General features: G+C 43.7%; 92 protein-coding genes, 3 pseudogenes and 1 riboswitch. Of the genes and pseudogenes, 22 read left to right on the top strand and 73 right to left on the bottom strand.

Annotation, left to right across the window (positions count from 1 at the left end; translation table 11 throughout):
• Positions 1–227, top strand: a pseudogene (locus C1E99_RS15190) (IS5/IS1182 family transposase); the annotation flags it as partial.
• On the opposite strand, the gene C1E99_RS02975 reads toward C1E99_RS15190, so the two are convergent.
• From C1E99_RS02975 to rlmB, 3 genes are read right to left on the bottom strand one after another with little or no spacing between them, the layout of a single operon-like run.
• Positions 192–1,052: a DegV family protein gene (locus tag C1E99_RS02975; protein ID WP_105206546.1), complete on the bottom strand. Its 861-nt coding sequence runs from the start codon at positions 1,050–1,052 to the stop codon at positions 192–194. The pseudogene C1E99_RS15190 and the gene C1E99_RS02975 overlap by 36 nt on opposite strands.
• On the bottom strand, positions 1,049–1,570 hold the full coding sequence (locus C1E99_RS02970; protein ID WP_105146056.1) for an NYN domain-containing protein: 522 nt from the start codon (positions 1,568–1,570) through the stop codon (positions 1,049–1,051). Before C1E99_RS02970 ends, C1E99_RS02975 begins: the two co-directional genes overlap by 4 nt.
• Complete coding sequence (rlmB, locus tag C1E99_RS02965) at positions 1,571–2,299, bottom strand: 23S rRNA (guanosine(2251)-2'-O)-methyltransferase RlmB (protein WP_012027787.1); 729 nt, start codon at positions 2,297–2,299, stop codon at positions 1,571–1,573.
• 135 nt (positions 2,300–2,434) lie between these two features.
• On the opposite strand from rlmB, the gene C1E99_RS02960 reads away from it, so the two are divergent.
• The 3 genes from C1E99_RS02960 (at position 2,435) to C1E99_RS02950 (ending at position 4,548) form a co-directional block, all read left to right on the top strand.
• The gene (locus C1E99_RS02960) at positions 2,435–2,824 is read left to right on the top strand and encodes a DUF1761 domain-containing protein (RefSeq protein WP_105143968.1); all 390 of its coding nucleotides are present in this window, start codon (positions 2,435–2,437) and stop codon (positions 2,822–2,824) included.
• Between the two features lie 70 nt (positions 2,825–2,894).
• The gene (locus C1E99_RS02955; RefSeq protein WP_105206545.1) at positions 2,895–3,872 is read left to right on the top strand and encodes an aromatic acid exporter family protein; all 978 of its coding nucleotides are present in this window, start codon (positions 2,895–2,897) and stop codon (positions 3,870–3,872) included.
• Positions 3,873–3,960: 88 nt separating this feature from the next.
• Entirely contained in the window at positions 3,961–4,548 is a 588-nt protein-coding gene (locus C1E99_RS02950) for a cadmium resistance transporter (protein ID WP_105206544.1), read from the top strand.
• Positions 4,549–4,663: 115 nt separating this feature from the next.
• Here the strand turns inward: C1E99_RS02950 and C1E99_RS02945 are convergent, their stop codons facing one another.
• The 24 genes and pseudogenes from C1E99_RS02945 to C1E99_RS02825 form a co-directional block, all read right to left on the bottom strand.
• A complete protein-coding gene (locus C1E99_RS02945) occupies positions 4,664–4,888 on the bottom strand; it encodes a hypothetical protein (protein ID WP_105206543.1) in 225 nt (74 codons plus the stop codon).
• 127 nt (positions 4,889–5,015) lie between these two features.
• Positions 5,016–6,146, bottom strand: coding sequence for an ABC transporter ATP-binding protein (locus C1E99_RS02940; protein WP_044689349.1), 1,131 nt, complete (start codon positions 6,144–6,146; stop codon positions 5,016–5,018).
• 111 nt (positions 6,147–6,257) lie between these two features.
• Positions 6,258–7,463 (bottom strand): glycosyltransferase family 8 protein, encoded by a 1,206-nt coding sequence (locus C1E99_RS02935; protein WP_044689351.1) that lies wholly within the window; start codon positions 7,461–7,463, stop codon positions 6,258–6,260.
• Between the two features lie 12 nt (positions 7,464–7,475).
• Positions 7,476–8,333: a helix-turn-helix domain-containing protein gene (locus C1E99_RS02930; protein WP_099806932.1), complete on the bottom strand. Its 858-nt coding sequence runs from the start codon at positions 8,331–8,333 to the stop codon at positions 7,476–7,478.
• A 30-nt stretch (positions 8,334–8,363) separates the two neighbouring features.
• Entirely contained in the window at positions 8,364–8,765 is a 402-nt protein-coding gene (locus C1E99_RS02925; protein WP_105206542.1) for a Mini-ribonuclease 3, read from the bottom strand.
• Complete coding sequence (cysS, locus tag C1E99_RS02920; protein ID WP_105206541.1) at positions 8,758–10,101, bottom strand: cysteine--tRNA ligase; 1,344 nt, start codon at positions 10,099–10,101, stop codon at positions 8,758–8,760. Before cysS ends, C1E99_RS02925 begins: the two co-directional genes overlap by 8 nt.
• Positions 10,102–10,290: 189 nt before the next feature.
• The gene (locus tag C1E99_RS02910) at positions 10,291–11,064 is read right to left on the bottom strand and encodes a nucleoside phosphorylase (RefSeq protein WP_105206540.1); all 774 of its coding nucleotides are present in this window, start codon (positions 11,062–11,064) and stop codon (positions 10,291–10,293) included.
• A gap of 37 nt (positions 11,065–11,101) precedes the next feature.
• Positions 11,102–11,926 (bottom strand): annotated as a pseudogene (locus C1E99_RS02905) (GNAT family N-acetyltransferase).
• A gap of 55 nt (positions 11,927–11,981) precedes the next feature.
• Complete coding sequence (gene cysE, locus C1E99_RS02900) at positions 11,982–12,599, bottom strand: serine O-acetyltransferase (protein WP_024390851.1); 618 nt, start codon at positions 12,597–12,599, stop codon at positions 11,982–11,984.
• Between the two features lie 52 nt (positions 12,600–12,651).
• Positions 12,652–14,871 (bottom strand): polyribonucleotide nucleotidyltransferase, encoded by a 2,220-nt coding sequence (gene pnp, locus C1E99_RS02895; protein WP_024381087.1) that lies wholly within the window; start codon positions 14,869–14,871, stop codon positions 12,652–12,654.
• A gap of 336 nt (positions 14,872–15,207) precedes the next feature.
• Positions 15,208–15,477 carry a 30S ribosomal protein S15 gene (rpsO, locus tag C1E99_RS02890; protein WP_002938849.1) on the bottom strand — a complete coding sequence of 90 codons (270 nt, stop codon included), beginning with the start codon at positions 15,475–15,477 and terminating at the stop codon, positions 15,208–15,210.
• A 203-nt stretch (positions 15,478–15,680) separates the two neighbouring features.
• Positions 15,681–16,958, bottom strand: coding sequence for a uracil-xanthine permease family protein (locus C1E99_RS02885; protein ID WP_105206539.1), 1,278 nt, complete (start codon positions 16,956–16,958; stop codon positions 15,681–15,683).
• A 243-nt stretch (positions 16,959–17,201) separates the two neighbouring features.
• Positions 17,202–19,097 carry a GmrSD restriction endonuclease domain-containing protein gene (locus C1E99_RS02880; RefSeq protein WP_105206538.1) on the bottom strand — a complete coding sequence of 632 codons (1,896 nt, stop codon included), beginning with the start codon at positions 19,095–19,097 and terminating at the stop codon, positions 17,202–17,204.
• Positions 19,094–20,383: a DUF262 domain-containing protein gene (locus C1E99_RS02875; RefSeq protein ID WP_105206537.1), complete on the bottom strand. Its 1,290-nt coding sequence runs from the start codon at positions 20,381–20,383 to the stop codon at positions 19,094–19,096. The genes C1E99_RS02880 and C1E99_RS02875 overlap by 4 nt, the downstream gene beginning before the upstream one ends.
• A gap of 217 nt (positions 20,384–20,600) precedes the next feature.
• Positions 20,601–21,551, bottom strand: a complete 951-nt coding sequence (locus C1E99_RS02870) for a helix-turn-helix transcriptional regulator (RefSeq protein WP_105120194.1) — start codon at positions 21,549–21,551, stop codon at positions 20,601–20,603.
• A 33-nt stretch (positions 21,552–21,584) separates the two neighbouring features.
• Positions 21,585–22,115, bottom strand: a complete 531-nt coding sequence (locus C1E99_RS02865) for a hypothetical protein (protein WP_105206536.1) — start codon at positions 22,113–22,115, stop codon at positions 21,585–21,587.
• 16 nt (positions 22,116–22,131) lie between these two features.
• A complete protein-coding gene (locus tag C1E99_RS02860; protein ID WP_238146195.1) occupies positions 22,132–23,994 on the bottom strand; it encodes an AAA family ATPase in 1,863 nt (620 codons plus the stop codon).
• A gap of 256 nt (positions 23,995–24,250) precedes the next feature.
• The gene (locus tag C1E99_RS02855; RefSeq protein WP_105108891.1) at positions 24,251–24,760 is read right to left on the bottom strand and encodes a hypothetical protein; all 510 of its coding nucleotides are present in this window, start codon (positions 24,758–24,760) and stop codon (positions 24,251–24,253) included.
• An 81-nt stretch (positions 24,761–24,841) separates the two neighbouring features.
• Positions 24,842–25,603 (bottom strand): ester cyclase, encoded by a 762-nt coding sequence (locus tag C1E99_RS02850; RefSeq protein WP_105206535.1) that lies wholly within the window; start codon positions 25,601–25,603, stop codon positions 24,842–24,844.
• Between the two features lie 11 nt (positions 25,604–25,614).
• Positions 25,615–27,129 (bottom strand): ABC transporter permease/substrate-binding protein, encoded by a 1,515-nt coding sequence (locus C1E99_RS02845; RefSeq protein ID WP_105206534.1) that lies wholly within the window; start codon positions 27,127–27,129, stop codon positions 25,615–25,617.
• Positions 27,129–27,860 carry an ABC transporter ATP-binding protein gene (locus C1E99_RS02840; protein WP_105206533.1) on the bottom strand — a complete coding sequence of 244 codons (732 nt, stop codon included), beginning with the start codon at positions 27,858–27,860 and terminating at the stop codon, positions 27,129–27,131. Before C1E99_RS02840 ends, C1E99_RS02845 begins: the two co-directional genes overlap by 1 nt.
• A complete protein-coding gene (locus C1E99_RS02835) occupies positions 27,853–28,302 on the bottom strand; it encodes a MarR family winged helix-turn-helix transcriptional regulator (RefSeq protein ID WP_105206532.1) in 450 nt (149 codons plus the stop codon). The genes C1E99_RS02840 and C1E99_RS02835 overlap by 8 nt, the downstream gene beginning before the upstream one ends.
• Positions 28,277–29,266: a zinc-binding dehydrogenase gene (locus tag C1E99_RS02830; RefSeq protein ID WP_105206531.1), complete on the bottom strand. Its 990-nt coding sequence runs from the start codon at positions 29,264–29,266 to the stop codon at positions 28,277–28,279. Before C1E99_RS02830 ends, C1E99_RS02835 begins: the two co-directional genes overlap by 26 nt.
• A gap of 163 nt (positions 29,267–29,429) precedes the next feature.
• Entirely contained in the window at positions 29,430–30,737 is a 1,308-nt protein-coding gene (locus tag C1E99_RS02825; protein ID WP_105206530.1) for a nucleobase:cation symporter-2 family protein, read from the bottom strand.
• Between the two features lie 216 nt (positions 30,738–30,953).
• Between C1E99_RS02825 and C1E99_RS02820 the strand changes: the two genes are divergently transcribed.
• Complete coding sequence (locus tag C1E99_RS02820; RefSeq protein ID WP_105206529.1) at positions 30,954–31,535, top strand: xanthine phosphoribosyltransferase; 582 nt, start codon at positions 30,954–30,956, stop codon at positions 31,533–31,535.
• 41 nt (positions 31,536–31,576) lie between these two features.
• On the opposite strand, the gene C1E99_RS02815 is transcribed toward C1E99_RS02820, so the two are convergent.
• From C1E99_RS02815 to C1E99_RS02800, 3 genes are all read right to left on the bottom strand, one after another.
• Positions 31,577–32,305: a pseudouridine synthase gene (locus C1E99_RS02815; protein ID WP_105206528.1), complete on the bottom strand. Its 729-nt coding sequence runs from the start codon at positions 32,303–32,305 to the stop codon at positions 31,577–31,579.
• Positions 32,296–32,865, bottom strand: a complete 570-nt coding sequence (locus tag C1E99_RS02810) for a GNAT family N-acetyltransferase (RefSeq protein WP_238146193.1) — start codon at positions 32,863–32,865, stop codon at positions 32,296–32,298. The genes C1E99_RS02815 and C1E99_RS02810 overlap by 10 nt, the downstream gene beginning before the upstream one ends.
• A 237-nt stretch (positions 32,866–33,102) precedes the next feature.
• A complete protein-coding gene (locus C1E99_RS02800; RefSeq protein WP_105108882.1) occupies positions 33,103–34,272 on the bottom strand; it encodes an MFS transporter in 1,170 nt (389 codons plus the stop codon).
• A 129-nt stretch (positions 34,273–34,401) separates the two neighbouring features.
• Here C1E99_RS02800 and def point away from each other — a divergent pair, with 129 nt between their 5' ends.
• On the top strand, positions 34,402–35,016 hold the full coding sequence (def, locus tag C1E99_RS02795) for a peptide deformylase (RefSeq protein WP_105206527.1): 615 nt from the start codon (positions 34,402–34,404) through the stop codon (positions 35,014–35,016).
• Positions 35,017–35,060: 44 nt separating this feature from the next.
• Here the strand turns inward: def and C1E99_RS02790 are convergent, their stop codons facing one another.
• Positions 35,061–37,403, bottom strand: coding sequence for a hypothetical protein (locus tag C1E99_RS02790; protein WP_105206526.1), 2,343 nt, complete (start codon positions 37,401–37,403; stop codon positions 35,061–35,063).
• Positions 37,400–38,284 carry an ABC transporter ATP-binding protein gene (locus C1E99_RS02785; protein WP_105206525.1) on the bottom strand — a complete coding sequence of 295 codons (885 nt, stop codon included), beginning with the start codon at positions 38,282–38,284 and terminating at the stop codon, positions 37,400–37,402. The genes C1E99_RS02790 and C1E99_RS02785 overlap by 4 nt, the downstream gene beginning before the upstream one ends.
• 410 nt (positions 38,285–38,694) lie before the next feature.
• Between C1E99_RS02785 and C1E99_RS02775 the strand changes: the two genes are divergently transcribed.
• Positions 38,695–39,585 (top strand): helix-turn-helix domain-containing protein, encoded by an 891-nt coding sequence (locus C1E99_RS02775; RefSeq protein WP_105206523.1) that lies wholly within the window; start codon positions 38,695–38,697, stop codon positions 39,583–39,585.
• A 197-nt stretch (positions 39,586–39,782) separates the two neighbouring features.
• Here C1E99_RS02775 and C1E99_RS02770 read toward each other — a convergent pair whose 3' ends face one another.
• The 18 genes and pseudogenes from C1E99_RS02770 to dhaS form a co-directional block, all read right to left on the bottom strand.
• Positions 39,783–40,043 carry a type II toxin-antitoxin system RelE family toxin gene (locus C1E99_RS02770; protein ID WP_044759577.1) on the bottom strand — a complete coding sequence of 87 codons (261 nt, stop codon included), beginning with the start codon at positions 40,041–40,043 and terminating at the stop codon, positions 39,783–39,785.
• Position 40,044: 1 nt separating this feature from the next.
• On the bottom strand, positions 40,045–40,266 hold the full coding sequence (gene relB, locus C1E99_RS02765) for a type II toxin-antitoxin system RelB family antitoxin (RefSeq protein WP_044759578.1): 222 nt from the start codon (positions 40,264–40,266) through the stop codon (positions 40,045–40,047).
• Positions 40,267–40,636: 370 nt separating this feature from the next.
• On the bottom strand, positions 40,637–41,422 hold the full coding sequence (locus C1E99_RS02760; protein WP_014638675.1) for an L-threonylcarbamoyladenylate synthase: 786 nt from the start codon (positions 41,420–41,422) through the stop codon (positions 40,637–40,639).
• Between the two features lie 338 nt (positions 41,423–41,760).
• Positions 41,761–42,354 (bottom strand): 3-isopropylmalate dehydratase small subunit, encoded by a 594-nt coding sequence (gene leuD, locus C1E99_RS02755; protein ID WP_105206522.1) that lies wholly within the window; start codon positions 42,352–42,354, stop codon positions 41,761–41,763.
• Positions 42,354–43,733, bottom strand: coding sequence for a 3-isopropylmalate dehydratase large subunit (leuC, locus tag C1E99_RS02750; RefSeq protein WP_105206521.1), 1,380 nt, complete (start codon positions 43,731–43,733; stop codon positions 42,354–42,356). Before leuC ends, leuD begins: the two co-directional genes overlap by 1 nt.
• On the bottom strand, positions 43,730–44,782 hold the full coding sequence (gene leuB, locus C1E99_RS02745; protein WP_105206520.1) for a 3-isopropylmalate dehydrogenase: 1,053 nt from the start codon (positions 44,780–44,782) through the stop codon (positions 43,730–43,732). Before leuB ends, leuC begins: the two co-directional genes overlap by 4 nt.
• A gap of 8 nt (positions 44,783–44,790) precedes the next feature.
• Positions 44,791–46,353 carry a 2-isopropylmalate synthase gene (locus C1E99_RS02740; RefSeq protein ID WP_105206519.1) on the bottom strand — a complete coding sequence of 521 codons (1,563 nt, stop codon included), beginning with the start codon at positions 46,351–46,353 and terminating at the stop codon, positions 44,791–44,793.
• Positions 46,354–46,697: 344 nt separating this feature from the next.
• The gene (locus tag C1E99_RS02735) at positions 46,698–48,446 is read right to left on the bottom strand and encodes a hypothetical protein (RefSeq protein ID WP_105206518.1); all 1,749 of its coding nucleotides are present in this window, start codon (positions 48,444–48,446) and stop codon (positions 46,698–46,700) included.
• Positions 48,447–48,594: 148 nt separating this feature from the next.
• Positions 48,595–49,314 (bottom strand): hypothetical protein, encoded by a 720-nt coding sequence (locus tag C1E99_RS02730; protein ID WP_105206517.1) that lies wholly within the window; start codon positions 49,312–49,314, stop codon positions 48,595–48,597.
• A gap of 24 nt (positions 49,315–49,338) precedes the next feature.
• Complete coding sequence (locus C1E99_RS02725) at positions 49,339–49,668, bottom strand: hypothetical protein (protein ID WP_105206516.1); 330 nt, start codon at positions 49,666–49,668, stop codon at positions 49,339–49,341.
• A 126-nt stretch (positions 49,669–49,794) separates the two neighbouring features.
• The gene (locus C1E99_RS02720) at positions 49,795–52,341 is read right to left on the bottom strand and encodes an SEC10/PgrA surface exclusion domain-containing protein (RefSeq protein WP_105206515.1); all 2,547 of its coding nucleotides are present in this window, start codon (positions 52,339–52,341) and stop codon (positions 49,795–49,797) included.
• A 345-nt stretch (positions 52,342–52,686) separates the two neighbouring features.
• On the bottom strand, positions 52,687–53,613 hold the full coding sequence (locus C1E99_RS02715; protein WP_105206514.1) for a helix-turn-helix domain-containing protein: 927 nt from the start codon (positions 53,611–53,613) through the stop codon (positions 52,687–52,689).
• A 152-nt stretch (positions 53,614–53,765) separates the two neighbouring features.
• The gene (locus C1E99_RS02710; RefSeq protein WP_105206513.1) at positions 53,766–53,999 is read right to left on the bottom strand and encodes a GlsB/YeaQ/YmgE family stress response membrane protein; all 234 of its coding nucleotides are present in this window, start codon (positions 53,997–53,999) and stop codon (positions 53,766–53,768) included.
• 208 nt (positions 54,000–54,207) lie between these two features.
• Positions 54,208–55,449: an aminopeptidase gene (locus C1E99_RS02705; protein ID WP_105206512.1), complete on the bottom strand. Its 1,242-nt coding sequence runs from the start codon at positions 55,447–55,449 to the stop codon at positions 54,208–54,210.
• Between the two features lie 287 nt (positions 55,450–55,736).
• Positions 55,737–56,339, bottom strand: a complete 603-nt coding sequence (locus C1E99_RS02700; RefSeq protein WP_105206511.1) for a nitroreductase family protein — start codon at positions 56,337–56,339, stop codon at positions 55,737–55,739.
• 144 nt (positions 56,340–56,483) lie between these two features.
• Positions 56,484–60,875: a PolC-type DNA polymerase III gene (locus tag C1E99_RS02695; protein ID WP_105206510.1), complete on the bottom strand. Its 4,392-nt coding sequence runs from the start codon at positions 60,873–60,875 to the stop codon at positions 56,484–56,486.
• Between the two features lie 124 nt (positions 60,876–60,999).
• Entirely contained in the window at positions 61,000–61,986 is a 987-nt protein-coding gene (gene dhaQ / locus C1E99_RS02690) for a DhaKLM operon coactivator DhaQ (protein WP_105108167.1), read from the bottom strand.
• 114 nt (positions 61,987–62,100) lie between these two features.
• A pseudogene (gene dhaS / locus C1E99_RS02685) lies at positions 62,101–62,541 on the bottom strand (dihydroxyacetone kinase transcriptional activator DhaS); the annotation flags it as partial.
• A gap of 146 nt (positions 62,542–62,687) precedes the next feature.
• On the opposite strand from dhaS, the gene dhaK reads away from it, so the two are divergent.
• Genes dhaK through C1E99_RS02665 form a run of 4 tightly spaced genes read left to right on the top strand, consistent with a single transcriptional unit; the run spans position 62,688 to position 65,368 of the window.
• A complete protein-coding gene (dhaK, locus tag C1E99_RS02680) occupies positions 62,688–63,677 on the top strand; it encodes a dihydroxyacetone kinase subunit DhaK (RefSeq protein WP_105206508.1) in 990 nt (329 codons plus the stop codon).
• A gap of 10 nt (positions 63,678–63,687) precedes the next feature.
• Positions 63,688–64,263: a dihydroxyacetone kinase subunit DhaL gene (dhaL, locus tag C1E99_RS02675; RefSeq protein WP_105206507.1), complete on the top strand. Its 576-nt coding sequence runs from the start codon at positions 63,688–63,690 to the stop codon at positions 64,261–64,263.
• The gene (dhaM, locus tag C1E99_RS02670; protein ID WP_105108163.1) at positions 64,260–64,634 is read left to right on the top strand and encodes a dihydroxyacetone kinase phosphoryl donor subunit DhaM; all 375 of its coding nucleotides are present in this window, start codon (positions 64,260–64,262) and stop codon (positions 64,632–64,634) included. Before dhaL ends, dhaM begins: the two co-directional genes overlap by 4 nt.
• Before the next feature lie 23 nt (positions 64,635–64,657).
• Positions 64,658–65,368 carry an MIP/aquaporin family protein gene (locus C1E99_RS02665; RefSeq protein ID WP_105206506.1) on the top strand — a complete coding sequence of 237 codons (711 nt, stop codon included), beginning with the start codon at positions 64,658–64,660 and terminating at the stop codon, positions 65,366–65,368.
• 203 nt (positions 65,369–65,571) lie between these two features.
• On the opposite strand, the gene C1E99_RS02660 is transcribed toward C1E99_RS02665, so the two are convergent.
• From C1E99_RS02660 to C1E99_RS02635, 6 genes are all read right to left on the bottom strand, one after another.
• Entirely contained in the window at positions 65,572–67,434 is a 1,863-nt protein-coding gene (locus C1E99_RS02660; RefSeq protein WP_105143901.1) for a proline--tRNA ligase, read from the bottom strand.
• A 521-nt stretch (positions 67,435–67,955) separates the two neighbouring features.
• Positions 67,956–69,215 carry an RIP metalloprotease RseP gene (gene rseP / locus C1E99_RS02655; protein WP_105206505.1) on the bottom strand — a complete coding sequence of 420 codons (1,260 nt, stop codon included), beginning with the start codon at positions 69,213–69,215 and terminating at the stop codon, positions 67,956–67,958.
• A gap of 9 nt (positions 69,216–69,224) precedes the next feature.
• Positions 69,225–70,019 (bottom strand): phosphatidate cytidylyltransferase, encoded by a 795-nt coding sequence (locus C1E99_RS02650; RefSeq protein WP_161951138.1) that lies wholly within the window; start codon positions 70,017–70,019, stop codon positions 69,225–69,227.
• 21 nt (positions 70,020–70,040) lie between these two features.
• Positions 70,041–70,796 (bottom strand): isoprenyl transferase, encoded by a 756-nt coding sequence (locus tag C1E99_RS02645; RefSeq protein WP_105109053.1) that lies wholly within the window; start codon positions 70,794–70,796, stop codon positions 70,041–70,043.
• Between the two features lie 161 nt (positions 70,797–70,957).
• Positions 70,958–71,254 carry a preprotein translocase subunit YajC gene (gene yajC, locus C1E99_RS02640; RefSeq protein ID WP_105206504.1) on the bottom strand — a complete coding sequence of 99 codons (297 nt, stop codon included), beginning with the start codon at positions 71,252–71,254 and terminating at the stop codon, positions 70,958–70,960.
• A gap of 107 nt (positions 71,255–71,361) precedes the next feature.
• On the bottom strand, positions 71,362–72,654 hold the full coding sequence (locus C1E99_RS02635; RefSeq protein WP_044674596.1) for an adenylosuccinate synthase: 1,293 nt from the start codon (positions 72,652–72,654) through the stop codon (positions 71,362–71,364).
• A 364-nt stretch (positions 72,655–73,018) separates the two neighbouring features.
• Between C1E99_RS02635 and gshAB the strand changes: the two genes are divergently transcribed.
• Positions 73,019–75,256 (top strand): bifunctional glutamate--cysteine ligase GshA/glutathione synthetase GshB, encoded by a 2,238-nt coding sequence (gene gshAB, locus C1E99_RS02630; protein WP_105206503.1) that lies wholly within the window; start codon positions 73,019–73,021, stop codon positions 75,254–75,256.
• 283 nt (positions 75,257–75,539) lie between these two features.
• Here gshAB and C1E99_RS02625 read toward each other — a convergent pair whose 3' ends face one another.
• A complete protein-coding gene (locus tag C1E99_RS02625) occupies positions 75,540–79,469 on the bottom strand; it encodes a mucin-binding protein (RefSeq protein ID WP_105206502.1) in 3,930 nt (1,309 codons plus the stop codon).
• Positions 79,470–79,731: 262 nt separating this feature from the next.
• Here C1E99_RS02625 and hslO point away from each other — a divergent pair, with 262 nt between their 5' ends.
• Together hslO and dusB are read left to right on the top strand one after the other, a co-directional pair.
• Positions 79,732–80,598: an Hsp33 family molecular chaperone HslO gene (hslO, locus tag C1E99_RS02620; RefSeq protein ID WP_105206501.1), complete on the top strand. Its 867-nt coding sequence runs from the start codon at positions 79,732–79,734 to the stop codon at positions 80,596–80,598.
• Positions 80,591–81,592: a tRNA dihydrouridine synthase DusB gene (gene dusB, locus C1E99_RS02615; RefSeq protein WP_105206500.1), complete on the top strand. Its 1,002-nt coding sequence runs from the start codon at positions 80,591–80,593 to the stop codon at positions 81,590–81,592. Before hslO ends, dusB begins: the two co-directional genes overlap by 8 nt.
• 358 nt (positions 81,593–81,950) lie before the next feature.
• Here dusB and C1E99_RS02610 read toward each other — a convergent pair whose 3' ends face one another.
• Together C1E99_RS02610 and C1E99_RS02605 are read right to left on the bottom strand one after the other, a co-directional pair.
• The gene (locus C1E99_RS02610; RefSeq protein WP_238146196.1) at positions 81,951–83,162 is read right to left on the bottom strand and encodes a CapA family protein; all 1,212 of its coding nucleotides are present in this window, start codon (positions 83,160–83,162) and stop codon (positions 81,951–81,953) included.
• Between the two features lie 382 nt (positions 83,163–83,544).
• The gene (locus C1E99_RS02605; protein ID WP_105206498.1) at positions 83,545–84,480 is read right to left on the bottom strand and encodes a dihydroorotate oxidase; all 936 of its coding nucleotides are present in this window, start codon (positions 84,478–84,480) and stop codon (positions 83,545–83,547) included.
• A 299-nt stretch (positions 84,481–84,779) separates the two neighbouring features.
• Between C1E99_RS02605 and gdhA the strand changes: the two genes are divergently transcribed.
• Positions 84,780–86,126: an NADP-specific glutamate dehydrogenase gene (gene gdhA / locus C1E99_RS02600; protein WP_105206497.1), complete on the top strand. Its 1,347-nt coding sequence runs from the start codon at positions 84,780–84,782 to the stop codon at positions 86,124–86,126.
• Between the two features lie 165 nt (positions 86,127–86,291).
• Here gdhA and C1E99_RS02595 read toward each other — a convergent pair whose 3' ends face one another.
• The 12 genes from C1E99_RS02595 to treR form a co-directional block, all read right to left on the bottom strand.
• Positions 86,292–86,876, bottom strand: a complete 585-nt coding sequence (locus C1E99_RS02595; RefSeq protein WP_105108147.1) for a DUF4352 domain-containing protein — start codon at positions 86,874–86,876, stop codon at positions 86,292–86,294.
• A 10-nt stretch (positions 86,877–86,886) separates the two neighbouring features.
• Entirely contained in the window at positions 86,887–87,729 is an 843-nt protein-coding gene (locus C1E99_RS02590; RefSeq protein ID WP_105206496.1) for a mechanosensitive ion channel family protein, read from the bottom strand.
• Positions 87,730–87,795: 66 nt separating this feature from the next.
• Positions 87,796–89,130 (bottom strand): alanine/glycine:cation symporter family protein, encoded by a 1,335-nt coding sequence (locus C1E99_RS02585; protein WP_105206495.1) that lies wholly within the window; start codon positions 89,128–89,130, stop codon positions 87,796–87,798.
• A 113-nt stretch (positions 89,131–89,243) separates the two neighbouring features.
• Positions 89,244–89,347, bottom strand: a riboswitch (glycine riboswitch).
• 137 nt (positions 89,348–89,484) lie between these two features.
• On the bottom strand, positions 89,485–90,315 hold the full coding sequence (locus C1E99_RS02580) for a C39 family peptidase (protein ID WP_105206494.1): 831 nt from the start codon (positions 90,313–90,315) through the stop codon (positions 89,485–89,487).
• Positions 90,316–90,448: 133 nt separating this feature from the next.
• Complete coding sequence (gene msrB, locus C1E99_RS02575; RefSeq protein WP_105206493.1) at positions 90,449–91,393, bottom strand: peptide-methionine (R)-S-oxide reductase MsrB; 945 nt, start codon at positions 91,391–91,393, stop codon at positions 90,449–90,451.
• 60 nt (positions 91,394–91,453) lie between these two features.
• Entirely contained in the window at positions 91,454–92,488 is a 1,035-nt protein-coding gene (locus C1E99_RS02570) for a DUF389 domain-containing protein (RefSeq protein ID WP_105161224.1), read from the bottom strand.
• A gap of 86 nt (positions 92,489–92,574) precedes the next feature.
• A complete protein-coding gene (gene trxA, locus C1E99_RS02565) occupies positions 92,575–92,889 on the bottom strand; it encodes a thioredoxin (RefSeq protein WP_105108141.1) in 315 nt (104 codons plus the stop codon).
• A gap of 206 nt (positions 92,890–93,095) precedes the next feature.
• Entirely contained in the window at positions 93,096–93,749 is a 654-nt protein-coding gene (locus C1E99_RS02560) for a GNAT family N-acetyltransferase (RefSeq protein ID WP_105206492.1), read from the bottom strand.
• Positions 93,750–93,772: 23 nt separating this feature from the next.
• The gene (locus C1E99_RS02555) at positions 93,773–96,106 is read right to left on the bottom strand and encodes an endonuclease MutS2 (RefSeq protein ID WP_105206491.1); all 2,334 of its coding nucleotides are present in this window, start codon (positions 96,104–96,106) and stop codon (positions 93,773–93,775) included.
• A 35-nt stretch (positions 96,107–96,141) separates the two neighbouring features.
• Positions 96,142–96,690 (bottom strand): CvpA family protein, encoded by a 549-nt coding sequence (locus C1E99_RS02550; protein ID WP_105108138.1) that lies wholly within the window; start codon positions 96,688–96,690, stop codon positions 96,142–96,144.
• Positions 96,687–96,998: a hypothetical protein gene (locus C1E99_RS02545; protein ID WP_074391364.1), complete on the bottom strand. Its 312-nt coding sequence runs from the start codon at positions 96,996–96,998 to the stop codon at positions 96,687–96,689. The genes C1E99_RS02550 and C1E99_RS02545 overlap by 4 nt, the downstream gene beginning before the upstream one ends.
• Positions 96,999–97,050: 52 nt before the next feature.
• Positions 97,051–97,764: a trehalose operon repressor gene (gene treR, locus C1E99_RS02540; protein ID WP_105206490.1), complete on the bottom strand. Its 714-nt coding sequence runs from the start codon at positions 97,762–97,764 to the stop codon at positions 97,051–97,053.
• Positions 97,765–97,985: 221 nt separating this feature from the next.
• Here treR and treP point away from each other — a divergent pair, with 221 nt between their 5' ends.
• From treP to C1E99_RS02525, 3 genes are all read left to right on the top strand, one after another.
• Positions 97,986–99,980: a PTS system trehalose-specific EIIBC component gene (gene treP / locus C1E99_RS02535; RefSeq protein WP_105206489.1), complete on the top strand. Its 1,995-nt coding sequence runs from the start codon at positions 97,986–97,988 to the stop codon at positions 99,978–99,980.
• An 84-nt stretch (positions 99,981–100,064) separates the two neighbouring features.
• Entirely contained in the window at positions 100,065–101,690 is a 1,626-nt protein-coding gene (gene treC, locus C1E99_RS02530) for an alpha,alpha-phosphotrehalase (protein WP_105206488.1), read from the top strand.
• Positions 101,691–101,758: 68 nt separating this feature from the next.
• Entirely contained in the window at positions 101,759–102,121 is a 363-nt protein-coding gene (locus C1E99_RS02525) for an iron chaperone (RefSeq protein WP_105206487.1), read from the top strand.
• 93 nt (positions 102,122–102,214) lie between these two features.
• On the opposite strand, the gene C1E99_RS02520 is transcribed toward C1E99_RS02525, so the two are convergent.
• Both C1E99_RS02520 and C1E99_RS02515 read right to left on the bottom strand, forming a co-directional pair.
• Entirely contained in the window at positions 102,215–103,435 is a 1,221-nt protein-coding gene (locus tag C1E99_RS02520) for a LysM peptidoglycan-binding domain-containing protein (protein WP_105206486.1), read from the bottom strand.
• 237 nt (positions 103,436–103,672) lie between these two features.
• Positions 103,673–104,656 (bottom strand): Gfo/Idh/MocA family protein, encoded by a 984-nt coding sequence (locus tag C1E99_RS02515; RefSeq protein WP_105206485.1) that lies wholly within the window; start codon positions 104,654–104,656, stop codon positions 103,673–103,675.
• Positions 104,657–104,740: 84 nt separating this feature from the next.
• Here C1E99_RS02515 and rnhC point away from each other — a divergent pair, with 84 nt between their 5' ends.
• The 4 genes from rnhC (at position 104,741) to C1E99_RS02495 (ending at position 109,699) form a co-directional block, all read left to right on the top strand.
• Positions 104,741–105,631: a ribonuclease HIII gene (rnhC, locus tag C1E99_RS02510; protein ID WP_105206484.1), complete on the top strand. Its 891-nt coding sequence runs from the start codon at positions 104,741–104,743 to the stop codon at positions 105,629–105,631.
• Between the two features lie 10 nt (positions 105,632–105,641).
• The gene (gene lepB, locus C1E99_RS02505) at positions 105,642–106,265 is read left to right on the top strand and encodes a signal peptidase I (RefSeq protein WP_105206483.1); all 624 of its coding nucleotides are present in this window, start codon (positions 105,642–105,644) and stop codon (positions 106,263–106,265) included.
• Between the two features lie 62 nt (positions 106,266–106,327).
• Positions 106,328–108,820: an ATP-dependent RecD-like DNA helicase gene (locus C1E99_RS02500; RefSeq protein WP_105206482.1), complete on the top strand. Its 2,493-nt coding sequence runs from the start codon at positions 106,328–106,330 to the stop codon at positions 108,818–108,820.
• Between the two features lie 105 nt (positions 108,821–108,925).
• Positions 108,926–109,699 carry a hypothetical protein gene (locus tag C1E99_RS02495; protein ID WP_105107997.1) on the top strand — a complete coding sequence of 258 codons (774 nt, stop codon included), beginning with the start codon at positions 108,926–108,928 and terminating at the stop codon, positions 109,697–109,699.
• The last annotated feature ends 277 nt before the right edge of the window (positions 109,700–109,976 follow it).

Genomic DNA, 109,976 nt, shown 5'->3' with positions numbered 1-109,976 from the left:
GGTCCAAAATGGAGGATAAGATTGGACTGACTTTGGCGTGCTTAAATCTCAAAAAACTAGTTAAAAGGATGGCAAGAAGGCCTTTTTATTTTGTCCAGATGAGGTGGTTTAAGCACCAAAACAGCTATTTTTCCCTAAAAACAGTAAAAAAGACAAACACCAAAACGATGTTTGTCTGCAATCTGAAGAGATTATCTCTCTTCTTTATTGATAGAAATAATGGCTAATGCCCCTGTTCCTGTATGGGTGGTAATAATCGGGCCCAACTCAGTCAAAAGAACCTCGCTGACACGGCCATCTTCCAACAAGGTTGCCTTAATCGCTTCAGCCGCCTCAATATCACCTGTATAGGCCACCATAACCGTAGAATGGTCCAAATTATCCAAGGTCAGGTTCAACATTTCCTTGATTCCTTTTTTGCGACCACGGATTTTGGCAATCGCTTCTAACCTTCCTTCCGCATTGAGCGCAAGGAGAGGTTTGATATTGACTAGACCACCAATGAGGGCAGCTGCCTTGGACAAGCGACCCCCACGCACCAGGTGGTTAAAGTCATCGACCAAGAGGTAGGTCCGCAAGCGAGGCACCAGTTCCTCAATAAGTGCCTCGGTTTCTGCCAAAGTCTTACCCGCAGCACGCGCTTGAGTCGCCTGCATGACCAAGTAGCCTTCACCGATAGAAGCCGCCTTGGTATCGACAATCTCGATATGGGCTTGTGGATAGTTGTCCAAGACCATATCGCGTGCAATGGTTCCGCTCTGATAGGTTCCTGAAAGAGCAGATGAAAAGGCGAGATAAAGCACTTCTTGACCTTCCTTGGCTGCAGCCTCAAAGACTTCCTCAAACTGACCAACGTTGACTTGACTAGTTGTCGGAAGGCCTCCAGTCGCCATTTTATCCAGCAGATCCGCTGAGGTCAAGCGGTTTTCACCGACTGTTTCATAGGTTACGCCGTCTAGGTTAATGGTCAAACCAAGCACGGTCACATCATTTTCTTGGACCCAACTGATTGGCAAATCCGATGTCGAATCGGTAACGATTGTAAATGTCACTCTTTCATTTCCTCAATCATTTCTTTTAAAGCTTGAAAATTCCCATCTGACCAGGGATTGAGCCGTGGAGTATAGAGTTCAACCTGGTCCACAAACTTGTCCAAGTCCTTTTTGATGACCTTGGTTCTCTCCTCCAACTCACGTGCCGAAACCCGTAAAGCGCCTTGGGAGAAAACCACCCACTGTTCATTGAGGTCGCTGGTTGCGACGGAAACCCGCTTGCGGCGGTCACTATTGAGCTGGGCGCTGAGCTGTTCGATATAACTATCTGCCGTCTCTTCCTCCTCTGTAAAAATGACCGACACTTTGAATTCGTCATACTGCTGGCGAAGACCTGGCACATGGTGGGCATCAAAGACACAGATCACCTCGATCTGTTCAAAGGCTGCGTAGTGAGACAAGGTGCGAAGCAAGGTCGTTCTGGCCGCATCCAAGTCTCCCTTTTTAAAATCCTGCTTGGTGGACTGCCAAAAGGCAATCATGTTGTAGCCATCTACAATGAGAACTTTTGCTCTCATTTAGATTTTCTTCCGAAATACTTCATACATAAGCACAGCGGCTGCCACGCTGGCATTGAGAGATTGGACATGGCCCTTCATAGGAATGGTAATCATCTCATCCACCTGCTTTTTGATATTGCTGGAGATGCCCTTGCCTTCGTTGCCGATAATGAGGGCTAGTTTTCCAGCCGTATTCCACTTGTGGCTTGGGGTTCCGTTCATATCCGTGCCAAATACCCAGAAACCAGCCTCCTTAAGCTTATCTAGGGTTTGGCTGAGATTGGTCACTCGGGCGATTGGGACATGGGCCACCGCACCTGTGGAAGTCTTTGCCACAACTGGGGTCACGCCAACTGCTCGGTGCTTGGGAATGATGATGCCTGCTACCTGTGTGGCATCTGCAGTCCGTAAAATCGAGCCAAAGTTGTGGGGATCTGTCAGACCGTCCAAGATGAGAATGAGGGGATTATCTTCCTGCTCTGCCTTTTCCAAAATCACCGATAGGTCCGCATAAGCGAACTCAGAGACCCGCAGGACAAATCCTTGGTGGACGGCACCTTCTGTCATGTCGGACAGGGTCTTCTTGGGCGTCCAAGAAATCGACACCTTCTTCTCTGCTGCCAGCGCCTTGATTTTTTCTACATTTTTTCCGCGCAAATCATCCTGAATGTAGAGTTTGTTGCCGGTGTTGGCCTCCAAACTCTCCACTACAGCATGTACGCCATATACGATATCATTTTGTTCCATAAGAGTATTATAGCATAGGTTGACTGAAAATAGGCACTCACTATATCACAGCTGAAAAACTTGACCTCCTTACCAAACCATGGTATTCTGTTATCTATTATTTATCCGTACAAACGGACGCAAAAAGGAGAACGTATGACACTTATTTTGGGAATTGTGGCAGGGCTGATTGCCTTTGCTATTGGTGGTTTGTGGTATGGTTTGATTTTCCGTGATGCTTGGATTGAAGCCTCTGGCATTGACATGGCCAAGGTAGAAGCTGACCGTCAGGCTGGCAAAAATGGCCAGAAGGAAATGATGATTTCCTTAGCGATTGAAGTTTTGACTGCTGTTGTGGCGATTTTCTTCATCAAGACCCTTGGTGTTTCACCACTCCACGCAGCTGGCGGCATGGGCGTGATTGCGGTACTTGCTTCTTTAAAAAACTACGTCTTTGAGCAACGCCCTCTTAACCTCATCCTCATCAACGAAAGCTACAAATTGGTCTGCTACTTGGTAGTTGGAATTATGGCTTTGTTTGTATAAAGTCAACCCTCCTAACCTTAGGAGGGTTTTATGGTACAATAAAAGGAAGACTAAGACCAAAGGAGTTCCCATGTCCCTCTCCCTCCGAACGATTAAACTGATATTTGCCACCGTCCTAGCCATTTACCTAGCGACCACTCTAGACTTGTCCTATGCGACGGCTGCCGGTATCATCGCCATTCTCAGCGTCCTCGACACCCGCAAGTCCAGCTTCAAAATGGCCCGCAACCGCCTCTTTTCTACCCTCCTGGCCCTGACCATAGCCGTCCTGATCTTCGCCCTCTTTGGCTTTGGCATCTGGACTCTAGGCATCTACCTGGCCCTCTACGTCCCTCTGGCCTACCGATTCAACTGGGAGGCTGGCATCGCCCCCTCGACCGTCCTCGTCACCCACCTCTTGCTAGAGCAGGATATTTCGCTGATTTTTTTGGGAAATGAGCTGGCGCTTTTTCTGATTGGCGCAGGACTTGCACTCTTGTTTAACCTCTATATGCCCTCGCAAGAAAAGAAAATCGAGGCCTATCACGACCAAGTCGAAGACCTACTCAAGCAGATTCTCCTTCGCTTTGAAGCCTTTCTGCTCAACGGCGACGGACGAAACGAGGCAGAATTGATTACGCAGCTGGATAAGACCTTGGACGAGGCCCTCAAAGTCGTCTATCTAGACCGCCACAACCAGCTCTTCCAGCAGACCAACTACCAGGTCCATTACTTTGAAATGCGAGCTGCACAAAATAAAATCCTGCGGACCATGGCAGGAAATATCAACAAGTGTTTACTGGAAGGCAGAGAAAATGTCATCCTGTCCAGCCTCTTCGAGCGAGCAGCCCAGCAACTAAGCCGAGAAAACTCCGCTAAGGAACTGCTCCTGGACATCGAACTCTTCCATGCCACCTTCCGCGAGCGACCTCTGCCGCAAACCCGAGAAGAATTTGAAACCCGAGCCACCCTCTTCCAACTCCTACATGACATGGAAGCCTTTATTCGCCTCAAGGTTGATTTCTATGAAGTTTATAAAGATGAAGATGAGGGGAGAAAAGGAAATTAAAATGAATCGCAATTTTTACTTCTATCTTTCAAAATTGATGTGCCTCTGTAAATAAATATCTATGACTACTATATTATACGGAGGGACCATGACTATTATTACTTATGCACTGATTCTTGGTATTTCAACAAGTATCGATTATTTCCTAATTTTATTCCTTTTATTTTCACAGGCAAAAAAACCAGGTGAAAAACGCACAATCTATTTTGGACAACTACTTGCTAGTTTTATACTCATTCTCTTAAGTTCAATCCTTAGCCAAGTTGCCAATGTTTTTCTAGCTGACTGGATCCTTGGTCTGCTCGGCTTCGTCCCTATTCTACTAGGGGTTAGAATCCTTTTTGAAAACGAAGAAGAGACAGAAATTCCTGATAGCAAAATCGGACTACTATCTATCATTTTTATTTTATTGGCATCGGGAGTAGATAATTTAGGAATATTTACCCCTTATTTTACAACTCTAAGTACCTTAGAAACACTCTTAACTGCTGGCCTGATCTTGCTAGAGACATTCGCCATTTGCTACCTAGCAGAAAAATTTGGAAGTCTCCATAGCATTTCTGAATTCATAGAAAAATATGAAAAAATGATTCTTCCAACCATTTTTATCATATTAGGAATCTACATTTTATTCGAATTCGGAACAATGACCTACCTACTACCATTACTAACATAAGAAAAGAAACCGTCAGTTTAAACCGACGGTTCTTCTACTTTTCCATGAAATTCATCTGATATAGTCTTTTAGTTTACTTTTAGTACTAGGCAACGAGCCGCAGGTATAACTGGAGTTAGGCAAGGTGAGTTAACGACGTAATAAAAGATAAACTAAATGACGATACTTGGTTGTGCAAATGCAAGAAAGACAGCCCCATCATGACCGCATTCCCTGCGACAGCAATGATGAATTCCTCCTTGGTGGATACCTTCCCCATCCAAATGCATATAATCAAAATAAGGTTGTAAAGCAAAATATAAAGAGCCGTTATCCGAATTTTTTTCAGTAGTATTTTCATGGGTACCTCCTCTATATGATTTATCTACACTTATTATACGAAATAAAACCCTAAAAAACAAGCAATTATATATTATTATAAAAACCGCCAGATTTTCATCTGACGGTCAGGTGTTTTATGAACAATTTTATACGATGGCCTTGCTTGTTGCATCATCGAAGAAATGAGCTTTGTTGAGGTTGAAGGTCAAGCGGACTTTATCGCCTGGGTTGTGATAATCACGCGCATCGACACGAGATACAAATTCAGTGTTTCCAACCTTAGAGTAAAGCATGGTTTCTGCACCGAGAAGCTCTGAAACGACTACTTCTGCTTCTACGATAGAAGAAGGGTAAGTATCCAATTCTAACTGAGAAGCCTTGATGTCTTCTGGACGAATACCAAGTGTGAAGCTCTTACCATTGTAGCCTTTTTCTTCCAAGTGCTTGCGACGACCTTCTGGAAGACCCACTTTGAAGCCATCTCCAACAAGAACACCATCTTGAAGCGTTACTGCGAAGAAGTTCATAGCAGGGCTACCGATGAAGCTAGCAACAAACTTGTTGGCTGGACGGTTGTATAGCTCTTCTGGGCTACCGATTTGCTCGATACGACCGATTGTACCTGTACCTGCTGGGTTTTTAGTTGCAGACATGATAACGATACGGTCAGCCAAAGTCATGGCTTCTGTTTGGTCGTGGGTTACGTAGATGGTTGTCGCACCGATACGGCGGTGGATTTTAGCAATCTCTGTACGCATGGATACACGCAATTTGGCATCCAAGTTTGACAAAGGCTCATCCATCAAGAATACTTTTGCATCACGAACAATAGCACGGCCCATGGCAACACGCTGGCGTTGTCCACCTGAAAGGTCAGCTGGTTTGCGTTCTAAAAATTCTGTCAAACCAAGGATTTGTGCAGCTTCTTCCACACGTTTCTTGATTTCATCCTTGCTGTATTTACGCAATTTCAAACCGAAAGCCATGTTGTCAAATACAGTCATGTGTGGGTAGAGGGCATAGTTCTGGAATACCATGGCAATGTCACGGTCTTTTGGAGCAACATCGTTCATCAACACGCCGTCGATGTAAGCTTCCCCTTCTGTGATATCTTCCAAACCAGCAATCATACGAAGAGTTGTGGACTTACCACATCCTGAAGGACCTACGAATACGATAAACTCCTTGTCCTTGATGTCCAAGTTGAAGTCTTCAACTGAGTAATGCTCGCTATTTGGGTATTTTTTGTAGATATTTTTTAAATTCAATTGAACCATGTTCAATCCTCGCTTTCTTTGATGGTTTTATTATAAATGAAAACGCTTTATTTTTCTCTGTCAATGTGAACAAAAATAAAAAAATCTTTTGTACAAGTTGCACAAAAGACCTTATTGATTCAAGAATGTCATTTTTAGAAAGTCTAACATTTTTTCCGGATGATGAGGAGAGAAGACCTCGGAAGCAAGTTCTGGATGATGGGCTGTGTTCTCGAATGCAAGGACTAGCTTTCCCCTATCTCTTGCTTTGGAAATAATTCCTTTGACCTCTGCATAGTGGTTGATATCTAAGTAACAATCACAATAATCTAAAAGTTTGTCTACTCTAGCATCAATTATTTCAGGATAGACCTGGACATTGTCATAATTCATCAGCGATTTCAGTCGTGACGAAACCATTGTATAGGCAGCAATATGAAATTGGATACCAGGCAAGTTTGAAACTAGATAGTCAATGTGCTCTAATTGATCGGTTTCCGTCAATAGAAAAGCGTGCTTGTTCGGACCTGTCAGTGCATCTAAGGCCTCCTCAAAAGAAACCGCTTGACTTCTTCTTCCGTCCAAGGAACTAAACTCCAAGCCGGCGTAATACCACCAAAGCTCCCTAAACCGAGCAACACTGTATTCATTCCAAGGCTTATCAGCAGTCAAAAAATGAATAATGAGGGGCGTCCAAGAACCTATATCTTCATAAAGATAGACCCTGTGGTCATACCGACTGACCACATCGTAGGTCTGATAGTTGTACTGCTTATCCAAAGGTAGCCATTGGTTTACGGCAACGAGATTTAAAATACTCTGATCGCCATTTCTAACCGAGGAGCTCTTAATAGCCGCAACTTTCAAGAGGGTGTTGGTCAAACCTTTTCGACGCCATAAGTCTAGGTTTAGCAATAAGACACCTGAATTAAAATTACCACCTTCATTCACATTCGGATCCTCGACTGCAGCCAAAAATTTATCCTCCAAATCAAGCGCAAACAAGGCATCTAAAGACCCATTAACAATAATATCCGAATCAAGATAGAGGGCTTTCGATTCTGTCACAAACTGTGGAATAAAAAACCGTAACCAGGAACTTGAGGGTAAAAAGGAGTGGAAGGCATTGACCGTTTCATCAGAAATAAAGACGTGTTTTAGGCTTGAGCCTAGGTGTGCCAAATGCTTATTGACCGTACGAACCCATTCAACAGGAACATCTCCTTGGTGAAAGAGGTAAAAATCGATATCACGATTATAGACGGAAATTGATTTTATGGTGACTAAAGCCTTCTCTAAGTAGTTTTTATCTGTCGCTAAAACAATTGCTTTTCTCATCCCATGTTCCCATCAAAGATTCATATCTACAATAACCATATAGCATACAGCTAAATCCGTCAGATCCTTTAGCTGCAAGCCAGTCCAATCATACCACTTATCCAAACGATACTGTAGGGTATTCCGATGGATGTAGAGGGACTGAGCCGCCTTTGTTAAGACTGCACCTTCTTGCCAGAGGGCTAGAATTTCCTTTTCCAGCTGTTGGTGGACAATCAAGGGTGCCAAGCCCTCCTTCAAAACTGGGTAAAGCTGGCCTGCCCACAGATACAATTGGCTAAAGGTGAGCAAATTCGATTGATGGTGGTGAGTCCTCCAGTTGGCAAAGATGGACTGTTCTGCCATTACAAGTTTCGGCCATAATCCAACTACTTTTTCAGGCCACATTTGTCCAAGGAACAAGGTCATCCTGAGACCGAAATCAAATTCCATGGCAGAAAGAGTGTCCCCTAGAATCTCCCGAACATCAAATAGGGTAGATTGTTCCAAAACAAATGTATAATCGTGGCCATTTGTCGTGTAATAGGCTTTGAGATTAGGCAAGAGCTTGGTCATCATATCGAGCCATGCCTGTCTACCATCCTCATCCGATACCGTCCAGATATGGGCATGAATGACTTGGAGCGTTGTCAACTCTTGGGGAATCGGCCCTGTTCCATGAAAATAGTGAGCCCAAGGATGCTGAGATTCCTGAGTTAATTCCCCAAGTAACAGCTCCACCAACCCCAATTCGCGCTCTGTCAAATCCTCTTTTGATAGGGTAAACCAGACGCCTTCTGATAGCGGAAGTTGGAGTTCTTCACTCTCACTCCTACTAGTAGAAATTCTTCCCTTTGGAAATAGTTGCTGTAATTGATCCTTACTGGTCATCTGGCCTCCTAGATTCCTTATGTCAAATTCTTATTGTTTGGAGTCAATATACTCAATACACCAGCCCACCAGCTCATTCAGACGTTCCATCTGCTCGGTCATGTGCAAATAGCCCAAAACCGCCTCAAAGCCTGTGGACATCCGATAGGTGACCACGTCTGCATTCTTGGCCTTGGTGTGGCTATGGCTATTCCTTCCCCGCTTGTAGATTTCTTCCTCTTTTTCGGTCAATAGTTGAGCTTCTAAGAGGGCAGAAATCAGGCCTGCCTGAGCCTTGGCCGATACGTATTTGTTAGCCTCTCCGTGCAATTGATTGGGCTTGGTCAGCCCCTTGAAAATCAAGTGACGTCTGACATACATGGAATAGACAGCATCCCCTTCAAAAGCCAGGGCAATTCCATTGATGAGATTGACATCTACTGCCTTAGTCACGTGTCCACCTCACACCATCCTTGGTATCCAAGAGCTTGATGCCCTGGGCTGCCAATTGATCACGAATACGGTCAGCCGTCGCAAAGTCCCGATTGGCACGCGCTGCTTGACGTTCTGCTATCAAGGCTTCAATGTCGCTGTCCAAGACTTCTTCTTCAAAGACAATACCGAAGACGGCGAGCATCTTGCCGAAGGCTTCTTTTACAGTTTCATCGTAGTTGCCTGAGTTGATCCACTTGGCAAAGTCAAAGATAGCCGTAATCCCATTTGCCGCATTGAAATCATCATCCATTGCCGCTTCAAAGGCCGCCAGATGTAATTCAAGAGCCGACTTATCCACAGATTTTTGCACAGGTTGTGTATAAGTGTTTTTCAGATATTTGAGATTGATTTCCGCATCTGAAATAGCCTTCTCAGTATAGTTAAGTGGACGGCGGTAGTGCTGGGTCGATAGGAAGAAGCGCAAGACCTGACCGTCAATTTGTTCCAACATATCATGTGCTGTCAGGAAATTGCCCAAGGACTTGGACATCTTCTCATCATTGATATTGAGCATGGCATTGTGCATCCAGTAGTTGGCAAAGGTTTGACCTGTCTTGCACTCAGACTGGGCAATCTCATTGGTATGGTGAGGAAATTCCAAGTCCGCACCCCCACCGTGAATGTCAATGGTAGCTCCCAAAATCTCTGTCGCCATGACCGAACACTCGATATGCCAACCTGGACGACCCGCTCCCCAAGGACTTTCCCAAGAAACTTCGCCTGGCTTGGCAGTTTTCCACAGGGCAAAGTCGAAAGGATGTTCTTTGAGTTGACCTTCTCCCTCAACCCGACCAGAAGCACCAGCCTCTAAGTCAGATAGGGTTTTGTTGGCCAAACGAGCATAGTTTTCAGCCTTTTCCACACGGAAATAAACATCGCCAGAAGCTTCATAGGCGTAACCCTTGTCAATCAAGACCTGCACAAACTCAATGATTTCATCCATATAGTCGATAACCCGAGGGTTTTTAGTAGCTGGTTTAACACCTAACTTTGCCACATCTTCCTTGAAGGCTGCGATAAACTTATCAGACAGTTCTTTGGTTGTCATGCCAGCTTCATTAGCAGCTTTGATAATTTTGTCATCCACATCCGTAAAGTTTGAAATGTAGGTCACATCATAGCCACGGTATTCAAAATAGCGGCGGATAGTATCAAAAGCCACAACGCTACGGGCATTTCCGATATGGATATAGTTGTAAACCGTCGGACCGCAAACATACATCTTGACCTTCCCCTCTTCCAAGGGCACAAAGTCACGCAGACTGCGAGTCATGGTATCGTAAATTTTAATCATAGTTTCTCCATTACTTCTGAGTATTCTTTAGGACTTGATACTTTTGATACAATTTTACTAGCCAATAAGCTGTCGCGGCCAACCAAATCATCCCTACCTGCCAGCTTCCTTGGGAAAATTTAAGGATAGACATGATTATCCCAGCAATGGCGGTCAACACATAAGGCCAGTTTTGTCTTACTAATTTTTTTAACATGATCTACTTTCTAATTTTCTTGCAATCGCCATGGCCACTTCAAAGAAGGTCATACTATCAGCCGTCCGTTCTTCCCGACGGGTATCCCACTCGTTCTTGTGGTGGTCCACATAGTCTGCCGTGTAGAAAAACTGATAGACCTTAGCCTGACGAAAGTTTGCCCAGGCCATGATAGCAGAAGCTTCCATATCGACCACCATGGCACCAGCGGCTAGGCGACGCTTGACCTTGGCAGCCGTTTCCCGATAAAAAGCATCCGTCGTCCAGGTCTTGGCCCGCACGTGCTCAATTCCCGCTTGGTCCAAGGCCTTTTCCATGGTTAATAGCAGAGCAGGGTCATAGCTGATTTCATCGCTGGCAGGAGCGTAGTGGTAACTAGTTCCCTCGTCCCGCAGGGCAGAGCTAGGAAGAATAATCTTATCCGCAGCAAGCGACTTATCCAGCACCCCACAAGAACCCAGAACGATAAAATTCTCAAAGCCACAGGCTTTCAGTTCCTCCAAGTGACCAACCGCCATGGGAGCACCGATTACTGCCAACATGACCGCAACCTTCAGTCCATCTCTTTCCAAAATATACCAAGGATGACGACCATTAATGCTTTCTAAGTAGCCACCTTCTCTGCTCTCAGGTAACTGACGGACACGGTCTACGATTTCCCCATTGAAAGAGAAAATCATGGTCTCACATACCTCTCCACCACCACGAATGGCCTTGTCCGTTGGTTCAATGACTGCAGAGGTATTTTCAAATTCTTCTAGTATCATATCAACCTTCTTTCGGGTCTAAGTAGACCACTTGTGTCTACTTTGTAAAACCGATATTTTCATATAGCCGCTTAGCGATGAGGTTGTCATCTTCGACGGCGATTTGAAAAGGTTTGTCGTTTTTCCTGATAAGGTCATTGATGACAGCTTTGACTAAGTAAGTGCCGTAACCTTTTTGTTACTGGTCTGGGGCGATAGCTAAACCGTAAAGATAGTTATCATCGGACGATATATCTACAGTGCAAGAGCCTATAACCGCTCCGCTATTTTCCAAAAGGTAAAGTAAGCTGTCCGCATCAGCGATAGCCTCATGTGCGTAACGAAGAGCCACCTCATAGTCGCTATCAAAGACCTTTGTCTGAAAACACGCAATGTCGTCTGCATGGTGAGCCTGTGCCAAGCTTACTGTGAGTTCAGCCTGTTGTGAGAGCTGATAAGGCACTCGTTCACGACCCAACCATGTCTCAGTATCCGTATCTTCTACCAAGTTCCATGCTGTCGCAAGGTCTGGGTGCTTGTCCAGAAAGACACGTTCGGTCTGAAAAGTCACACTAGCGATAGGATAGTTAGCCGTCTTCATCTGGTAGCAATCATAGAGCTTGCGTGCCAGACCCTGTCTGCGGTAGTCTGAGTGCACGATAATCGCAAGCTCCACATCCTCATCATCGGCATACACAGTCAAGAGCCCCACCAACTTTTGGTCTTGATAGGCCAAGAAAAAAGCTGGCATTTCAGGGTCAAAGTTGAGCATATTTGACAGGTAAGGGGCACGATAGGTCCCGTCATGCGATTGTATAGTGCTTATCAGGGTTTTTGCTGCGGACAACTGCTGGGAATTTAGAACATTAGTTGCTGTTATCATGCTTATTTTTCCTCTCTATGGCTAACTCACATAGGACTTACCATATGTAGCTTTCCTACAAATGCGACGAATGGTGGCTAGCTTCTCGTAATTCCGCAAGCTTAGTCGTGTAGTGTTCACGACCACCTTCCATGTCATGAATGACCTTCTCATCTTTTTGACCATGCACACGTACGATTTTGGCAGGCATACCGACCACTGTCACATCTGCTGGAACATCGGCTAGGACAACGGCAGCTGCACCCACTTTAGCATTTTCCCCAATCTCAATAGGGCCAATGACTTGGGCGTGGGCAGAAACCAGAGCCCCTTTTCGCACAGTCGGGTGGCGTTTGCCACAATCCTTACCCGTACCACCAAGCGTCACCCCGTGGTAAAGCATGACACCTGATTCAATAATGGCGGTTTCTCCGATAACCAAACCAGCTCCGTGGTCAATGAAGACTCCCGAAGCAATCTCGGCACCTGGATGAATTTCAATATTGGTCCAAAAGCGCCAAAATTGGCTGTGCATCCTAGCTAGTAATTTAAAACCTTTTTTCCACATCCAGTGGGACAGACGGTGGGCAGCCAAGGCCTTGACACCTGGGTAGGTCAAAAGAACTTCCAAGGTCGTCCGTGCTGCCGGATCTTTTTCTTTTACAATCTCAATGGTGTCCTTCCACCAACCCATAGTCACTCCTTCTAGCGAAAGACAAGCTCGCTACCGAACTTGTCTACTCAGCTTATTTCTTTTCAACCTTGTGGAATTTGAACTCACCAAAGTTGTTGTCTTTTTTCTCTTTGTGGTCTCTTGGACGGCGAGGTTTGTCTGAACGCTCGCGTTTTTCTGGCTCTACATAGCCTTCTGGTTTTGGAAGAAGGGCCTTCATAGAAGCGTCAATACGTCCTTTATCATCAATCTTGATAACTTTGACATCAACAATATCGCCGATTTCAACTAGGTCTTCTGGTTTATTGACACGGGTCCAAGCCATTTCAGAAACGTGGACGAGGGCGTCTGTCTTGTCAAAGAGGTTGACAAAGGCACCGAATTTCTCCAAACGAACCACTTTTGCCTGGAAGACTTCGTCCACTTTTGCTTCACGAACAAGACCTGCAATGATTTCCTTGGTCCGTTCAATCGCATCGCGATCTGGTGAGAAGATAGCTACAAGACCGTCTTCGTCAATATCGATTTTCACGCCAGTTTCTGCAATAATCTTATCAATAGTTTCGCCACCCTTACCGATGACAATCTTGATCTTATCTACATCAATCTTAATCGTGTCAATCTTCGGTGCAGTTGGTGCCAAGTCAGGACGAACTTCTGGGATAGTTGCTTCGATGACATCAAGGATTTCAAAGCGTGCCTTCTTAGCCTGTGCCAAGGCTTCTTCCAAGATTTGCGGTGTGATCCCGTCAATCTTGATGTCCATCTGAAGAGCTGTGATACCATCACGGGTACCAGCTACCTTGAAGTCCATGTCGCCGAAGTGATCCTCAAGACCTTGAATATCGGTCAAGACGGTGTAGTTGGTACCGTCTGAAATCAGACCCATGGCAATCCCTGCAACTGGTGCCTTGATTGGCACACCACCTGCCATGAGGGCAAGGGTACCAGCTGTGATAGAAGCCTGTGAGGAAGAACCGTTTGATTCCAAGACTTCTGCTACCAAGCGGATAGCATAAGGGAAGTCTTCTAGGCTTGGCAAGACTTGCTCAAGGGCACGCTCACCAAGGGCCCCGTGACCAATCTCACGACGACCTGGTGCACCGTAACGACCAGTTGAACCAACTGAATATTGTGGGAAGTTATAGTGGTGCAAGAAGCGTTTCTTGTACTCATCATCCAAACCGTCGATGATTTGAGTTTCACCCATTGGTGCCAAGGTCAAGACAGAAAGAGCTTGCGTTTGACCACGGGTAAAGAGACCTGAACCGTGAACGTTTGGCAAGAAATCTACTTCTGCATCCAAGGGACGAATCTCATCGACACGGCGACCGTCTGGGCGAACCTTGTCTTCTGTAATCAAACGACGAACTTCTGCGTGCTCCATGAGTTCCAAGATTTCATGGACATCTCGCATGATGCGGTCGAATTCTTCGTGTTCAGCGTATTTTTCTTCGTAGGCTGCGATGACGGTTTCACGAACGGCATTGGTCGCATCTTCACGGGCCAATTTTTCTTCTACCTGCACCGCTTTTTTCAAATCGTCATTGTAAGCTGCGACAATCTCAGCCTGCAATTCTGGGTCTACTTGAAGAAGCTCGACATCTGCCTTTTCCTTGCCGACTGCTGCCACGATTTGATTTTGGAAGTCAAGGAGTTCTTGAATGGCCGCATGACCTTTCAAAAGAGCTTCCAACATGATGTCTTCTGACAATTCTTTGGCGCCAGACTCTACCATGTTGATGGCGTCCTTGTTACCAGCTACTGTCAGATCCAAAAGAGACTCTTCCATTTGAGCCTTGTCAGGGTTGATGATGAGTTCACCATTGACATAACCAACCTGCACACCTGCGATTGGACCGTTGAAAGGAATGTCTGAGATTGCTAATGCCAATGAAGAACCAAACATAGCTGCCATTGGAGCTGAAGCGTCTGGATCGTAAGAAAGGACTGTGTTGATGACTTGGACTTCATTTCGGAAGCCTTCCGCAAACATTGGGCGAATCGGACGGTCAATCAAACGAGCTGTCAAGGTCGCATCGGTTGATGGACGACCCTCACGTTTCATCCAGCCACCTGGGAATTTCCCTGCGGCGTACATTTTCTCTTCATAGTTGACTTGAAGGGGGAAGAAATCTCCCGTCGCCATTTTTTTGGACATAACCGCCGCTGTAAGGACTGTGGAGTCACCGTAGCGAACAACAACCGCACCGTTGGCTTGTTTGGCAACCTGGCCAGTTTCAACGACCAATTTCTTGCCAGCAAAAACCGTTTCAAATACTTGTTTTGACATGAATTGTCTCCTATTTTTTCTGAAAATTTTTCTTGCGTGTTTTCTACAAAAGACAATCAAACAAGCTTGTTTCACTCTCTTTTGCACAAAACCACGCATACTTCTTATTTTATCATATTTGACGGAAAATGTGGGGAATTGAGGAAGGAATTTGAGGGAAAATCTAACCTGCTATAATAACAACTGAACGAAACGAATACTCTTCAATCAAACGAAGAACACCCAGCTTTTCTGAGCACTATACTTCCAAAATGGAACATAAGAAAAACTGCCAATGTCCGAAGACATGGCAGTTTCCTATTTTTCAGCCGTTTTTGACGACTTTTGTATCCTATCTTAACGACGGAGTCCGAGTGAGTGAATCAATTCACGGTAACGGTTTACGTCTGTGCGGCGTAGGTATGCCAACAAGTTACGACGGCGACCGATTTTTTTCATCAAACCACGGTAAGTTGCGTGGTCTTTTTTGTGTTGTTTGATGTGGTCGTTAAGGTGGTTGATTTCCCAAGTAAGTACTGCTACTTGTACTTCAACTGAACCTGTGTCGCCTTCATGACGAGCATATTGTGCCATGATTTCATTTTTTTTCTCTTTTGAGATTGCCATGATATGTTCTCCTTTGTTTTTGAGCCTGATCCGAGTGACAGGTTGGCGACCTGTAACCAAGAAAAAGCTAGATTTGTCCTTCTGGACCTCATTTATTCTATCAAGGAATATCTCTTTTGTCAACTGATTTGAAAAATAGCTGAGCTGCTCTGCTATTTTCAAAAAAAGCCAGCCGAAGCTGACTTTCTGCTTGTATATCACATTTACTCAGTCTTTTCTGCCTTTGGCAAGATGAGGTTGAGGACGATGCCGACAATGGCTGAGAGGGCTGTTCCTGACAGGGTGATAGCACCGATGTTAAGCACTGCGCCACCAAGACCCAATACCAACATCGAACTTGCAATAATCAGGTTGCGGACTTGACCGAAGTCAACACGGCTTTCAATCAAAACTTTCAAACCGTTTGAGGCGATAACACCGTAAAGCAAGATAGACATACCACCAAGAACGGCACTTGGAATGGTTGAGATGAGGGCTGTAAATTTACCCAAGAATGAGAAGGCAATGGCAATCAAGGCTGCGTTGCGGATAACGGATACTGATGCAATACGGGTCATACCGATAACCCCTGTGTTCTCACCGTAAGTCGTATTGGCAGGTCCACCAATAAAGGCAGATACGGCAGTCGCCACACCGTCACCAATCAAGGTACGACTGAGGCCTGGGTCTTTCAAGAACTGGCGGCCACAGATTTGGCTGAGAACGGTATGGTCTCCGATGTGTTCTGCGATAGTCACAACGGCAATTGGTAAGATAGCAATCATTTCTGGTCCGAAGTAGAAATTGTACGACTTGAAGGCACCTGTTTCAAATGGTAGGTAGAAACCTGGTAATTCAAACCAAGCCGCTTCCAGAACGGGTGTAAAGTCAACTAGGCCAAGGAAGATGGCAATCACATAACCACCGATAATGGCAATCAAGAAAGGAACAATCTTGGCGAAGCCTTTCCCTTTGGTATTGACAAAAGCCGCAATCAAGAAGGTTGCAATCGCCACGACGACATTTTTCCAGTCGCCGTCTGCGACAAAGCCCGCTGAAGTCACGGCAGAGTTGGCAAGACCCAGACCAATCACAACAATCATAGGGCCAATAACGATTGGGGGTAGGAGGCTGTCGATCCACTTAGTACCGATAACTTTGACAAGTGCAGCAATCAACACGTAAATCAAGCCGACGAAGAAAATGCCTGTCTGGGCAGCTGAGACATCACCACCCATTTCCTTGATAGCAAGGGCCATAGCTGAGATATAGGCAAAGGATGAACCCAAGTAAACTGGAACTTTAAACTGGGTTGCCACTTGGTAAATCAAGGTTCCGACACCTGATGCGAAGAGGGCAACCGACACGGGCATACCGAGAATCAGCGGCACCAAAATCGTCGCACCGAACATGGCGAACACGTGCTGGAAACTCAACAAAATCCCTTGAAGCGGGGCTGGCTTCTCATGGACATCAAACAAAAGGTTGGCTTTTGTACTCATAAATCTCCCATTCTGGGTACACAAAAAGACCCAGACTTTCTAAATATACATAGTCATAGGCCCTTAATTGATTTTTCCTGTTGTCTTTCTCACCTCACGGGATGAGTTTAAAAACCTACGCTTTTGGTATTGTAACACACAGGTTCGGTTTTTTGCAAGGAATTTTGTAAATTTTTATTTTTCTTGGAGACAAGACTAGCGAACATATGAGGAATAAACTGAAATTCAAAACATCTGAAAGAATCAAATGTTTTTCGTGCTTTCAATAAATTCCTTAACTAACGTTAAAATCTTGTCCTCATGCCTCCTGATTACCTCACTATTCCAATTGTCATCCGAATTTCCAGTAAGTTTAGCCATCCATTGCAGTTTTAGACTTTGGTTCCCAAATATCTTTTCCCATTGGCTATACTTGGCCTGAGGTCTAGAGTTCCCAAACTTCGAATTTTGACTGTCCGTGATAATACAAAGGTTTCCGAAAGAATGAAGCAAACTATCAGACATTCTTAACATCCCACTATCTTCAAAATTTGGATTCTGAGGATACCAATGTTCAACGGAACGACGATAAGTGAATCTAAAATTCCTTGAATCAAAAAAGTACTCCTGTAAATTGTTTTGATTTTTCCATAAGACATAATCAATAAAATTGAAAGCATAGATAGGCATATTAGGGTAGCATCTAAATTTTCGACCATCTTCTATAAATAACCGTCCTTCAGCATATCGAACTGCCAACGCTTCTAGAAAAATTACAAACTGGTGTCCAAATACTTCATCCTGCAAATGCTCAACATTCTCGAATAGATAGACCAAAGTCTCATATAGCCAACGACTATCTCGATTTGATGTAAAGGTCACTGCAAACATAGACTGAAGCATAATAATGGTATCATTCACTGCTTTATCCGAAAAAGTATTATTCTCGAAATGTTCTTTTACAAAGAAATCTGTATTTTTCCGATTGTCTCTTTGATACTCATAATAAGTACCTTTGCTAAGAAACCAGTCGTTTTTTGACCGCCTTGATGTATCTTCGCTTGCATTTCTAATGACATAGTTATCAAATAGATGTCTAATACTTAATAAAGTTTCCGAGAAGTAAATGACCCAATCCCCTCCTTTTTCACTCACCGTAAAGACATCAAGAAGTTTCTTATCATCTAACTGAACATCTTGTGGGGGAATATTTTCAATAATAGAAACAGTATACAAGAGTAGCGTTTCAAAGTTAATTACGGTTGTATATTTTCCAGTCTCTTCGTCGTCTACGATGTCATCAAATACCAATGAACTTGAGTCTTCTAGGGTATCTAATATACTTTTTTTTGAACTATTTGTGTTATCAATAAATCGATAGATATTGGCTAATTTATAATTTGAAAAATGCCAACCAAAAATGTTTTCTCTTTCTTTGAACGTTTCCTTTCTTTTCCTTCTCATTTGAAATGCTTTAACTACTGGTTCTTCGAAATCTGCACAGGCATCCCAGATCTTAGCAAACTTAGCAGCTTCTTCATCATCAAGCTTCGCCATCAATTGAGCCTTAATAATTTCATGAGCTTCCAATTGCTCCCCTCTTGAATTAAACCGCTCAAAATAAAGATTCAAATCTAAGTCAGTAGGTAGCATATTTCTAAAAATAATGACGTGTTGAAAGAGGTACTCCGCATATACTGTCACTTCCATTTTAAACTGTTCGGACAGAATTTTATTGAGTGCTGATTTGGTGTTTTGGTAACCTCTAATAATCTCATCCATATTCTCAAATTCAGCACTGCTATTCTCAAATAACTGCTGCAAAGAAGCATTGGACTGCTTACGCGCTTCAAAATTTAAGAGTTTCAAGTCAGGGATCTGAATGTGATACTCATTTCTCAAAACCAATGCCAACAAAGTCAAAGCTGTTGTTCTCTGTTGTCCATCAATAATATGGTACATATTTCCTTTTTGATGAACAACCAGTGTTCCGATATAATAATCAGGACGTTTTTCACGTTCGTTGTAAGCATCTGCTATGTCAATAAGCAATTGCTCAATCTCATCGTATATCCATGAAAAATTTCGCTGATAAAGAGGAACAATGTATTCATCTTCCGTCAGAAGTTTTGTAACTGTCAAAGTAGCTGTCTTAGTCATTTATTAAGTTCCTCTTCCTCAAGAATTTTCTCCAAGGTAAAATGTTCAAATTGATCACGATTGATTTTCTGCAAAAAATCGCTTGGTGTACTAGCATGATGTAATAGCTGAAATAATTTTTGAACTGTACGCCGTTGAAAAATTCCACCCGCAGCATAGTTGGCTAAAGTGCTATCATAAATGGCACGCGCTTTTATACGTGGATAATAGGCCCATATAAAAATTGTTTCAACAATATCTTTATCTAAAGCTCCGTGACCAAACCTATCCACAAAAAGTAATACTAGATTATCGAATAAATTTCGATTCCGGTTATAACGTTGTTTAGTAGAATGTAAAATCTTTAGCATTTTGGAGTCTAGACTGAGATTTTCAAACCAAGTTTCTCTATTTTGAATCATTTTATGTGACTGATTAATGTAAGAGAAAAAATACTCTCCATCAATAATTGGCATCGTTAAAGAAATAGGATAATCAATATTTTGTTCTTTTAATAGTCTAAAAAGATTCAGATAAGGGTAATCATTATGATGTAAACCGACACCTTTAAAATCATCAATAAAATTTTCTGTAAAGCGAAGATATGAACCCTGACGAAGCTTGGTCAACCCAGTTTCACCAATTGACCACCGTCGCACTCTAAAAAGATATTGGTTAAATAAATCTTTTAAATTGACCTTTTCGTCTGTAACAATTTTTTCCCAATTTTCAATCAAACCTTCACTGATTTCAGAGGCATTTCTCAAATGATAGGCTTTAAGCAGGTCGTGTGGCTCTAGAGCTTTTCCCCGATTATTTTGAGAATCAAAAAGTTGGAAAGCTTCTGATAATCGATCATGTGGCATTGTAATAACAGCAATTTCACAATTTTTAAGAAGAAAGTCACATACTTTTTGAGCCTTTTCGTCATCTAGGTCAATCAGTACTTTCCACTCTTCAAAATTTTCCTTAGCATGTTGACACGAAACCACGTCAAATTTTTGACTCAGTAACTGCTGAGCACCGATATAGTCACTCAACTTCCCTAAAGCCTGTAAAAATAAGGCAATAGAAATAGTCCGCTGTTGTCCATCAACAATATCTAAAGTTTGTTTTTTATCGTGTAAAATAAGAGAACCAACTTGATAAATGTCCTTTTTAGAGTCTATAACTTCTTTGACATCATAGAATAAGTGGCGAATGTGTTTACGTTGCCATTTATAAGGGCGTTGATAATTTGGGATATGGAGCCTATTGTCCTTCAACAGTTCCTCTAACGTCATATGCCTCAAAGTAATATCAGTCATTCTACTTATTCTCCTATTTTTTCTCTACACTTGCATTCGGAATCATTTTCGCATGCATTTCCGCAGCTGTTTTATCGTAAAACGGTCCTGCAATCGTATTTCCAAATTGATCTACCACAATCCATTCTTGCATATACTTCCCCTCCTTTCAATCAAGAGTTATAGTACTGATACAACCATTCTAATACACAGAGTGGACAAATAGTGTCCCCTATATCTAATTTTTATAGTTTTCCTGCATATTTTTGAGGAAATGTTTCATATCTTCTACAAGCGAAGTCGGGGAAAGCACAGTCAGTGCATCTGCCTGACTCAGCAACCAACGTTTTAAGCCTGGTGTATCTTGACTTACAAATTCAATGATGTTGCCTTCGGAGTTGATTTCGATAATCTTTGCTGTCGGAAATTGATCCAAGACAATGGTTGGATCGTAGCTAAATTTGACTCTTATAGTTATTTCTCGCCCCATAAAAGAATCCACGCGCTTATTCCGTACCTCACCATCTCGAAACTTTTTGCCATAAGAAATAGCTGGCTTCTTCTCAGTCGAAAGTTTCCATTCTAAAATCCGATCTAACTTTAAAGTCATATAGGATGAATGTTTTAGATTATAAGCTACAAGGTAAAAGTAATGACTATCGTAGTAGAGTGACACAGGAAAGACTGTGTGTTTCTTTTCTACATTGTAGGGAGATTGGTAGCGAATATCTAATACCAATTCCTTACGAATGGCCTCTGACCATTCCCAAATCTTATCAATTCTGTTTTGAGTATCTGAAAGCGGGGCATAGTTTAAGAGTTCACTGGCGATAATGGCAGAAATTTCTTTCTGCTCATCTTTCGATACCAGAGCAAACAAGCTATCTAAAACAGCCTTATTTTCTTCCTTATTCAAAGCACGATTTTCTAGCAAAATCTTAGAAATGGTTAGAATTTCCTTTTTGTTAAAAAGTGATTTCCCTTTCAAAAAGCGAGTATGGTACTTGGAATCATAGGCTAACTCTGCTGCAATCATCGGCTGACTTTCGATAAATCCTCCTAGAAGGGCAAAATCTCTCTGAATTGTCTTCTCACTGACTCCAAATTCATCTGCCAACTGTGACTTTTTCAGATGTGCTCCTGATTGTAAACGTAAAAATATGGTAAGCAATCTTTCTTGGTCGTTCATATAAACCTCAATTCTAACAAGATTATACCACTCTTAACAAGTCAAATTCAATAAATTTCCTTGGTAAAGAATCTTGCTTAATGAGTCGTTTGAATTATCAAACTCACAACCTGTTACCAGTAATTTTCCGCCTGTTTCTAGATAACTTTCCAAAATTCTTGCCAACTTCTTCTGAATCGCATCGGTACTATTATAAAATTCTTCAATATTTTCAATCATCACAACATCAAATTCTTCTAGAAAATGAACATTTTGTACTATTTCTATAGCCAAACTGACTCCGACTACTCTTTTCACCTTCCTATTCATCTCTCGATAGTAAAATTCTATGTGGTCAACAAAGCTCCTTCTGATGTGATCAACATCTGAAATAATATATAAAAGTTGTCCGATATAGCTCTTTTGTGTGATTCCAAAAAAATCACTCACTTCCCGATTGATACTGTCAAAAGAGCTTCTCACCTTGGTATCCGAGTCCAAATTTCTGTATAGTAAATCTATAAATATTTCTAAAATTTCCATATCATTAAACACAGCGTTTTCTTTCAAACCATTGTTACTCATGTGCAATTCCTTTCTTCTATCCCTGTAATCCAAAACCTATTAGCCGTTGAGTTGATTCCAACTCTGATAATTCTTGAATGGCATTTTTAATATCAGCTTCTATTACGACATTCATCTCTGTTTCTTCTAAGGTCCTATTGCCTATCTTTTCCATCACCCGAGTTGCCTGTTGATACAAGATAGCTTCTATTAATTTACGAACATAGCGTCCATTACCAAAATGTTCATTTCTAAAACGACTCAAAAAGTGCGAGCGCAATGCACTCTCACAGCTCGATTCAATGGAATAGCCCTTATTACTCAACATTATTCTAAAAATTTCATAGAGTTCATCCACGGAATAATCTTCAAAATGAATGATGTTTGAAATTCTAGATTGTAATCCCGGATTCGTATCTATAAAATTGTGCATCAAATCTTTATAACCGGCAAAAATAACAACTAGCTCATTACGACGATTTTCCATTTCTTGAATAATGGTGGGTATAGCTTCATTGGCAAAATCTCTTTCACTCCGTGGAATCAGACTGTAAGCTTCATCGATAAACAGTACACCACCACTTGCACTATCAAATACCTTTTTTATTTTTGGCGCTGTTTGACCAACATATTCCCCAATAAGGTCTGCTCTTCCCACCTCTACTATCTTGTTTTCTGCGATCAATCCATGTTCATATAGGATTTCTGTATAAAGACGAGCTACCTCTGTCTTACCCGTCCCGGGATTTCCTGTGAATAACAAGTGCCCGTTACTTTCCTCGACATGATAACCTCTTTCTTTCCTAAGTTTCGATAGCTGTTCAAAAGCAACTTGTTGTCTGATCAATTTTTTGACAGATTGAAGACCAATCATTTGATTCAGCCTCTTCTCAGCTTGGCCACATTTGCTTTTAGATTGTTCCTTTTGCAAACTAAAGTGACCCAGATCCAGCAATCCATTTTCTTGACAATAATTGGTTGCCACCGCATATTCATGGATTCTCTGAACCATTCGTCGAATATCTTTTGCGTTGTTGAGATTTGAAGCCTTTTCTACATACTCCCTAACAATTTTCTTGTCTATACTAATTCGTCTTTTTGCTAATAGTTGAATAGCAATTTCAACTAGTTCATCATGTGTATAAGGTGGAAACTCGATAATATTTACATTGTAGTATTCCTCCTGTAATTCTATTTCTATTTTTTTAGCTTCTTCGGTCGATTGAGTAATTAGAATACAAATATTATTCTCCTTCTTTGTATTGATATTAGCGAAAAGTTCTAATTTAGGACGAGCCCTTGCCTTAAAATAGTCATAAACAACTGGAAATTGCTTTTCATCAGTCTTAGGAAGAAAGTATTCACTACAATGAATATCAACCGCTTTCAAGTCGAACAAGCGTTCTAAATATTGGAGAGCATATTTTCGTCCACTGCCTTTTTGACCATTGAAAATTAAGAAAAACGGCTCTTTCGTATGCGATTCTAAATAGTTTGATTGATAGTCTAAATAGTTTACAAAATTCTGAATGCTATTTTTAAAGTCGCTGAGTCCAATCATATTTTCTGACAATACATCTGCATTCGGAGTAAGACCTTGCTTATTTTCCGTTGATTGCTTCAATAAGAAATAATCAAATTCTCCCAACTGTTCACGTCCAACTTTGTCAATAAAATCATCCTCAGTTATTGAAGAATAGCCATCTAAATAGACATCCTCTTCCCAAAGTGACTGAACCTTTTTTGCTATTTCTCGTTTTGTATTTGCAGCTCCCGTTACAATAAATAAATCTTCTTTTTCCTTCAAAAAATACATCCAATTATTTTCTTGTGCGAAAGATTCACTCGGTCGCTCTAGTTGCTGTACATCTCCCATTAGTTTTATGTGATAATAGTTCATCTTTACCCCTCTATTCTGATATTCTCAATAAGAAGTATATAAAAATAGATGGACAAAATATGTCCATCTTCGCTTATTATTAAACTTAAGTATTATTCCACCCTACTTTATTTTCAGTGTAGCTTGGCTCAAGAGCAATACCACTGCTTAGAATTCCTTCAGTAAGACACAGACAACACACTGTCCCGTTCATTCTCTCAATAGAAGAAGACCTGCATTAGATTTTCAAAAAATAAATATATCCAAACAAATCTCCCTACTCCACACTCTTAATCCGTTTCTTAATCTTCTGGCTAAACTCAATCATCCTCCGCTTTTCCTCCGGCCAGATTTTGGTCACACGGTCCACGGCAATAATAAACACAATGACCACCGCATAGTCTTTGGCACTATCAATCACACCTAAGTTTTCCAAAATAGTCAGGACTAGGTAAAAGCTAAACAAGATAGTTCGTTTGGGTAGTGCCATCAAAAACTCAATTCCAGCCTTGTAGCCCAGATAAATCTGCCGATTGAGCCCTCTGGCTTTTTCCAAACGACGATTGATAAAGGCACGAATGCGATTATAAAACCAATCGGACGTAAAAAAGAGGGACTGAATGGCGATAGCAATAAGCGCCAGATTGTTAGCATGCTTCTCCGTCATACCAGACACTCTGGCAATGATGTAGGTCCAGTCCCCATTATCAATCCACATCCAAATCGAGAGATATACAACAGCACCTGCCACCACAATCAAGGGAAGAGCACGAAGGTATTTAAGCATGAGCAACTACTCCAATATCTTTTTTTCTATTATCAACCAAGAAACCAAACAAGTCAAGAAAAAAGAAGGAGACATCCCCTCCTAAAACTTCCCTAAATTCGTCAAATCTTTTTTCTCTGGCATGACTTCTTTGTTGTCCCAGTGTTCCACAATCTTGCCGTCTTTGAGGCGGTAGATGTCAAAGTGGGCGTAGTCCTGACCTGCAATCCAGACTTTCGAGTAAGCCACCACGTAGTCACCCTGTCCCATCACCTTAAAGACAAAGTCGTAGTTGACTTGATTCTCCACAAGATAGTCCTTATAAGCCGCACCGCCTTGGGCAATCTCTTGGTTGTGCTGAATCAGATCAGCTCCCACATAGTCGTCAAACTTCTCGATTTCGCCGTTTTGAAGGACATCGACCAAGAAACGACGGACGATTTTCTTGTTGTCCTCAGTCTTGTCTAGGTCTGTCAACTCAAAGTCGGCATAAATCGGGTCTGTTTGACCAATGGTTTTTGGATAGGCATCGATGACATCCCAATGCTCGACGATACGACCATTTTCATCTGAACGGAAAATGTCCGCCGTCACCCACTCAGCCTCACCGCCATTGAGTTTCTGGTGGACATGGACGAAGACAAAATTTCCGTCTTCAATGGCACGGACAATGCTGATTTCCCGCTTGGGATTGCGTTTGAAAAAGTCCGCAAAGAAAGCCGCAAAGCCCTCTTTCTCATCAGACACACCCGTACTGTGCTGGGTGTAGCTGGCTCCCATATAGTACTCATGTACTTCCTTGATTTCCCCGTCGCGAATGCCACGGAGATAAAGATTTTTAGCGTTTTCTAATTGATTTGACATAACATTCTCTCCTATTTTAGTAGAGTTTCTTTTTCTAAGTACTCCCTGGCCACCTCTTCAGCCGACTTGCCTTCCACATCGACCGCATAGTTCATCTGGGTCATTTCCTCGGTCGATATTTTGCCTGAAAGAACCCCCAAAACTTGCTCCAACTCGGGATATTTGTCCAAGGTTTCTTTTGTCAATAGCGGAGCGGCCTGATAGGGTGGGAAAAGCTGTTTGTCGTCTTCCAGGATTTTCAGCTTGTAAGAAACAATCTTGCTATCCGTTGAGTAGGCATCAACTAGCTGCACATCTCCGTTTTTAATGGCTTCATAGCGAAGGGCAGGCTCCATGGTTTTGACATTAAGATTGAGCCCGTACAGATTGGTCAGACCGATATTCCCGTCCTCACGGTCATTAAACTCCAAAGAGAAGCCTGCGACAGCTGTCTGCTGCACTTTTGCCAAATCCAAAATCTTTTCAAGACCGTTTTTCTGAGCATAGTCTTCTGTCACAGCTAAGGCAAAGGTATTTTGAAAGTCTGTCGGAGCCAGATAAACCAAGCTATCCTGCTTCAAAATCGCTTCTTTTGCGTAGGTATAAACCTCCTCAGGATTGTTGGACAGGTCAGACGGTGGACTAGTCAAAAGAGTGGTCGTAATGGTACCAGTGTACTCTGGATAAATATCAATCGAGCCTGACTTAAGGGCTTCGTATAGGAAGCTGGTTTTGCCAAAGTTTGGCTCCAGCTCCACCTCAATATCCGTCTGGTCTTCAATCAAGAGCTTGTACATATTGATGAGGATTTCAGGCTCTGCCCCCAATTTCCCAGCGATGACTAGCTTTTTCGATGAAGACTGATTGAGCGGAACATAGCTAGCTCCGACCGCCAAGAGTGTGACCAAAAGTGTCGCCAAAATAGTCCGTGGTTTCTTGTCCTGCAAGAACTTGATAATGGAGCCAAAGAGAACTGCCAAGACGGCTGACGACACCGCCCCAATCAAAATCAGGGCCGAATCGTTGCGGTCAATTCCCAAAAGGATAAAGGATCCTAGACCACCCGCACCGACCAAGGCCGCAAGCGTTGCCGTCCCGATAATCATAATGGACGCCGTCCGAATACCAGACATGAGAATAGGCATGGCCAAAGCCAGCTGGAACTTACGCAGTTTTTCCAGCTTGGTCATTCCAAAGGCTGTCGCAGCTTCTTCCAGGGAAGGATCGATTTCCGAAAGTCCCGTCAAAGTCCCCTGTAAAATGGGGAAAATCGCATAGATGACCAGAGCCACCACCGCAGGCAACGTGCCGATGCCCATAAAGGGAATGAAAAGCCCCAAGAGTGCCAAGGAGGGAATGGTCTGGAAGACCCCTGTCACCTGCAAACTCCACTCGGTCAGCTTTTTCTTATTGGACAAGATCAAGCCCAGCGGTACCGCAATAGCAATAGCGATGATTAAGGCCAAAAGGGAAATTCGCAGGTGCTCAAAGAGGGCTGTCAGCCAGTCTGCCTTGCGTTCGATAAAAGTTGTAATCAACTGATCCATTAGGCACCTCCCCGATTTTTCATAAATTCAACAACAAAATCATTAGCAGGCTGGTTGCGGAGCTCATCAGGCGTGCCCAACTGAACTACCTCACCTGCCTTCATCAGGCAGATACGATCTGCCAACTTAACTGCTTCATCCATATCATGCGTGATGAAAACCGTTGTCATCATGAATTCCTCATGCAAGTCTTTGATTAAGTCCTGCAACTGCCCTTTACTAATAGGGTCTAGGGCTGAGAACGGCTCGTCCATAAGCAAGACCTTAGGATTGGCAATAATAGCTCGCAAAATGCCTATTCGCTGCTTTTCTCCCCCAGACAAGTCCTTGGGCAGACGGTCCAGGTAGCTGTCTGGATCCAAGCCCACCTTAGTTAAAAGTTCTCTTGTTTTTTTCAAGGTTTCATCCTTGCCCAAACCTTTCATTTCAGGAATAAGAGCGATATTTTCAGCCACGGTCATGTTTGGAAATAAAGCAATCTGTTGCAGGACGTAGCCGGTTTCCAAGCGTAGCTCACGTAGGTCAAAGTCTTTCAGCCGCTTGCCCTGAATCCGAATATCTCCGTCTGTCTGCTCAATCAGACGGTTGATCAACTTCAGCGTCGTTGTTTTTCCGCTACCGCTTGGCCCAATCAGGACAAAGAATTCTCCCTCCTGAATGTCAAAAGTCAAACTCTTCAAGATTGGCCCGTTGACCTGACAGGTCAAGGATACATTTTGGTACTCAATCATTGGTTTCTCCTCCTAAGATTTCCGTCAAGGCCTGTCCATAGCGACCAAAGAGGTCCAGTAACTGCCCCTGTTCTTCCAAGCTGAACTGGGACAGGGCTGTTTTTTCCGCCTCTTCCAAGGGGTCCAAAATCCGACTGGCATAGACACGGCCTTCCTCAGTCAGCTTGACCTTTTTAGGCCGTTTGTCTGCTGGATTTTCCTCAAAAAAGACATAGCCCTTATCAAGAAATTTCTTAATGGTGGCATTGACCACCTGCTTACTAGAGTAAGTCTTCTTACTGATCCAATTCTGCGTCACACCTCTGGACATATAATAAATAAACATCAAAATAGATAAGGACTTGCCGTTTAGCCCCTGTCGCCGTGCATAACCCTCGTAGAGCCCGACCTGCTGGTCAAAGATACGGGCCAAGTTCTTACTCCGCTGTCTCAATTCTGTCATCATCTTCCTCCCTATTCAGCACAATCACCTTGCCAAAAGCCTCCGCTCCCTCTAAATAGCGGTGAGCCTCCTGTATGGTATCCAAACTAAAAATCTTCTCAGGACCAACTGGCACCTGATAACGAGCTAGGTAGTCAAACATCTCCTGCAACTTGTCCTGATTGACATTGCCCGAATAAAAGGTAGTCAAATAGACATTCTGCCGCAACTGCTCAATGGGGTCAAAGTCCTCCAGATACCACTTGCCACCCAGCTGCCCCGTCGAGCAGACCATACCACCCTCCTCCAGATGAGCCAGGGAATCCGCTAGAGTAGCAGGACCAACCAGCTCAAGAATCTTGCTGAAGGTCAGATCTGTCTGCAAACGCCCCTCTTTTTCGAGGATGACTTGGCTGAAACCAGAGGCCAGCAGCTGATCGGTCTTTTCTAGCTTGCGGACAGAAGCGTAGATAGGCAGGTCTGGAAACTGGCTCCGCACTAATTTGACAAAGGCCTGTCCAACCCCGCTAGCCCCCGCACGCACCAAGATCCGATCTGACGCTTCCAGCTTGAGATTTTTCATGGAACCGTAGGCAGTGTAGTAAGTTTCAGGGACGCTAGCTAGTTCTGCCCAGCCCAAATCAGTCTGGACAGGGTAGAGGATTTGATTGGGGACCAAGGCATACTCGGCATAGCCACCGTCAAAGGCTCGACCCAGCTCGCCCATAATAGATACAACCTTTTGCCCGACTGGTAACCTTTCTGGCTCTGTCGTTTCCTCAATGACGCCGACCAATTCAATCCCCAAAATCCGTGGAAATACTACATTTGGTGACAAGCCCTGTCTAGTAAAAATCTCCGAATGATTGATCCCAAATCCTTTGATTTTTACCAAGGACCAACCTGTTTTCACCTGCGGTTTAGCAATTTCTTTTACTTCCAAAACCTCTGGCCCACCAGCTTTTGAAACCACAACAGCTTTCATAGGAACTTCCTTTCGTTAGTCAAACTTTTTTACTATTATAGCAGGAAAAGAAAAATAGTCAACATTTTTGACTATTTACTTCCCAGTAATTCTAAGCTGTTTTCTATTTTTAAGACTTGAGCTCAGCCTCTTTTATCAAACTGATTTCATTTTGACAAACTACTTATTTTTCCTTCAAGACAAGATTCAAGACAAGTGCAGCCAGGGTCCCTGTTGAAATACCTGATGAGAAGACCATTTGAAGAGCCGACGGAAGATGACTCAATAATTCTGGACGAACGGTCACTCCAATCCCCAGCGCAAAGGCAATGGAAATAATCAAAAGCTCTCGGTCTCCAATTTTAATCGTTGCAAGAGTCTTAATCCCTTGGGCAGCAACCAAACCGAACATGATAATCCCAACACCACCAAGAACAGGCTGAGGCATGATGGAAATCAAGGCTGATAATTTGGGAAAGACACCAAGTAGGGTCAAGATAATACCTGCTAGAATCATGACATGACGACTAGCAACTTTTGTCAAAGTAATGAGGCCAACGTTTTGTGAGAAGGCTGTATTTGGACCAGCCCCAAAAATACCGGCAATCAAGGAACCAACGCCATCTGCTAAAACACCATTTGCTGCCCGCTCAGAAGAAATCTTTTGATTTGAGGCTTCTCCAATGGCCATCATAATCCCCACCGTTCCAATCAAGGATACAACATAGGCCGGGATGAAGGCTAGAATAGAAGATAGGTCAAATTTTACACCATAATGGAAAATTTTAGGAAGAGCAAACCAGGCTGCTTCTCCAACAGCAGACATATCTACTTTTCCAAGCAGAATACAGAGGACATATCCAAAGACCATACCGAAGAAGACTGACGCTGTTTTCAGCATTCCTTTACCATAATGATTCAATGCCAGAGTAAAGACCAAGACGATAAAGGCAATACTGATATTTTCAACTGAAGCGTAGTCTGATGCGCCAGCTCCACCAGCTGCCCAGTCCATACTCACTGGCATGAGGGTAATACCGATGAGGGAAACAACAGTCCCCGTAATCAACGGCGGAAAGAAGCGCATCAAGGGTTTGACAAAACGACTGAGAGCAATCTCTACAAATGAACCAGCAATGGTTGCTCCTACAATACCAGCAATTCCCAACTGACTACCAACGCTGATTGCTGGATTGGCAAAGGTAAAGTCCGTCCCCATCATACCAGAGACACGTGAACCAATTGGCCCCAAACCTTTAGATTGCAAAATGGTGGCAATCCCAGCAACAAAGATAGAGGCTGATACCATAATAGAAGTATCTTCTACCGATAAGCCCAAGGCACTTGCAACGACTAGAGGCACTGCGATGATTCCTGCAAAAGCGGCTAAAATATGCTGAAAAGCAAGCAAAACAGCCATCCCTTTTGGTGGTTGTTCATCAATTCCGTAAAGCATATCCGAAGAATGTTCATTTGTTATTTTCTGAGACATGATTTCTCCTTCTTTATTCCTAAATAATGGTATTAGTCTAACAGAAAATATAATCATTTTCAATACATTTCACTCCATCGAGCAAAGAACGTTCGTTTTCTTTAGAGATTTTTGTCAATTTGTAAAAAATTCCAATCCGAAAATTCGTTTATTGTTTTGATTTTGGCAAAAAAATGCTATAATACACAAAAGTAGCATTTGGAGGAAAAGATAAACATGAAAGCTTTGGAAGAACGCATTTTAAAAGAGGGTCAGGTATTAGGAGAAAACATCTTAAAAGTTGACTCATTCTTGACCCATCAGGTTGATTTTCGCTTGATGAAAGAAATGGGGCAGGTCTTGGCAGATACCTATCGCTCTAAAGAAATTACCAAGGTTGTCACGATCGAAGCCTCAGGTATTGCACCAGCCGTCTATGTTGCAGAAAGCTTAGATGTGCCAATGATTTTTGCTAAAAAGCATAAAAATATTACTATGACCGAAGGCATTTTGACTGCCGAAGTCTATTCATTTACCAAGCAAGTTACGAGCACCGTGTCTATTGCTAGTAAGTTTTTGTCACCTGAGGACCGTGTTCTAATCGTTGATGACTTTTTAGCCAATGGACAAGCAGCAAAAGGCTTGATTGACATTATCCAACAGGCTGGGGCGCAAGTGGCTGGGGTTGGTATCATCATCGAAAAATCCTTCCAAGACGGTCGCCAGCTCTTACTAGATGCAGGTGTCCCTGTTACTTCTCTCGCTCGTATTGAAAAATTTCAAGATGGACAGGTTGTTTTTGCAGCTGCGGATATTTAAAAGGACTTGCTTCCAATCGGGAGCAAGTCTCTTCTATTTATCTATAATTCCACACCAAAGACTTCTAATTGCTTTAATTCGGCAGCAGTCAACCTGCGGTATTCTCCAAGCGCTAATTTTGGATCTAAGCGAAGAGGACCCATGGTCAGTCGTTGCAAGTCTGTCACCGTCTTTCCACAGGCCTGCACCATGCGTTTGACCTGGTGAAATTTCCCTTCTCGGATAGTAATGTCAACCAGTGAGGTCTGTTTAACCTCAGCCATCTCCAAGATAGTCAACTGGGCTGGCTGACAGGTAAAGTCTTTCAGCTCAATTCCTGCCACAAATCGTTCGACATCCTCTTGGGTCATGATTCCGTCAACCTGTGCACGGTAGCGTTTGTCCACATGTTTTTTCGGAGAAAGCATAGCATGAGCTAGCTGGCCATTGTTGGTCAAAAGGAGCAAGCCATGGGTATCAATGTCCAAGCGTCCAACTGGAAAAATTTCCTTCTGGCGAGCTGTATCATCTAGCAAGTCCAAGACAGTCCGATGACGGTCATCCTCGGTGGCTGAAATAACTCCCTTGGGTTTGTTCAATAGATAGTAAACAAAGGTTTCATGGCTCAAGACCTGGCCTGCTACTGCAATCTGGTCCGTCTTTTCATCAATCTGTTTCTTGGGGGACGTCTCTACTTGGCCATTGACTGTGACTTGCTTGTTTTTCAGGAGTTTCTTGACTTCTGTTCGACTGCCAACACCGCAATCCACTAAAAATTTATCTAATCGCATACGAGTTTCTTTTCCATTTTGATATAGTCTGCTTGCTTTTCTCTTTCTGTAAATCCAAGAGCATGAAAGAGGGTTTGAGCTGCTTGATGAAAGCTGGCAACTGTCAGGTTGATACTAGCTGGCTGAACATGCTCTACTAAATAGTCTTCAATAGTCTGGTAGAAAGCTCTGCCATTTCCCTGACCTGTCAAAGACGGTTTCATGCCCAAACGAATGTCAACGGTCTCGCCATCTTGGTCCATACAGAAATAGCCCATGAGGGCGGCATTGCGGATGACTGCAAAAAAGCGGTCCCCACGCGCCTCTGGTAAAATCATCTCAGCATAAGTCTCGGGGTTTGCACTAATCGTATAGGCATCCAAAGGTGGTTGATAGCACCATTGGTTAGCAATTTCCAATGCCAGATCCTGGGGCAGGGGCATGATGTAAAAATAATCCATTCTTCGGAAATTTTTTGCCAAATTTTTAATCCGACGGTTTTGGGTGGCGTAATGATCTGTCTGATAGACATAATCCACATAGCCCTGCTGATAGGAGGGAATCATGTCCTTAAAAATCAACTGAACATCCTCGGGAAAACGGAGTATTAATTCATTTAAGCGGTTGTTTTCTAACATAGGAATATTATACCAAAAGAGGCTGGGCTCAAGCCCAGCGGCTACTACTCAACGTTTGTGTCAACATCTCAGCGCAGTGGTTGATTGGCAGATTTGTTCGTGTATTACACTCCAAATCTGACCTAATCAACTGTGCGGGGGTGAGAAGACGAACTCTTTTTAGACCAGTCGAGTTCTTTCTCACTCCCACTTCTTCAGTTGTTTATAAATCAAGCCAGCGCTTATCAAGGCACAGCCGATGGCGTAAATACCAAAGGCACCTGTTGGGGTTGGGTTGAGTTTTTCCAGATAAGTCGGCAAGATGGCAGATGTCGCACCGCCGATATTGCAGCCCATAAGGACGATTGTCATGACTGCATTGAGCAAGGCCTTAGGCGCCCGGTCTGTTACCTGACTAAAGACAATGGTCAGAATGATGCTGTAGAAAAATCCTGACACCATGCCACCGAGTCCCAGCACCCAGAGATTATCCGCAAAGGCAATGCCGACAACCGCGAGTCCAAAGACCACGTAGGAAACAGCTAAAAGCCAGCCCTTCAAACGACCAACCAGGCTACTAAAGACCGTACCTGCCACAATCCCCATGACCTGCATAAGACTGAGAATCAGACTGGCTTGCTGAGCAGTACCGATGCCCTTTGCCAAAACAATCTGAGGAATACGAATGGTCAGGAAGGTATTGACATTGATAACAAAGAAGGCTAAGAATGCCAGATAAATGCCCATCATCCACATGGTCTTATCCAGTTTGACCTTGGGCGCATTCTCCTCTGCCTTTACCTCCATGCGAGCCAGCAATTCCTCCTTGGGTACGAAAATAAGGAAGAGAGCCAAGATGACCAAGGCAAAAAGGTAGACCAAGAAGGCAGGTTGCCAACCAAACTGGGTCAACCAACCGACAAGGAGGGTAAGCCCTGCGCTTCCCAAAACCTCTGCTGAACCACGCAAGCCCATCATCTGCACCCGCTCCTGACCAGTGAAAAAATTACCGATGATATTAATAGCACGCGCATTGATCAAGCCAATCCCCAAACCAAGCAAGATACGAGCCAATAAAATCAGAGGATAAGCAGTTAGAAACATGGGCAAAGCTCCGCCGATGGCCATAAGCAAAAGCCCTGCAATGATAATGTTTCGTTCAGACAAGAAACGGACAACTAGACCGTTTGCCAATAGAGTAACCATAATAGCAAAGGAGGTCACCGTAATCAAATTTTCCACCTGGGCCGCTGCAATTCCCTGCTGAGCAAAATACTCAATCATCTGCGGAATAGCTGGTGAAACTGCAAATGTCGAAACCAGCATGGTGGACAAGGCCAGCAAACTGGCTTTTTCTAAAATTCTTTTCATTTTTCTCCCTTTCAACGTTCGTCTTTTACTAGTATAACAGATTTGAAAGCGAATGGATAGAAAAGTCCGACTTTTATTCTCTCCCATTTCATGCTATACTTATCTTAACTATATTCAAAGGAGAGAATTATGTCTGTTATTGAACGATTGACAAAAGCTGCCCATTTGATTGACATGGATGACATCATCCGTGAAGGGCATCCAACCCTACGCCAGGTCGCTGAAGAAGTTGTATTTCCCCTATCTGATCAGGAAATTATTTTAGGCGAAAAAATGTTGCAATTTCTCAAACATTCGCAGGATCCAGTCATGGCGGAGAAAATGAAACTCCGTGGCGGAGTTGGTCTAGCAGCGCCTCAGATTGATGTTTCCAAACGCATCATTGCTGTCTTGGTCCCAAACCCAGAAGACGAAGAAGGCAATCCACCTGCCCAAGCCTACTCTCTACAAGAGGTCATGTACAACCCTAAAATCGTGGCTCATTCTGTCCAAGAAGCCGCCCTTGAAGGAGGAGAAGGTTGCCTATCTGTTGACCGCGAAGTCCAAGGCTACGTAGTCCGCCACGCGCGCGTGACTGTTGATTACATGGACAAAAACGGAGAAAAGCACCGCATCAAGCTCAAGGGCTATAATGCCATTGTGGTCCAACACGAAATCGACCACCTCAACGGTGTCATGTTCTACGACCGCATCGACCCAGAACACCCACTGGCCGTTAAAGAAGGCATGTTGGTAATTGAATAAACATAAGAAACTGACTGAAAAATTTTCAGCCAGTTTTTCTTTTTTTATGAAAATAGCAGAGCTAACTGCCTAAAGATCTCCTGCCCATCCAAAATCAGGTCTTGAAAGAGGAGGTAGTCCAGCAGAGCCAGCAAACCAGCTAATAGGATGAATACCACTAAGCGATTTGAAAACCGAACCTGCAAAAGATGATTGAGACTGACTAGAACAATTTCCAAGACAAGCAAGCCAAGCACCATCCACAAGAGATAAGGGGCATTTGGAAGGAACCAAGCCCAGAGTTCTTGTCCCCTCAGGAGTTCAAGAAAAATACCCCTCTCCGAATGTGAAAGCAAGATAAGGCCATCTTCCAGATAACCGATTCCTCCGACCAGACTATTGACTAGGAAAAGGCTAACGAGAAAGAACACTGTGAATCCTAGTGCCTGCCCCAGTCCCAGCAACCACTTGGTGAATAGAACCTGACGCAAATCCACAGGCTGGGTCTGATAGAGACGCCAGTTTTTTCCAGCAACTTCCACCGCCTTGCCCCGACTGCCAATCCAAACCGCCAGCAAGAGCACCACCAAATAGGCCGGACCATCAAAAAGAGAGCGCAGGCTGCCGATACCTGACAGATCTCTGGAGCGGTCCCAAGAGGGATCGTCTACTGGAACCAAGGCGTCATTTGTGTTAAAACGATTTTCCAAGCTGGTTAAAATGACATCCTTGCCCCGCTTAGTTGCTGGCACCCCAGTCTCCATCAGCTGCTTCCAGTAATACTGACTGACCTGATTGCGGGTCTGGTAACGGCGAAGATTATCTACCGTCTGGCTGGCCCCAATATCACCATTGGCAAAAGCTTTCTCCTCTCTAGCCCATAGATAGACCTGCTCTGCCTTCAGCATAGCAAGGTGACTAGCCGGCAGAGCCTGAGGTTTTTCCTGATATAGCTGCCATTGCTTGACATAGAGGTCCTTATAGACACGATATTCTTGCAAGAGACCAAGCCTCAGCTCCAACTCCTCTTGATAGCTCGTATCCTCTTTGACCAACTGCCTCAGACGGTTGATTTCCGACTGCAAACTCTCCACATAGGCCCCATCTTGCTCATAGGACTGGGCAACCAACTCCATCGAAAACCTCTCCTCTTTGGCAACCTCTTGCTTTTGTAGGCCTGTTACTAGGGAAAATAGCAGAGCTAAGAGCAAGTTGCCTAAGAGGAGCCCTTTCCAAGAATTGAGCCGACTAAGGAGGAGAGCATCAAACGACCAAACCTTGTCCAAACGCCCTGTGTCTAACTCCTTCTGATGACCAACTAGCAAGACCAGCCTTTTCTTTTCTGTCAGCACATAATAGGCAACGAAAAGCCCAATGGTCAGCAGGAGGAAAACATCCACCTGTAAAAAGACCTGTGAAAATCCAGCTGTGTCTAAAAAACTCGGAAAGGCGAACAAAGGCAGAATTTGACCTGACCAACCAGCTACTGCACCAGCCTGATAGGAAAGCCCCAGAGCCAATAGTAACCCTGTCACTACAAAAATCAGCCGACTGGCTAACAAGTGGTCCAGAAGTCCAAATAGCAGGCGAACAGCTAAGAGCAAGACCAGCCAAAAACCAAGCAAGAGAAGCCCGTAAAGCCAAGAGCCTATCAACTGACTCTGACCCAACATCTCAAGAGGAGCTTGAAAACTAGATAAAGCCAACTGACCTGTCAGCCCATCATAGACCAGGATAAAGAGCAAGCCTATCCCCACAACCAGCAAAAGCGAAAACAAGGAAGCAACCAAACGCCTCATCCCCTGCAAACTCAGACTATCCCATTGCCGCAACTGCCAAACTTGATGAGCCAGTGTCTTTTCCGACAGCTGATTGGCAAGCAGAAAACCAAGCACCAAAAATACAGGAAGAAAATCAAACAAACTTTCTAAGTAGGCTTGAATAATACGCCCTGTTGACCAAGCCTTGTTTTCAGGACCATCAGGCAATTGGTAAGCAAGCAACCAGTCATTCCATCTGGCTAAACGCTCGACTTCCGTTTGTGTCAAGGAATTCCGAGTTTGAAAAAGCTGTCGATTGCGACTGATAAAATAGTCCAAATCCTGATACATGAGTTTGCGGTAGTTGGGTATCAGTTCAAACTTCCCCTCATCCAAGGCCTGACTGATACTTTCAATATCGGATTTCAAGCCCACCATCCGCGGTGCTTCTTCTGACTCCTCCTCAATTTTTATATCTGCCAAGATACTAGCCAGTTCACTCAGTTCTTCTTTATAGGTTTCCACATAGGTCGCTTGGTGGACTTGGCGTTGAGAAATAGGAAGGTAGGCCAGACCCAGAAAACCCAGCACGAGCAAGCAGTAAAGAGGCGACCAGAGGATTTTCTTGATTTCAAAGTTCAGCCTCATGTCCCCTCACCACCTTCCTCCACGTAGAGATCACGGTAGAGGGACTCCATATAGTCGCTGGCTTTTGTAAGGCCAGCCACCTGCTGGATTGGAATACGATCCAGACAGTCTAGTAAATCTCTCTCAGGCAAGAAGATTTCCACCAGACCCTGCTCTGCCTTTTTCCATAAGAGTTGAGGATAATCCCGTAAAAATTCCTGAACCTGCTTGGAGTTTTCCACAGCAAGATGGTAATCATAATCAGCCGTCAACTCCACTTCTGTGGCAATCAACTTGCTGGCCTTGAGGAAATAAACCTGATTGGTCAGCTTCTCAATCTCCGACAGATGGTGGGAAGAAAGCAAAATGGCGACCCCTTCTGCTTGTAGGTTTAGAAGAAATTCCCGCTGTTGAATGATATTGGTCGGATCCAAGCCGATATGGGGTTCATCCAGCAACAAGAGCTTGGGCTTGGGAAGGACAGCCATGGCAAAGAGCAACTTCTGCTTCATACCCATGGAATAGCCAGCCAACCGCTTTTTGACATAGTAGCCCATCCCCAATTCTTCCACTAATGCATCCACTTCCTTTTTCCCCAGCTTGTGGGTGGCAGCCACATAGGTCAGATGGTCATAACCCGTCAACTGTGGATAAAGGGCTTGGGCATCCAACATGACAGACATATCTTGAAAAATCGCTCGGTCACTATTAGGACGACCATTGATGGTTACCGACCCACGGTCAGCGGTTTCTGTGTTGCTGATGATATTCAGGAGGGTGGATTTCCCCACACCATTGGGACCCACAAGAGCCACCAAGTCCCCCGCTTGCAACTCAAAGGACACATAGGACAAGACCTGGTGGGCACCGTATCGCTTGCAGACATCAACTACTTTTAGCATAGAAACTCCTTCCTTGGAGAAATGGCAGAGCGGTGCAGCAGACTTTCATCAGCTTAGTTAGCTCGGCTACTTCTTGACAGCCTTATACAGCAAATATAGCCCAACAAGAAAGCTCAGACTAGCTGCAGGTTTTAAAAATAGCACATGAATAAATGAATGTAGCCAGAACCAAATCTCTCTATCTACAATCTGAATCGAGTCCATATGAAATAATAGGACACTAGACGAAAGAACAATAACTGCACTTAAAAATAAGGTGTTTTTATCAATCTGTTTCATTAGGTTACACCTTTCACCAGCCTATTTTCTATATACAAAAAACAATACTTCCACATTATTATGATATACTATTTTTACAAATATAATTTATTTTGTTACATATTTTCACAGTTTTTTGAAAGGAGTAGTTTATGCGGTGGGATTACGGAAGTGTGTATAAGAGCATTCGGAAAAGTAAGCATTTGAGTCAGGAGCAGGTATGTGGAGATTATATCAATCGGACGACCTTGGTTCGCTTCGAGAAAAATCAAACCATTCCTAGCTACGAGCTCATGCGGTTCTTGCTCAAGCAAGTTGATATGACCTTCGAGGAGTTTGAATACCTCTGTAACTACTACCAGCCCAGCCAACGCCAACAACTGCTCTATGATATAGATAATCTCAGAAATCCGACCACGAAGACCATGGAGGATTTGATAAAGCGTTGCCAGGACCATTTGAAAAAAGAACCCAATGATATTCCTATTCACAGAAAGTGCCTCCTCCTGGAGACCGTTGTAGCTGTCCGAAAAAGTTCTTCTATCACCCAGCTTTCCGACGAAGCTGAAACCCTGTCCAAACTCCTCTGGTCAGAATTGGAACGATATGACAACTGGTACCATAACGATATTATCTTGGTCGGAACTCTTCTGTCTAAGATTTCTTCCCTTGATAGCCTTGAAGAAACTGCCAATCTTCTTCTAAAGCGATTAGAAAAATACAAGGATTACAAGCGAATCCAGCCCACCATACTGTCATACTATCAGTCTCTTTCTTATTTTTTCTTGGAACAAAGACAGTACAACAAGTCTACTTTTTTTGCCACCAAACTCATGGACCTAGCCAAGCAAGAAAAACGCTATGACCAACTATCCCGTGCCTATGTCTATCTAGGCATAGCCCAAAACAAGCAGGAACTGATTGACAAAGGACTACAAATCTTGGAACTGACAGACGAGAAAAGGATAGTCGACAACCTCCAATTTCTTATCAAACAGCACCAAACTGAGGCTGGGCAAAAAGTCCAGACTCGTTTCTCATAGTTCGTGTCAACATCTCAGCGCAGTGGTTGATTGGCAGATTTGTTCGCGTTTCACACTCCAAATCTGACCTAATCAACTGTGCGGGGGTGGGAAGACGAACTCTTTTTTAGACCAGTCGAGTTCTTTCCCACTCCCAGTTTTTTATGTGAGTACGAAAAAACGACCCTTTCGGATCGTTCTACTTCATATGTCAGCTATTAATAAATGTCTCTACGATGACCAAATTCAAGCGCCAGAATAACCATTTTGTTATCCTGTATATCGCAAATCAACCGATAATCACCTATACGATAACGCCACTCATTAGCATGGTCCCCTGTCAATCCCTTGCCATGCAACCTCGGATTAACTGTACCATCTAAGTGTTTATCAACCCATGCAAATAATAATCTTTGGATTGGCTTATCCAATTTTCTGATTTGTTTTTGTGCCTTCTTAGAATACTCTACATGAAACATACTACAGACCAAGTTCCTTCTTGAAATCAGCATGACTGATGGTTTCAGGATCCTTCTGGTACTCCTCATAGGCTTGACGGTAAATGCTCAAATCATACTCATCCTCAATATCACGCTCAAGCGCCTTCTTAAATAAACTTGAAAGACTTTGACCAGTCAATTGAGCATAGCTCTTGAAAAATACTTCTTCCTCTTTGTTTAATCGGATGGTTACTGTACTCATCATCTTACCTCACATCTTTGTGTGACATTGTAACACATTTTATATAAATTGTAAAGCAATACTAGATAGACTAGAGCAAAAACGACCCTTTCGGATCGTTCCTATTTATAGTTTATAGTCTTCAGTTTGCTTTTAGTACTAGCTCTAACTGTCTGGGAGACAGTTAGAGGTTGGAAATAGCACTTGCGGAGCAAGTCACCTCTGCAGCGTACGGCGAGGCGAGTTCTCTAATGATAAAATTATTTGAAGTTGGAGATAAGGAAACGGAGTTTCAAACTACCACTCTTTTAATGAAAGGTGGTAGGCTGAAAACCTCCACTGGAGCTTTTCAGTCGTCGACGTAATAAAAGATAAACTAAATGACGATATCTTAATAATATTCCCCTTGTCTATAATCCCACGAGTTGAAATGGTCAGACAGGTGCATCATGATTTTATCGATGTCCAGACCCTTACGGATGACAACTGGGCATGGGCTGATGGAACGGCTATCTGCACCTTGTTCTGGAATCAGTTTACCATCTTTGTCTACCATAGACACCATAACCCCTTGCTCATAGCGGGTTTCGATGGTCTTATCTGGCTGGATAGATGCCACATAGTCATCCGCCTCGATAATCAAGTCTACTTTAGACGCGATACGCTCACCGATACCTTCTACCTTACCACGATTTCCCTTACCTGACGGGTTAGCAGATGAAGCGTAGACCATACGACCTTCTTTTTCCCACATTTCCTTAGCAATCTGCTCGCCAGCCACACCAAACTTGATAACAAAGCAAGAAGTGCCACGAACGTCGGTCATCAACTCCTCACGACCGTCTCCATAAGCCTGCAACTTAGCATATGCCTCTGGTTTCCACGGCAGGATACAACCCAACAATATGTCCTCATCCCAATGTTTTTGGTAGAAAGCATCAATCTCAGGCGTCAGCTGCGCCAACTCACGAAGCTCCTCCATGCTACCACAAAGGACCACGCCCGGCTTATTACGCTTACGCTCTTTAGCATCAAACTTCCGCTCCAAGCCAGCCTTGTCAGCAGTCATGATGATGTAACCAACCTTCGTCGGGCAGACAATCACGCCTCCCTCACCCTTGATAATGTCAAAACCTTCTTGTGAAAGTGCGCCATCCCAGTGAATTTGTTTCGTCATAATAGTTTCCTCTTTTCTTTTGTTCCATAGCAGAGCGATCTGCTAGTTTTCTAGTATTTCGTAGGAGTCTTTCAGTTTGCTTTTAGTACTCGCTCCAACTATCTGGGAGATAGTTGGAGGTTGGAGATAAAGCGAACAAAGTTCGCATCAACAGCTGCAGATAGCTTCAACAGTCAGAGTAGTGACTGTTGAAGTTTAGAAATCATACTTACTATAGTAAGTAACGCTTGTAAAGTACGGCAAAGCGAGTTCAAATAATGATGAAATTATTTGAAGTTGGAAATAGGGAAACAGAGTTTCCTCGTTCGTCGCAGTAATAAAAGATAAAATGAAAGACTCTATTCTTGCCAGTAGCTTGGACGATTTACCTCATACTCCTCAATCAAATCCTGATACTGAAGGGTAATCCCAATATCATCTAGACCGTTGAGTAATTTGTGTTTCCAATCTGCATCGATCTCAAAATCAAATTCTCCAACTGGTGAGATAATTTTTTGTTGGTAGAGATCGACAGTCACCTCATCAGTCGATGCCAGCGCAGCCAATTTCTCCCGAACCTCACGGGGCTGAACGATTGGCAAAATCCCATTGTTCAAGTCATTGTTGTAATGAATATCCCCGAAGGAGCCTGCAATGATGACCTTGAAGCCATAGTCAGCTAGTGCCCAAGCGGCGTGCTCCCTAGACGAACCTGCCCCAAAGTTATCCCCTGTAATCAAGATCGTTGCCTGACGATATGGGGCCGTATTGAAGATAAAATCAGGATCCTCAGTGTACTTGTTATCCAGATAACGCCACTCATACATGAGGTACTTGCCAAAACCCTTCTTGTCAATCAGCTTGAGAAACTGCTTAGGCAAAATCTGATCGGTATCAATGTTGTCATTCATGAGTGGAACGGTCGTCCCAGAGTAGATTGTAAACTTTTCCATCAGACCACCTCCAAATCACGAACATCTACAAAGCGTCCTGCAATAGCTGCCGCTGCTGCCATGGCTGGACTACAAAGGTGGGTTCGAGAGCCAACACCCTGTCGATCCTCAAAGTTTCGGTTACTAGTCGATGCACAGTGGACACCTGTCGGCACCTTGTCTGGGTTCATACCCAGACACATGGAGCAACCTGGATCCCGCCATTCAAAGCCAGCTTCCAAGAAAATCCTATCTAAGCCTAGTGCTTCTGCAGCCGACTTAACCGGTCTCGAACCCGGAACCACAATTGCAGTCACATGATCTGCCACACGTTTGCCTTCAACAATCTTGGCGGCCACCTGCAAGTCAGAAAGACGGGCATTGGTACAGGACCCCAGGAAAACATAGCCAATTTCGATGTCCCTTGGACTTTGTCCAGGCTGTAAGTTCATGTACTTATACGCTCGTTCATCATTCATATCGCGAACTTCAGGAAAGGTCTCATCAAAGGATACCCCCATGGAAGGGTTGGTTCCCCATGTTACCATCGGTGCTAGATTTGAAACATCCATCTCGATGACCTTGTCATAAACTGCATCTGAATCGGATACCAATGTCTTCCAATCCGCCACCGCTGCCTCAAAGTCTTTGGGGCGTTTTTCCTTGTCCGCTAGATAATCAAAAGTGGTTTGATCTGGGTTCATAATCCCCATCTTGGATCCGAACTCGATAGACATGTTACAAATCGTCATCCGTTCTTCCATGGTCAGAGCATCAATAGCCTCACCCACATACTCGACTACATAACCAACACCCAGTGCAACACCATACTTAGCAATCAATGCTAAGACATAATCCTTGGAGTATATCCCCTTTTTCGGCTTACCAGTAAACCGTACTAAGAGCTTTTTGGGTTTGACCTGCCACAGGGTTTGAGTCGCAAAGACATGCTCTACTTCTGTTGTCCCAATCCCAAAGGCAATGGCCCCGAAAGCTCCGTGGGTTGCCGTATGGCTATCTCCACAAACGATGAATTTCCCAGGCTGAGTCAAACCAGTCTCTGGTCCCACCATATGGACAATGCCTTGATTGGCAGATCCATGTGGCGCATGTGGAATACCAAATTCCACCACATTGCGAGCTAAGGCATCCATCTGTGCCTTGGAAATGACATCACGAATATCATAAATATTAACCGTTGGAACATTATGATCAAATGTACCAAAGGTCAATTCTGGCCGACGGACCTGACGTCCAGCCTCTCGCAGACCATCAAAGGCTTGGGGACTAGTCACCTCATGGATATAGTGCTGGTCCACATAAAGGAGTTGAGGCTGACCTTCTTGCCCTGTAATCACATGGCGATTCCAGAGCTTATCGAAAATGGATTTTCCACTCATGGCGATCTCCTTTCAATCTGGGCAATAATAGCCTCCGTCATTTCTTTGGTAGTGGCGCTACCACCTAGATTTTTAGTGAAAATGCCCTGTGCAAAGACCGCTTCGACAGCTTGGCGAATGGTCTGACCTGCTTGGACCAAATCAAAACTTTCTTCCAGCATCATGGCAACAGACAGAATCATACTGACCGGATTGGCAATGCCCTGACCTGCAATATCTGGTGCCGAACCGTGAATAGGTTCATAAAGACTAGGACCTGCCACCGCATGACTAGCAGAAGGCAGAACTCCTAACGTTCCTGTTAGTACGCTGGCCTCATCCGACAAAATATCTCCGAAAAGATTTTCCGTCACCAAGACATCAAACCGACTAGGATCCGTAATCAAGAGCATGGCTGCACTATCCACCAACTGGTGCTCCAAGGTCACATCAGGGTAGTCCTTGGCCACCTCTTCCGCTACCTTCCGCCACAATTTTGACGTCGCCAGTACATTTTGTTTATCAATGCTGGTGACTTTTTTTCGTCTTTTTTGGGCTAAGTCAAAGGCAGAGCGGACAACTCGTTCAATTTCTTCTTTCTGATAGGTATTGCTGTCGCTGGCTTGGTCAATTTCAAGGATATGCTCCCCAAAATAAATCCCGCCTGTCAACTCCCGTACCATGACCAAATCCACACCGTCCAAGCGCTCCGCTTTCAGAGGAGAATAATCTTTCAGGCTATCAAAAATTTTCACAGGACGGATATTGGCAAAGAGACCCAATTCCTTCCGAAGTTGAAGCAGCCCTTGTTCTGGTCGAACAGCTGCATCATCATATTGAGGGCTACCGATAGCTGCTAACAAAATCGCATCCGCCTGACGGCAAGCCTGCAAGGTAGAATCTGGTAGAGGATGACCTGCCGCATCAATCCCAGCGCCACCAAAAGCTCTCTCCTCAATCTCATAATCAAATCCTACTTGCCCAGCAACAGCCTCGAGGACTGCTAGGCCAGCCTCCATGATTTCAGGACCGATTCCATCACCAGCCAAGGCTACAATTTTTTTCATCATATTTCCTCCTAGATGTGTGGCAAGTCTTTCTCTGAAAGTTTCTTATCTATCTGTCCACTATTTTCTTTTTGCACCATGACATTGGCATGGATATAGGCAATAGCTGAAGCCTTGAGTACGTCAAAGTCAATACCAGAGGCGTTGAAGACTGTCTCCGTTACCTGATTTTCTACGGCTACCAACACACGCGCCTGGGCATCAATCCCATCAGTAATAGCGTCGATATGGTAGCGTTCCAAGCTGATGTCCTGCTGGAAGAATTGATCGACCGCATTGAACACAGCCTCAACTGAACCTTTCCCTGTCGCCGCAACCACTACTTCTTCGTCGTCCAGATTGATAAAGGTCACCTGAGCCTGGATGCTACCGTCGTCCTGGGTATCCAGACGTAGGTCCTTGAATTGGAAACCGTCACGATTGGTAATCTCTGTTCCAACTACCAGGGCACGAATATCGGTATCAGTAACCTTTTCCTTCTTGTCGGCCAGGCTCTTGAAACGAGCAAAGAGGGTCGCTACATCTGCCTCTTCAAAATAGAGGTCCAGCTCTTTCAGTTTCTCCACAAAGGCATGGCGACCTGAGAGTTTACCGAGTGGCAGGGAATTTTTCTTGACCCCTACCAACTCAGGTGTAATGATTTCATAGGTCAATGGATTTTTCAAGACACCATCCTGGTGGATGCCGGACTCATGAGAGAAGGCATTACCACCGACCACGGCCTTGTTGCGCGGAATGGCAATTCCTGAAAAGCGTGATACTAGCTCAGACGTATTGAGCGTCTCGGCAAGGACGATTGGACTAGTCACATTGTAGAAATCCTTGCGAATTTCAAGGGCAACAGCCACTTCTTCCAGCGCCGCATTCCCCGCCCGCTCACCAATCCCGTTGATGGTTCCTTCCACACGACCCGCACCATTTTTGATGGCCGCCAGCGTGTTGGCAACAGCCATTCCCAGGTCATTGTGGCAATGAGGACTAAAGATAATCTCACGGTCTGACTTGACATTTGTTGTCAAATATTTGAAAATCTCACCGTAATGCTGGGGCGTTGTAAAGCCGACCGTGTCAGGGATGTTGATGTAGGTCGCACCCGCATCAACCGCCGTTTGTACGACTTCTAGCAGATAGTCCAACTCCGTCCGCGTCGCATCTTCTGGTGAAAATTCAACCACATCGAAAAACTGACGAGCGTAGGAAACATGCTCTGTAATCTGCTCCAAAATTTCTTCTTTGGACTTTTGAAGTTTAAATTCACGATGAATAGGACTGGTTGCGATAAAAACATGAATCTGCGGATACTTGGCATCTTTCAGAGCCTCATAACAAGCATCAATGTCTGACTTGACTGACCGAGCCAAACCTGTGACGGCCGTCTTGGTCATGGCTGCCGCAATCTGCTTGACCGCCTCAAAGGAATCTGGACTGGCCGCCGGGAACCCCGCTTCAATGGCAGAAATGCCCCATTTCTCCAATTGCTTGGCGATGGTCACCTTTTCCTTGATAGAAAAATTGACCCCCGGCGTCTGCTCACCATCCCGCAGACTGGTATCTAGAAATTCAATAACTCGCATAAACATACCTTTCTAAGTTAAAAGAAAAACACCTCGACGACCAGCGAGATGTTGTCAACAGCGCCCGCTTGGTAAGCCAAACAGGACTAATGCATGATTTCAGCACTAGCCCGACCGTCGCAACAACAAAGTAAAGAATTTTGTAGTGACAGTGTTCATTTGACTTTTCCTTTCAGTGTTTTAATTGTTTACTATGATACCCTACTTATTTTCACTTGTCAACAGAAAAATGCAAATTTTCTGAAAAATCCGAACAATGCGTCAATTCACAAAAATCAAGTTGCATATAAAACCAAGCCCCTTCAGAGACTTGGTTACAACGAATATATCGTTAGATTAGTAAACTACCACTTAAGAGTAATCCCTTGCTCTAATAATCTATTTCTTTCCTCGGCAATTCTATTATTTTCTTTAGCAAGGTGATTACCAGCCGAAATTGAAGCATCAACCTTCGCCAACATTGCAAGTTGAACTTTATTTAAACGATTCAACTCAGTAATATTTTCGTTGACTTCATCCAGTTGAACAGAAATATTTGCCAATTGCTGCTGAAAGACATTGAGTGAGGCCAGCATCTTATTTCTAAATTGTTCTTCACGTACAAGATTGGCAGCCTCTTTAAAATTATCAGCACGCAAATCCCTCAACAAAACCCAAATCCCAATAATGTCATTCAGATTCTGAAAACTTTGAGGGATTTTTTTAATGTAGAATTGATAGGCATTTTCATTAAGTATTTTTGAGATTTCACTATTATTAGCTGCAATTTCTGCACTCTGATTCAACTCGTCACGCAATCGATTCATTTCGTTTTCACGGGCTCTCTTAGTAGGATCAATCATTCTAACAATTCCGCCAATTATCGGAGCAATATACTCTGAGACGACGTAAATCACACCTCCAAGAAAAACCAAATATAGAATTAAACCGAAAGCACCTACTCCTGTAAAGAAGCCAGATATGAAGATAAGTGCAGATATAATGAAGGTCGCACCGTTGATTCCTGAGGTTACTTTCTCAGACAACACTTCTGTTCCCGCAATCTCAATTTGATTTGCATACCAATTTCTTATCTCTTGATTTCGGTTTCGAAGAGCCTGGACATTCGCCAAATGGTGTTCCAAGAAAACAAAAACATCCATTAGCTCAGTTCGTTCATATTGGTTGATAGGACGTACATCAATTTCAACTAGCTCTCCTTCAATTGCAGGTTTCTTAGGTTGTGGAGGTAAGGTTTCCTTAACCACTGGTTGCGTAGGGGGCAAAAGGCCCCATTGAACTGGCTCAAAATCCGCAAAAACTGCTGAGGTCTCCGTTCGATTGAGGAGAAAAGTTTGTTCTTCTTGAAGTTCTAACTCATCTATCTGTAACTGACTATCAAAAATTTTCGCTTCAAGCTGATGATGGCTTCCACAGTAAAGATGTTCAATCTGAATATTACTTTGACCTGTTGCATGCAAGCCTACCCATCGATTATCCTCTTGGAAAATAGATAAAGAACCACTTGCTTGGAGGGTGGACTGACCTTGAACCGACAAAATTCGATAAATCGTCGAGTCGATAACCTCGGCCTGTGATTGGTTTATTAGACGAAGGGCATCTAAATTGGACTGATTAAGATGAATCATCCCATTATTTTGAACTTGAATAGGTAATTTAAAATAATCATCAAAAAGATTGGTCTGTTCTAAGGTTGCTGTTCCACCATCAACATAAACAAGTGGATAGTAGGTAGAATCTGGATAGTCCGGATAATCTTGGACCAATTCTGTTCGATGTATTTCACAATTGTCCAAAGTCAGTGAACAGCCCGAAGTAACATTAATGATATTATTTTTAAAATCTCCAACTAGGAGAATATTGCGAAGGATAAGGTTTGCGTTATTTTCGAGCCTAAATGTACCTTGAAATACGACCGATCCGAGTTCATCGCCTTCTGCAATAAACTCATAATTACTTCGCAAGGTATAACCATTGTCAAACTCATAGTGACCTGGTTCTAGATATATTCTGACGTCACCTGATTGATTCAATACTGCATCACGAAAGCTCAGACAGCCTTCACTTGTTCCTACTCTAATTTCTGTTACCATCCTAAACCCTTTCTCTTTTGACTCCCACTACCCTCCAATTCAAATGTAAAATGAGGGTTATTCTAAGATGCCAAACATAGGAATAAATCCATTGATACTCTACATTATCAACTTCAATACCAATCAAAACTAATCCTTGATCCTTTAATTACCGACCTTCCAAAACCTGCCAATTTAATATAGCCAAATCCAGAGGATAGGGGTCTGCCTCAGCCTGTTGTTCTGCGCTTCCCATGATGATTTCTTTTTCTTCCAGCAAGATAGCTGCGCTATCATCTGCTGCTAGTTGATAGGTCTTTTTAATCCCTTCTCCTCTAAAGGAAGTCCATTCATACTGGGTCACAGTTCTGTCTGAATTGATAGTAAAACTGGCCCGATAGCCACCTACTGGCGCAACTTCAGAGTGAGCCAGATAGGTAGAAACAGATTGATTCAGATAGTAAACTGCTGCTCCGTACATAGCACCAGTACTGTCCTGCACACCTGTAAACAATTCCTTGGTTCCATTGCCATCAATGTCATAAAAGGCATAGTGGGTAACTGTCCCTTCTGGATCCTCAGCAACTTTTGTGAGCGTTTCTGCATACAGACTCTCATAGTCTCTTTCAGCTGAGCTCGTCACTGTCTCTTGTTGGCTACTACTAGTCGTGGAACTAGAAGTTGAACTAGTGCTCGCTTTTGAGCTGGTTGACGAACTGCTTTCCAAACTAGTCGAAGAAGTGGTAGATGAGCTTGTTTCGACAGTACTTGAATTGCTAGTTGATGAACTTGTGTTACCACCCGTCAGTTGCTGAACGATTTCTGACTTGCAGCCACTGAACAAGAATAAACTGGCCAGTGCAAGCCCCAGTGTTAGATACTTTTTCATTGTTTCACTCCTACTACAAGAAACTTATTTTTCTTTTTCTAGCGTGATAGTATTGTCTTGAATTTCGAGTGTTATTGTATCATCTTTAAGAGTATAGGTTGCTGTTTCATTGATTTCTTGTCCCATCATTGAACCAGACAAGTCCATCGTTTTCTTAGAGGTATCGATAGTCCCTTCTAGTTCCATATTAAAAATCATAGCTGTCACGTCCATTGAAACATCTTTACCATCCACTACAAGGACATACTCTGCTCCGTCAGCTTGACCCTTATATGTGCCATCTACAGATGGGGCACAAGCTGTTAAAACGACTGCAACGATTGTCAAAAATACTAATTGTAAAATCTTTTTCATAAATTTCTCCTTTTTACTTTACCCTTCAAGTTAAAACCAGCGGGGGCATATTCCTCTTCATACAAAGATAGCACACTCTTCCAAACCTATTGTTTGGTAAGGACGAAGAGTATGATACCCGCCATTTTATTCTTCGGTATACTTCCGACGCTTGATTGCGAGGGATAACCCTAAACCTAGTACCGTGAAACCAGCTAAACTAGACAAGATACTTTCGTTACTTCCTGTTTGTGGTAGGCTAGCTGCCTGAACTGGAGCTTTTTCTACATCAAGGAATCGAGTTTGCTCTTTAGAAGTAGGCGCCATTCCAGTTGTCTTTATAGTTGATACATTTGATGGTGTATTTGTACCAATCGGTGCTGGGGTACCTGTGTTTTTCACTGTTCCTTGGTCATCACCAGTTTCCTCTGTCGGAGCCTTCACTTGTTCTTGGAGATTGTAAAGGTTCAGGAGATTTAGGTAGTGTTTGACAGCAAGGGAGTAGTTATCCTGTAATTCGGTCAACTTAGCAGATTCTTGTTGATATACTGCACATGCTTCCTCTCTGGCTTTCACAGCCTTGTCATAGGCTTCTTGTGCTTTGACCAAGTTTTCTTCAGCTTCTTGTAATCCTAAGAGTTTTGCCTTGGCATCTACCACTGCTTGTTTGGCGTTTGCTAAGTCCGTTTCCAAATTTTGAACATCTTGGTTGAGTTGGTTTACTTTTGTTTTCAACTCATCAGCTTCAGATTGTTTGATTAGATAGTCCGCACGCAACTCGTCTGCTTTTGCTTGTGCTTCATCCAATTGAGCTTTAGCTTCTGTCAAAGCTTGTTCTTTAGCTTCTTTGCTTTCTGTTAGCGCCGCCAATACAAGTTTAGCTGAGTTATATTTTGCGTTAGCTTCTGACAATTTGGTTTTAGCGTCATCCAATTTCGCTTGAGCTTTTGTTGTTTCACTTTCTGTAGACAATAAACGATTGTATTCGGTTGTAGTGTTTATAACTTCGGTTTTCGCTTCATTTAAAGCCGTTACCGCTTTAGCCATATCAGCTTTAGCTCGGTTATGTGCCACATTAGCAATTGCCAATTGTGTTTTCGCTGCTGTTAGGGCGCGTGTGTCGCTTGCGAAGGTTACATCTGCAGCGTGTACTAACTCATTAGCTTTAACGGCGTTTGTGAATAAGCCGTCAAGTGTGAACTGGTCTTTATATGTTGCGAAAACGTACCATGGTTTATAGTTAACTGACTGCCAGCCCATGTCCATACTTTCTTCATCGTGAACGTATAGTCCAATACTTTTAGCGTTATTGAAATTGCGCCAATGACCGTAGTTGCTGTGTTCGTCAATTAGTGTCATATCGACCATCGATTTGTTGAGTTCTTCCATCAAGTCACGCAATGTTGGTGCGGTTCTAGTTATCGTGTGTGCTAGGTTTTCACCCGCTGTGATTGTTGTATTTGGGAATACTACTTTTTCACTTTCGCGTAAGATTGTAATATCATGTTCAAATTCTGAATCTTTCGCATCATACATTTCACTTCGGACTTTCGCCAATTCAATCATTTTTGTGTTGGCTGTAATGGTCGTCAATCCAATGGTTTCAGCTAAGGTGTTATAAATATCTACTGCGAACTGGTTTAATTGCTCGACTTGTTTGGTTGTCAAATTATCCAAATCTACAAGCTCATCGCCACCTGTAATGTTAAGTTTCCAATGTTGTTCTAGATTTTCTTCAATCTGCGCTGATTCAATAACCTGTTTCAACTCAGCAACGGATTCCAGTGTTCGTGTTTCGGAAAGGAATTTCTTAACAGCATCTTTTACGTTTTGTGGCAGATTGATATCAACCGTATAAGATACTTCGTTTTGAAGGGAATCTACTACTTCTTGAGCTTCTGTCACTTTATTTGCTGTGTCAGTTACTTGAGCTTCCAAACCAACTACTGTGGTTTGAGCGTTGCTTTCAGCTTCTTTAGCTGTGTCAAGGGCTGATTTAGCGTCTGCAATTTTTTGTGCCAAGGTTTGGTCTTTTGCTTCAGCTTCAACCAAGGCTTGTTCAGCTTCAGCTACTGCCGCTTCTGCTGTAGCTACGTCTTGTTTTGCTGTATCTACACTAGCTTGGGCTTGCTCAACATTCACTGTTTGGTTTTCCAATTGTGTGACAGTTTCTTGAGCTGCGTCTGATTGTGCTTTAGCTTCAGTATAAGCTGTGTTTGCTGTGTCAGCTACTGTTTGTGCTTGGTCAGCTTGTGTTTGTGCTGTTGATGCTTCTTGTTTTGTTGATTCAAGCAAGGCTTCAGTTTCTGTAACTGTAGCTTCAGCTTCAACAATTTCAGTTTCTACTGCTTGAACAGCTTCTGGTGTTGCTGTTGCTGCAGTTTCTTGAGCTGCGGAAAGTGTTTCTTGTGCTGTTGTTTCCGCGGTTTGTGCTGCCTGCTTATCAGATAAAGCACTGGACACTACTGATTCTTGATTTTTCACTGCTTCCTCAGCATTGTTCACATCTGTCTTTGCAGCAGCTACTTGCTCGGCTGTAACTTGATTGGTCGTTGGTGTTTCTGTTGAATTAGACGTTGGTGATGTTGAATCAAGTGTGTTAGCACTCACTGCAGCACCTGATAAACTAACCACTCCTGTTGCAAGAACGGCTGAGGCAAGGGTCACTGTCTTTAACAAGTCTTTCTTATTCATATAAGCTCCTTTTATATTGTATCAATACTATTGTACCCCCCCCCCGAAGCCTTTTGTCAAGCGGTTTTTCGGATTTTTTTGTATATTTTTAGATACTTTTCGATGCTTTTTTCTTTTGCTTGATGGATAGACATCCACTATCTCTGGAGGGGGAACAATGCACGAATGAGACAGGATCTCCCCAATAGTCTATCAAATATTTTTTTCTTAAAAATAGCCAAGCAAACTATTGTTTCAATTTAACTTGTAAAGCGGAAATTTCTTCTGATTTTTTCAATACAGGTAACTATAGTTTCATCTAGTTCTCTTTCTAGGAATAGAAAAAGCAGCCAAAGCTGCTCCTTACTAATATCGATGACCGACTGAATCGGTCAAATCTATTCCGGTTTTGTTGAGTTTATTAAAGACTTCCCGAAACTCGATTAGCCGTCGCATATTGGCCTCGGTGGGTATGAGATTGGTATCTGCTTCAAGATAGGTAATGATGTTTCGGGCACGAGGGATGGCGGACTTATCATTTTGCCGTAGAAGATTGTAAACGGCCCGCATTTCGATGCGACATAATTCCCTCACCAAAAAATGCTTGGCAGGGTGGGGGAAATTCTTGATTTCTTCAGCCAGAGTTCCAGCCTTGAGATAGTAGCCTTTTTCGGAAAAGTAGTCGATCATAAACCCCAGATTCAATAGGGACTGAATAGCTGTATCAAAACTCTTGGTCGTTTTATAGGTATCTAGATAAAACTGTGTCATTTTTTCATTGAGTTCATAAGAGCAATGTTGAAAAATTTGCACATGCAAGTCATGTTCTAGGACATTGAGGAAGGTGATTTTTTTTAGATGATGAATCATCCTTTCTTCTATCTCCTTCTTCCTATCCAGATTGCTACCCTTACTATAGTCTGTAAACATGTATGCAACCAAGTCCAACATTAATTGCTTGAGTTCGGGATTATCCTTAACATAATCCCCCATTTGTTCATTAAACTGTTGACGAAAATCAAGACTGTTGACCTGTTGTCGTCTATTTTCAGCCCAAACTTGAAGATAGTAATCGATACTATCCCCTTGATAACGAAAGGCAAAGTCCTCCCAGGTGACACCGATCGAAATCAGGAGACGACTGAAGTTCTCAACACTGATTCCCTTCTCCTCTTTTTCAAATTGGCTGAGAAATTGTGGACTCACAATACTTCCAGCCGCTTCCTTTAGAGATAATCCTCGCTTTTCTCTCAATTCTTTAAAAGTACGGCCAAATGGATGCAAATCTGACATAGGATTCCTCCCTTTCTGTATATCTATGTCATCTATTATAACCGACTTTGCTATCTTTTGGGAGGTGGTTTAACTAATAGTTTCATTTTTCTTTCATAAAATGCCATTTATTCATTTTTTAAACCTTCATGAAACTATAGTTTACTTCCTATCTAGCTTTTTCGACTACTAGAAAAAATCGCCACCAGCAATACTGCTCCAAAGACTGACGGTACCAAAGCCATACCAGCAAACTGTGGACCCCAGTCACCAAAGAGCAGTTGTCCAATCCATGAACCTGCAAGTCCAAGGATGATATTTCCAAGACAGCCACGACGGTCATCTGATGAGGTCAAAGCCCCAGCAATCAAGCCAATAATGGCACCCGCAATTATACTTGATAACATTCCGTATTCCTCCTTATTTACAAAATGGGAGTGGGAAAGAACTCGACTAGGTCAAAAAGAGTTCGTCTTCCCACCCCCGCACAGTTGATTAGGTCAGATTTGGAGTGCAAAACACGAACAAATCTACCAATCAACCACTGCGCTGAGATGTTGATACGAACTCTGAGAAGTGATCCTGGGCTTTTTGCCCAGTTTCATTCAAATATCATTAGATAGCCCATTCACCGTCACGGAAGATTGGCACACGGGTACCGTCTTCACGGATACCGTCAATGTTCATCTTGTTAGAACCAATCATGAAGTCCACATGGACATCTGAACGGTTAAGTCCTGCTTCTTTGAGCTCTTCTTGGCTCATTTCTGTACCACCTTCGATAGAGAAGGCATAGGCTTGACCAATCGCCAAGTGGTTTGAGGCGTTTTCATCAAAAAGAGTGTTGAAGAAAGTAACGCCAGATTGAGAAATCGGGCTCTTGTCTGGAACAAGGGCAACTTCACCAAGACCACGCGCTCCAGCGTTGTCAAAGACCAATTTCTTCATAACTTCATCGCCTTTTTCAGCAGTTACATCCACAATTTCACCATCTTTAAAAGTTACTTTGATGCCTTCGATGATGTTACCGTTGTAGCTGAGTGGTTTTGTTGATGTGACATAGCCGTCTGCCACACGGTAGTCAGGTGCTGTGAAGACCTCTTCTGTTGGCATGTTGGCGATAAACTTCTCACCTTGGGCATTGACCGAACCAGCCGCTTCCCACAAGTGGTTTTTCGGCATACCGAGAACAAGGTCAGTTCCTGGTGCTGTATAGTGCAATTTGACAAACTGCTCGTCGTTAAGGACCTTAGCCTTAGCCACCAAGCGTGCCTCGTGCTCTTCCCAAGCCTTGATTGGATCTTCTTCGTAGATACGGCAAGTCTTGAAGATTTGATCCCAAAGGAGGTCCACTGCCTCTTCGTCAGAGGCTGCATTTGGGAAGACTTTTTTAGCCCATTCCAAACCAGAGGCTGCACCAAGTGTCCAACTAACCTTGTTAGCTTGCGTTGCTTGACGCATTGGCTGCAAAGCTTGGCTGAGTGCACGAGCGTTGCGAGACAATTTCTCTGGATCAACGCCATCGTAAGCACCTGGATCATCAGACAAGACCACCAAACGGCTTGCCTTGCGCTCCAAGAGGTAGTTCATTTCAGTAACACGTTGTGGATGAACTTGTTCCAAGAGTTCCACATCGACATTGACCAAACGTTCACGCGCAATCACATCGTCCAACCAGTTGACCAAGACTTCCTTAGCACCGTGAGCGTAAGCTTCTTTGACAATCAAACGTGCCAACTCAGCCTGTTCTACACCGATTGTCAACTGCACCGTGTGTCCAGGTTGGACATTGATACCTGTTGAAACCAAGAGTTTAGCATATTTAGCGAGATTTTCTTTAAAATTTGGTAATACCATGATTTTCTCCTTTGTACTTTGAAATACCCTATTATTGTATCATATTTTGAAGCTAAACTGACAAAAAAACTTCCTGCTGATACAGGAAGTCTCAGAATCTATCCGACAGTCTTACACTCACCTGGACAGATTGACAACGAATATTTTCAACTGCCAACGCAATAAAGCAAACTGTAAGTTTTATGTATTCAATGAAAATTGAAAATAGCTTAGGAAGCGAAGCCGAAGGTTGAACTGAAGTTCACCAAGGTAAGCTGACAACGGATATTTCCAATTTTCGAAGAATACTAGTTACCAAAAACCTTTACACGGTCACTATCCGCCATATAGTCTTTGTCTGCTGCTGGAGCTGCGATGCTTCCGAATGGTGCTTGTGCACGGAGTTTCCAGTTAGCTGGGATACCGTATTTTTCTGCAACTTGTGCGTCAACCAATGGGTTGTAGTGTTGTACGTTCATGCCGATATTTTTCTCAGCGAAAGCCAACCATACTGCGTACAAGTTGATACCGTGAGCTTGTTCAGACCAGATTGGGAAGTTTTCAGCATAAAGTGGGAAGCTTTCTTGCAAGCCTTTGACCACATCTTGGTCTTCGAAGAACAAGATAGTACCAGCACCTGACGCAAAGCTAGCCAAGCGACCTTTTGTTGCTTCAAAAGCTTCTGCAGGTGTTACTTTTTCCAATTCGCTGTAGGCAATTTCGTTCCAGAAAGCATCTGATTCAGCACCGAAAAGTACAACTGCACGGCTTGATTGTGAGTTGAAAGCTGATGGTGATTCTTTCATAGCTTTTTCTACAAGCGCTACTACTTCTTCGTTTGATACTGGCAATTCTTTACCAAGTGCATAGATAGAACGACGAGTTTCTTGAAGTTTTGCAAAGTTTGACATAGGATTTCCTCTTTTCTAATTGTTACTACATAGTAGCTTTTATCACTATGTAGAGATTATATCCCTATCAAAAACATTAGTCAAGAGTTTTGACTTCTTTTTTTAAAAAAAAATTCACTGCTTCCAAAGAAACAGTGAACAAGTTTAAAACAAATCATCAAAGAGACTGAGCTGGTTATCTTCTGGCATTTTGCCCAGAATGCCCATCTCATCCATTTTTTCAACGAGGGTGCTGGATAGACCGCCTCGCTTACGGAGTTCTGTCTTAGAGAGGAATTCTCCTTCCGCACGCGCCGTTACAAGCTGCTTAGCAACGTTTTCTCCCAGACCATCCATAGCGACAAATGGTGGGATGAGGGTATCGTCTTCAATCAAGAAGTCGGTCGCATGAGACTTGTAAAGATCCAATTTGCCGAACTTGAAGCCACGTTCCAACATTTCATTGACCAATTCAAGTGTGGTATAGAGATCCTGCTCAACGTTTGAGGCCTCATTGTTTTTCTTCTTGAGGGCAATTTCTTCCATCTTGGACTTAACTCGTTCCAAGCCACCGGACATGGTTGCCAAATCAAAGGCCTTGGCACGAATAGAGAAGTAAGCACAATAGTAGTAGATTGGATAGTGAACCTTAAAGTAGGCAACCCGCAGGGCCATCATAACATAGGCAGCCGCATGGGCTTTGGGGAACATGTACTTGATCTTTCCACAGGATTCGATATACCAGTCCGGCACCTTGTTGTCCTTCATAGCTTGGATATAGCCATTTCGCTCTTCCTCGGAAATCTTGAGCCACATGCCCTTCCGCACCCGTTCCATGATGTTAAAGGCCATCTTAGGCGGTAAACCTGCGTGCATGAGGTAAACCATGATGTCATCCCGACAACCGATAACGGTGGATAGGTCGGCAATTCCTGCCTTAATCAAGTCCTGGGCATTACCCAACCATACGTCTGTACCGTGGGATAGACCGGACAGCTGCAAGAGTTCCGCAAAGGTGGTCGGTTTTGTTTCCTCCACCATGCCCCGTACAAAGTTGGTTCCAAACTCAGGAATACCCAGCATACCTGTCGGCGTCCCAATCTGCTCTGGGGTAACTCCCAAAATTTCCGTACCAGAAAAGAGGGCCATTACTCCCTTGTCGTCAGCAGGAATAGTCTGCGGATCAATGCCCGACAAGTCCTGCAACTTGCGAACCATGGTCGGATCATCGTGTCCCAGGACATCGAGTTTCAAGACGTTTTCATCAATATCGTGGAAGTTAAAGTGGGTGGTCTGCCAGTTGGCCGTCACATCATCGGCAGGATACTGGACAGGCGTAAAATCATAAACATCCATGTAGTCAGGGAATACGATAATTCCCCCTGGGTGCTGACCAGTCGTCCGTTTGACACCAGCTGCGCCAGCAGCCAAGCGTTCCACTTCCACATCACGGTAGAATTTGCCATAATCTCGCTCATAGCCTCGGACGAAACCATAGGCAGTCTTGGCCGCTACCGTTCCTACCGTTCCTGCACGGAAGGCATTTTCTTCACCGAAAATATCCCGAACATCCAAATGGGCAGACGGTTGGTCATCCCCTGAGAAGTTCAAGTCAATATCGGGAACCTTGTCTCCATCGAAACCAAGGAAGGTTTCAAAGGGAATGTCCTGACCATCTTTTTTATACTTGGTGCCGCATTCTTCACAGTCCTTATCTGGCAGGTCAAAACCTGAACCGTAGGAGCCGTCTGTGATAAATTCACTGTGTTGACAATTTGGACAGACATAGTGAGGAGGCATAGGGTTTACTTCGGTAATCCCAATCATGGTCGCAACGAAACTAGATCCGACAGACCCCCGTGAACCCACCAGGTAGCCCCGCTCATTTGACCGTTGCACCAACATCTGCGAAGCCAGGTAAATCACGGCAAAGCCATTCCCCAAAATAGACGTCAATTCCTTCTCAATCCGCAGATCGATAATATCCGGTAGAGGATTGCCATAAATTTCAAAAGCTTTTTGATAGGTCAATTCCGCAACCGTTTCCTCGGCCTTCTCAATATAAGGCGTGTAGAGGTCAGTCTTGACCACCTGAACATCTTCAAAACGATCGAGCATAGCATTGGGATTGGTAATGACAATCTCACGCGCCAGACTTTCTCCCAAGAAAGCAAACTCGTCCAACATCTCACTGGTCGTTCTAAAGTGAGCCTTAGGCAGAGGAGCTGGTTGAGCATTCTCACCATTTCCGATGGTCCAGTTAATCGGTGCCCCTTGACCTAGAGCACGGACAATAATTTCCCGATAAATCTCTTCTTCTGGGTCAATATAGTGGACATTTCCTGTCGCCAGAACTGGCAGACCAGCCCGACGCCCCACCTCAATCAACTGCTTGATTGTCTCTTCAATCTCAGCCATGTCCTTGAACTGCTCCTTGGCAATCATAGGAGCATAAAGGGCAGGAGGCATGACCTCGATAAAATCGTAATAGGCAGCCGTCTTGACCGCATCATCCAAGCCCTTGGATAGCAGGTCATCAAAAACCTCGCCCTCCTGACAGGCCGTTCCCAGTATCAACCCTTCACGGTGGGCATCCAACACCGTCCTAGGAATCCGTGGCACTCCCTCAAAATACTTGGTATTGGATAGGGAAACCAACTTGAAGATATTTTTCAAACCAACCTGATTGACCACGTAGAGCGTAGCGTGTTTGACACGGGCCTTCTTATAAGAATCCTCGGCCACCAATTCTGTATTGAGCTGGTTGAGATTGGTCAGATTGTGTTTCTCCAAGGTTTCTTTTAGGAAGATAAAGAGCAGGCGACCAGTGGCCTCCGCATCGTAGTTGGCCATGTGGTGATGCTCAAGGGCAACACCAAACCGCTTGGTCAAGGCTGCCAGACCATGCCGCTTGTAGTCTGGATAAAGATTTCGTGCAAACTCTAGCGTATCGATGACCGGTTGGCTGATGATCGGCAAGCCAGCTCGCTCGTAGTTGACATTCATGAAACCAACGTCAAAGGTCGCATTGTGGGCAACCATAATGGAATCCTGACAGAAGTCCTGAAACTCCCGCAAAACTTGCTCCAAGGGCTTGGAACCACGCACATGCTCATCTGTAATCCCTGTCAGTTCAGTCGTAAATTTACTGAGCGGGTGACCTGGGTCAATAAATTCATCAAATTCCGCAATGATATTGCCCTTGTGCATCTTAGATGCTGCAATCTGAATCAGGGCATTGTTGACCGCAGAAAGACCGGTCGTTTCCACGTCAAAGACCACATAGGTCGCATCAGATAGAACCATATCCGCTTCATTGTAGACAATGGGAACTGAGTCCTCAACGATATTGGCCTCCATCCCGAAGAGCGGCTTAATTCCAGCCTTACGAGCAGCATGGTAGCCATGGGGGAAGGATTGAACATTGCCGTGGTCAGTAATGGCCACCGCCTTGTGTCCCCAAGCCGCAGCACGCGCCACCAAGTCCTCAACGGCAGGCAGGGCATCCATGGTAGACATGTTGGTATGGGCATGAAACTCGACCCGCTTCTCCCCCTCAGGCATGAGATCCTTACGGATTTCCTTCTTGACCTCCTGGACCTCCTGGACATTCATAGTCAAATCACGGGTGAAATTATTGGTTTCCACATTTCCACGCACCCGCAGCCAGTTGCCCTTTTTGACCATATCAAACTTCTGGGCCTCTTCCTCATTCTTAGCCCACTTCTGCAAGGTAAAGGACGAAGTATAGTCGGTCATCTTAAAGTTGATAATGACCCGCCCCGTCTTGGTCGTCTTCTGCTCGACCTCAAATACCAGCCCCTCAAAGACAATCCGGTTCTCCTCACTATCCACCTCAATCATAGGCGTAATCTCAGCTTTTTCAATAGTGACCTTGGCCGGACGATTTTTCTTATATTCTGGGACAAATGGCTGAGCTGCCTCTGGTGGTGGCGCCATTTGAGCCAGTTGTTCAAGGGCCGCCAGATTTTCCTCATTGGCCTGCTGGTAAATTTCCTCATTCTGCGCATGGAAGACCGCAGCCTGCTGCTGCGTCATCTCCTGACAAACTTCAATGTCCACCGCAAGATTGCCAAAACCAAATCGCTTGTATTGCTCCACAAGATTTGGCAGGTGATTTTTCCGAAAATGAACGGTATCAATAGTTTCAGGTCCCTTTATCCACAGAGTATTCTCCCGATAAACAACCTCCAAAGACTGAAAAAGAGCCTTGAAGCCTGCACTCTGGCACAAATCTTCCGTAAAAGCCTCTGGATAATAGGCCTCTACTAAGCCCGCTTCAAAACTTTCCGCATCACTGACAATAGAAAATTGAATCTTATTGCCCACCTTTTCAAATTCTGTCTTCAATCGAGCTTTAAAAAGTTGGTAATCCACCAGCGGCAAGGGCTTTTCAAAACGGAAGGTAAATTCCCAGAGCTTGCTGACCTTGTGCAAGACCACTTTCTCAATCGTTGCAGTCGAAAAAGCCCCTGATTGTCGTGCATCAAGAGGCATTCCGATTTGTTGTAGCAAGAGTTGAAACTTATCTGACATACTTATTTCCTTTGTAGTTCGTTAGAAATATTTTACCATAAATGAGGTATTTTTTCCTGAGTCAGGAAGAAAAAACTCTCAGGTTCGTTTCCTGAGAGATTTGATTTCTATAGAAATTAGCAGCCTACCAAGCCGCAGCTGCTGTCGGTGCTTCTAAGAAGTCCAGCCAGACTGGGTCCTTGACCCGACAGAGGGTGACAGATATACCACCCATATCTAGGCTAGTCATCCATTTCCCTGTCTTGATAAAGGATAGCTTCAAGCCCTCCAATTCCAGGAACTGGCAGATATCGTTGAGGAAGATTCCCTGCTCTAGTTCGGATATGGAGCCAAGATTGTTGACCAGGAGGATATAGTCTTCCCCCTCCTTCCAGCGGAATTTTAATTTTAATTTGTTCACAATTTCGTTGGCTAACTGCTCAGAGGACTCAAAGCGAACGGTCCGATAACCTTCTTCTCCATGGATACCGATACCGTAGGAGATTTCCCCCTCCTCGAGGTCAAACAAGGGCAGAGCCGCATCGGGTAGTCTAGCAGACTTGGTCGCAAAACCGATGGTCGCAATCTCTGTCGCCAGTGACAATCCCAGTTGCTCCAATTCATCTAGGCTATAGCCTGCAAGGGCCGCAGCTCCCAAAATCTTGTGCAGCAGAATGGTCCCCGCCAGACCACGGTGGCGCATGCGGAAATTATCCTTGGTATCGACTGAGATATCGTCATGGGATACGATATACTTGACGGCAATCCCCTCCTGCCGCGCCAAGTCGATAGCCTGTCCAAAAGAAGCCAGGTCAGCCTCAAAGTTTTTGACGATTAGAAAGACTCCCTTACCCCTGTTCACAGCGCGAATGCTAGCCAGGACCTCTTCAGCAGTAGGAGGGATAAATATCTCCCCATAAACTGCTGCCGTCAGCATGCCCTGACCGACAAAGCCTACATGGGCTGGTTCATGACCCGAACCACCACCCGAAACGATAGGAACCAGGTCCCCATCCTGCTCACTCTGAAGTACAATAGGCTGTCCCTCAACCTTGGTCACGCCAGGATTGGTCCGACAAAAACCAGCTATATACTCTTCAATCATTGACTGTCTATTTCTTATAAATACCATCCTTCACTCCTCCACGATTGAAAATGACTGACGAACCAAGGCTACCATCTGCTTCCAATAACTGTGAATCCGACAGGGCGACTGGGTCAGTCCCTCCTTGATCAGTCCGATCTAGGCACTAGAATGGTAGTGAATCAAAAACTGCCTCGCCTCTGGAGACATGCTTGTACCTTCCTGAAGCTGGTATTCCTTGATAATCTTGTCCATCAAGACTGTAAAGTAACCTTCTAAATAGCTAACAAAGTCATTCTGCCCCTTGATTTCAAAGAGCTGTTGATAAAAGGATTGGTTGCTCTCGATATAGTAGAGTAGCTCATCCAAGAGCTTGACCCCGCTGATATAGGTCAGATTGTCGGTCACTTGCTCCTGCAATTCCGTCTCAAATATCCAGTCTAGCAGCTCATACTTGTCCAAAAAATGGTTGTAAAAGGTCTGACGACGAATCCCTGCTTCCTGCATAATATCGACAACTGAAATTTTATCAAAAGACTTCTGAGATAGTTGCTTTTTGAAGGCCTTGGCTATCTTTTTTTTGGTAATCAACGAGGTTGGCATATGTCACTTCCTTTCGCTTCCTCTCCATTATACCCTATCATGCTTTCCTTGGAAACAAAAGGGACACTTTGGACAATCTGTCCCTTCCTTTTTTCTTTCGGACAATGTAAAATGAAAGCGCAAACAAAAAACAAAGGAGTTTTCTCATGAAAAAAATCATTAACCAACCTGAGCATGTCGTTGACGAAATGTTGAAGGGGCTTGTCTTTATGCACCAAGACGTCGTTGATCGTATCGACGGATTTGAAGTCATTGTCCGCAAGGCTGCAAAGACTGGCAAAGTCGGCATCATCTCAGGAGGGGGCTCTGGTCACGAACCTTCTCATGCAGGCTTTGTCGGCAAGGGCATGCTGTCCGCCGCTGTATGTGGCGCAGTATTTACCTCACCAACCCCAGACCAAATCTTGGAAGCCATAAAGGCTGCTGACGAGGGTGCAGGCGTCTTTATGGTCATCAAAAACTATTCTGGCGACATCATGAACTTTGAAATGGCGCAAGAGCTGGCGGAAATGGAAGGGATTGAAGTGGCTAGTGTCATCGTGGATGATGACATTGCTGTGGAAAATAGCCTCTATACCCAAGGTCGTCGTGGTGTAGCAGGTACCATCCTTGTCCATAAGATTCTTGGTCATGCTGCAGAAACGGGCAAATCCCTAGCAGAAATCAAGGAACTGGCTGACCGTCTCGTCCCACAAATCAAGACTATCGGGCTAGCCTTGTCAGGCGCTACTGTACCAGAAGTGGGCAAACCAGGTTTCGTCCTTGAAGAAGATGAATTTGAATACGGTGTCGGTATCCATGGCGAACCTGGCTATAAGAAAGAAAAACTCCAACCATCTGCTAAGTTGGCAGAAGAATTGGTTGAGAAATTGGCAGAAGGCTTTGATATTCAAGATGGCGAGCACTATGGTATCCTTATCAACGGTCTCGGCGCAACCCCTCTCATGGAACAATATGTCTTTGCCAACGACGTTGCTCAATTGCTAGCTAAAAAAGGTGTGGTCGTTGACTACAAGAAAATCGGAAACTACATGACATCGATTGATATGGCTGGACTATCACTAACTTTGATTAAACTAGAAGACCCAAGCTGGATTGACGCTTTGCAGGCACCTGTTGAAGTCGTGGCTTGGTAGGAGAAGAACTATGGATGCAAAACAAGCATTGCTCTGGATGGAGACATTCAACAAAAAAATTCAAGAGAATAAGGATTATCTGAGTGAACTAGACTCTCCTATCGGAGATGGAGATCACGGGGGCAACATGGCCCGCGGTATGGCTGCCGTCATGCAGGAGCTATCTGAAAAAGACTATGAGACTGCTGACCAGGTTTTCAAAGTGGTTGCCATGCAACTTCTCAGCAAGGTTGGCGGCGCTTCTGGTCCTCTCTACGGTTCTGCCTTTATGGGGATTACTAAGGCCAGTCAAGCCGGTGCGGATTTAGCTGATACGCTACAAGCAGGTTTGGACATGATCCAAAAACGCGGCAAGGCTGAATTAGGCGAGAAAACCATGGTAGACGTGTGGGTTCCTGTCATTGCTGCCCTTAGAGAAAACCAGCTTTCTGTAGATCTTATTCATGAGGCTGTTCAGGCAACAAAAGATATCGTTGCAACCAAGGGCCGTGCCTCCTATGTCGGCGAACGCTCTATCGGTCATATCGACCCAGGCTCCTTCTCATCTGGACTCTTGTTTGAAGCAATGCTGGAGGCGGGACTATGACAGCGGTTGGAATCCTACTTGTATCCCATTCAAAAAACTTGGCGCAAGGTATCATGGACTTAGTCTCCGAAGTTACGACAGACATCCCCATCACGTATTGTGGAGGCTTGGAAGACGGTAGCATCGGAACAAGCTTTGACATCGTACAGGATCGGATCGAAACCAATCCAGCAGACACACTTTTGGCTTTCTTTGACCTGGGTAGCGCGCGGATGAACATTGAACTTGCGGCTGAGTTTTCAGACAAACAAATTCTCATCCAAACAGTTCCTGTTGCCGAAGGTTGCTACACTGCTGCCGCACTCTTACAGGCTGGGGCAGACTTGGATGCCATTTTGGCACAGTTAAAAGAACTGACCATTCAAAAATAACAAAAATGAAATAGGAGATTGCTATGAACTTTATCGGAGAATTACTTGGTACATTCATATTGGTTTTACTAGGGAACGGGGTGGTTGCTTCCTGTGTCCTCTCTAAGACCAAATCTGAAAACAGTGGCTGGTTGACCATTGTGCTTGGTTGGGGAATTGCCGTGATGATTGCGGTATACATTTCTGGCCTTTTCGGCCCTGCCCATCTAAACCCTGCTGTCACCATTTCGATGGCTAGCATCGGTTCTCTTTCTTGGGCTCAAGTCCCAGGCTTCCTACTTGCCCAATTTGCAGGTGCTATGTTAGCATCAGTCGTTCTCTTCCTCCACTTCTACCCTCACTGGCAAGAAACTAAAGATAGTGGAACGATTCTTGCAACATTTTCTACTGGTCCTGCATTGCGCCACACAGCCTCAAACCTTTTCGGTGAAGCTCTAGGCACCGCAGTGCTTGTCATGGGTATTCTCGCGATTGGCCCTAACAATGTCAGCGCTGGCCTCGGCCCAATCATCGTGGGACTCATCGTATTTGCCATCGGTTTCTCGCTTGGTTCAACAACTGGCTATGCCATCAACCCTGCCCGCGACCTCGGTCCTCGCATCATGCATGCCATCCTACCAATTCCAAACAAGGGAGATTCTGATTGGTCCTATAGCTGGATCCCCGTTGTCGGCCCAATTCTCGGTGGTGTCACCGGTGCCATCCTCTACAACCTCCTACTAAATATGTTATAAAAAAAATAGGCTTGGGTGACTAGAACCAAGCCTACTTTTTTATATCATCGTTTCGTATACTTTTAGTACCGGGCAACAAGCAAAACCCTGTCCTAAACCGAAAATCTGCAAGTAACATTTTTTCACTCGTCATAGCAATCAACAATAAACTAAGTTATGACATCAACAAAGACTTGGCTATCATCAACCAAGTCTTTTGCTGTTTATTCATTTTCTTTAGTAAGAATTTGAAGGGTTTCAAGGAGTTGATCCACATGAACTTCTACAGTATCACCTGTTCCCTTGATTTTCACTTCGACGATGCCATCAGCTGCTTTCTTACCAACGGTTACACGGATTGGCAAGCCAATCAAGTCGCTGTCAGAGAATTTAACCCCGACACGCTCATTACGGTCATCTGTCAAGACTTCATAGCCTGCACCGACCAAGCTCGCTTCGATAGATTGAGTCAAGCCCATTGCTTCTTCATCTTTGACATTGACAGGAATCAAATGGACATCAAACGGTGCCAATTCTTTAGGGAAGTTGATGCCCCAAGCGTAACGGTATTCGCCTTTTGGTGTCTTGTTGACAAAGAGACGAGCGTGTTGCTCAAGAACTGCTGACAAGAGGCGGCTAACACCGATGCCGTAGCAACCCATGATAATCGGCATAGAACGACCATTCTCATCCAAGATGTTGGCATTCATGCTGTCTGAATAGCGTGTACCGAGTTTGAAGATGTGACCAATCTCGATACCACGGGCAAAGTTGAGAACCCCGTGTCCATCTGGAGAAGGCTCGCCTTCCTTGACTTCGCGAATATCCACATACTCAGTCACTTGGAAATCGCGCCCTGCATTGGCACCTGTGTAGTGGAAACCGTCTTCGTTGGCACCGACGACAGCATTCTTCACATCCTGCACCTTACGGTCTGCAATAATCTTGATGTTTTCTGGCAAGCCGACTGGTCCAAGGGAACCAAAACCTGCACCGAAGATGTTTTCCGCATCCGCTGGGCTAGCAGCATCAAAGAAATCTGCGCCAAGGTGGTTTTTCAACTTGACATCGTTCACTTGGTCATTGCCAACAAGGAGGGCAACAACTGGCTCACCGTCTGCCATAAAGAGCATGGTTTTGATGGTTTGCTCTTCAGCGACATTCAAGAAGGCAGCAACTTCGTCGATGGTTTTGGCATCTGGCGTCGCTACTTTAACCAAGTCTTCTTCGACGACAACTGCTGTACTTGGTTTGTATTCGCTAGTTGCCATTTCTAGGTTGGCAGCGTAGCCTGATTCACTAGAGTAGGCGATGGTGTCTTCACCAGACACAGACCATGCCAAGAGTTCTGCTTTGATCGCTTCAAGAACATCCTCTGGGATTTCTTCAAAAGAAGCAACAGACTTGTCCAAGACAACCCAACGGTCCAGGTCGGTACGGTCTGGTGTAATAGCCATAAACTCCTGGCTATCCTTACCACCCATGGCACCACCGTCACCGATAATGGCCTTGAACTCCAAGCCTGCACGAGTGAAGATTGCCTCGTAAGCTGCCTTGTAGTCGTCATAGGTCTGGTCCAAACTTTCATAGCTAGCATGGAAGCTGTAACCGTCTTTCATGATGAACTCGCGACCACGGAGAAGACCGTTACGCGGGCGTTTTTCATCACGGTATTTTGGCTGGATTTGGTAGATGTTGAGCGGCAACTGTTTGTAAGATTGGACCGCATCACGCGCCAAAAGGGTCACCGTTTCTTCGTGGGTTGGACCCAGGATAAAGTCAGAACCTTCGCGGTTTTTGAGCTTGTAGAGGTCATCACCATAGGTTTCGTAACGACCTGACTCACGCCAGATGTCCGCTGACAAGAGAGCTGGTGCCAAAAATTCAATGGCATCAATCTTGTCAAACTCCTCCCGCATGATATTTTTCGCTTTTTCAATGACACGGTTAGCCAATGGCAAGTAGCTGTAAATACCAGCAGAAATCTGACGGACATAACCCGCACGCAACATCAAAGCGTGGCTAATCACCGACGCATCCGAAGGCATCTCCCGCAAAGTAGGGATAATCATTTTAGACTGTTTCATAGTTAAGATACGGAGGTCGTAAAAAACGACTGAAAATTAGGAAACTGGCGCAATGTGCTTGCACATCAGTCAGTTTATCTATTTTCCGAGTTTTTAGACCGAGTTCAATTACGAACCTCCTTAATTCCTTTCATCATTTGTTGGTCAGGAAGACACAGGTTTCAGCCCGTGTTCAATTCCTTTCATAGTTTTCAGAACATCCTGCGTGTAGCACGCATTCAATTCCTTTCGTAGTTTACTTGATTAGAAGACAAAGAATTAACTTTTCAAAACCCTCGCTGACGCTCGAGTTCAAATCTGAAAACTCTCTGTTCCTTTCTTTTTCTTAGTTTTCAGAACATCCTGCGTTTTACACGCATTCAATTCCTTTCGTAGTTTACTTGATTAGAAGACAAAGAATTAACTTTTCAAAACCCTCGCTGACGCTCGAGTTCAAATCTGAAAACTCTCTGTTCCTTTTTTCTTAGTTTTTCAGAACATCCTGCGTTTAGCACGCATTCGGTTCCTTTCCTAGTTTTTCTTTAGAAGAAGACACGCATAATATCATTCCAGGTCACAACTAACATAAGAACAACCATGATGGCAACGCCTGCTAGAGTGATATAGGATTCTGTTTCTGGTTTGAGTGGCTTTCTGCGAATGCCTTCTAAAATGTTCATGACAATCTTACCACCATCCAGAGCTGGAATTGGGATAAGATTGAAAATACCAATATTGATTGACAACATGGCCATCAGGTTAAAGACTGAAAACCAACCATTTGCGGCAGCCTGGTTGCTGACAGAGTAAATAGCAACTGGGCCGCCCAACTGCTTGACATCGAAGTTAGCAATCAAGTTTTTCAATGCTGTCACAATCAAAATAGCCGTCGCACCAGCTTCCTGGAATCCCCCAATAATCTTATCAACGAAGCCCGTTTTTAAAATCGGTGAAATCCCAATTCGATAGCTACTGTCAACCTTTTCTGCAGTAACCGTCATTTTTTTTTCAGTACCATCATGTTCAACAACCAAATCAAAACTTGGAGCTGTGCTAGCTTCCGCCGAAGCTTGACTGATGATGCTAGCAATTTCCGTATAAGTATCCGTCGCTTCACCATTGACAGACAAGATTTTATCACCTGTAACCAGACCAGCAGCCTCTAAGGCTCCCCCATCGGTAATGCTAACCGCATTGCTAGTCGTATCTGCGACCCCACCTTGGGCAAAGATCAGCATGATGAAAATGAAAGTCCCTAAAATAAAGTTATTCATAGGACCCGCAAAGTTGGTTATCAATCGACCCCAAACAGTTGCATTCTGGTATTGCACATCTAGTGGAGCAATACGAATTTCCGTCCCATCCTCCTCTACAATCGTTGCATCGTGGTCAACCTTGTAGGTCTTACTTTCATCAAGAACCAAGCCGGTAATTTCTAACTTTTCCTCAAAATCAAAACTAGTCACATTCATGGGCAGACTGTGATTATCCAGTTGCTTTCCAGAAAGATTGACACGAGTGACAATCCCCTCTTCGTTCAAGGTCAAACTAGCAGGTGTACCTGTCTTGATTTCCGTCTTATCTTCACCCCAGCCAGCCATACGGACATAGCCACCGAGCGGAAGGATGCGGATGGTATAAAGTGTTCCATCCTGACCAGTATGAGAAAAGATTTTCGGTCCCATCCCAATAGCAAATTCTCTGACGAGAATACCTGATTTTTTGGCAAAATAGAAATGACCAAATTCATGGACAATGACGATAACGCCAAATATAAAGATAAAGGCTAAAATTCCTTTCATGAAACCTCCTTAAAATAGACCAAAGAAGTGCATAATTGGAAATACAAAGATCATACCATCAAATCGGTCAAAAATACCACCATGACCTGGAATAACTTTTCCAGAATCCTTGACACCGTAATGGCGCTTAATCGCCGATTCTACCAAATCACCAAATTGTGAAAAGACTGAGAATAAGGCAATTAGGATAAACATTACGAAGAAAGAATAACCAGCAGATAGTGATTTATCAACGAGCAAGAAAATCATTCCAACCACAACTGCAGAAGCAATTCCTCCTAAGAATCCTTCAACTGTTTTATTTGGCGAAACACGTGGAAGTAATTTTCTCCGACCCATTTGTCGTCCAATCAAGTAAGCACCGATATCTGTTGCCCAAACAATAAATAGGGCAAAGAGAACCTTATTCAACCCATCCATCCGGGCCAAAATAAGATTATGGAAACCAATACCGATATAAAAACTGGAAGCAATAGGGAAGACGACATCTGAATAATTATATTGACCAAAGTTGAACACCGTCGATCCCAGTAGTAAAAAGACAATGATGGCAAAGGCTGTATAATTTCCATCTGTTGGTAAAAAGGTCAGGTAGTTTTCTAGTGGCAAGGTCAATACGACACTAGCAAACATGGTTAAGATTCCCTCAATGGAATTGGGAGCCAAACCATGCATTTTTATTAATTCAGCCGTCGCAATAATCGCTAATAAGGCGACAAAAAATTGAAAGGCCATTCCACCGGCCCACAAAAAAGGAATGAAGATGGCTAGTGCAATTCCACCAAATACTACTCGTTTTTGCAAATCGTTTGTCATACATTCTCCTTATATACCACCGAACCGTCTATGACGTCGGTTGTATTCTTTGATTGCTAACTTAAGAGCTTCTCCATCAAAATCTGGCCAAGCCACATCCGTAAAATACAGCTCGCTATAGGCTGTCTGCCAAGGCAAGAAATTACTCAAGCGCAATTCTCCACTTGTCCGAATAACCAAATCAGGATCACGAAGAGCAGGCGACAAGACACCCGTATAAAGATAGTCTGCAATTAATTTTTCATCAATGTCACCAGGATTAAAATTAGCATCTAGCACATCCTGAGCAATGGCTTTGATCGCTCGAGTCAATTCATCACGGCCACCATAATTTAAAGCAAAATTCAAAATCAAGCCTGTATTATTCTTAGTTTTCTGCTCTGCCTTATAGAGGGCATTTAAAGTAGCTTCTGGAAGTTTAGAATGGTCTCCAATCATCTGGATTTTAACATTGTTAGCATGGAGTTCTGGAACATACTTGTCATAAAATTCCACTGGCAGGTTCATAATAAACTTGACTTCTTTTTCTGGTCGAGACCAATTCTCTGTCGAAAAGGCATAGACAGTCAGTACTTTCACTCCTAAATCTGAAGCGGTCTTGGTCACTTTTTGCAAAGCATCCATCCCGGCCTTATGTCCCATAATCCGCGGCTGCATCCGCTTTTTAGCCCAACGACCATTGCCATCCATGATAACAGCAATATGCTTGGGAACTTCAATAGCGGTCTCAATGCTTTCTTTCTTTTTAAAATTAAATTTAAACATCGTTATTTCCTTAAAATACAATTAGTATCATTTATTACTTTCTCGAAAGCTCGAAATATACTGTATATAATCAGCCTATTATACCATATTTTCAAGGATTTAAGCAAAAATCAGCTAGCGTATTCATGCAAAAAACCGAGGATTTCCTCGGTTCAATCTGCTTATTCTTCTGTGGTTGTTTCTTCTATTTCTACAACAGGTTGTGACGACGCTGCTTCTGCTACACGGTTACGAATAGCTCCACGTTCAAAAGTCAAGTAGACACCGTCCACATCCAAGACAACCTTTTTATCATCGATTTCATCGACAATACCAAATAGACCACCAATTGTGACGATTTCATCACCTTTTTTGATTTGGCTAAGTGCATCTTGGCGTTGTTTTTGTTGCTTACGTTGGCTGTAAAACATGAATCCAATCATGCCAAGCATCAAAACAGGAAATAATAATCCTTCCATTTGTGTACCTCTTTTTAGTTTGATAAGCATGATTATACCAAATTATAGAAAATAAAGCAAAATTGGTCATTTCAAAAAAGACCGAACTCTCGTTCAGTCTTCATGGATTATTTAGTACTCCAGACACTCTCAAGGATGTTGGTCTGTTCACGACCAGGACCTACTGAGAAGGTTGAGATACGAACGCCTACCAATTCGCTGATACGACGAACATAGTTGCGAGCCGCTTCTGGCAATTCATCCAGGCTACGTACACCTGTGATGTCTTCAGACCAACCTGGCATTTCTTCATAGATTGGTTTGCAACGTTTGAGTTGCTCCAAACTTGCAGGGTAGTGGTCAATACGCTCACCATCCAAGTCATAAGCCACACAGATTTTCAAAGTCTCAAGTCCTGACAAAACGTCGATTGAGTTGAGGGACAAGTTGGTAATACCTGACACACGGCGGCTATGGCGCATCACCACTGAGTCAAACCAACCGACACGGCGTGGACGGCCAGTTGTCGTACCGTATTCCTTACCGATTTCGCGGATACGGTCTCCGATTTCATCGTGCAATTCAGTTGGGAATGGTCCGTCACCAACACGGCTAGTGTAGGCCTTACATACACCAACAACCTTGTCAATCTTGCTTGGGCCGACACCGCTACCGATGGTCACACCACCAGCAACTGGGTTTGAAGAAGTAACGAATGGATAGGTACCTTGGTCAATATCCAACATAACCCCTTGGGCACCTTCAAACAAGACACGTTTGCCTTGGTCGAGAGCATCGTTCAAAATAACAGAGGTATCTGTTACATACTTTTTGATTTCTTGACCATAAGCATAGTATTCTTCAAAGATTTCGTCAAACTCAATCGGAGTTGACTCATACATTTTCTCAAACAAACGGTTTTTCTCAGCCAAGTTTGTTCTCAAACGCTCCGCAAAAATCTCCTTGTCCAAGAGGTCTGCAATACGGATACCAACACGGGCTGCCTTGTCCATGTAAGCAGGACCGATACCCTTGTTGGTTGTACCAATCTTGTTCTCACCTTTAGACTCTTCTTGCAACTGGTCCAATTTGATGTGGTAAGGCAAGATAACGTGTGCGCGGTCTGAAATCCGCAAATTATCTGTTGTCACACCTGAATCATGGAGGTAGTTGATTTCCTTGACCAAAGATTTTGGATTGACAACCACACCATTACCGATAACCGAAATCTTCTCTGGGAAGAAAATTCCTGATGGAATCAAGTGCAATTTATATTTAGTGCCATCGATAACGATGGTATGCCCAGCATTATCTCCGCCTTGATAGCGCGCGATTACTTCAGCATTAGCAGATAAGAAGTCTGTGATTTTACCCTTACCTTCATCGCCCCACTGGGTTCCTACAACAACTACTGATGTCATATTCACTCTTTCTCTGAACTGACTGACCAGTCCAGCCTTTCTTCTACTTCTGGCAGGAATCTCACCTGCAAGTTTCGTTTTTACACATCATTCTACCAAAAAACGAACATTTTTTCAAGAATTTCCCATATTTTTGTATATAACGAATATTACATAGATAATGACAAGTAAATCAATAACAGAACGAACATTCTAGCTTGCAAAACCTTTTTAAAGTTGTTTTTTACAGAAAAAACCGAAATCTCTCCCTCCTTCCTTCTATTTGCACCATTTTTTTCCTTAAAAACGTAGCAGAAATTTGTATTTGTTTTTTAAATTAGATAAAATTGGAAGTAGAATTTATCAGAAATAAGAAGGACCAAATATGTTACAAAAATTATCCCCAAACAGCCCTATTCTTCAGGCCACCTTTGGAATTGAACGAGAATCCTTACGCATCAACTCCGACAACCGTGTGGCTCAAACGCCCCACCCTGAGAGCTTGGGCTCGCGCAGCTTTCATCCCTATATCCAAACGGACTACAGCGAGCCACAGTTGGAGCTGATTACACCAGTGGCTCATTCGACCAAGGAGGCCCGCCGTTTCCTTGGAGCTATTACCGATGTGGCGGTACGGTCCATGAACAAAAGCGAATATCTTTGGCCCCTGTCCATGCCGCCTGTTATCTCAGAAGATGAGATTCAGATTGCCCAGCTGGAGAGCAACTACGAATACCAGTACCGTGTCGGCTTGGCAGAACGCTACGGCAAACTCCTCCAATCCATGTCTGGCATTCACTACAACTTTGAGCTAGGCAAGGACTTGACCCAGCAACTCTTTGCAGTCAGTGGCTATGACGACCTCATCAGCTTTAAAAATGCCCTCTATCTCAAACTAGCTCAGAACTTCTTACGCTACCGTTGGCTCTTGACCTACCTCTACGGAGCTAGCAGTCTAGCTGAAAAGGGATTTTTGACCGATGAGATTGGTTGCGTGCGGTCCATTCGCAATTCCAACTACGGCTATGTCAACGCACCCGATGTCCGCATCTCCTTCTCTTCGCTAGAGCAATACGTGACCGACATCGAGCAGGCCGTGGCTAGCGGTCAACTGTCCGCTGAAAAGGAATTTTACTCTGCTGTCCGCCTCCGTGGTGCCAAGACCAGTCGGGAATTCTTAACCAAGGGCATTACCTATCTGGAGTTCCGCAACTTCGACCTCAACCCCTTTGAGCCACTGGCTATTAGTCAAGAAACGCTGGACACCACCCACCTATTTGCCCTAGCACTGCTCTGGCTTGATGATATGGACCAGGTCGATGAAGAGTTGGCTCAGGCGGCAGACCTCAACAACCGCATCGCCCTCAGCTACCCCCACACTCCCCTACCAGCAGAGGCTGACGCCCGCCCTATCCTGACCGCCATGGAGGCTATCGTCCAGCATTTCGGACTGGACGACTACTACAGCCAGCTCATCGCTCAAGTAGAGGCGGCCCTTCAAGATCCTCGTTTGACTCTCTCTGGAAAAATAGCAGAGCAGGTTGAAGACGGGTCTTTGGAAAGATTTGGCCAGCAGCAAGGACATGCCTTCCATGACTATGCTTGGACAGCCCCTTACGCCCTTAAGGGCTATGAAAACATGGAACTCTCCACCCAGATGATTCTCTTTGACGCCATTCAGCTGGGCTTGAACGTGGAGATTTTGGATGAAGAAGACCAGTTTCTCAAACTCTGGCATGGCGACCATGTCGAGTACATCAAAAATGGCAACATGACCTCCAAGGACAACTACATCATTCCTCTCGCCATGGCCAACAAGGTCGTAACCAAAAAGATTTTGGACCAGGCTGGTTTTCCAGTGCCTGCGGGAGCGGAATTTGCTAACAAGGAAGATGCCCTGCGGTATTACGGACAGGTAGCCAGCTCTGCTATTGTTGTCAAACCAAAGTCTACCAACTTCGGCCTCGGCATCTCTATCTTCCAAGAACCAGCCAGCCTTGCGGACTATGAAAAAGCCCTGGACATCGCCTTTTCGGAAGACAGCCATGTGCTAGTGGAGGAATTCGTGGCGGGGACCGAGTACCGCTTCTTCGTCCTAGACGGCAAGTGCGAGGCTGTCCTGCTCCGCGTCGCAGCCAATGTCGTGGGGGACGGTAGCTCAACCATCCGTGAATTAGTGGACCAAAAAAACCAAGATCCACTGCGAGGGCGTGACCACCGTTCGCCGCTGGAAATCATTAACTTGGGCGACATCGAACTGCTTATGTTGGAGCAACAGGGCTACACGCCTGATACAGTATTGCCAGAGGGCGTTCAAGCCTTTCTACGTGGCAACTCCAATATCTCAACCGGTGGCGATTCCATTGACATGACCGACCAGATGGACCAGTCCTACAAGCAACTGGCCGCTGATATGGCAACTGCTATGGGAGCTTGGGCCTGCGGTGTGGACTTGATTATCCCCGACCGCACCAAGCCAGCCAGCAAAGAAGAGCCTAACTGCACCTGCATCGAACTCAACTTCAACCCTGCCATGTACCTGCACACCTACACCTACGCAGGACCTGGGCAGAGCATTACACCGAAAATCTTGCGGAAGTTGTTTCCTGAGTTGTCAAAATGAGCCCGAATAACAATACATAAAAAATCCCTGTCACCTACATACCTTTGTAGATGACAGGGATTTTTAAAACCTATATTATCAAGTAAATTGTTTTTTGAAATACTGATACTCAATGAAAATCAAAAGTAGCCTAGGAAACGAAGCTGAAGATAGAACTGGAGTTCATCAAAGCAAGTTAACAACGGATAATTTTGATTTTCGAAGAGTATGACTGTATTTCTCAAAAAACTAACCTCTATACAGTGTGCAGAACTGTGAATATAAAGTCTATATAATATTTTAATTAGTCATTATCTTCGAGTAAAGCAATAACTTTTCTCTTCACTCGTTTGAGTAGCGATTCTGTTTCATGCTTTCTAGCAATTTCTTCTGGTTTTGGACTATTCTCAATACGCTCCAATTTTTCATAAATTGTAGCATTTGGATCTGAATGAAGTCCTGATTCTTGCGCAGGTTCCTCAATCAAAGCAGGTTTGCCTTTCTGAAGTGAATTATGAATATATTGACCCAGAACTTCTTCAGAAGTAAAGGCATTCTTAGGATTTGAACTACCTTGAATAGTCTCTGTATAAAGAACATCACCCGTCGCCTTATTAATAACATTGACAACAACTTCCTGAATACGTGGAGTATAACGAACACGTTCAAAACTGTCCCCCATATTAACAGAAACATTTGCCAGACTTGGAATAATTTCTTGACTAGCTTGGAACCCATCAATAATTGGACTCATCACTTCATCAAAAATTGGATAATAACTATACCAATCACCATACTGGACAGTCCCAGTGACCATATTTACCTTCGCAACACGTTCAAAGTTAACATAATTTTCTGAACGTGGAGCAGCTTCTTTCCCATCCGTAAATTCATACTGAATTGTCCGCTTCAATTGATATGAAACATCAAACAAACTTAATCCTGGAATTGTTTTCAATTTTTGAACATCCTCTTCCTCTGCAATAGAAGAGAAATTATTCTTAATATCTTCTAGCTGAACAGTGACAAATTGTGGACGCAAATGAATTTCAACCAAGTTATCATTTGAATTCTCTAGTGTAAATTGTTCTGGTACAATTGTCTCCACAAGCTCATAACCTTGATTTACATAATGATCTATTAAGTTTTCTAGAGAATACCCTAATTTTTCACCTGCACGAACAACAAATTGAGCTTTTTCAAGAACTTTATTAGAATGAACATCCTCGACTGTTACATTGAAGCGATATGGAACTTCATAATACGTAATGACATGGTGGATACGTTGTGCCGCACCATCCAGTCTCACTTTAAGAGAAGAGACCTGAGCTTTATCAACTTCATATCCCTGAATTTCAGGAGATTTAACAGCTTCGAAGTATTTTTTATCCGATTTCCAAGGCCCATAAACAACTTCAGAAGTCACCAAATTAACTATCGCTTCTCGATACACTTGACACTCCTGAGTAATTGACTCACTTGCAGGCTTCTGATTCTCAAAGACATAGTCAATGTGACGCATAACTTTATATGAAAGCGATGCCTTATCCAATCCTCTTGGCCATACAAAAATTTCACCCTCTGCCAACTCTAAAACGCTGTATGCTTCTTTTGGTTCTTCCCAAGTTACTATAGCCGTACGTTCCTTGACATAAATATGGAATTCTTGAGATTCCCTTGTAACTGTCAAATACTCGGGACACTTGCTTTCAACAATATCATAGCCAATAAATCCACCTGCAACTAAGCGTTTTTGTGGAAGATAGTGAATCCGCTCCCCTACACGACCTACAATTTCATCAACGAACACTTGACTACTATCTGATGAATTATGATAGTAAACATTGATTTGCTGAGGGTTATGTTGATATACAACCGTAATAACTTGAGAAGTAGAACCAGAATTGATTTGCTGTTCTCCAACTACCTCTATTTGAGGTTTATAGCCTGTAACTGTCGGAACCTCAACTTCTGGGAATACATCTGTTTGCCCTGTCCACTCTCCATATGAAACTCGACCAGTTGGAAGCGAAACATTGGCTTTACGAGTCAGAACAATCTCCTGCTCAATGGCTGGGGAAATTTCTACACCTGCGTCATTACAAAATTGAATCTTACGAACAACAACCTTTTGAAGGTTATTTACTTCAACACCTTTTGGCCAAGATAAACGTTTAAATCCTTCAATACTTGCATTTGCCTTCTTAGCTGTCTCAACCGTAATAACTTTCACGATTGGTCTTACCTGAATAGAGATCTGATTATCAGAGTCAATCTCTAGTGAGTAGTTCTTAGCCAGTTCATAGCCTTTTTCATAGATAGGAATGAGTACTCCATCTACTTCTGTTGCTAAATCTTGTTCGTCCTTACTAAAAGTCATACGCTCAGCTAAAATAATAGCCGAACCTTCTTTATAGACTTTAATCCAATAAGGTTTCTTCACTGCAACATATCTAACAACATGTTCTATATCAAACGATGATGGTTCGATATGCGTTACCGCCGGAACCACTGTTTGATGGCTATAATAGCCTTCAACCTGCTCAACAGCGATCTCTGGAAGAATTTTTTTCGCAGCATGCCAGTCTGAGTATGTGATTTGTCCAGAAACAAGGTTTACTTTGGCTTCACGAACAAACAGAACACTATCTTTCTCAGCAGGCTTTACTTCTCTACCGTCTTCCGCAAGATAACGAATAGTACGAGTTACAGAACGATTTAAATCTGATTCTGAGACACCTACAGGCCATTTTGCGCCTCGACCGCTTTTCTCAACATAGGTCCCAGCTTCTTTTGGACTGGTATGGCGAACCGTTACAATTTTTTGTCGCATCGTAAATGTATATACATGACGTTGCTCCGATTGGTAACCAAAATGCCCACTTTCTGGAAAATCAGTTTTTACTAACTCATATCCATTTTGATAAAGTTCTTGTAATTTTGTATCTGGTTTAAATGCTAATTCTTCACCACTTCGGCCAATTAGCTCGGTTCTATATAGGAGAATATTTTGAGATTGATCTACAAAATGAACCTCAGCTTTTTGAATCGTTCGAGTATAGACAATAATTTCTGAACGATCCTTGCTACTCGAAGTAACTCCAGACCATTCTGGAATATAAGATGGCTTACCACGATAACCTTCTATTTCAGGTGCCGGAAAGGCCGGCATTGTCTGTCTTTCTGATTCCCAAGGGCTGTATAAAAGCTCTCCTGAAACCAAATGATACACTACGCTACGATTAAACACTACGCTTTGAACAAAGCTTTTCTGAGCAATCGACCCATCTTCATGTTTAAATACGATTTTTCGAACAATTTTACGCTCGATCTCTGTTTTCTCTAAACCTTTCGGCCAAACTGGACTATTTTTAATCTCAGGATAAATTTTTGTACCAACTTGGGGCAGCTGTTCCACCGAATCAAAAACAATAATTCGTGGTTTTACTTGAATGGTGAACACCTGTTCTTTACCTGAAGTAAAACGATTGCCCTTCGAAAAGTCATTTGAAACAATTTCATACCCAAGAACTGCGTACTCTTGTAAGAGTTTAATAACTGGGTAATCAATTTCTTCGCCAGTTCGACCACTGTAGGTATCCGACAATAATTCTTGTCCTGATTCAACATCTACAATCCTAACGTGTATTTGACATTTTATTCCACGATATTGTACCACTAAGATTTGGTTTTCTTTTGAAAAATCGACTTGTTCTGTAGCTGGAACAGATTGTTTATCAGCTTCGTAACCATCAATTACAGGAACTACTACTGATTCAAATCCTTGAGAATGTGAAAGTGGCTGCCAATCTAAATAGGAAACAGTCCCTTGAGCATGATTGACAATAGCAGAACGTCCAATCCGTACTTCTTGTACAACAGCAGATGCTACATCTTGACCTGATTGATTTTGGAACAAAATGGTGCGTTTCACTCTTCGAATCAAGTCTTTTTCAGATACACCTTTTGGCCAAGATAATTTTTTTGAAAAAGGTACTGTTTCGCCATACTTATGTGACGCAGTCGGAAAGACAATACTTTCCTTTTCACGAACAAATAAGTAATGATCTTCGCCCTCTCCTGCTAAAAGGGCAGGACTAATCATGTCTTCTACTAACTCGTATCCTTTATCTAATAATTCTTGCTTCTTTTCCTGAAGATTGAATTTCTTAGCTGTGGTAAATTGTTCTTTTAAAATCTCTTCTTGAGTACCTACCAAAATATAGCTAATCATCTTTGTCTCTCTTTCATGAAATCTATATACTAATAGTCCATTCTATTTTGTATTCTACCCCTTATAATAGCATAATTTATCTAAAAAAAAAAGCAGTTTATTCCTATAATTTATCACTTATTACATGCAATCTTGTAAACAATTTTCAATTTGCTCAAAAACAGTCTAAATGATATTTTTCCACTCTTAAGAATTCTTCCAAAAATATTTCTCAAACTCATTTTCTTCCCCCTCTCTCTCCACTTGTGCTATAATAATCCTTATGGATAAAATTATTAAGACACTATCAAATAGCGGGCATTTCCGTGCCTTTGTGCTAGATAGCACAGAAACCGTGAAAACAGCCCAAGAAAAACACGATACCATGGCGTCGTCTACCGTTGCTCTAGGTCGCACACTCATTGCCAATCAGATCTTGGCTGCCAACGAAAAAGGTGATACCAAAATCACCCTGAAAATCTTGGCCAGCGGTGCTGTTGGAGCTATCATCTCCGTTGCCAATACCAAAGGTCAGGTCAAGGGCTACATTCAAAATCCAGACTTAGACTACAAACGGACCGCGACTGGTGAAGTCATCGTTGGACCACTTGTGGGCAATGGTCAATTCCTGGTCATCACAGACTACGGAACAGGCCACCCTTACAATTCCATGACGCCCTTAATCTCTGGTGAAATCGGTGAAGACTTTGCCTATTTCCTAACAGACAGCCAGCAGACACCTTCTGCGGTCGGACTGAATGTCTTGTTGGACGAAGAAGACAAGGTCAAGGTAGCTGGCGGATTCTTGTTGCAAGTTCTTCCAGGTGCGACCGAGGCTGAAATTGCCCGTTTCGAGAAACGCATCCAGGAAATGCCTGCCATTTCAAGCTTGCTGGCTTCTGAAAACCACATAGAAGCTCTGCTATCCGCCATTTATGGCGACGACGACTTCAAACGACTGTCAGAAGAGGCAATCGGTTTTGTCTGCGACTGCTCTAAAGACCGCTTCCTCGATGCTCTAGCCAGCCTGCCAAAAGCGGACCTGCAAGAGATGAAGGAAGAAGACAAGGGCGTGGACATCACCTGCCAATTCTGCCAGACCCATTACCACTTTGACGAAAACGATTTGGAGGAACTCATCAATGGCTAATCTCAACACCCCTTTCATGATTGGTGATGTGGAAATCCCCAATCGCTGCGTGCTGGCCCCAATGGCTGGCGTGACCAACTCGGCCTTCCGCACCATTGCCAAGGAAATGGGAGCAGGTCTAGTCGTTATGGAAATGATTTCTGAAAAAGGCCTTCTCTACAACAACGAGAAGACCCTCCACATGCTCCATATCGACGACAACGAATACCCGATGTCTATCCAGCTTTTCGGTGGTGATGCCGAAGGGTTGAAACGGGCCGCTGACTTCATCCAAACCAACACCAAGGCTAATATCGTAGATATTAACATGGGCTGCCCTGTCAACAAAGTCGTTAAAAACGAAGCTGGTGCCAAGTGGCTCAAGGACCCCGACAAGATTTACCACATCATCAAGGAAGTGACCTCGGTCCTCGATATTCCCTTGACAGTTAAAATGCGGACGGGTTGGAACAATACCGACCTAGCGGTCGAAAATGCCTTGGCCGCAGAAAGTGCCGGTGTGTCTGCCCTTGCCATGCACGGACGGACCCGCGAGCAGATGTATACAGGAACGGTTGACCTAGAAACCTTGACCAAGGTAGCTGGCAGCCTGACCAAGATTCCCTTTATCGCAAACGGCGACATCCGAAATGTCGAAGATGCCCGCCAGCGAATCGAGGAAGTCGGAGCTGATGCCGTCATGGTCGGACGAACTGCTATGGGCAACCCTTACATCTTCAACCAAATCAACCACTATCTTGAAACAGGAGAAGTCTTACCTGACCTTTCTTTTGAAGATAAACTTAACGTCGCTTTCGATCACTTGACCCGCCTAACCAATCTCAAAGGCGAATCCATTGCCGTTCGTGAATTCCGCGGTCTTGCCCCTCACTACCTCCGTGGTTCAGCAGGTGCTGCCAAGATCCGTGGCGCAGTTGCCCGAGCAGAGACTATCGAACAGGTCCAAGAACTCTTTGACCAAGCTAGAGAGGCATATCATAAAAAACATGTATAACGGGATAAAAAAACTGTAATAACAGTTCAGCACTCTCATCTGAGGCTAGTTTTTTTCAGCTACTCATCGTTCGTTTTTTTCGAAATACAATCAGCATCCCCCTCAAAAACTGCCTTGAATAACGAAAAACTATCTCATATGTACAGGCACTTCACTTGTGAATATAGGTTCAAAAAAACTGAGCAGATTTCATTCGGATCCTGCTCAGTTTTTTTATAAAAAAGATATTCACTTCAAACCAACAGCTGTAAACGATAGTAATCATCAACGTCTACTTCAATACAACATTCAAATTTACCACCTACTGAAACTATTAATTTTAAGGTAGCTCAATTATCCTAGTGTGGCTGGCAATATATTATTCGCCCCAATTTAAATTCATAAATTCATTCATTTCCTGATAAGCTGCCTCTATCCTAGTTTGGGTTCCTTCATCCAGGCTACCATAGTATTTTCCGCCTTGAATAAAGTCTTCTAAGATAAGGGTTTGATAAGTAAAGAGTTCATGTCCTTCTGGAGAATAGGTTCCTTTTGAAACCTTGCTAACCCAGGTAGGATGAGCCTTAGCAGTTTGGATACGTGTCAACCCATCTTTTTTCTCCAAGGTCACATCCATCAGTACACCACGCTCTGTCCATTGTGAATTCGGAGTATCTCCCATGGTCTCAATTCGCTGATTGGAAATGAAATTTCCCATTGAATAGATGATTAATTTCTTCTCTCCATCTTTTTCAATCGTTTCAGAAGGCTCTGCTACATGGGGATGACCTCCAAAGACCAAGTCAGCTCCCCAGTCAACCATTTGGCGGTAAAGAGTAACCTGTTCTTCGGTCGGTTCCAATTGATATTCCACACCCGTCTGAGGCATGACAATGGTGATATCAGCCTCTTTTTCAGCTTTTTCAATCTCTTTCTTCATTTTTTCACGGTTGAAATCAGATAAGTAACTATCATATTCTTCTTGGGTAAGCAAACCTTCCATACCATTAAATCCATAAGCATAGGCTAAGATGGCGATTTTAATCCCATTTACTTCTCGAAGATAGATTGGAGCAGTAGCACGATTTCCTTCTGCATAGACTCCGACCGCATCAACATTGACATCCTTAAACGCAGCCACCGTTGAAATCAGGCCGGACAACTGAGAATCCAAAATATGGTTATGGGCTAGGTCAACGACATCATAACCAACTGAGGAGATATTTTTTGCCACCTGAGCTGGAGCATTAAAGAGGGGATAGCCAGCCAAAGGAAAGTCTGGCGAAATCGTTCCCTCAAAGTCAGCAATGGCTAAATCAGCCTGCTCAATCCAAGGTTGCACATAAGTAAAGTTTTCCGAGAAATCATAGGAACCATCCGACTGACGGGCGCTCATGTAGAGTAGATCATGGTAGAGCAGATCACCGTGAGCCATAATCCGGGCAGTTCTGGTTTTTTCTTCCTCACTAGTAGAGAAGAAAGTCCCAAATAAAGACTGACTATTCTCATTACTGGTGCTTGTAGTAATCGCAGGCATGAAATATTCAAGTAACCAAATTAAAAGTAATAAACTAGAAGCCAACCAACAAATAAATAAGAAGTAGCGCTTATTCCTATTTCTTGCCTTTTTTTTTCTTGCGTGTCATTATCTCTTTTTTGGCCATTATATACCCCCTTATCAGCTGCCTTTCCTACATTATACAATACCGAACCTAAAAAATCAATGCCACACCATATACAATATATACATATTCTAATCCTGAGAAAAATCTAACTCTCCATTAGTTGGGCATAGTTATTAATGCCAATGAAGCAGGACAGGTTTAGAACCTATATTCATAGTTCAGTACGTGTATCAAAGGCTAGTTTTTCAGCTACTCATCGATAACAGTCAGTATTCCTCCCCAAAAAAACGCCTTGATTAGCCAGAAATTGTCCCTTATAACAAGTGCTTCACTTGTGAATGCAGTTTCTTATTCAATATACTGCAACTTTCCACGGAAATCTTCAATGGTTTCATAGCCCTTTTCTGCCATAATAGCTTGTAATTCAGCAGTTATTCGTTCAAAGGCGACCAGCCCTTCCTTTTGCAGAGTTGTACCGATTTGAACCATGCTAGCGCCGCAGAGGATATGCTCGAAGGCATTCCGTCCCGTCAAAACACCACCTGTTCCGACAATCTGAATCTCCGGCTTCAAGCGTTGGTAAAAGGCATGGACATTAGCCAAGGCAGTTGGTTTGATGTATTCACCACCGATACCACCGAAACCATTTTTAGGTTTGATAACCACTTGCTCATCTTCTATATAAAGACCATTTCCAATGGAGTTGACACAGTTAACAAACTTGAGCGGGAACTGATTGAAGATCGCTGCTGCTTGATCAAAATGGACAATATCAAAATATGGTGGTAATTTGATACCCAAAGGCTTGGTAAAATAACTGAAAACCTCCCGTAAAATGGTCTCCGTCGTTTCAAAGTCATAGGCAATCTGCGGTTTACCAGGAACGTTTGGACAGGAGAGATTGAGCTCCACAAGTCCCTTAAAGTCACTTGCCTCTACCGTTTTTAAAATCTCATGCGTTTCATCTGGTGTCATCCCTACAAGAGATAGAACAAATGTTCTCTCGGGCTCACTTTCCTGCAATTCCAAGAGGTAGTCCAAATAATAACGGAGTCCCTGATTGGGCAAACCCATTGAATTGATAGAACCAAGGGGAACATTTTGATAACGGGGTTCTGGATTACCAGCTCGGTAGTCGAGGGTTGCTGTTTTGGTCACAAAGGTCCCTGCTGCAGATTCTTTGACCGCTGCCAACTCCTCCTTGGTCATGCACCATACCCCCGCCGCATTCATCAAACAATTGTCAAATTCAAATCCACCAAGTGTCGTTGCTGTTGAAACCATAGATTCTCCTTATCTAGTAGCCTGTATTCACAAATCAGCAACTCCATGTTAAGGATGGATGTTACACTCCCCATAAAATCACTTTACTTATGCATATCAGCTCAAACTTTTTGTCTGATTATACCATATAATCAACACTCAGGATATTGATTACTGTCAATGTTCGGAATTTTTTCAGAACAATTTTTCTGAATAGTGCATTTTTTACTTTACAAGAAAAAATCCGAGTGCTATAATAATTATCAGATAAATTAAATTGTCTGACAATTTAATAAATTAAAAAGAAATCAGGTGACCACATGTCTAACGCAAAAGCTTACATCCAAGCTTCTTTTGAAGCAGTCAAAGCCCGCAACCCACATGAAACAGAATTCCTCCAAGCTGTAGAAGAGCTCTTCTCTACACTTGAGCCTGTTTTTGAAGCACACCCAGAATACATCGAAGAAAACATCTTGGCCCGTATCGTTGAGCCAGAACGTATCATCAGCTTCCGTGTGCCCTGGACAGACAAGGACGGAAATGTTCAAGTCAACCGTGGCTACCGCGTTCAGTTCAACTCAGCTGTAGGTCCTTACAAAGGCGGTCTTCGCTTCCACCCAACTGTTAACCAATCCATCTTGAAATTCCTCGGTTTTGAGCAAATCTTCAAAAACGTCTTGACTGGTCTTCCAATCGGCGGTGGTAAAGGTGGTTCAGACTTTGATCCTAAAGGCAAAACAGACGCTGAAATCATGCGCTTCTGCCAAAGCTTCATGACTGAATTGCAAAAACACATCGGACCATCACTTGACGTCCCTGCAGGTGATATCGGTGTCGGTGGTCGTGAGATTGGTTACATGTACGGTCAATACAAACGCCTTCGCCAGTTTGATGCAGGTGTCTTGACTGGTAAACCTCTTGGCTTCGGTGGTTCTCTTATCCGTCCAGAAGCAACTGGTTACGGTTTGGTTTACTTCACTGATAACATGTTGGCTGCAAACGGTAAATCCTTCAAAGACCAAACAGTCCTTATCTCAGGTTCTGGTAACGTTGCCCAATATGCTGTTCAAAAAGCGACTGAACTCGGTGCAAAAGTCATCTCTGTTTCAGACTCAAATGGTTACATCATCGACGAAACTGGTATCGACTTCGACCTCTTGGTTGACATCAAAGAAAAACGTCGTGCTCGTTTGACAGAATACGCTGCAGAAAAAGCAACGGCTCAATACTTCGAAGGTTCTGTATGGAACTATACTGGAAAAGCTGATATTGCCCTGCCATGTGCGACTCAAAACGAAATCAACGGCGAGCAAGCTGCTGCCCTTGTGAAAAATGGCGTTTACTGTGTGGCTGAAGGTGCCAACATGCCATCAGACCTTGACGCTATCAAAGTTTACAAAGAAAATGGCGTTCTTTACGGTCTTGCTAAAGCAGCCAATGCTGGTGGTGTAGCCGTATCTGCGCTTGAAATGAGCCAAAACAGCCTTCGCTTGTCATGGACTCGTGAAGAAGTAGATGGTCGTCTCAAAGACATCATGGCAAACATCTTCAACACAGCTAAAGAAACTGCTGAAAAATACGACCTTGGTACAGACTACCTTGCAGGTGCTAACATCGCAGCCTTTGAACAAATTGCGGATAGCATGATTGCTCAAGGTTTGGTATAAAAAATCTGTTCTAAGCTAATTTTTAGGTAAAGCATCTATAATAAATGTGACTCCCAAATTGACGTGCCAATTTGGGGGTTATTTTTTTACAATTCTTAACCGGAAATCACGCTACTTTTCAGGCTTCGAAAACACAAAAAAAGAGGCAACCACCTCTTTTTACATCTATATCCCTTCACCGATTAATTCCGTCCACATAACATCTTCATAGACAAAGGCTAGGTTATCAATCTGATCGACACCGTAGACCAGTTTCACTTTGATGGTCTCACCCGGATTGACCTTTTCAGGCAAGTTGACATCGTAGGTTCGCATATCCAAATCATAAGGAATAACCGTTCCCGCATCAACTAATTGAAAATAGTATTCGTCAAAATAGACAACTTCCTCAGTCGGGTTTTTGACCTCCATTTCTACAAGGTAAGCAAAATTATAGTAATCATCTACTAATGTCAGACTATCGTCCTTACCCATCGAAGTCACCGTAATCTGTAAACCATCTGAAAAATCTACACTATCTCCGACTTGGTATTCTGTGTAAACAATGCTGTTGTCGAAATAACTTTCCGAACTCCAATCATCCGTTGCCTCTGAAGATGCTAGGCTCGTCATTAATATAAGGCAGGTAACTCCCAAGACAAATGACAAAACCAGACCAACTATTGTCGACCAAAATAAGGGCTGTCGATAGAGAGCTTTTTTCTTGTAGTACATTTGACCATTTTCAACGACAAAGTCCTTGACTTCCATGTATTCCTCCCTATTTTGTTAGGCTAGCTGATGGCAAGTCAATTCCCGCTTGCCGAAGCGCTTCTTGATAAAAACCAAAGAATTGGTGGTAAATACTGCTTTGTTGACCATGGGCTACAAAGAGATTGACACGATAGACAAACTGGCCGTTGGTCGTATTTTGCGGTCCAAGGATTGTCACACCAGTAATCTGGTCAAACTTGCTTAATTCTCTACGATTGACTTCCTCAATCACTCGACCGACTTGCTCCAAGTCGGTATTAAACTTAAGTGGAATATCCACCTGAGCCCTCATATCTCCACGAGACTGGTTGGACACAACAAGGATGTTGCGATTGGGAATAAAGTGCAGGGTTCCGTCTGCATCTCTTACTTGTGTCGTCCGAATCCCCATGCTCACAATGGTACCCGAAATGGTAATGGGACCATTGGTTAACTTGACCACATCCCCTACATCAAATTGACGCTCCAAAAGGATAAAGAATCCATTAATCAAATCTGATAAAAAACCTTGAGCACCTAGACCAATCGCTACACCTGCAATTCCTGCACCTGCAAAAAGACTAGACACAGGCAGTCCTAAGATGGTCAAAATACTATAAATCAGAATAAAATAGAGAAGATAATTTAAGATACTTTCAACCAAACGGCTGATGGTCTTCTGACGACCAATATCTTGCGTAGAAACCTTGAGCGACGGGACCAAAATCTTTTTAACCGAAGACTTGGCAAGTTTTTTCACAATATAAAAGGCAAGAAATAACAGTAGTAAAGATAAAACCTTATTGATGGTTGTTGTTAAAATAGAATCCAGATTAAACTGGGCGATATATTTTTGAATAAATGCGTTCATGGGAAATATTATAACAGAAAAATGAATAAAAGACTAAAAGACAGCCGAATGACTGTCTTTCATCTCTTATTTCTTCTTGGCAAAATACTGGCGTGTTTCCTTAATAATGATTGGTGAGAGAGCCAGTAAGGCAATCAAGTTTGGAAGAGCCATAAGGCCATTCACAATATCTGCGATAGTCCAAATCAAGTCCAGCTTGAGGAAACCGCCTAATGCAACCATAGCTACAAAGACTAGACGGTAAGGCAAGATAGACTTGGTACCAAAGAGGAATTCGATACAACGTTCCCCATAATAGGACCAACCCAGAATGGTCGTATAGGCAAAGAGAGCCAGACTAATCGTCAAGGCCAAAGCCCCTGGCTGACCGAAGACCGAAGCAAAGGCTGCCTGAGTTAACGGCGCTCCCTCCAAACCAGCAACTGACCACTGTCCTGTTACCAAAATCGTTAGTCCAGTTAATGTACAGATGATAAGGGTATCAATAAAGGTACCAGTCATCGAAATCAACCCTTGCTCAACAGGGTTGTCTGACTTGGCAGCTGCAGCAGCAATCGGAGCCGATCCCAAACCTGATTCATTTGAAAAGACCCCACGCGCAATCCCGCGCTGAATTGCCTGTTGCACGGTCGCACCTGCAAAACCACCCACAGCCGCAGCCGGAGTAAAGGCTGATTTGAGAACCAAAGCAAGGGTTGGTATGAGCTGATCCCAATGCAGAGCCAAAACAGTCAAACTGGCCAAAATGTAAAGAATGGCCATAAAGGGCACAATTTTAGTTGAAACATCAGAGATTTTTTCAATCCCCCCAAAGATAAAGAAGGCGATGGAAATGGCGGTTACAATGCTGACCAACTGGGGAGCAAGACCAAAGCTAGAAGACATGGAAGAGGCAATAGAGTTAACCTGAGAGAAGGTTCCCATACCCAAGAGAGCCACTAAAACACCTGAAATGGCAAAGAAAATTGCCAGAGGTTTCCACTTTTGTCCCATCCCCAAGGTGATATAGTGCATCGGACCTCCCGCTGCTTGCCCATTGGCATCCTTGGTACGGTATTTAATGGCTAAAAATCCTTCTGCATACTTGGTTGCCATCCCGAAGAAGGCCGCCACCCACATCCAGAAGAGGGCACCAGGTCCACCTGTCGTAATAGCAGTTGCCACCCCAACGATATTTCCCGTACCAACCGTCGCTGCAAGAGCCGTACAAAGAGCCGCAAAGCTCGACACATCTCCCTGACCAGACTGGTCACTGGAAAAAATCAAACGAAAGGCTGTCGGCAACTTGCTGATTTGAAACACTCCCAAGCGAAGGGTGAAATAGACACCCGTTCCGACTAATAGTAACAAAAGGGGCGGACCCCAAACAAAATTATTGATGTTTTGCATCAATTCTAACATAGCTTCCTCCTAAGTATGATTCTTAATCCGATAAAGCTGCCGGAAAAAACAAAAGAGGCTGAATTCATCAACCTCTAGAATCAACGCGAAAAACAACGGAAAATCCCTTGTTTTCTAATCGCTCTGTCCTTTTACCTGAGAGTTTCAGTAACTCTACTTTTCCAAGTAGAACTACCTTGCCCCTTCGGTGCCTGATGGTCTCTCCAGAGTTCCGTCCTTTGGACAGTCAGTTGCCTTTCTGCCCACTATCAACCGGTTATTCAGTTTTATCTTGTTCCATTTTAGACTATTTTTCAGAAAAAATCAATAGTATTTCAGAAAAATCAGTTACCCAAGCATAATTCTATGTATAATTCACCATGCATAATTAGGCTCCTGGCACGGAACCATCGCTTGAAATAATTGTTCTGGAGTAACGATTTTAAGTCCTGCATAGGTCGGATTTTGTGCCAGAGGTGACGGATCGATGTAGTAAATACAATCAATATCTGTTCCATCTTCATTGGTCAAGTAACCTGTTCCAATCACATTGTGTTCCCCTGATTTTCCAGGAGTCATCACAGAAACCTCAAAGGTATAGTACATAGGATAGCCCGAATCAATATTGGCTTTCAGCCGTTCCTTGAACAATTTCATCTGCGGACCATCAGGATTGGCATCTGTTACAGTCTCTAGCCGATAACCTGCCTGACCATCTGCTGGGTATTCATAGCCAAACATGTGCTTATTCAAGATACGAATAGCATCCCGATTATGAGTGCCAAAGGGTTCGTAGGTGCCCATCTCATCCGCCAATTCCTGCTGACTCTTTTGAATGCCTTGACTGGACAACATCATACTGACAGTTGTTGGAGCGCAATGATACCACAGTTGTTGAACTTGAGGTACGATATCCAATCTTTTTTTAATCGGTCCACCTGCTTGGCTTGTACTAGTTTCTGTTTTCTCTTCCTCATTTGAGGAACTTGCCGTCGAAGCAATCGAGGAACTCACTGTCGATCCACTGACTGAACTGGATGTAGATTCTGCTTGATTCCGACTCTCTGTCTGAACCTGTGCCTCGCTACTGACCTTGCTATATTGGGTACTAGACGGAGACTTGGTTAGCACAAAAAACAAGCAAGCAAGGCTGATTGCCAAGACAATAAATAAACTAGTAACAATCATTCGGACAATTCGATTCATGCTAGACAACCCCTTTTTGTTTTTATTTTAACATACATTTTTATAAATAGAAAGCAGATTTATGCAATGAAACCAAGTGATTGAACACAGAAAAAACCTGTCAAGAGAAACAGGTTTTTCTGAAAATTTTCTTCTATTTATCAGCCAAAAGATCCAAAAACAAGCCATAGCCTGCTGCTTCCATCTCTTCTCTCGGGATGAAGCGAAGGGCTGCTGAGTTGATACAGTAACGGAGACCGCCTTTATCACGCGGTCCGTCATCAAAGACATGCCCTAAATGAGCATGACCAGCCCGACTGCGGACTTCAATACGGTTCATGCCGTGGGACTTATCTTGGAAATAAGTCGCCACTTCCTTGCTGATTGGCTTGGTAAAGGAGGGCCAGCCGCAGCCTGAGTCGAATTTGTCTGTTGAGAGAAAGAGCGGCTCGCCAGTCGTAATATCGACGTAGATGCCAGCTTGGTCGCTATTCCAAAACTCATTTTCGAAGGCTCTTTCCGTCGCAGCTTCTTGAGTGACTTGGTACTGGAGGTCGGTCAAGCTGTCTTTTAAGACTTGTTGGTCTGGCTTTTGGTAGTCTGCAACATCAATCAGAGGGATTTTTGCCTGCCCAAGATCGATATGGCAGTACCCTTGGGGATTTTTCTTGAGATAATCCTGATGGTAGTCTTCGGCGGGGATGTAATGTGCGAGTGGCTCCACTTCAACGGCTAGGGGACGTCCGCCAAAGAGCTGGGACTGCTCCGTCATAACCTGCTCGATGGTCGGTAAATCAGCTTCATCGGTGTAATAGATACCAGTCCGATACTGACGACCTTTGTCAGGTCCCTGCTGATTGACAGAGAAGGGGTCAATGACGCGGAAATAGTAGAGGAGAATTTCCCGCAAATTGATACGAGTCTCATCATAGGCTAGATAGAGTGTCTCTGCGTGGTCTGTTTGTTTGAGGAGTTGATAATTGGTCGTCTCCACCTGTCCATTGGCATAGCCAACGCTAGTGTCAAGAATACCATCGATCTGGGAAAAGTAGCCTTCCATCCCCCAGAAACAACCGCCTGCTAGGTAGATTTCTTTCATGTGAGTTTCCTCCTATATCATCTAATCTATTCTTAAAAGTAGGACGCATACTCCTCCCGCCTACTCTATCTCATCTTGAATTTCTTCATTTTTTGTATCTGTGTTGGACAACTTTTGCTCAATATACTGGTCAATATACTGGTAAACCTCCTTAGCATCTGCCTGTGACAAGCTGGCAACCTGGTTGACCTTGACCGTCAATTTCTCTAATCCGTATTTCGACTTTTCCTTGACTAATTTTTCCAATTCTTGTTCGGTCAGTTCTTGTCCGACAATGGTAATCTCCAACTGATTTTTAGTTTTATTATAAGTCCGGCTAAGAATAGTGTGAGAGGTAAATTTCTCGCTAATGTATTGATTCATGGCATCCTTACGGGCATAGTCTAAGACCAGATTTCCTGCTGAAAGCAGACTCGGAATGGTCAAGGCAAGTACTAGAGCCGTCATACCATATCTCAATTTTGGGTTCAATTTGTTCAATTCAACTGCCTTGGTCCGTCGCATCATAAAGCGGGAGCCGAAAAAGGTGGTCAACATGATGAAGATACAGTTGATCAAAAAGAGGTAGAGGGCTCCAAAGAAGTACTGGGTATTACCATGAGCCAAGCCAAAACCTGCTGTACAAATAGGAGGCATGAGGGCTGTCGCAATGGCAACACCGGGCACAATATTATTGGCCTCTTTTTTCCGACTGCCAATCACTCCAGCAATTCCGCCAGCAATGGCAATAATAATATCCCAGACTGTCGGCGAAATTCTAGCAGTCAACTCTGTACTGGCTACTGTAATCGGCGAAAGATAGAAATAGATGCTGGATACCAGCAGGCTAATAACAACTTCGACAGCCAGCAACTTCAACGCCTTCTTCATCAAGGCAAGGTCATAAATCGCCAAGCCCAGACCAAGCCCAACAATCGGTGTCATCAAGGGGGAAATCAGCATAGCACCGATAATCACTGCTGTGCTATTCATATTTAAACCAACAGAAGCAATAAAAATCGCACACATTAGGATAACTATATCACGAGTCTGTAAATCCAACTCTTCAAAGAGCTTATCACGGTATTCCATGGTTGTAAAATACTTGTTTTTCATATTCTCCACTCTCAGTTTTTTAGGTAACTTTATTATAACAATCTATTTTTTGATAGATAAAAAGGACTTTTCTCAGTCCTTCCTAGCTAGGCAATTTCTGCCAAGATTGCTTTGATTTGGTCTTTGGTATGCACACCTGCTACTTGTTTCACAACTTGTCCATCTTTTTTGAACAAAAGGGTTGGGATAGACATGATTCCAAATTGACGAGCTGTGTTTGGATTCTCATCAACATCCATCTTGTAGATACGCAGTTCATCTTCATCCACTTCGCCTGCTAATTGCTCTAAGATTGGTGCTTGCATGCGGCATGGACCACACCAAGGTGCCCAAAAGTCAACAAGGACTACGCCTTCTTGTGTTTCAACTTCAAAGTTTGCATCTGTAATAACTTGAACCATAATTTTCTCCGTTTCTGTTTTTGGTACTATCATTCTACACCAAATGAAGAGAGAATGCGAATTTTTGCTACGGAAGAGAAATGAGATAGACATGCTTAAACAATTGTGATTTGAAAGCATGTTGATCATTCTAAACTAGACCGCAGGAGGACGAGGGGGAATCACGTACCAGATTCATTTACAAAAAAGAAAAAAGTTGAACCTTTTCAACTTTTTTCCGTCAAATCCACCACATAGGTCAGTTCCTGATAGACATCTTCTATGTCAAAGAGTTCCAAGTCGGTTTCTTCACTAACGACATAGACACCTTCGCGGAGATAGTAGGGTACTGACTGACCTGTTTCATCTGTAAAGGCCAATCGACCTTGCTCTAAATCAATTCCAAAACGGAAGGTCGGAATATCCTTTGGTGCCCCAACCACCAGATAATCAGTACATACCAATTGCCCTCCCCATTTCTGATACAAATGGTTAGCTGCATCGTCCTCTCTGGTAAAGATAGCTAGTTTTTCTACACCTTGCTCTCTCAATTCATTCACTGCCTGTTCAAAAAGCGCTTGTGCAATGCCCTGCCCTTGAAAATCAGGGTGAACTGCTAGGTTAGTAAAATAAGCTGTTCGCTTACTTGGTGCGTAAATATAAGATTGGCTGCACTCCTCAGTGTAAATATCGATGTCGATTAGACCAACGATTTGACCGTCTACTTCAGCCACCCACTCTACACGGTAGTCATAAATATCCGTCATCAGTTCAGGCTTTTCAGTTTCTCTATCGTCAAAAAATGGGGAAAAGAGATAGCTGAGTGCCTTACAGTAAACCCAGCCTTTTTCATCACTGGTTTGATATTTTCTGATAATCATAAGAATCTCCCATCGGTTAATTGCTATTTAAACGTCACAATAGTACAGCCTGATCCACCTGCATTTTGTGGGGCGTAGCCGAATTCCTTGACCTGCTTGTTGCGACGAAGGTACTTGGTCACCCCTTCTCGGATAACCCCTGTACCAATTCCGTGAACAATATCGACTTGGGCCAGGTTATTGAGCAGAGCTTGGTCGATAAATTCATCCAGCTCCATCATAGCCTCTTCGTAGCGTTTGCCACGGAGATCTAAGCGGGCTTTTGGTCCTCGTACATTGGCACGTTTGACTGTGTGAACCTGGCGTTTCTTAGGCTGCTCTGCCTTTTCCGCCTTTACTAACTCAAACTCATCTTTGGCCAAGGTCATCTTAATCAAACCAACCTGAGCTTCCCAACGCCCGTCCTTGAGCTGATTGGTCAGGGTGCCGCGTTGTCCATAAGCTGTAACGATAATGTCATCGCCCACCTTGGCTTCCCTCTGAATTTTGGCTTTTTTCAAGACTTTGTTCTTAGACAGATCCACCACTTCAGGCGCCAACTTTTTCAGCTCTGCCTTGGCTTCGATAATCTGGTGGGGCTTAAGACTGGCTGCAGCATGAAGATTTTTGAGAATATCCTCGCTTTCTGCCAATGCCATATCGACAATTTCCTTGGCCTCCAAACGTGCCTTGTTGAGCTCATTTTCCCGCTCACGATTGAGCTCGTCATAGAGCTTACGAAGGGCTCGGTTCATCTTGTAATTTTCTTGCTCCACATCACGAATCTTATCCAGACGCTGACGACTTTCAACCGTCTGGCTTTCCAATTTCTCGATAATGCGGTTCACATCGCTATCTGTATCCGTCCAAGATTGGGCTGACTGGATAATAATATCAGATAGCCCAAGACGGCGGGCAATTTCAAAGGCATTGGAGCGACCAGGAACACCCTGCATAAAATTATAGGTCGGACGCAGGCTATTGCTATCAAATTCCATGCTGGCATTTTCAATACCAGAGGTTTCTATCCCGTAGGCCTTGAGCTCAGGGTAGTGGGTGGTTGCCATGGTCTTGATCCCCCGCAGACGAAGGTCATCCAAAATAGCCATTGCCAAAGACGCACCCTCCTGCGGATCTGTCCCCGCTCCCAACTCGTCAAAGAGAATGAGAGAATCTTGATCCGCCTCCGCTAAAATCTGCACCGTGTGGGTCATGTGACTGGAGAAGGTTGATAAACTCTGTTCAATGGACTGTTCATCACCAATATCCGCAAAAATTTCTTTGAAGATAGCTACTCGACTGCCCTTATCAGCCAAGATAGGCAAACCAGACTGAGCCATAAGGTGCGTTAATCCCAAGGTCTTAAGCATGATGGTCTTACCACCAGTGTTGGGACCTGTTATCACGATAGCCGTCAACTGGCTACCGAAATAAAGGTCATTTGGTACAGGCTCAGCAATGAGCGGATGCCGAACGTTGAGAAGGGCAATATCCTGCTTCTCAGATAGTTTGGGTACAACTGCATGATGATCACGCGCAAAGAGATGCTTAGCACGGACGAAATCAAGATGACCGATGATCCAAGCATTATTTCGGAGAATACCACTATGAGGTCGAAGCATATCCGATAATTCCTGCAAGATACGGTTGAGCTCATGGCGTTCTTCTGCACGTAGGTGACTGATTTCTTCGTTCAGGGTCACCACTGCCCGCGGCTCTATATAAACTGTCGAGCCAGATGCAGAAATGTCATGGACAACCCCTGCAATCTTATTGCGATAGGTATTTTTGACAGGAAGGACATTTCGCCCATTACGACTTGCCAAAATGCTATCGGACAGCATATCCCCCTTGTTCTTCAAAATATCCTGCATGACCTGACGGACCTGATCCTCTGCTTCACGGATTTTCCGGCGGATACGAGCCAGCTTTTCTGAGGCAAAATCCTCGACAAAACCAGCATCATTGATGGACTGGAGCGATCCTTGTAAATGTGGAAAAAGCTCAATTTTCTCAAACAATTTATCTAGCTGACTGAGGCTGACATTTTCAAGATTGCCATAAAAATCTAAGAGAGATTTAGAAACTTCCAAGACCTTTTTAACAGCTAATATTTCAGCGATATTGAGGTCTGTATCCAATTCCAAACGACGCATGGCTGGACCGATGTCACTAGTAGCTGACAGACTGAAATAAGGATTTTCCACAAAAATCTGCGCTATGTCTGTCAACTCGTCAAAAGCCTGTTGGATACGGTGGACTTCCACCATGGGCTCCAACTGTCGTAATTCTTCAAAGCCCTGTTCCGTCAAGAGATAGGGCTCAATTTTTTGTCTTACCTTGTGAAATTCAAGGGTTTCAATAATTTTATTATTCATATGTTCCTACTTAGTCAAAAAGGATAAGGTTCCCCTTACCCTGCAACATTACTCAACCAGAGAGATTTAAAAAAACTACTTGTAAATGGTGTGTATTGAATCATGGCATTGGCAATAAAGCTATTTTGAAGATTATCCTGGATAATCGCCAATGGTATCGTTGATAACAGGACCATGACAATTTGTAAGGAAATAAAAGTCACCAAAACCGATAACAATCCACTAATCACATTGCTAGTCTGATTATCTGGATTAAAACCTTCAAATAGATGGACAAATATCCCTAAAAATCGCACCAATACATAGACCAAGAAATAGATGATTAGGAAGGCCAAACCTGCATAAAATACACTATCTAAGTCAAAGAGATATTTCTCATCAAAATAATAGTTTGAACTACCTTGAGTAGCGTTCGCAAATGGAACCCAAAGATAAAGGAAAGGAATCAAACTTTTATAAGTTGCCGTTGCAATCGTTAGAGCAACAATACTTCCAAGGCTATAAAAGGTCTGCACAACCAAACCCCGACTATAACCCAGATAAAAACTCCATACCAAAACAAGAATAAGCACTATTGAAATCATGTCTTATCCTCAAGCCCATCTAAATCTACAAGGGTCACATTCTTCTTGTCAACCTTGTCTTTAGTCGTTTCTAACTCTTTTTCTCTCTGTTCAAAAGCAATCTCACGAGTTAATTGAACAGACAAGGCATTGATTGCCAATAAAAGTGCCAATGTCTCGGAATCTGCCGTCGGCATTTTTTCCTTTATTGCCTGGTATTTTTCCTGGGCAATACGTTCAATTTCCTCCATAAAGAGATTGTCATGCTCAGTTGTTAATGTTAATTGTTTTTCACCAAATGTAAATTTATATCGATTTAAGTTTGCCATATAACACCTCACCTACCATTATACAATAAAATAGATGATATTTCCATTCCTCTTATAACGAACGTTTTCGACGAGCAAAATCTACAAAACGGAATTTATCTATTTTATGCTTACTTTCCGTATATTGGAATTGCTGCGTATCACCAAGAAAGACACGAGACTTAATCAACACCAGGTAATCATCTTGTGATTTCATCAATTCGCGTTCTTCACGACTGGTTGGCTCCACGGTAATTTCTTTTTGCGCATAAGAAATATCAAGCCCGAGTTGACCTTCAAGAAATTCATAAATCGAGTGCTCCGCCACTTCTTTTGTCAATTCTGGAACGACATCAACCAATAGATAATCTGTATCAACAACAGAAATTTTTCCATCGATTGAGCGAGTACGTACCACTTTCCAAACTTTACTAAAAGGTTCAAAGCCAGTTAAACTTGCTAGACTACTATTAACTGTCACCAAATCTAAACTCACCACCTGGGTTTGAGTGGATAATTGAAGAGAATTTGTCAATTCCTGGTAGGAAGTCAGGCCCGATACAGGGAAATTCAAGACCTCTTGTTTCAATACCATGGAGCCTCTTCCTTGTACTTTTTGAATCAAGCCGCCCTCTGTCAAAATCGAAAGGGCCTTTCTGACTGTGTCCCTGCTGACCCCATATTCTTCTTGTAATTGCTGTTCCGTTGGCAAAGACGCTCCCGCAGAATAAGTATTTGTACGGATTTTTTCTTTTAAATCGTTATAAATTTCTTGATATTTTTTCATGGTTTATTCAGTAAACTTCTTCTTTCATCTTAAAATTAACACTATTATAACAAATTTTAAAAAAAATTAAGCAAAAATGCTTGCATTATTTTTTGAAATCGGATACAATGATAACACAAACGAAATTTGTCCGTACAAATTTAAAAATTTAGGCATATGATTTTAAGTATGTCAAAAAATATAGGGTGACGGATTCCATAAGCCGTCTAGAAGGAAAATATATGGGAAAATTTGAAAAAGAAGCCAAACAGCTCCTAGATGCTATTGGTGGAAAAGAGAATGTCAATGCAGTAACACACTGTGCGACACGTATGCGTTTTGTTCTTGCGGATGACAAAAAAGCAAATGTCAAAGTCATCGAAGACATTCCTGCAGTAAAAGGAACCTTCACCAACGCTGGTCAGTTCCAAGTTATCATCGGCAACGATGTACCAATCTTCTACAATGACTTTACTGCGGTATCTGGTATTGAAGGCGTATCAAAAGAAGCTGCTAAGTCAGCCGCTAAAAGTAACCAAAATGCTATCCAACGTGTTATGACCATGTTGGCGGAAATCTTCACCCCAATCATCCCTGCCCTTATCGTCGGCGGTTTGATTCTCGGTTTCCGTAACCTCCTAGAAGGTGTTCAGATGGAGTGGTTGGGACAAAAAGTAGTTGACGGTGTCAAACAAGTCACTGCTTCTGGCTCTCCGATTTATAATACTATCGTTGATGTTTCACCATTCTGGAATGGTGTCAACCACTTCCTCTGGTTGCCAGGTGAAGCCATCTTCCACTTCTTGCCAGTAGGTATCACTTGGTCTGTATCTCGTAAAATGGGAACGTCACAAATCCTTGGTATCGTCCTTGGTATCTGTTTGGTATCTCCACAGTTGCTTAACGCATATGCTGTACCAAGTACAGACGCAGCGACCATCGCTAGCGAATGGTCTTGGAACTTCGGCGCATTTAGCATTGCCCGTATCGGTTACCAAGCACAAGTTATCCCTGCCCTCCTTGCAGGTTTGGCACTTTCTTATCTAGAAATTTTCTGGCGTAAAGTGATTCCTGAAGTTGTATCTATGATTTTCGTACCATTCCTATCACTTCTTCCAGCGATTATCTTGGCGCACACTGTCCTTGGTCCTATCGGTTGGACAATCGGTCAATGGTTGTCAACTATCGTATTGGCTGGTTTGACAGGCCCATTGAAATGGCTCTTCGGTGCTGTATTCGGTGCCCTTTATGCTCCATTCGTTATCACTGGTCTTCACCACATGACAAATGCCATCGATACACAATTGATCGCGGATGCTGGTGGAACTGGGCTATGGCCAATGATTGCTCTTTCTAACATTGCTCAAGGTTCTGCGGTATTTGCTTACTTCCTCATGAACCGTCACAATGAAAAAGAAGCTCAAGTTTCACTTCCTGCAACTATTTCTGCCTACCTAGGTGTTACTGAACCAGCCCTCTTTGGTGTTAACGTGAAATACGTTTACCCATTCGTAGCGGCTATGATTGGTTCAAGTATCGCTGGCCTACTTTCTGTAACCTTCAACATCCAAGCTGCTTCTATCGGTATCGGTGGTCTTCCAGGTATCTTGTCTATCAAGGCTGAATACTGGGGTGCATTCTTTATGACAATGATTGTTGCGATTGTTGTCCCAATGATTTTGACAGCTGTTTTCAAACGTACAGGTGCATTTTCAAAAAAAGAAGAAACTGTTGAAGAAGTTGTAGTCGTAACTGAAACTGTCGTTGAAACTGGTTCTGCTATCGAATTGATCAGCCCCCTAACTGGTCAAGCAAAAGAATTGTCACAGGCAACTGACCCTGTATTCGCATCTGGGGTCATGGGACAAGGTGTCCTTATCGATCCTAGCGAAGGCATCTTAGTTGCACCTGTTGACGGTGAAGTATCTGTCCTCTTCCCTACTAACCACGCTGTTGGTATCACTGCTACAAACGGAGTTGAACTCCTTATGCACATCGGTATGGATACTGTTGGATTGGAAGGCAAAGGTTTCACAGCCCATGTCAAACAAGGTGACAAGGTAAAAGCTGGTGATCAATTGATTAGCTTTGACATTGATGTCATCAAGGCTGCTGGTCTTGTTGCTGAAACACCTGTTATCGTGACCAACCAAACGGATTTCAACACGGAGGTTCTTGGAGAGCTTCCTCGTTCAGTAGAACGTGGCCAAGCTGTCTTGAAAGCAACAAAAGCATAAAACAAAATAAGTGTAGAGAGTTGGTGACCCCAACTCTTTGCCGTTGATAACATCATTTTTAAGAAAGGAATTGGTAAACACATCATGACCATAGACAAACGCAAAGTCGTCTATCAAATCTACCCCAAATCTTACAAGGACACGACCGGCAATGGTGTCGGTGACCTGCGTGGGATTATTGAAAAACTCCCTTATCTAAAAGAATTAGGCATTGACATGATCTGGCTCAATCCCTTCTACCCAAGCCCTCAGCGAGACAACGGTTATGACATTTCAGACTATACAGCCGTCAATCCTGATTTTGGCACCATGGCTGACTTTGAAGAAATGGTGGCTGTCGGTAAAGAGCTAGGTATCGAATTCATGCTGGACATGGTTCTCAACCACTGCTCGACAGACCACGAATGGTTCCAAAAAGCCTTGGCTGGCGACAAATACTACCAGGATTTCTTTATCCTGCGTGACCAACCTACTGACTGGGTGTCTAAATTTGGTGGCAATGCCTGGGCTCCCTTTGGAGAGACTGGGAAATACTACCTCCATCTCTTTGACGTGACCCAAGCCGACCTCAACTGGCGAAACCCTCATGTCCGCGAAGAACTGTTCAAGGTGGTCAACTTCTGGAAAGACAAGGGTGTCAAAGGCTTCCGCTTCGATGTTATCAACCTGATTGGTAAGGACGAAGTCCTCAAAGACTGCCCAATCAATGACGGTAAGCCAGCCTACACCGACCGCCCGATTACCCACGACTACCTCAAGATGATGAACAATGCTACTTTTGGAGCAGAAAAAGGCTTCATGACCGTTGGGGAAATGTCTGCTACTACCATTGAAAACTGCATTCTCTACACGGCTCCTGAGCGGGAAGAGTTGTCCATGGCCTTCAACTTCCACCACTTGAAAGTGGACTACAAGGACGGTCAAAAATGGACCATTATGGACTTTGACTTTGAGGAACTCAAACGCCTCTTTCACACTTGGGGCGAGGAGATGTCAGTTGGAAATGGCTGGAATGCTCTATTTTACAACAACCACGACCAGCCTCGTGCCCTCAACCGCTTTGTTGATGTGGAGCATTTCCGCAATGAAGGAGCAACCATGCTAGCAGCCTCTATCCACCTGTCACGCGGCACTCCTTACATTTATATGGGCGAGGAAATCGGCATGATTGACCCTGACTACGACAGCATGGACGACTACGTGGACGTAGAATCTATCAATGCCTATCAGATGCTCTTGGATCAAGGTCACACACCTGAGCAGGCCTTCAAGATTATCCAGGCCAAGTCCCGTGATAATTCCCGCACTCCGATGCAATGGGATGCTTCTGACAATGCAGGCTTCTCAACAGGAACTCCTTGGCTGAAAGCTGGCAAATCCTATCCAACCATTAACGTTGAACAGGAAAAAACAGGCCCAATCTTTACCTTCTACCAAGAACTCATTCGCCTGCGGAAAGAACTTCCTCTCATCTCAGAAGGGGACTATAAGGCAGCCTACAAGGATAGCCAGAAAATCTATGCCTTTGAACGCTTGCTAAGTGGCGAGAAACTATTGGTCCTCAACAATTTCTTCGCAGAAGAGGTTGAGCTAGACCTAGCAGACGATTATGCCCGCGGCCAAGTCCTTATTAGCAACTATCCTGACAACAAACTCGGTAAGAAAATCACCCTCAAGCCTTATCAGGCACTGGCGATTTTGGTGAAATAATCACAAAAAGAGGAGGCAACTCCTCTTTTATGTATGATAGAATGAAATAAAAAAGAAAGGAACCACCCATGCTCCAAGAATTTTTGAACAAGGTTAAAAATCCTATCTTGAAGGACAAGCTCGAGGAAATTTTCACCCAAATCCAGCAGGAATTTCCAAGTCTAACGACTGAAATCAAGTGGAACCAGCCCATGTTTATCATGGACGGAACTTTTATTATTGGCTTCTCCGCTGCCAAGGCTCATATTTCCGTTGCACCTGAAACGGTTACTATGGAGACTTTTGCCAAGGACATCAAGGAAGCCGGCTACGATGCGACTTCCAACCTCTTCAAAATTAAGGAAGACCAAGAGGTCAACTGGGAACTACTCCGCAATATCATCACCTTTAACATGGAAGATAAGAAGGGCTATGATAAGTTTTGGAGGTAGGTTGTTGCAAATATAGCAAGCATTCTTCTTATTTTTGAATTCATACTTGCCCTAAAAAAGCCAAGCTCACGATATAAGTTTGGCTTTTTTATTCTATTGATTAAATGACACGTGTACGTGGTCGTAATGGTTCTCAGTAATGCTACCACGGTCTGGCATCAAGTTCCAAGTGTATGCAGGACCATAGATGCTTGCGTATGGTGCATAGAAACGTTGTTTCCAAATAACATAAGAAATATTTTTCGCCCCCATATTGGCAATGGCATATTCAGCCACTTGGTCACCCAGTGCTGAACTTTGCGGTACCATAAAGTCAATGGCTAATCCTTTACCGTGATCTCCAGAATCTCCCGCACGATAACCTGAGAAGGATGTAATGCCAAAGGCATTAGCAACTTCTGCTCGGAAGGCTGCTACTTGCGGTTGGAGTCCAACATCATATGAACTTGTACTTGCCGCTTGAGCTTCCGCCACCGCTTGAGCCTCCGCTGCGGCTTGAGCTTCTGCTGCTGCTTGGGCCTCCGCTGCCGCTTGGGCCTCCGCTGCCGCTTGAGCTTCTGCTGCCGCTTGGGCGTCCGCTGCCGCTTGAGCTTCTGCTGCTGCTTGAGCTTGCGCTGCCGCTTGAGCTTCTGCTGCTGCTTGAGCTTCCGCTGCCGCTTGAGCTTCCGCTGCCGCTTGAACTTCCGCTGCCGCTTGAACTTCCGCTGCCGCTTGAGCGTCCGCTGCTGCTTGAGCTTCTGCTGCTTGGACGTCCGCTGCCGCTTGAGCTTCCGATACCGCTGGGGCTTGAGTTTCTACTACTGGTGTTGTTGGTATTACCGCAGGAACCTCATCCAAGTTTACAACTGTATTATCAACCTTAGCTTGATTGGTCGTCACATCAACTGTTGCTTGAACTGTTTCAGCTGGATTTTCTTGGCTTGGAGTCTCAATTTCGACCTGTGTAACTTGATTGTTTTGGTCAACTGTTGTTGTTAACACAGTGTCGGGGAAAATAAGATTGATATCTGCAATCTGGTTGATTTTTGCCAAAGTGTCCATATCAATATTCATAGCAGAAGCAATGGCAGACAAAGTATCACCATATTTGACAGTGTAAGTCATTTGATTACTTTCTTGAACAATTTCAGGACGAATCTCTGCTACTGTGCGAGGCGTCCATTCAATAGCCATAACATTTGTAGATACCACTCCTGTAGTAAACAAAGACAATGCCAAAGAAGAAGCATACATCATTTTTTTATTTTCTTTTAAAATAGATGTTTTTCTCTTACGACGCATGTGTTTTGGTTTATTTACTCTCTTACGTTTCATAAACTATTCCTTTTCGATTTGATACACCTATGATAACCCATTCAAAACAGAAAAACAAGCGCTTCTGTTTCTTTTAAATAAACTGTATTCGATGTGTAATCTTTCAAAGTTTCTGTCACAAATCCTATACAATTGTCACTAATTTGTCACATTATCTAGATATAATTTTGAGTGAACAATCCAAGGTCTTTATTTTTTAATAGGTAAGAACCTGTATTCACTGTTCAACATGATAGACTACATTTCTTCAGGATAAACCAAGCCCCATTCTTTACGGAGTTGGGTCATAATGTCCATGACATCTTGGGTAAATGCTAGGTGCATGGTGTTTTCGATACCCGCGACAGCTTTTTCCATATCCGCCACTTCATAAGAAAGGGCCTTGGCTGTTTCGCCCGCTTCGATTACCTCTTGACTACCATCTTCTGTGTAGGTGATGACTGCCTTCTGACCACGTGGATACTCGTAAAGCTCGATGTAGCCTTTATCGTAGGCAATCGTTCCACGTTTTGGCTGTTTGGCATGGAGGGTCAGGGCGATAGTCGCCATTTCTCCTGCATCATTGCTGAGCAAAATCCCTACCTGCTCGTCCACACCTGTCGGAGCCAATTTGACCTGAGACAAGACCTGGCTAGGCTTTTCCGTCATAAACCAACGGACAAAGGACAGGGCGTAGACACCAATATCCAAGAGGGCTCCGCCTGCCAAGTTCTTATTGAAAAAGCGGTTGGTCATATCGTATTCCTTGTAGCTGCCAAAGTTCATCTGAATCATCTTCAACTCTCCAAGCTTGCCACTAGCAACCACTTGGCTCAACTGACGATAGATTGGCATATGGAAAATAGTCATGGCTTCTGCCAGGATAACCTGATTTTCTTCTGCCAGTTGAATGGCTTCTGCTAATTCTTCTGAATTCAGCGTAATAGACTTTTCACAGAGGACATGCTTCCCAGCCTTCAAGGCCTTTCTCAAATAATTGATATGGGTATTGTGAGGTGTAGAAATATAGATAATGTCTACTTCAGGATCCTCAAACACTTGATCGATTTCTTCATAAACTTTCTCGATGCCATATTTTTGCGCAAATTCCACACCCTTGTCATAGGTACGGTTAGCCACCGAATAAAGATTTCCACCCATAGCCTGCAAGGCCTGAACGAGTTCATTGGCGATGACACCTGTTCCCAGAGTCGCCCATTTATACTTCATTTGCACTTCCATAGTGTACCTCACTTTCTTCTACCATTATAGTAAATTCCACCCTTTTCTGCACACTCTAACTAGCATTTGTGTTACAATAAGAACATGAATACCGTTGTACTAAAGGCATCTGCCCAGCAAAAACAAGCCATGATGGCTCACTATGACCGCTATCGGCAGACCAGCAAAAATCCTTACATCGAAGCATTTTTCAAACTGACCGGTGCCAGCCTGTCCATCTATACTTCAGGAAAGGTCGTTTTCCAAGGGGAAATGGCAGAGCAGGAAGCAGGGCTCTGGGGCTATGAGCCAGAAAGCTCTGGACAGACGACCGTACCTGGTCAAAACCTGCCCATGATTGGGACAGATGAGGTTGGAAACGGGTCTTATTTTGGAGGTTTGGCAGTCGTTGCTAGTTTTGTCCGCCCAGAAGACCATGCCTTTCTCAAGTCGCTTGGTGTCGATGATTCCAAGAAAATGACAGACCAAAAAATCTGCCAAATCGCCCCTCTCTTAAAAGAAAAAATCCTCCATCAAGCTCTGCTATTGTCTCCGAAAAAATACAACGAAGTCATTGAGCAAGGCTACAATGCGGTGTCTGTCAAGGTCGCCCTACACAATCAGGCTATTTTCCTACTCTTGCAAAAGGGTGTCCAGCCCAAGAAGATTATCATTGACGCCTTCACTTCCAGTCAAAATTATCAAAAGTACTTGAAGAAGGAAGCCAACCAATTTGCCAACCCCGTCACTCTAGAAGAAAAGGCTGAAGGCAAGTATTTGGCTGTGGCAGTATCTTCTATTATTGCTAGAGCTATGTTTTTAGAAAATCTTGTCCAGCTTGGTCAACTAGTTGGGATGAATCTACCGTCTGGTGCTGGCAGTAAGTCCGACCAGGTCGCGGCAAGCATCTTAAAAGACTATGGCATGGCTGGTCTCAACCAAACTGCCAAACTCCACTTTGCCAATACACAAAAAGCACAAAAATTATTGAAATGAGGAAACATTTATGGCCAGAAATAAAAAACGTTCAAGCTTTGCTAGCTTTCTTGCAGAATGGGGAATTTTTATCCTCATAGTCGGATCATTTTTAGCTAGTCGCTTCTTCTTGTGGGAACCTGTTTCAGTAGATGGGCACTCTATGGACCCTACTTTACAACATCAAGAAAAATTGATCATGCTAAAAACAACTAGCATTGACCGATTTGACATTGTAGTTGCTAGCGAAGTTGATTCGAGTGGCAAAGAAAAACTAATTGTGAAACGTGTTATCGGAATGCCTGGAGACACCATTCGCATTGAAAACGACGTCCTCTATGTGAACGACCAAAAAGTAGATGAACCATATCTAGATGAGTACCTCGCAGCCTTTCAAAAAGATAAACTTCAAGCTGAGTACTCCTACAATAAACAATTCCAAGCTTTAGCGCAAACTGCTCAAGCCTTCACCTTAGATGCCAATAGCTATCCTAGTCTCAGCTACACAGTACCAGAAGGGCAGTATTTCCTCTTGGGCGATAACAGACTAGTTTCACTCGATAGCCGTACAGTTGGTCCATTTACCCGTTCAAATATCAAGGGAGAAGTCGTCTTTCGCATGTGGCCTTTCAATCGTATTGGAACTGTTGACTAATATAAACAAGTTTGGATCAAGCCGTTCCAAACTTCTTTTCATTATTATTGGAAATGAATTCTATGAACGAAGTGTATGTTACCGGTACTATTGACCGGATTATTTTTGAAAATCCTAGCAATTTTTATAAAATCCTCCTCCTTGAAATCGAGGAGACAGATGCAGACTATGATGACTACGAGATTATCGTAACCGGAACCATTGCCGATGTCATTGAAGGAGAAGACTATCGTTTCTATGGCAATCTGGTCACCCATCCCAAGTATGGTCAGCAACTGCAAATTTCGCGCTACGAGCGCAGTAAGCCTACCTCAACTGGTCTGGTCAAGTATTTCTCCAGCAACCATTTCAAGGGAATCGGTCGTAAAACAGCAGAAAAAATCGTTGAACTCTACGGCGAAGATACCATTGATAAGATTTTAGCTGAACCTGAAAAACTGACCCAAATTACAGGTCTATCCAGCAAGAACATGCAGGCATTTGTGGAGAAACTCCGCCTCAATTATGGAACCGAACTAATTTTGGCCAAGCTGGCTGAATACGGCATTCCCAATAAATTGGCCTTTCAAATCCAAGACCAGTATAAGGAAAAAACACTTCAGATTATTGAAGAAAATCCCTATCAACTGGTCGAAGATGTACAGGGGCTCGGCTTTACCATTGCCGATAGAATCGCAGAAAACCTAGGCATTGCCAGCGATTCCCCTCAACGTTTTCGGGCAGGCATGCTCTTTAGCCTCATTCATCGCTCCATGGAAACAGGCGATACCTATGTGGAGGCCAGAGACTTGCTGGAAGCAACCCTTGAACTGCTGGAAAAATCCCGCCATACAGAGCTGGACCCTGCCGCAGTTGCCCAAGAATTGACTGGACTGATTGCAGATGACAAGGTACAGCAAGAAGGCACAAAGATTTTTGACAACAGCCTCTACTTTGCCGAACATGGTATCCATAAAAACTTGACCCGCCTGATGGGAAAAAATGGCTTCAAACCCTTCCCACGCGCAGACGTTGAGGCTGCCATAGCAGAGCTGGAAAGTATGTCTTCCCTGACCTACGATGACATTCAAAAGGAAGCCATCGTCCAAGCCATTACCAATCCGCTTTTCATTCTGACAGGCGGACCAGGAACAGGAAAAACGACAGTTATCAACGGTATTATCGCAGTCTATGCCATCTTGCATAAGATTGACCTGACGCGCAACCGAGAAGAATGCCCTGTCCTCCTTGCTGCTCCAACTGGACGAGCAGCCAGACGGATGAATGAATTGACAGGTCTGCCTTCCGCCACCATCCATCGCCATCTCGGTCTGGTAGAAGGACAGGAAGAATCCTACCGTGATGATTATTTGGATGCCGACTTTATCATCGTCGATGAGTTTTCTATGGTAGATACTTGGTTGGCAAACCAACTCTTCCAGAACATCTCATCCCAGACCCAAGTTCTGATTGTCGGCGATGCGGAGCAATTACCCTCTGTCAGCCCCGGCCAAGTCCTAGCTGACCTCTTGAAAATTGACAAGCTGCCCAGCATCACTCTGGAACGCATCTACCGCCAATCCGACGATTCAACCATTGTTACCCTAGCCAGCCAAATTCGTCAAGGAGCTCTACCTAGCGATTTCCGTGAGAAAAAGGCTGACCGCTCCTATTTTGAAGCGCAAAACGAACAAATTCCAGCCCTGATTGAACGCATTGTCGGTGCAGCCATCAAGTCAGGTATCCCTGCAAACGAAGTCCAAATCCTCGCACCTATGTACCGTGGTGCCGCAGGCATTGACCAACTCAACACCATGACCCAGGCCCTACTCAATCCTCTAGAAGACGGAGAGCTAGAATTCCTCCACAACGAGCAAGCCTTCCGCCAAGGTGACCGAGTCATCCACCTAGTCAACGATGCCGAGGCCAATGTCTTCAATGGTGATTTGGGCTACATCACCGACCTCCTGCCTGCCAAGTACACCGACTCCAAGCAGGACGAGATTACCATCAATTTCGACGGTAGCGAGGTCACCTATCCACGTAATGAATGGTACAAGATTACCCTGGCCTATGCCATGTCCATACACAAGTCCCAAGGTAGCGAGTTCCAGGTGGTCATCCTTCCCATCACCCGCACCAGCCACCGCATGCTCCAGCGCAACCTGGTCTACACCGCCATCACCCGCTCCAAGAGCAAGCTCATTCTCCTAGGCGAAATCTCCGCCTTCGACTACGCCGTCAAAAACGCTGGCACCCTCCGAAAAACCTATCTGGTCCCTCGTTTCCAAGGGGAAATAGCAGAGCAGGACAGCAAGGAAATCCTGACAGATAACAACGAAAGCAAAACAGCCACAGCCAAGCAAACCCAGCCCCCTGTCCAGTCAGATAAACCAAAACAAACAGAGCCCGTAACTGAAAACAGCCAGCAACTATCCCTTCTTGACCAAGACCAGCCAGAAAAAACAAGTGGACAACCCACAGAATACATTTTGACAGTGGACAACCTGCTAACCATCGACCCCATGATTGGCATAGATCAGGCAGATATTGAAAATTTTTTCACTAAAAAGTAACAATAAAATTTCTTTTGTTACAAAAACATTACAAATGTTACAAAAATGTGTTGACAATCCATTTTTTATTTGCTATACTCTATTTATAAATGGAGGTAACAAACAATGAAAAAGATTATCAACCAAACTATCATTTTACTATCTGCTACTTGTCTATTAGCAGCTTGCTCTACTAAGACACAAGAAACGCAAACAAAAACTTCTACCAGTCAGACGACACAATCGAGCACAAAAAAATCAAGTTCGGCAAGCTCTTCGAAGGCTGAAAAAACTCAGGAAAACAAATCAGAGCAAACGAGCTCATCACAAAGTGAAACAAGCAACAATAACGCTACAAACCAATCAAGTACTGCATCAGAAACTCAGGCAAGTACAACAACAAATAGCCAAGCAGCAGAGACGAACCAAGCACAGATCAACCTTGCAGCAATTACGTACAAGCAAATCCAAACCTTACCATCTGCAACAATCCCACCTGCAGCAATTGGTCAATGGAAAGGAACAAGTCAACAAGCTCGAAATATCGACATGAGCCTTTCTGCTGATGGCACTATCACCGTAACAAATGATTTCCGCACAAGTGAAGATCAGCCAGAGGAAAATAACATCTTTACTTATACAGCACGAATCACAGATCTTGTCGAATACAAACCAAACCATTTTATCGTTCGCCAAGCAGAAGGTGACTGGTCAGCTATCCTGCCAGGTGTGACTGGTCTAGGTGGCACTATCTTCCCAGGTTTTATCTTAGAAAATGGTCAATACAACGTTGTTTTCTTTGCAAAACCAGCTACTGATGATGAAGAAGTACGCAATAATTTTACTTATGACTTGGAAAGCGCACCAACAGTATTTGCGACCCTTGACCAAGTTCAATAAGCATGCATAAAAGCTTTCGCTTCTACCATTATAAAGCCATTCTCAACCTGTTAGTTTTTTAAAGACTAGCAGGTTTTTATTTTCCTTTTCTAATTATAGGATTTATGCTATAATAAACTTAGGGAAAATCGCTCTATTTTTCGAATATATGTTTTGAGGTGAATATCTCACATCAAAAGAATTCGGAGAACAAGATGAGCAAAAAAAGACATTCTATCAGTCCAATGATGGACATTGCAGCCAAAAAAGTGTTTAGTGATCCCGAGGTAACCACTGA

Source organism: Streptococcus suis (assembly GCF_002964045.1).
Lineage (GTDB): Bacteria > Bacillota > Bacilli > Lactobacillales > Streptococcaceae > Streptococcus > Streptococcus suis_U.
Note: the sequence above shows the minus strand (reverse complement) of the source record. Positions and strands in the feature narration are given on the sequence as shown.

Bases quoted from the DNA above. Each gene is read 5' to 3' on its own strand.
- C1E99_RS02970 (WP_105146056.1), bottom strand. From the start codon at position 1,570: ATGAGAGCAAAAGTTCTCATTGTAGATGGCTACAACATGATTGCCTTT.
- rlmB (WP_012027787.1), bottom strand. From the start codon at position 2,299: ATGGAACAAAATGATATCGTATATGGCGTACATGCTGTAGTGGAGAGT.
- C1E99_RS02960 (WP_105143968.1), top strand. From the start codon at position 2,435: ATGACACTTATTTTGGGAATTGTGGCAGGGCTGATTGCCTTTGCTATT.
- C1E99_RS02955 (WP_105206545.1), top strand. From the start codon at position 2,895: ATGTCCCTCTCCCTCCGAACGATTAAACTGATATTTGCCACCGTCCTA.
- C1E99_RS02950 (WP_105206544.1), top strand. From the start codon at position 3,961: ATGACTATTATTACTTATGCACTGATTCTTGGTATTTCAACAAGTATC.
- C1E99_RS02945 (WP_105206543.1), bottom strand. From the start codon at position 4,888: ATGAAAATACTACTGAAAAAAATTCGGATAACGGCTCTTTATATTTTG.
- C1E99_RS02940 (WP_044689349.1), bottom strand. From the start codon at position 6,146: ATGGTTCAATTGAATTTAAAAAATATCTACAAAAAATACCCAAATAGC.
- C1E99_RS02935 (WP_044689351.1), bottom strand. From the start codon at position 7,463: ATGAGAAAAGCAATTGTTTTAGCGACAGATAAAAACTACTTAGAGAAG.
- C1E99_RS02930 (WP_099806932.1), bottom strand. From the start codon at position 8,333: ATGACCAGTAAGGATCAATTACAGCAACTATTTCCAAAGGGAAGAATT.
- cysS (WP_105206541.1), bottom strand. From the start codon at position 10,101: ATGATTAAAATTTACGATACCATGACTCGCAGTCTGCGTGACTTTGTG.
- C1E99_RS02910 (WP_105206540.1), bottom strand. From the start codon at position 11,064: ATGATACTAGAAGAATTTGAAAATACCTCTGCAGTCATTGAACCAACG.
- cysE (WP_024390851.1), bottom strand. From the start codon at position 12,599: ATGGGTTGGTGGAAGGACACCATTGAGATTGTAAAAGAAAAAGATCCG.
- pnp (WP_024381087.1), bottom strand. From the start codon at position 14,871: ATGTCAAAACAAGTATTTGAAACGGTTTTTGCTGGCAAGAAATTGGTC.
- rpsO (WP_002938849.1), bottom strand. From the start codon at position 15,477: ATGGCAATCTCAAAAGAGAAAAAAAATGAAATCATGGCACAATATGCT.
- C1E99_RS02885 (WP_105206539.1), bottom strand. From the start codon at position 16,958: ATGAGTACAAAAGCCAACCTTTTGTTTGATGTCCATGAGAAGCCAGCC.
- C1E99_RS02880 (WP_105206538.1), bottom strand. From the start codon at position 19,097: ATGACTAAGACAGCTACTTTGACAGTTACAAAACTTCTGACGGAAGAT.
- C1E99_RS02875 (WP_105206537.1), bottom strand. From the start codon at position 20,383: ATGACTGATATTACTTTGAGGCATATGACGTTAGAGGAACTGTTGAAG.
- C1E99_RS02870 (WP_105120194.1), bottom strand. From the start codon at position 21,551: ATGAACGACCAAGAAAGATTGCTTACCATATTTTTACGTTTACAATCA.
- C1E99_RS02865 (WP_105206536.1), bottom strand. From the start codon at position 22,115: ATGAGTAACAATGGTTTGAAAGAAAACGCTGTGTTTAATGATATGGAA.
- C1E99_RS02860 (WP_238146195.1), bottom strand. From the start codon at position 23,994: ATGAACTATTATCACATAAAACTAATGGGAGATGTACAGCAACTAGAG.
- C1E99_RS02855 (WP_105108891.1), bottom strand. From the start codon at position 24,760: ATGCTTAAATACCTTCGTGCTCTTCCCTTGATTGTGGTGGCAGGTGCT.
- C1E99_RS02850 (WP_105206535.1), bottom strand. From the start codon at position 25,603: ATGTCAAATCAATTAGAAAACGCTAAAAATCTTTATCTCCGTGGCATT.
- C1E99_RS02845 (WP_105206534.1), bottom strand. From the start codon at position 27,129: ATGGATCAGTTGATTACAACTTTTATCGAACGCAAGGCAGACTGGCTG.
- C1E99_RS02840 (WP_105206533.1), bottom strand. From the start codon at position 27,860: ATGATTGAGTACCAAAATGTATCCTTGACCTGTCAGGTCAACGGGCCA.
- C1E99_RS02835 (WP_105206532.1), bottom strand. From the start codon at position 28,302: ATGACAGAATTGAGACAGCGGAGTAAGAACTTGGCCCGTATCTTTGAC.
- C1E99_RS02830 (WP_105206531.1), bottom strand. From the start codon at position 29,266: ATGAAAGCTGTTGTGGTTTCAAAAGCTGGTGGGCCAGAGGTTTTGGAA.
- C1E99_RS02825 (WP_105206530.1), bottom strand. From the start codon at position 30,737: ATGTCTCAGAAAATAACAAATGAACATTCTTCGGATATGCTTTACGGA.
- C1E99_RS02820 (WP_105206529.1), top strand. From the start codon at position 30,954: ATGAAAGCTTTGGAAGAACGCATTTTAAAAGAGGGTCAGGTATTAGGA.
- C1E99_RS02815 (WP_105206528.1), bottom strand. From the start codon at position 32,305: ATGCGATTAGATAAATTTTTAGTGGATTGCGGTGTTGGCAGTCGAACA.
- C1E99_RS02800 (WP_105108882.1), bottom strand. From the start codon at position 34,272: ATGAAAAGAATTTTAGAAAAAGCCAGTTTGCTGGCCTTGTCCACCATG.
- def (WP_105206527.1), top strand. From the start codon at position 34,402: ATGTCTGTTATTGAACGATTGACAAAAGCTGCCCATTTGATTGACATG.
- C1E99_RS02790 (WP_105206526.1), bottom strand. From the start codon at position 37,403: ATGAGGCTGAACTTTGAAATCAAGAAAATCCTCTGGTCGCCTCTTTAC.
- C1E99_RS02785 (WP_105206525.1), bottom strand. From the start codon at position 38,284: ATGCTAAAAGTAGTTGATGTCTGCAAGCGATACGGTGCCCACCAGGTC.
- C1E99_RS02775 (WP_105206523.1), top strand. From the start codon at position 38,695: ATGCGGTGGGATTACGGAAGTGTGTATAAGAGCATTCGGAAAAGTAAG.
- C1E99_RS02770 (WP_044759577.1), bottom strand. From the start codon at position 40,043: ATGTTTCATGTAGAGTATTCTAAGAAGGCACAAAAACAAATCAGAAAA.
- relB (WP_044759578.1), bottom strand. From the start codon at position 40,266: ATGAGTACAGTAACCATCCGATTAAACAAAGAGGAAGAAGTATTTTTC.
- C1E99_RS02760 (WP_014638675.1), bottom strand. From the start codon at position 41,422: ATGACGAAACAAATTCACTGGGATGGCGCACTTTCACAAGAAGGTTTT.
- leuD (WP_105206522.1), bottom strand. From the start codon at position 42,354: ATGGAAAAGTTTACAATCTACTCTGGGACGACCGTTCCACTCATGAAT.
- leuC (WP_105206521.1), bottom strand. From the start codon at position 43,733: ATGAGTGGAAAATCCATTTTCGATAAGCTCTGGAATCGCCATGTGATT.
- leuB (WP_105206520.1), bottom strand. From the start codon at position 44,782: ATGATGAAAAAAATTGTAGCCTTGGCTGGTGATGGAATCGGTCCTGAA.
- C1E99_RS02740 (WP_105206519.1), bottom strand. From the start codon at position 46,353: ATGCGAGTTATTGAATTTCTAGATACCAGTCTGCGGGATGGTGAGCAG.
- C1E99_RS02735 (WP_105206518.1), bottom strand. From the start codon at position 48,446: ATGGTAACAGAAATTAGAGTAGGAACAAGTGAAGGCTGTCTGAGCTTT.
- C1E99_RS02730 (WP_105206517.1), bottom strand. From the start codon at position 49,314: ATGAAAAAGTATCTAACACTGGGGCTTGCACTGGCCAGTTTATTCTTG.
- C1E99_RS02725 (WP_105206516.1), bottom strand. From the start codon at position 49,668: ATGAAAAAGATTTTACAATTAGTATTTTTGACAATCGTTGCAGTCGTT.
- C1E99_RS02720 (WP_105206515.1), bottom strand. From the start codon at position 52,341: ATGAATAAGAAAGACTTGTTAAAGACAGTGACCCTTGCCTCAGCCGTT.
- C1E99_RS02715 (WP_105206514.1), bottom strand. From the start codon at position 53,613: ATGTCAGATTTGCATCCATTTGGCCGTACTTTTAAAGAATTGAGAGAA.
- C1E99_RS02710 (WP_105206513.1), bottom strand. From the start codon at position 53,999: ATGTTATCAAGTATAATTGCGGGTGCCATTATTGGCTTGATTGCTGGG.
- C1E99_RS02705 (WP_105206512.1), bottom strand. From the start codon at position 55,449: ATGGTATTACCAAATTTTAAAGAAAATCTCGCTAAATATGCTAAACTC.
- C1E99_RS02700 (WP_105206511.1), bottom strand. From the start codon at position 56,339: ATGTCAAACTTTGCAAAACTTCAAGAAACTCGTCGTTCTATCTATGCA.
- C1E99_RS02695 (WP_105206510.1), bottom strand. From the start codon at position 60,875: ATGTCAGATAAGTTTCAACTCTTGCTACAACAAATCGGAATGCCTCTT.
- dhaQ (WP_105108167.1), bottom strand. From the start codon at position 61,986: ATGGTATTTATAAGAAATAGACAGTCAATGATTGAAGAGTATATAGCT.
- dhaK (WP_105206508.1), top strand. From the start codon at position 62,688: ATGAAAAAAATCATTAACCAACCTGAGCATGTCGTTGACGAAATGTTG.
- dhaL (WP_105206507.1), top strand. From the start codon at position 63,688: ATGGATGCAAAACAAGCATTGCTCTGGATGGAGACATTCAACAAAAAA.
- dhaM (WP_105108163.1), top strand. From the start codon at position 64,260: ATGACAGCGGTTGGAATCCTACTTGTATCCCATTCAAAAAACTTGGCG.
- C1E99_RS02665 (WP_105206506.1), top strand. From the start codon at position 64,658: ATGAACTTTATCGGAGAATTACTTGGTACATTCATATTGGTTTTACTA.
- C1E99_RS02660 (WP_105143901.1), bottom strand. From the start codon at position 67,434: ATGAAACAGTCTAAAATGATTATCCCTACTTTGCGGGAGATGCCTTCG.
- rseP (WP_105206505.1), bottom strand. From the start codon at position 69,215: ATGAAAGGAATTTTAGCCTTTATCTTTATATTTGGCGTTATCGTCATT.
- C1E99_RS02645 (WP_105109053.1), bottom strand. From the start codon at position 70,796: ATGTTTAAATTTAATTTTAAAAAGAAAGAAAGCATTGAGACCGCTATT.
- yajC (WP_105206504.1), bottom strand. From the start codon at position 71,254: ATGGAAGGATTATTATTTCCTGTTTTGATGCTTGGCATGATTGGATTC.
- C1E99_RS02635 (WP_044674596.1), bottom strand. From the start codon at position 72,654: ATGACATCAGTAGTTGTTGTAGGAACCCAGTGGGGCGATGAAGGTAAG.
- gshAB (WP_105206503.1), top strand. From the start codon at position 73,019: ATGTTACAAAAATTATCCCCAAACAGCCCTATTCTTCAGGCCACCTTT.
- C1E99_RS02625 (WP_105206502.1), bottom strand. From the start codon at position 79,469: ATGATTAGCTATATTTTGGTAGGTACTCAAGAAGAGATTTTAAAAGAA.
- hslO (WP_105206501.1), top strand. From the start codon at position 79,732: ATGGATAAAATTATTAAGACACTATCAAATAGCGGGCATTTCCGTGCC.
- dusB (WP_105206500.1), top strand. From the start codon at position 80,591: ATGGCTAATCTCAACACCCCTTTCATGATTGGTGATGTGGAAATCCCC.
- C1E99_RS02605 (WP_105206498.1), bottom strand. From the start codon at position 84,480: ATGGTTTCAACAGCAACGACACTTGGTGGATTTGAATTTGACAATTGT.
- gdhA (WP_105206497.1), top strand. From the start codon at position 84,780: ATGTCTAACGCAAAAGCTTACATCCAAGCTTCTTTTGAAGCAGTCAAA.
- C1E99_RS02595 (WP_105108147.1), bottom strand. From the start codon at position 86,876: ATGGAAGTCAAGGACTTTGTCGTTGAAAATGGTCAAATGTACTACAAG.
- C1E99_RS02590 (WP_105206496.1), bottom strand. From the start codon at position 87,729: ATGAACGCATTTATTCAAAAATATATCGCCCAGTTTAATCTGGATTCT.
- C1E99_RS02585 (WP_105206495.1), bottom strand. From the start codon at position 89,130: ATGTTAGAATTGATGCAAAACATCAATAATTTTGTTTGGGGTCCGCCC.
- C1E99_RS02580 (WP_105206494.1), bottom strand. From the start codon at position 90,315: ATGAATCGAATTGTCCGAATGATTGTTACTAGTTTATTTATTGTCTTG.
- msrB (WP_105206493.1), bottom strand. From the start codon at position 91,393: ATGAAAGAAATCTACCTAGCAGGCGGTTGTTTCTGGGGGATGGAAGGC.
- C1E99_RS02570 (WP_105161224.1), bottom strand. From the start codon at position 92,488: ATGAAAAACAAGTATTTTACAACCATGGAATACCGTGATAAGCTCTTT.
- trxA (WP_105108141.1), bottom strand. From the start codon at position 92,889: ATGGTTCAAGTTATTACAGATGCAAACTTTGAAGTTGAAACACAAGAA.
- C1E99_RS02560 (WP_105206492.1), bottom strand. From the start codon at position 93,749: ATGATTATCAGAAAATATCAAACCAGTGATGAAAAAGGCTGGGTTTAC.
- C1E99_RS02555 (WP_105206491.1), bottom strand. From the start codon at position 96,106: ATGAATAATAAAATTATTGAAACCCTTGAATTTCACAAGGTAAGACAA.
- C1E99_RS02550 (WP_105108138.1), bottom strand. From the start codon at position 96,690: ATGATTTCAATAGTGCTTATTCTTGTTTTGGTATGGAGTTTTTATCTG.
- C1E99_RS02545 (WP_074391364.1), bottom strand. From the start codon at position 96,998: ATGGCAAACTTAAATCGATATAAATTTACATTTGGTGAAAAACAATTA.
- treR (WP_105206490.1), bottom strand. From the start codon at position 97,764: ATGAAAAAATATCAAGAAATTTATAACGATTTAAAAGAAAAAATCCGT.
- treP (WP_105206489.1), top strand. From the start codon at position 97,986: ATGGGAAAATTTGAAAAAGAAGCCAAACAGCTCCTAGATGCTATTGGT.
- treC (WP_105206488.1), top strand. From the start codon at position 100,065: ATGACCATAGACAAACGCAAAGTCGTCTATCAAATCTACCCCAAATCT.
- C1E99_RS02525 (WP_105206487.1), top strand. From the start codon at position 101,759: ATGCTCCAAGAATTTTTGAACAAGGTTAAAAATCCTATCTTGAAGGAC.
- C1E99_RS02520 (WP_105206486.1), bottom strand. From the start codon at position 103,435: ATGAAACGTAAGAGAGTAAATAAACCAAAACACATGCGTCGTAAGAGA.
- C1E99_RS02515 (WP_105206485.1), bottom strand. From the start codon at position 104,656: ATGGAAGTGCAAATGAAGTATAAATGGGCGACTCTGGGAACAGGTGTC.
- rnhC (WP_105206484.1), top strand. From the start codon at position 104,741: ATGAATACCGTTGTACTAAAGGCATCTGCCCAGCAAAAACAAGCCATG.
- lepB (WP_105206483.1), top strand. From the start codon at position 105,642: ATGGCCAGAAATAAAAAACGTTCAAGCTTTGCTAGCTTTCTTGCAGAA.
- C1E99_RS02500 (WP_105206482.1), top strand. From the start codon at position 106,328: ATGAACGAAGTGTATGTTACCGGTACTATTGACCGGATTATTTTTGAA.
- C1E99_RS02495 (WP_105107997.1), top strand. From the start codon at position 108,926: ATGAAAAAGATTATCAACCAAACTATCATTTTACTATCTGCTACTTGT.